We start from the raw sequence: 111,785 nt of genomic DNA, 5'->3' as shown, positions 1-111,785 counted from the left end.
GCACCACCTGCAGCTCGGACTTGTTGTCGAAGGGCAGCAGCTTCACGGTCACCGTCTTGGTGGCGAACATGGCGCAGGCCACCAGGGTGGCGACCCCGACGGCGATCAGGAAGGTCCAGGCGCTGCGGCGGGTGGCGATCACCCGTCCGGCGACCTTGCGATAGACCGCGCCGAGCTTGCCCTCGCCGTGATGGCCGTGACCGGCGGCAAGCGTCTTGCGGGCGAAGCGGACCATCAGCCAGGGGGCGATGACCACGGCCACAAAGAAGGAGAAGACCATGGCCGCCGAGGCGTTGACCGGGATCGGCGCCATGTAGGGGCCCATCAGCCCCGAGACGAACAGCATGGGCAGCAGGGCGGAGACCACGGTGAGGGTCGCCACCACGGTGGGATTGCCCACCTCGGCCACGGCCTCGACGGCGGCGTCGATGCGGCTGCGTCCGTCGGCCATCGCCCAGTGGCGGGCGATGTTCTCGATCATGACGATGGCGTCGTCCACAAGGATGCCGATGGAGAAGATCAGGGCGAACAGGCTGACCCGGTTGATGGTGTAGCCCATCAGGTTCGAGGCGAAGAGGGTCAGCAGGATGGTGGTGGGGATGACCACGGCGGTCACCGCGGCCTCCCGCCAGCCGATGGCGAAGCCGATCAGGATGACGATGGAGATCGTCGCCAAGCCGAGGTGGAACAGGAGCTCGTTGGCCTTCTCGTTGGCGGTCTCGCCATAGTCGCGGGTGACCGCCACGCTCAGGCTGTCGGGCAGCAGGGTCCCCTTGAGGGCCTCGACCCGGGCGAGGACGGCGTGGGAGACGACGACGGCGTTGGCGCCCTTGCGCTTGGCGATGGCCAGGCTGACGGCCGGCGCCTCGCTCCAGCCCTGGACGGTCCGGGCGTAGCGCCAGGCGCGGGCCTGGTCCTCCCGCGGCGCCACCACCACCTGGGCCACGTCGCGGACATAGACGGTCTCGCCCTTGGCCGAGGGCAGGGCCAGCAGGCCGATCTCGGTGGCGTCGGTGAGGGTGCGGCCGGCGGTGACGTCGACGGCCTGGCCGCCATTGCGCACCTGGCCGGCGGGGAAGGCTCGGTTGGCCTGGCGAATGGTGTCCATCAACCCGCCCAGGGAGACGCCGTGCAGGGCGAGCTTGGCCGGATCGGGCTCGACCCGGATCTCCTGGGGCCGGCCGCCGACGATGAAGGTCAGGCCCACGTCGTCGACCTTGGCGACCTCGGTGCGCAGCTTGCCGGCCAGCTCGTAGAGCGCCTGGTCGGTCCACTGGCCCGCGGCGCCGGGCTTGGGGGACAGGGTCAGGACCAGGCTGGGCACGTCGTTGATGCCGCGGGTCTGGATGAGGGGTTCGGGAATGCCGGCCGGGATGCGGTCGTAGTTGGCGCGCACCTTCTCGTGGATGCGGACCGCCGCGGCGTCGGGGTCGACGCCGACCTTGAAGCGGGCGGTGACCATGACCTGGTTGTCGTCGGCGAAGGTGTAGACATGCTCCACCTCGGCCACGCTCTTGACGATGGTCTCCAGGGGCTTGCCCACCAGCTCCACGGCGTCCGGCGCGCGCAGGCCCGGCGCGGAGACCATGATGTCCACCATGGGCACGCTGATCTGCGGCTCCTCCTCGCGGGGGATGGAGGCGAGCGCCAGCAGGCCGACGGCGATGGCGGCCAGCAGGAACAGCGGCGTCAGGGGCGAGCGGATGGTGGCCCGGGTCAGCCGTCCGGAGAGGCCGAGGTTCATCGGGCCGCCCCGGCCGGGGTCAGGACGTCACCGGGGCGGAGTCCGGAGAGGATCTCCACGGTGTCGGCCGTGGGGCCGGCAGTGGTCTGAACCGGGGTCTCGGAGACCGCACCGTCCGTCCGCACCAGGCGGACATAGTCGACCCCGAAGCGGGTGGAGACATAGGCGCGCGGCGCCACCAGGGCCTGGCGCTCGCCCACCTTGACCCGGGCGCGCACGCGCTGGCCGATCAGGTCCTGGGGCAGGCCAGGGGCGCTGATGTCGGCGGTGGCCTGGCCGGCGGTGACCGATGGATAGACCTGGGTGATGGTTCCGGCGGTGGCGACCCCGCGCAGGTCCTCGGCCGCCAGCTGGACCACGTCGCCGACCTTCAGGGCGCGGGCCTGGCCCTCGGGCAGCTCGATCCGGACAACCATGGGCCCAGCTGTGACGCGGGCCACCGACTGGCCGGCCATGACCACCGAGCCGACGGGCACATTGGCGATCAGGACCCGCCCGGCGGCGGGCGCCAGGATCGCGCCCTGGGCGCCGAGCTCGGCGCTGGCGTCGCGCTGGGCGCGGGCCGCGGCGAGGTTGGCCTCGGCGGCCTTGGCCTGCGCCTCCACCTGATCGAGGCGGGCCTGGGCGTAGACGCCCTGGTTAAAGAGGGTGCGGGTGCGGGTCAGGTCGGCGCGGGCCCGGGCGGCCTCGGCGGCGGCGGCGGCGGTCTGGGCGTCGAAGGCGCCGGTCTGCAGGGTCAGGCGGTCATCCTTGACCCTGGCGATGAGCTGGCCCCGGCGGACGATGTCACCCTCCTTGACCTCCAGGCTCACCAGCAGACCCGAGATCCGCGCCCGGGCCTCGGCCATGTCGCGGGTGGTGAGGACCCCCGGCACGGGCTTCAGGTCGGCGATCAGCTGGCTGCGGATCGTCAGCCGCCCGGCCATGGGCGCGCTCTTGGCGACAGGGGGCGTCGGCTTGGTTTCGCCGCAGGCGCCCAGCAGCAAGGCCGCGCCCAAGGCTCCGATCAGATACGGCCGTGCCGCCATGGTTCGCCCTCCCGGTGTCTGTGATCAGGCGCGGTCGCGGACCGAGCCGGTGTCGCTGTCGAGGGTGACGGTCGGCAGACCCGCGGCCTTCCAGGCCATGATGCCGCCGGCCAGATGGGAATCGACGGCGTGGCCAGCCTTCTGGCAGCGATCGATCGCCGTGGCCGAGCGTTTGCCCGAGCCGCACTGCAGGACCATCAGCTTGTCGCCCGCCGCCGGCAGGACGCTGGGGTCGAAGGTCGAGAGGGGGAAGTTGAGCGCGCCGTGAATGCGTTCGGCGGCGAACTCCGCGGGTTCGCGCACGTCGATCAGAAGGATGGCGTGGGCGTCGAGATCGGCCTTCACCTGCTGCGGGGTGAGGTCCTTGGTCTTGGAGGCGGCGAACATGAGGAAGCTCCTAAGGGCGGCCAGTAAATTCATAGTTGCGCATATGCGGATTGTCTCATATAAAGTCAAGCCATCAGAGCGTGACCCTAGATGGACCGCTCGCGCGCCGATCTGACGGATGTCAAAGCCCGCCGCCCCGCGAGGGAGGAGGCTTCCGTCACCAGCGGAGCCGTTGGAGGAGACTGACCGTGGCCAAGCCGAGAATCGTGATCCTGGGCGCCGGACTGGGCGGCGCCATCGCCGCCTTCGAGATCAAGGACGCCGTCGGCGACCGGGCCGAGGTGAGCGTCGTCTCACAGGGCGACGTCTTCCACTTCGTGCCGTCCAATCCCTGGGTCGCCGTCCACTGGCGCAAGCGCGGCGCCATCGAGGTCAAGCTGCCGCCGGTGTTCAAGAAGCGCGGCGTCGCCTTCACCGGGGTGGGCGCCAAGAAGGTGTCGCCGGCCGACAACCGGATCGAACTCAACGACGGCGCGGTCATGGACTACGACTATCTGGTGATTGCCACCGGGCCGGAGCTGGCCTTCGACGAGATTCCGGGCCTGGGGCCACACGGCGGCTTCACCCAGTCGGTATGCCACGTCGATCACGCCGAGACGGCGGCCGCGGCCTTCGACCGCTTCGTCGAGGCTCCCGGGCCCATCGTGGTGGGCGCGGTGCAGGGGGCCTCCTGTTTCGGCCCGGCCTACGAATTCGCCATGCTCCTCGACACCGAGCTCAAGCGCCGGAAGATCCGCGACCGGGTGCCGATGACCTTCGTCACCTCCGAACCCTATATCGGCCACCTGGGACTGGACGGGGTCGGCGACACCAAGGGCCTGCTCGAGAGCGAGATGCGCAACCGCCACATCAAGTGGGTGACCAACGCCAAGGTCACCTCTGTGGAGGCCGGCCTGATGCATGTCGAGGAGATCGCCGACGACGGATCGGTCAAGGCGACCCACGACCTGCCCTTCGCCTTCTCGATGATGCTGCCGGCCTTCCGGGGCGTGGCCGCCGTGCGCGGGATCGAGGGCCTGACCAATCCGCGTGGCTTCATCGTGGTGGACAAGCACCAGCGCAATCCGACCTTCCCCAATGTCTTCGCGCTGGGGGTCTGCGTCGCCATCGCGCCCACGGGCAAGACGCCGGTGCCGGTGGGCGTGCCCAAGACCGGCTTCATGATCGAGAGCATGGTCACGGCCGTCGCCAAGAATCTCGGCCAGATCATCGACGGTCAGGCCACCACCAACGAAGCGACCTGGAACGCCTTCTGCCTGGCCGACTTCGGCGACGGCGGCGTGGCCTTCGTGGCCCAGCCGCAGATTCCCCCGCGCAACGTCAACTGGTCGGCCGAGGGCAAGTGGGTCCACCTGGCCAAGGTCGCCTTCGAGAAATACTTCCTCGGCAAGGTCAAGCGCGGTGAGAGCGAGCCCTTCTACGAGAAGCTCGCCCTGGACGTGATGGGGCTGCGGAAGATCAAGGGCTGAGGCCGCAACGGCCCGGACGCCCGGGCCCAATCTGGAGTTTGAGCATGAGTGTCGACCGCATGGTCTTCGTCTTCGCCGGCTGCGTGGTGCTCCTCAGCATCGCCCTGGCTCACTACGTCCATCCCTGGTGGATCGGGCTGGCGATCTTCGCCGGCCTCAACATGATCCAGGCCGCCTTCACGGGCTTCTGCCCCGCCGCGATGCTGTTCAAGAAGCTGGGCGCCAAGCCAGGCGTCGCCTTCCGCTAAGCTCGTCCTCCCCGTCGATTTCCGTTGCCACGCTCCGACATTCAGCAAGACTGGGGGCGGACACGATCCCGCCCCGGCCTCGACGCCGGACGGACTGGAGATCGGAGAACAGCAATATAAGGTCCTGGGGAGGATCCGATGGACGCGACTCGGAGAGAGGCGCTGGTCGGCGCTGCGGCGACGGCTGCGATGATGGGGGCTGCGGGACGGGCGGGCGCCGCGCCGAACCTGGGCAGTCCGGTCAAGACCCTGTTCTGGACCGCCACCATCACGCCCTGCGACAAGAGCCTGAAGTTCGATCCCGGCGCCTTCCGCGACATCCTGGCCTGGTACAAGCACTGCGGCGCCGACGGGGTGGTGGTGCTGGGCACCAGCGGCGAGTTCCCGTCCTTCTCGGTGGCCGAGCGCAGGCAGATCGCCGAGACCGCGCTGAAGGACAAGAACGGCCTCAACGTCATCATCGGGCCCGGCACGAGCAACATCGCCGAGACGATCGAGCTGGCGAAACACGCTGAGGATCACGGGGCCGACGGCCTGCTGGTGATCCCGCCCTTCTACTACAACGATCCGGCCACGGAGGGTCTGACCCGCTACTACTCGATGCTGTTCGACAAGGTGCGGGTTCCGATCAACCTCTACCATATCCCGGGCACGTCGGAGGCGCCCATCAGCCTGGAGCTGCTGAAGAGCCTGTCCCACTATCCGAACCTGGCGGGCATCAAGGATTCCAGCGGCAAGGTGGAGGGCTACAGGGCCTTCGTGGAGGCCTTCCCCGACCTCAACATGCGGACCGGCACCAACAACAATCTGGAGCAGGCCTTCGACCACGGCATGGGGGCGATCCTGGCCGACGGTAACGTCTTCACCAAGCTCTGCGCCGACGTCTTCACCGCCTGGCGGGCCAAGCAGGACTACAAGCCGGCGCTCGAGAAGCTGCGGAACGTGCAGCGGGACATGCGCGGCATGGGGATCAATTCCTACGGCCCGATGAAGTACGCGCTGAGCCTGCAGATGGGCGGGCCGCAGACCTATCAGCGGCCGCCGCACCTCGACGTCACGCCCGAGCAGAAGGCCGCGATCAAGTCGGCCCTGGACAAGATCAAGGACATGGCCTGACCGCGGGCCTGGGGGAAACCAAGATGACGCCGATCCGCATCGCCGGGGCCGCCCTGGCCGCCCTGCTGCTCGCCTCCACCGCCAGCGCCCAGACCAAGGACGTGGAGTGGCCCACCTATACCGCCGACCTGTCCGGCAGCCGCTACCGGCCCCTGGATCAGATCAACGCGTCCAACTTCAAGGACCTGGAGGTGGCCTGGCGGTTCAAGACCGACGCCATCGGCAACCGGCCGGAGTTCAAGCTGGAGGGCACCCCGCTGATGGTGGGCGGGGTGGTCTACGCCACCGCCGGCTCCCGGCGCGGGGTGGTGGCCCTGGACGCGGCCACCGGCGAGCTGCTGTGGATGCATTCGGAGCATGAGGGCGCGCGGGCCGGCGCCTCGCCCCGGCAGCTGTCGGGGCGCGGGCTCTCCTACTGGAGCCACGGCGACCAGCAGCGCATCCTCTATGTGACCACCGGCTACCGCCTGATCTCCCTGGACGCCAAGACGGGTCAGCCGACAGCCGACTTCGGGACCGCCGGGGCCGTGGACCTGAAGCAGGACTTCGACCAGGAAATCTGGACCGACCTGGTGAACGGCGAGGCGGGCTACCACGCCGCCCCGGTGATCGCGGGAAACACCATCCTCATCGGCACGGCCTTCCGCGAGGGCTTCACCCCGGCGCGCAAGGCCAACACCAAGGGCTATGTGCGGGCCTATGACGTGCGCACCGGCAAGCGGCTGTGGACCTTCCACACCATCCCGAAGAAGGGCGAGTTCGGCTACGACACCTGGCTGAACGGCTCGGCGGAGACGACCGGCAACACCGCCGTCTGGACCCAGATCACCGTCGATGAGGCGCTGAACACCGCCTATCTGGCGGTGGAGTCGCCCACCAGCGACTTCTACGGCGGACACCGGCCGGGCAATGGCCTCTACGGCAACAGCCTGGTGGCGGTCGACCTGACGACGGGCCAGCGCAAGTGGCACTTCCAGGTCATCCACCATGAGATCTGGGACTACGACAACTCCTCGGCCCCGCTGCTGATGGACATCAAGGTCAAGGGCAAGGCCATCAAGGCCGTGGCCCTGCCGAGCAAGCAGGGCTTCCTCTATGTCTTCGACCGGGTGACGGGTAAGCCCGTCTGGCCGATGCCGGAGACCAAGGTCCCGGCCGGCGACGTGCCCGGCGAGTGGTATGCGCCAACCCAGCCGATCCCCTCCAAGCCCGTCGCCTATGCCCGCAACGGCGTGGCCGAGAGCGATCTGATCGACTTCACGCCGGAGCTGCACGCCAAGGCGCTCGCCCTGGCCAAGAACTACAGGTTGGGGCCGGTCTACACCCCGCCGGTGGTGAGCCAGAAGCCGGGCCCGCTGGGCCTGCTGTCCTACTCCGCGCAGGGCGGCACCAACTGGCCGGGGGGCTCCTTCGATCCGGAGACCCACACCGCCTACATCTATGCCTGCAACGCCTGCCTGGGGGCCTATGGTCTGCAGCCGGCGCCGGAGGGGATGAGCGACCTCTCCTGGGTCGTCGGCGTCGCCGGCCAGCCGGTGGTGATGATCAAGGGGCCTGGTGACGGCGTGGGCGCCGACGCGCCGCCGCCGCCGAAGACCCCGCCGGCCGCCAACGCCGGGACGGGCCGCCTGACCGTCGATGGCCTGCCGCTGCTGAAGCCGCCCTATTCGACCATCAGCGCCATCAACCTCGATAGCGGCGACATCGTCTGGCAGATCCCGGCGGGGGAAACCCCGGACTTCATCCGCAACAACCCGGCGCTGAGGGGGCTCAAGATCCCGCGCACCGGCCAGAGCGGCTACCAGATCGGCACGCTCGTCACCAAGTCGCTGGTGATCGCCGGGGACGGCCTGGTGACCACCACGGCCGACCATCCGCGCGGCGCCATGCTGCGGGCCTATGACAAGGCCACCGGCAAGGAGGTGGGCGCTGTCTGGATGCCGGCGCCGCAGTCGGGCTCGCCCATGACCTACAGCCTGAACGGCAAACAGTATCTGATCGTGGCGGTGAGCGGCGGGGCCTATTCGGGCGAGTACATCGCCTACACCCTGCCGTCGGCGGACTAGGGCCATGGCAAAGCGCATCGCCCTGCTGGGCGCGGTGGCGGCAGGGGCGCTCGCCCTGGTGGCCGCCGGCCGGCCCCTGGCCCAGGACACCCCCCGCTCGGTCTGGGACGGGGTCTATAGCGAGGCGCAAGCCGAGCGGGGCCAGGCGGCCTACGCCCAGGCCTGCGGGATGTGCCACGGGGTGGGGCTGACGGGCCTCGGCGAGGCCAAGCCGCTGACCGGGCCGGAGTTCCTGTCCAACTGGAACGGCCTGACCCTGGGCGACCTGTTCGACCGCATCCGCACCACCATGCCGCTGAACAAGCCGCGGTCGCTCACCAAGGAGCAGTACGCCGACATCCTGGCCTACCTGCTGAAGTTCGACGGCTTCCCGGCGGGGCAGGGGGAACTGCCGGCCCGCAGCGAGATGCTGGCGGGCCTGACCATCGACGCCTTCAAGCCCAGCGCGGCCCTGACCGGCGCGGCGGTGGAGGCGGCGGCCACGGTCGCCGATCCCAATGGCGCGCCCAATCCCTACGTCGCCGAGGCGGGCTTCCTGAAGATGCCGCCAGGCCGGACCATGGGCTCCTCCAGCGCCGTGGCCGTCGACAGCCGCGGCCACATCTGGGTCGCCGAGCGGTGCGGGGCCAACAACTGCGCCGGCAGCACGCTCGATCCCATCCTGGAGTTCGACGCCAAGGGGCGCTTCATCAAGGCCTTCGGCGGCGGGATGCTGCTGTTCCCGCACGGGATGTTCATCGACCGCCATGACCACATCTGGCTCACCGACGGCCATTCGGACGGGACCAAGGGCGCCCAGGTCTTCGAGTTCGACACCGCCGGCAAGCTGCTCCGGACCCTGGGCAAGGCCGGGGTGTCGGCCGAGGGGCCCGACAGCTTCGCCGAGCCCAACGCCGTTCTGGTCACCAAGAACGGGACCATCTTCGTCGCCGACGGCCACACGCCGGGCAAGGGCGCGGCCCGCATCGTCAAGTTCGACGCGGCTGGCAAGTTCCTGAAACAGTGGGGCGGCCACGGCGCGGGGCCGGGCCAGCTCGACGTGCCCCATACCCTCGCCATGGACTCGCAAGGCCGGCTCTTCGTCGGCGACCGCTGGAACAACCGCATCCAGGTCTTCGACCAGGAGGGCAAGCTGCTGGCGGTCTGGGACCAGTTCAGCCGGCCGAGCGGGATGTTCATCGACAGACATGACGTCCTCTATGTCGCCGACTCGGAGTCCCGGACGCCGGAGGGCTACGGCCATCATCCGGGCTGGGCGCGAGGCGTCCGCATCGGCAGCGCCAGGACCGGCGCCGTCACCGCCTTCATCCCCGACACCGAACCCAATCCCGACAAAGGCGCCACCAGCGGCGCAGAGGGGATCTGGGTCGACGGTAAGGGGGCGATCTACGGCGCTCAGGTCCTGCAGAAGGCGGTGGTGCGCTATCGCCGGCCCTAGCGGGCCAGGGCTGCGAAGGCTGCGTAGAAGACCTCGTCGGGGACCAGGTCCGGGGTCATGAGGCGCTGGAAGACGAGGCCCTCGGTCAGGGCGTGGATCACCACCACCAGGACCTCCGGGGGCATGGGGCTGTCGCCCGGCTTCATGACGCTGCGCAGCCAGGCCGCGCCGCCCGCGTAGCTCTCTCCGGTGATCGCCCGCACCTGGGCCCGGGCGTCCTCGTGGGTCAGGGTATGGGCCATGCCGCCGAGGCGGGCGGCGGCGGCGTCCTGCCGGACGGGGATGGCGGCCAGGGTCGCCTCCGCGAAGGCCCGCATCATCTCGGCGAAGGTCGAGCCAGGCCGGATCTTGGGCTTGATCGGCGCCCAGTCGGTCTGGGCGATGGCCATGAACAGGTCCTGGCGGTTCTTGAAGTTGCCGTAGATCGCCCCGCTGGTCATGCCGGCCCGGCGGGCGATTTCCTCCATCGTGGTGGCCTCGTAGCCCTTCTCGCGGGCCAGTTGCCGGGCGGCCTCCATCAGGGCGGCGCGGGTGCGGGCGCGCTTGTCACCCTTGGGCTTGCGGCGAGTCTCCTCGGTCATGGGGAGAATCTAGACGATTGCCAATTAATAGGAAGTCCATTTTATAGGAATCCTATTTTATGGAGTCTGGGTCATGGACGCGATCGAGACGGCGCTGAAGGCCGTGGTGGATGCGGGCGAGCTGGCCGGCGTCGTGACCCTGGTCTGGCGGGACGGGGCGGCCAAGGTCGCCGCGGTGGGCTGGCGCGACCTTGAGGCGCGCCTGCCGATGCAGCGGGACTCCATCTTCCGCATCGCCTCGATGTCCAAGCCCATCGTCTCGGCCGCGGCCCTGACGCTGCTGGAGGAGCGGCGGTTCTTCCTGGAGGACCCGATCTCCCGGGTGGCGCCGGAGTTCCTGCGGATGCGGGTGCTGAAGGACCCCGACGGGCCGCTGGAGGACACCGTCTCCGCCGACCGCCAGATCACCTTCGATGACCTGCTCACCCACCGCGCGGGCCTGACCCAGGCGGGGTTCCAGTCCGGCCCCATCGACGCCGCGCACCGCCAGGCCCTGGGTCCCGACCTTGACAGTCCGTTGTCGCCCGACGCCTGGATCGCCGCCCTCGCCAGCCTGCCCCTGATCGGCCAGCCGGGGGCGGCCTTCACCTATGGCCGGTCCACCGACCTGCTGGGCCTGCTGCTCGCCCGCATGGAGGGCGCGCCCCTGGAGGAGGTCCTGCGCCACCGGGTGTTCGAGCCCCTGGGCATGACGGACACGGGCTTTTCCGTGCCGCCGGACAAGCGCCACCGCCGGGCGGGGTTCTACGGCTTCGACATGACCGGCAAGCTGAAGAAGCTGCCCACCGTGCCCGGCGGCGCGGCCCTGGCGGAGCGCCCCGACGACATGGAATTCGCCTCGGGCGGGGCGGGCCTCTGGTCGACGGTGGACGACTACCTGGCCTTCGCCCGCATGTTCGTGGACCCGTCGGTGAAGCTGCTGTCGCCGCAGACGATCGCCCTGATGACCACCAACCGGCTCACCGACGCCCAGCGGCTGGGCGCCAGCATGTTCGGCATGCCGACCTTCGGGACGGGCTCGGGCTTCGGCCTCGGCGTCGCCACGGCGCTGGATCCCGCCACCGCCCCGGTGATGCGCGGCAAGGGCGGGGTCGGCACGGTGGGCTGGCCCGGCGCCTATGGCGGCTGGTGGCAGGCCGATCCGACGGACGGCTCGGTGGCCATCCTGCTGATGCACAACATGCTGGAACTAGAACAACTCACCGCCGGCTACGGCCTGGGCGGCTACGGCGCGATCATGGAGTTCCATCGATTGGCGACCACCGCATAGCAAAACGGCCCGGAGCGTGAGCTCCGGGCCGTCCTGTTGTCGTCCGTGGTCAGGTCGCTTAGGCGAACTGGCCCATGGTGTTGTGGATGCCGCCGGCCTTCAGGGCCGCTTCGCCGGCGAAGTATTCCTTGTGGTCGTCGCCGATGTCGGAGCCCGACATGTTCTGGTGCTTCACGCAGGCGATCCCTTCGCGGATCTCCTTGCGCTGGACGTTCTTCACGTAGCCCAGCATGCCCTGCGAGCCGAAGTATTCCTTGGCCAGGTTGTCCGTGGACAGGGCCGCGGTGTGGTAGGTCGGCAGGGTGATCAGGTGGTGGAAGATGCCCGCGCGCTTGGCGCCGTCCGCCTGGAAGGTGCGGATGCGTTCGTCGGCTTCGATGGCCAGCTCGGTGGTGTCGTAGTCGACGCTCATCAGCTTGTCGCGGTCATAGGCCGAGACGTCCTTACCGGCCGCCTTGTAGGCGTCATAGACCTGCTGGCGGAAGTTCAGGGTCCAGTTGAAGGACGGGCTGTTGTTGTAGACCAGCTTGGCGTTGGGGATCACCGCGCGGACGCGGTCCATCATGCCGGCGATCTGCTCGACGTGGGGCTTCTCGGTTTCGATCCACAGCAGGTCGGCGCCGTTCTGCAGCGAGGTGATGCTGTCGAGGACGCAGCGGTCTTCACCGGTGCCTTCGCGGAACTGGAACAGGTTCGAAGGCAGACGCTTCGGACGCAGCAGCTTGCCATTGCGGTTCAAGACCACGTCGCCGTTCTTCATGTCGCCCGGCGCAACTTCTTCGCAGTCGAGGAAGCTGTTGTACTGGTCGCCCAGGTCGCCCGGGGTGGTGGAGACGGCGATCTGCTTGGTCAGGCCTGCGCCGAGGGAGTCGGTGCGGGTGACGATGACGCCGTCCTCGACGCCCAGCTCCAGGAAGGCGTAGCGGCAGGCGCGGACCTTCTGCAGGAAGTCCTCGTGCGGCACGGTGACCTTGCCGTCCTGGTGACCGCACTGCTTTTCGTCGGAGACCTGGTTTTCGATCTGCAGGGCGCAGGCGCCGGCCTCGATCATCTTCTTGGCCAGCAGGTAGGTGGCTTCGGCGTTGCCGAACCCGGCGTCGATGTCGGCGATCACCGGGACGACGTGGGTCTGGTAGTTGTCGACGGCGTCGATGATGGCCTTTTCCTTGGCCTTGTCGCCGGCCGCGCGGGCGGCGTCGAGGTCGCGGAACATGCCGCCCAGCTCACGGGCGTCGGCCTGGCGCAGGAAGGTGTAGAGCTCTTCGATCAGGGCCGGCACCGAGGTCTTCTCGTGCATCGACTGGTCGGGCAGGGGACCGAACTCGGAGCGCAGGGCCGCGACCATCCAGCCCGACAGGTAGAGGTAGCGACGGTCGGTGGTGCCGAAGTGCTTCTTGATGGAGATCAGCTTCTGCTGGCCGATGAAGCCGTGCCAGCAGCCCAGGGACTGGGTGTACTGCGAGGAGTCGGCGTCATAGGCCGCCATGTCCTTGCGCATGATGCCGGCGGTGTAGCGGGCGATTTCCAGGCCGGTCTTGAAGCGGTTTTGGACGCGCATGCGGGCCACCGACTCCGCGTCGATGGCGGCCCAGGGGCCCTTCTTGGAGTCGATGAGCTGGCTCATCTGAATGATGTGGTCTTGGTACGCCATGGGAGCCTCGGTGCGAGAGGTGAAGTTGATCGGCCCGTACCAAGGCGCCTTGGCCCTGTGGAGTCGCTCCGAGGTCTAGCTGTCAATCTTTACAGGAAATGATTGTCATGATGTAATAACATGACAACGGGAGTTGTAATTAACGTGGCCGCCGAACGTCGTCTCTATGTGGGTCCGAGCCTGCGCCGCCTGCGCCGCGACCTGGGCCTGACCCAGGCCGACATGGCCAGCGATCTCGAGGTCTCGGCCTCCTATGTCGCCCTGCTGGAACGCAACCACCGGCCCCTGAGCGCCGAGATGCTGCTGCGTCTGGCCCAGACCTACAAGCTGGACATGACCACCCTGGTGGGCAGCAGCGGCGCCGACGAGACCGCGCGGCTGCAGGCGGTGCTGAAGGACCCGATGTTCGCCGACATCGACCTGCCGGCCCTGGAGACCTCTGACCTGGCCGGCAACTTCCCCGGCATCACAGAGGCCCTCCTGCGGCTCTACACGACCTATCGCGAGGAGCAGCTGGCCCTGGCCGACCGGGGGGCGGAGACCCACGAGACCGGCGGGGAGGGGAGCGACGCCACCGACCCGGTCGCCGAGTCCCGCCGCTTCCTGGCCGCCCGGCGCAACAGCTTCCCCAGCCTGGACGACGCCGCCGAGCGCATCGCCCAGGCGGTCGCCGGCCACGACAACCTGGTGAGCTACCTCAAGGCCCGGCATGGCCTGCGCACTCGGCGCCTGCCCTCCAACGTCATGGTGGGTTCGATCCGCCGGCTGGACTGGCACCGCAAGGAGATCCTGCTGGACGATGGCTTGGACACCGCCAGCCAGATGTTCCAGCTGGCCCTGCAGCTGGCCTATCTGGAGATGCGCGAGGAGATCGACGCGGTGCTGGAGGGCGGGACCTTCGTGACCGACAGCGGCGAGCGCCTGACCCGCCGGGCCCTGGCCAGCTATGCGGCCGCGGCGGTGATCATGCCCTATTCGGCCTTCGCCCGCGCGGTGGAGGCGCGGCGTTACGACGTCGAGGCCCTGGCCCGCCAGTTCGGCGCCAGCTTCGAACAGACCGCCCACCGGCTCACCACCCTGCAGAAGCCGGGGCAGGAGCGGGTGCCGTTCTTCTTCATCCGGGTCGATCCGGCCGGCAACGTCTCCAAACGCCTGGACGGGGCGGGCTTCCCCTTCGCGCGCCACGGCGGCGGCTGTCCCCTGTGGTCGGTGCACCAGGTGTTCCGCACCCCGCGCCAGATCGTCACCCAGTGGCTGGAGCTGCCCGATGGCCAGAGGTTCTTCTCCATCGCCCGCACGGTGACCGCCGGCGGCGGGGCCTTCGGCAGCGCCCGGGTGGAGCGGGCCATCGCGCTCGGCTGCGCCGCCGAACACGCCGGGAAACTGGTCTACACCCAGGACCAGCCGGGGTTCGGAGCCGAGGCCGCCACCCCCATCGGGGTCACCTGCCGCTTGTGCCACCGCACCGAATGCACGGCCCGCTCGGCGCCCCCCATCGGCCGCCAGATACTGCCCGACGACATCCGGCGCACCAGCCTGCCCTTCGGCTTCTCCGACAGCTGAAACTTCGCTGCTTCCGAAAATTGGGGGCTTCAAAGCGGCGCGCTTCCGTGCAGTAAAGCGGCCGGTGAGTGGGGCGTGTCGCCGGTGCGGCGGGCCCTTGGACGCCCAATTTGAGAGCCCGGTACGGACATGGACATCAGCAACGCCCTTTCGGTCGACGACATCCTGCACGCCTTCGTGGAACAGGAACTGCTCACCGGGACCGGGGTAGAGGCCGCGAAATTCTGGGGCGCCCTGGAGTCGATCCTGGCCGACTTCACGCCGCGCAACGCCGAGCTGCTGGCGCGCCGCGACGCCTTGCAGGAAAAGATCGACGCCTGGTGGAAGGCGCGCAAGGGCAAGGATTTCAGCGTCGCAGAGGAGACCGCCTTCCTGCGCGAGATCGGCTATCTGCTGCCCGAGCCCGCCCCCTTCGAGATCGCCACGGTGAACGTCGATCCGGAGATCGCCAAGGTGGCCGGACCGCAGCTGGTCGTGCCGGTTTCGAACGGGCGGTTTGCGTTGAACGCCGCCAACGCCCGCTGGGGCAGCCTCTATGACGCGCTCTACGGCACCGACGCCCTGGAGCCCCCGACCGGCGGCAAGGGCTATGACCCGGTGCGCGGCGGCAAGGTTGTCGCCTTCGCCCGCGGCCTGCTGGACCGCGTCGCGCCCCTGGCGAGCGGCTCGCATTCTGACGCCACCAGCTATGTGGTGAAGGACGGCGCCCTGGCGGTCAGCCTGAAGGACGGCTCGACGACCGGGCTTAAGGACGCCGCCCAGTTCGCCGGCTGGCGTGGTTCGCCTGAGGCGCCCGAGGGCGTGCTGCTGGCTCACAACAGCCTGCACCTGGAGATCCAGATCGACCGCGCCCACAACATCGGCAAGGACGACGCCGCAGGCGTCTCCGACGTGCTGGTGGAGGCCGCGCTCACCGCCATCCAGGACTGCGAGGACTCCGTCGCCGCCGTGGACGCCGAGGACAAGGCGCAGGTCTATCGCAACTGGCTGGGTCTGATGCGAGGCGACCTGTCGGCCAGTTTCGTCAAGGGCGGCCAGACCGAGACCCGGCGCCTGGACGCCGACCGCACCTACGCCTCGGCCAAGGGTGGCGAGCTCACCCTGCGCGGCCGCAGCCTGATGCTGGTGCGCAATGTCGGCCACCACATGGTCACCGACATGGTTCGCCTGAATGGGCAGCCGGTGTTCGAGACGGTGGTGGACGCGCTGATCACCGTCACCGCCGCCCTGCACGACATCAAGGGCGCGCGCCGTAACAGCCCGGCCGGCTCGGTCTATGTGGTGAAGCCCAAGATGCATGGGCCCGACGAGGTGGCCCTGGCCGTGCGCCTGTTCGACCTGGTGGAGGACGCCCTGGGTCTGGCGCGCAACACCGTCAAGCTGGGCATCATGGACGAGGAGCGCCGCACCAGCGCCAACCTGGCCGCCTGCATCCACGCCGCCCGCGAGCGGATCGTGTTCATCAACACCGGCTTCCTCGACCGCACCGGCGACGAGATCCACACCGCCATGGAGGCCGGCCCGGTGGTCCGCAAGGACGCCATCAAGGCCGAGCCCTGGCTGCCGGCCTATGAGAAGCGCAATGTCGAGATCGGCCTGGCCACCGGCTTCCCGGGCAAGGCGCAGATCGGCAAGGGCATGTGGGCGGCGCCCGACCAGATGGCCAACATGCTGGCCACCAAGGTCGGCCACCCGAAGGCCGGCGCCAACACCGCCTGGGTGCCGTCACCCACCGCGGCCGTGCTGCACGCCCTGCACTACCACGAGGTGGACGTGCCGGCCCTGCAGGCCACCATGAGCGCGGCCAAGTCGGCCACCGGCCTCGACGACCTGCTCACCCCGCCGCTGGCGCGCTCCAACTGGAACGCCGAGGACATCGCCCAGGAACTGGACAACAACGCCCAGGGTATCCTCGGCTACGTGGTCCGCTGGATCGATCAGGGGGTCGGCTGCTCCAAGGTGCCCGACATCCACGATGTGGGCCTGATGGAGGACCGCGCCACCCTGCGGATCTCCAGCCAGCACATCGCCAACTGGCTGCACCACGGAGTCTGCGACGAAGCCCAGGTCCGCGAGACCTTCGCCCGCATGGCCAAGGTGGTGGACACCCAGAACGCCGGCGACGCCCTCTACCAGCCGATGGCGGGGAAATCCGACAGCGTGGCCTACCAGGCGGCCCTGGAGCTGGTCTTCGAGGGCCGCGCCCAGCCCAACGGCTATACCGAGCACATCCTCACCCGCCGCCGCCGCGAACGTAAGGCTCAGCTCGCCGGGGGCTAGACGCTGACCGTTTCAGATGGACTCATCTGAAACGACAAGAAGGGTCTAGATTCAAAAGATTAGAGCGCGTCGGGCGGCGGAACCGGTATCCACTTCCGCCTGACGCGCTCTAGACCAGGCCGAGGGCGCGCTTCATGGCCTTGATGTTGCCGCGACAGAACTTGGTGAGGGCCTCGGTGGCCTCGGCCAGCTTGTCGGGGTCCTTGGGCGTGAACTTCACCCGCAGTTCGAGGATGGAGCTGTCAGGCCCCGTCGACTTGACCGAGACGGTGGAGAAGTAGGCGTCCATGTCGGGGCGATCGAGGGTGTAGGTGTAGTGGTGCGGGCCCTCGTCGGTGAGCAGCTCCTTCACCGTGCGGCCGCCCGGCATGGTCAGAGTCCGGACCTGTCCCTGGGGCGTGACCTCGGTGCTCTCGGCCTCCACCACGGTGGCCCACTTGCGGATGCCGGAGAAGTCTCCCACCACCCGCCAGACGGCGTCGGCGCTCATCGGCAGGTCTTCGCTGGCGTTGACGTCGTGCATGGCGGGGTCCTCAAGGGTCGGGGCGGGGCCGCGCGGCCCCAGGCTGCCGCAGAGACTTTACCTCGGCCGCGGTTCCGTCAACGATCCACCCCCGCCGTCCCGCACCGGGGAGGGTGAGACAGGCTCGACATGTCCCCGCCCGCCCCGCTTCCGCAGACCATCGACACCGTCATCATCGGCGGCGGTCAGTCGGGGTTGGCGGTGAGCTGGCATCTGGGCCGGCTGGGCCGCGAGCATGTGATCCTCGAGCGCGCCCGGGTGGCCGAGCGCTGGCGCAGCGAGCGCTGGGACAGCCTGGCCTTTCAGTTTCCCAACTGGCTGCTGCAACTGCCGGGCTTCGCCTATGCGGGCCCGGACCCGGAGGGGTTCGCCTCCCGTGACGAGGTGGTGGCCTTCGTCGAGGCCTATGCGGCGAGCTTCGACGCGCCCCTGCGGTGTGGGGTGTCGGTGGACGCCCTGGGGCGGGACGAGGCGGGCGGCTTCCGGCTGGAGACGTCGGGCGGCGCGGTGTCGGCGGCCAATGTGGTGATCGCCACCGGCCCCTATCAGCGGCCGGCGATCCCGGCGGCCCTGGCCGAGGCGGTGGGCGAGGTCTTCCAGCTCCACGCGGCGGCCTATCGCAATCCCGGCGCCCTGCCGCGGGGCGCGGTGCTGGTGGTGGGGGCCGGCGCCTCGGGCGCCCAGATCGCCGAGGATCTGCTGCGGGCTGGCCGGCGGGTCTATCTGGCGGTGGGGACCCATCGGCGGGCGCCGCGCCGCTATCGGGGCCGGGACTTCGCCTTCTGGGAGTTCGCCATCGGCGCCTTCGACCAGGGGATCGACCAGCGCGCGCCGGGGACCGTGCCGCCTCTGCTGACCGGGATCGACGGCGGTCGCGACATGGACCTGCGCCAGCTCGGCCGCCAGGGCGTGACCCTGCTGGGGCGGTTGACCGGCGGGGCCGAGGGACGCCTGGCCTTCGCCGACGACCTGGCGGCCAGCCTGGCCAAGGGCGAGGCGGAATACGCCGCCTTCATCGCCGCGGCCGACGCCCATGCGCGGGCCGCGGGCCTGGACCTTCCCGAGGAAACGGTGACCCTGCAGGGCGGCGACCTGCCGGCGCCCGTGCGCGACCTCGACCTGGCGGCCGCCGGCGTGGGCGCGGTGATCTGGGCCACGGGCTACCGCTACGACTTCGGCTGGGTCGACCTGCCGATCTTCACCGATCCCCCCACCCGGTCCCTGCCGAGCCACCGGCGCGGCGTGACGGCGGTCCCCGGCGCCTATTTCATCGGCCTGCCCTGGCTGTCGAAGCGCAAGTCCTCCCTGATGGCCGGCATGGGCGAAGACGCCGCCTTCGTGGCCGAGCATCTGGTGGGGCGCGACTAGTGCAGGGGTCTCAGATGGCCCGCGAGCGGCCTTCCCAGTAGGGGGCGCGGACCTTGTTGCGCTGAATCTTGCCGGCCTCGCTGCGGGGCAGGGCCTCGACGAAATCGACGGCGCGCGGGACCTTGAACTTGGCGACCACCTGGGCGGCGTAGTCGAGGATTTCGCGCTTGAGCGCCTCGCTCGCTTCGAAGCCGGGCTTGAGCTGGATGACCGCCCGGACCTCCTCGCCCCACTCCTCGTGGGGCACGCCGACGGTGCAGCTGTCCTCCACCGCCGGGTGCTTGATCAGCTCGTTGTCGATCTCCTGGGGATAGATGTTCACCCCGCCGGCGATGATGGTCTCGGCGCTCCGCCCGGTGAGGAAGAGCCAGTCGTCCTCGTCGAGGTAGCCGACATCGCCCATGGTGAAATAGCCGTCCTTGCGGTTGGCCTCGGTCTTGGTGTCGTCCTTGTAGTAGCTGAAGCCGCCCTGGTCGCTGAGGCTCATATAGATGGCGCCGGGGACGCCGGGCGGGCATTCCTGGCCGGTCTCGTCGAGGATCTTGGCGGCGTCCTTGTGCGGTCGCCGGCCAACCGTTCCCGGACGCTTAAGCCAGTCCTCGGAGCTGACGGTGAATCCCACGCCGCCCTCGGAGCCGGCGTAGTATTCGAACAGCTTGGGCCCGATCCACTCGATCATGGCGCGCTTGACCTCGGGCGGGCAGGGCGCCGCGCCATGGGTGATGCGCCTGAGCGAGCTGAGGTCGTACCTGGCGCGCACCTCTTCGGGCAGGGCCAGCATCCGCTGGAACATGATCGGCACGAAGTGGCCGCGGGTCACCTTCTGGTCCTGGATGGTGCGCAGCACCTGTTCGGTGTCCCACCTGTCGATCAGGACGGTGGGCACGCCGTTGTTCAAGGCCCGGCGGATGTCTCCCGCCAAGGGGGATGCGTGATAGGCCGGGCCGGTGCAGATGTGCTTGTCCACGGCGCGGTCATAGATGGCGTCATAGCCGCCGACCGCCTGGGCGTTGGGCTTGTAGACCCCCTTCGGACGGCCCGTGGTGCCCGAGCTGTAGAGCATGGTGGAGCCCCGCACCGGATCGGTGAGATCCTCGCCCGGCAGATCGTCGATGGCCTCATAGGGCAGGAAGCCTGGCAGGTCGCCGCCGATGGAGACCTTGAGCCGGAGCTGCGGACATTGCAGGGCGGCCTCCAGGGCGCCGGGCACGCGGGTGTCGGCGAACAGCGCTCGGGCCTCGCAGTTGTCGATCACATAGGCGATCTCGTCGGGCTTCAGGTGCCAGTTCACCGGCGTCATGCGGAAGCCGCCGCGCAGGGCGGCGAACAGCACGTCGGCGAATTCCATCCGGTTGGTGCAGAGCAGGGCGATGGCGTCGCCCGCCTGCAGGCCGTGGGCCCGCATCAGCCGCACCAGCCGGTTGGCCTTGGCGTTGAGCTCGCCGAAGGTGCGGGTGCGCCCCGACAGCTCGTGGACCGCGATCTTGTCGGGGTGGACCTGGGCCCACACCGCCGTGGCCATGCCGAACTCGACGGCCTGGTCCACGCGGGTCTTGATGTCGTCGACGACGGCCGCGTCTGTCATGACAACGCCTCCTCCAAATCAGGGTGGGTTCAGCCCCACAGGGGCGAGGAGGCCTTCATCGCGCGGATCATGAAGGTGACGCTGGCGACGTGCTTGCCGCTGGCGGCGTCGGCGATGTCGACGTCGTACCAGGCGTTCTCCGTGCGCGGGCTCTCGGTGATCTTTCGCATGGTGGTGCGGCCCACATAGTCCCGGTCGGCCAGCACCGGACCCGCCAGGTGCCGAACCTCCAGGGCGCCGAACAGGCCGACATAGGGCGCCTTCGACTTGGCCAGCACGAAGGGCCGGCTCATATGCGCCAGGCGGACGACATGGGCCGGCGACAGCACCCCCTTCTCGTCATAGATCGCCAGCCGCTCAGTGATGCGCTCGAGGGAGGCGTCATAGCTCTCCCGGCTGACCTTCATCGGGATGTCGCCGGTGGTGTCGCCCACCTTGAGGTCGGCGTAGATGCGCAGGGCCGCCGGGTCGGCCGGCGTCTGCTCGGACATGCGGCGCAGGACCTCGGAGCCGGTGTCGGGGGCCTTGGCCGAGGCCGTGCCGACGCAGACCTGCTGGCCAGCGCGGTTGAACATCTGCAGGCGGGCCCGCTGCGGGCCCGGATGGACCATGGCCTGGACCTCCTCCTTGTCCACCGTCGCCTGGGCGAAGTGCAGGGAGATGTCGCCGGTCTCGAACCAGGCCTCGCCGTAGAGCTCCAGCAAGATGGGGACGAACTGGTCCATGTGGACCGAGCCCGGGACGGTGCCGCCCTTGAAGCCCAGCTTGGAGGCCACCTCGTCATTGTGGATCGAGCCCGGGGCGGCCTGGAAGCCGTTGTGCGGCGCCCGGAACGGGCCGGTGATCTGATCCTGGGTGGTCGCGTCGGTCATGGACGTGTTCCTTTGCGAAGGCGGCGTCAGAGCCCGCCCATCATCTGTTCGAAATTGGCGCGGTAGAAGGCGTCGCGGTCGGCCTCGCCGAGGTCGCCGAAGGTCCGCTCGAACCGGCCGATGGGGTCGTTGGTCCCCTCCGGGTGCGGGTAGTCGCTGGAGAACATGTAGAGGTCGGCGCCGCTGTCGCGGATCAGGTATCCGGCGTCCTCGCCCGGGAAGGGCGTGAACTTCACCTGCCGGCGGATGATCTCCGACGGCTTGGCCGACAGGGCCTGCAGATAGGGGTCGGTGCGGCCGAAGGACCGCGCGCCCATGTCCATCTGCCGCAGGAAGCCGGGCACCCAGTAGGCGCCGTATTCGATCACGCCGCCCTTGAGTCCCGGCATGCGGTCGAAGAGGCCATCATAGACCAGGGCGCCGAGGAACATCTCGGCCGAGTGGGGCAGGGCCACATAGTCCTTGAAGCGCAGGTTCTCGCCGCCGCCGTGCAGGTCGGGCGACCTGGCCTTGCCGTTGTTGACGTATTCCTGCGGCAGGGTCCGCGAGCCCGCGCCGATGTGCAGGACGAAGGGGATTTTCTTGGCCGCCAGCAGGGCCCAGAAGGGATCGAGGTCCGGGTGGCCCGGCGACCTGTCGCCCGCCGCCGTCGAGGGCACCCAGATCGCCCTGCAGCCCAGGCGGATGGCCTCCTGGGCCTCCTCCAGCGCGCGGGCCGGATTGTCCAGCGGGACATAGGCGACGCCGAGCAGGCGTGGGTCGCCGCAGAAGCTGGCCATGGCGCGGTTGGCCGCGCGCGCGCCGGCGTAGAGGACGTCCTCGTCCTTGGTGGTGCGGAAGGGGCGCAGGGCGGAGGTGGGGAAGACCAGCTGGCTCGCGAAGCCCAGCTCCTCGATGGCCCGGATGCGCTCGGCGGTGTCGCAGGAGCCGTAGGCGAGCCGGCCCTTGGGGCCGGCGATCAGGCCCTCGATCACCTTCTCCTTCGGCGCCTCCACGGGCGGCCGGGTGGAGGGCGGATCGCGGCGCAGAAGGCGGTCCTTCATCGCCCCCTCGGCGAAGGGCACGAGCCAGTCGGCCGGCTCCATGACGTGACTGTCGGCGTCGTGGAATATCCGTCCCGCAGCATAGGGCATGCCGGCTCCTCCCTGGCTTCTTATGCGCCAAGCATGGCGCCGGCGGTGCGGTCAGACAACCGCTTTAATGACATTCGCACTATCATCGCCGTGATGAGGCGCGTCCTGAACCGGGCGCCTCATCGGCCCCGGTGGCGCTAGACTGCGGCTCGACGGTCGAATCGGAACGGCGGACCCATGAGCGATCACTCGACAGTTCGGCGGATGCGCGCTTGGCCGTGACCTCGAAGCGACCGCGAAGGGGACTCCGCCTGCCGCCGCAGGAACGCCGGGAGCTCCTGCTGGATGTCGCCGCCGAGCGGGTCCTGGAGCAGGGCGTCCTGCCGATCGCCGTCGAGGAGCTGGCCCAGGCGGCGAGGGTCAGCAAGGCGCTGGTCTATCGCTATTTCCCTGAGCGCCATGACCTCTACAACGCCCTGCTGGAACGCGCCCTGAGCCAAGTGGCGGAGGCCCTCGACGCCGCTGGCGAAGCGCCCGACCTTGCGACGGCAGCCGGCGATGTGGCGGAAGCCTACTACCGCCACGTGGCGCGGACCGGGCCGCTCATCCAGGTCATCCTGCGCGACCGCTTCATGGTCGGCCATGTCTCGCGCCGCGCCGCCGCCGTCCGGGCGCGGGTGGCGCGGCGGCTGGCGCGCAAGGCCCGCGACGCCCTGGGCCTCGACCTGCGGGAGGCGGTCGCCTGCGTCAGCATCGGCATGACCATGCCCGAGGAGTGCGGGCGTCTCGCCTTCCAGGGGGAGCTCGATCTGGAGCGCGGCGCCCTGCTGTGCCGCGAACTGGTCCTAGGCGTCCTCGACGTCGCCGGCCGGCGGGGCCTGGAAGCGGGCCGCTAACCTGCGGTTGCCCGCCTCGACGATCTCGGACGCCAGGATCTCCGCCAGCGCCAGATCCAGCCGACCGCGCGCCAGGATGCGGCCGGTGCGGAGCACCGCGCTGGTGAGCACCGTCGTGGCCGCCCGCGCGACGTCGGCGGGGATGTGGTGGCTTTCGCTGAACCGACTGGCGACCACATGGGTGTTGTCGGCCCGGATCGCGCGCTGCTCGCCGCGCAGGGCGCGCCGCACGCCCGGCGCGTTCTGCAGGGTCTGCAGCAGGACCCCTCGCTCGGCCACCTGGCGCAGATAGGTCACGGTGGAGAGGCGCAGGCGTTCGGCCGGCCGCTCGGCGGTGTTGATGCGGTGGGTTCGGGCCGCCCGGATGGCCTCCAGCTCCCGGCGGGCCAGGGCCGCCATCAGGTCATCGACGGTGGGGAAGAAGTGGTAGGCCCGCGGCGCGGTGAGCCCCGCCTCCCGGGCGACCCGCTTGATGGTCAGGGCGTGCAGCCCATCCTGCACGATGATCCGGGCGGCGACCTCCAGCAGCTGCTGGCGGCGATCCTCCGGCGACAGGCGCACGGGGGTGCGGCGCGCCATGGGTTGGCCGGGCGTGATGAGGATCCGGTGGCTCACCCCGGCCGGCGCCGGGGGCAGGTCGGGGGCTGGGGCGGCGCGGCCGGCCCGCGCCTTCGCCCAGTGGCCGCGGGTCGGATAGGGGATCGCGGTCCGGTCGCAGAGTTTCGCCAGGCCGCTGGCGCTCAGGCCGAGGTCCGCCGCCACCGACGAGAGGGGCTCGCGCCACAGACGCTGAAAGAGCTGCGGGCGGGTAAGCTCAGTGGGGGTGGAAGGGCGCATGTTTCCGGACCGGGGCCAACGGCCGCACCATAACCGCCGCGCCTGATCTTTCATAACGCCGCGGGGAGGTCTCGACGGAGGCTGTTGATGACGTTCGCACTAATTGATAGTCCGGAGGTCCGCCCCGCCGTTCGAAAGGCCCGATACATGCCGGCTGACCTCTCGCCCGCCCTCGCCCTCGACACCTTCCGCGCCGAGGTTCTGGCCTGGCTGGACACCAACTTCCCCAAGGCCCTGGCCGGAAAGCAGGCCCAGACGGAGGCGGCCGACCAGGGCGGGCAAGACCTCGCCGACTGGAAGCGGGCCCTGTGCGGCAAGGGCTGGGGCACGCCCACCTGGCCCAGCGCCTATGGCGGCGGCGGCCTGACGCCGGCCCAGGCGCGAGTGCTGCGCGAGGAGATCCGGCGGGCGGGCGCCTGGAACCCGATCGGCTGGGGCATGGGGGTCCGCATGCTGGGCCCCACCCTGCTGGAATACGGGACCGAGGCGCAGAAGCAGCAGCACATTCCGCCGATCGTCCGCGGCGAGACCCGCTGGTGTCAGGGCTATTCCGAGCCCAATGCCGGCTCCGACCTCGCCTCCCTGCAGACCCGCGCCGAGGACCGGGGCGACCACTTCCTGGTCAACGGCCAGAAGCTGTGGACCAGTGGGGCGCAGTACGCCGACTGGTGCTTCTGCCTGGTCCGCACCGACCCGACCCGCAAGCACGACGGCATCTCGTTCCTGCTGATCGACATGCGTTCGTCCGGCGTGCGGGTGAACCCCATCCAGCTGATCTCTGGCCGTTCGCCCTTCTGCGAGACCTTCTTCACCGACGTGAAGGTCCCCAAGGCCAATCTGGTGGGCCCGTTGAACGGCGGCTGGACGGTGGGCAAACGCCTGCTGCAGTACGAGCGCCAGCGCAACGAGGACGCCCCGGCCCGCGCCACCGAGCAGCGCGCCATCGAGGCGGTGGCCGCCGAGCATCTGGGGCGCGACGCCCAGGGGCGGATCGCCGATTCCGACTACCGCAGCCGGCTCACCCGGCACCTGATGGACCGCAGGGCCTTCAACCTGACCCTGCAGAGGTCCGTCGTCGAGGCCGGGGGCGGCGGCCCGAACGCGGCCACCTCGATCCTCAAGAATGTATCGTCGCTCCTCGTCCAGGAGCGGTCCGAACTGCTGGTGGAGGCCATGGGCCAGGGTCTCGCCTGGGAGGGCGAGGCCTTCGAGCCGGCCGAACTCGCCTATGTCCGCGAGTGGCTCTCGGGCAAGGCGAACACCATCTTCGCCGGCTCCTACGAGATCCAGAACAACATCATCGCCAAACGCATCCTCGGCCTGCCGGACCCGAAGTGAGTGCGATGGCGGCCCGGAAGGGACTCGAACCCCTGACCTTCGCTTTAGGAAAGCGCTGCTCTATCCTGCTGAGCTACCGGGCCTGACCGGTGGGGTGATAGCGCACCGCCGCCTAGCGGCGAAAGGGGAGAAGCGCATGGGGGCTCTACGCTATTTTCGGGTGCTCTATGTGCAGGTGCTGATCGGCATCGCCCTGGGCGTCCTGGTGGGCTGGCTCTGGCCTGATGTCGGCGTGGCGCTCAAGCCCCTGGGCGACGGCTTCATCAAGCTGATCAAGATGGCCATCGCCCCGGTGATCTTCTGCACCATCGCCGCGGGCATGGCGCGGATGAGCGACCTCAAGGCCTTCGGCCGCCTGGGCGCCAAGACCCTGATTTATTTTGAGATCGTCTCCACCTTCGCCCTGGTGATCGGCCTGGTGGTGGGCAAGGTCATCCAGCCGGGCCGGGGCTTCAATGTGGACCCCGCCACCCTCGATCCCAAGATCGCCGCGGACTATCTGGAGAAGGCCCACCACACCCCCGGCCTGGCCGAGTACCTGCTCAACCTGATCCCCGACACCTTCTTCGGCGCCTTCGCCGAGGGCCAGCTTCTGCAGGTCCTGGTGATCGCGGTGATCACCGGCCTGGCCTGCACGCGGATGGGCACCTTCGGCGACAAGGTGGCCGGCGCTCTGGAGGAGATCTCCAAGGTCTTCTTCTCGATCATCCAGGTGGTGGTGCGCCTGGCGCCGATCGGCGCTTTCGGGGCCATGGGCTTCACCATCGGCAAGTACGGCGTGGCCGCCCTGGTGAAGCTGGCGGCCCTGGTGGGGACCTTCTACCTCACCAGCCTGCTCTTCGTGCTGGTGGTGCTGGGCCTGATCGCCTGGCTCTCCGGTTTCTCGATCCTGAAATTCCTGGCCTATATCCGCGAGGAGTTGCTGATCGTGCTGGGCACCTCCTCCTCGGAATCGGTCCTGCCGCAGATGATCGACAAGATGCAGCGGCTGGGGGCGGGCAAGACCACGGCGGGCCTGGTGATCCCGACGGGCTACAGCTTCAATCTCGACGGCACCAACATCTACATGACGCTGGCCACCCTGTTCCTGGCCCAGGCCACCAACACCCACATCACGCTCACCCAGGAGCTGACCCTGCTGGGGGTGGCCATGCTGACGTCGAAGGGGGCGAGCGGCGTCACCGGGGCGGGCTTCATCACCCTGGCGGCCACCCTGGCGGTGATCCCCGACATCCCGATCGCCGCCTTGGCCCTGCTGGTGGGGGTAGACCGGTTCATGAGCGAGTGCCGGGCGCTGACCAACCTGGTGGGCAATGGCGTGGCCACCCTGGTGGTCGCCCGCTGGGACGGCGACCTCGACCGGGAGGTCCTGGCCCGGGAACTGGCGCAGGGACCGCGACCGATGACCGTCGAACCCGCGCCGGCGGCGGCCGACTAGCGCGCGTCAGTACGCGCCCGCGAGGCCCAGGCCGCGTAGGGCGGTCTCCGGCGCGGGGACGGGCTCGACCCGCGTCGGCAGCATCACGCCTGCGCCGATCAAGGTGGCGTGCAGGTGCCGGACATTGGCCGCGGTGCGGCCCAGGCTGGCGGTGATCCGATCCGCATCGAGCCGCGCCTCGGTGAAGATGAAGCCCCCGGGCGCGGCCCGGCAGACGCCGAGCGCGATGAGGCGGTGCAGGTGCCGCCGGGTGGTCTCGCGGGGCAGGCCGAGCTCCCTGGCCAGGGACATGGCGCTGATCGGCTCGCGCACGCTGTCGGGAATGGAGCGGATCGGACCCACCAGCTCGGTGGCAGATTCGGCGAGGCCCCGGATATTGGCCGCCTCCAGGGCGCAGGCCGTCAGGCCGAGCATCAGGTCGCCCCCCGACAACGCCATCACGTTCTCAAGGAAGCGCAGGCAGAAGGTGTTGGTGGCCCGTCCGATGGCGCGGTGCAGCGGCTCTTCCAGATCGGCGCCGCCCGTCCGGTCGATGGGGACAATTCCCGCGCGCTGCAGCCTCAGACAGAAGTCGCGGGCCAGGTCGGTGTTGGCGATCACGGTGGCCACCACCGGGGGCCGCAGCATCGCCTCGGCCCGGATGATGACCCCATCGGGGGTCTCCTCGACGTAACCCTCCGCCTTCAAGCTGTTGAGCTTGCGCCGCAGGGTCTCGCGGGGAAGGCCGAGCGCCGTGGCGGCGGCATGGGCGGTGATCGGACGCCGCAGATTGTCCGGCGCGGGCCTGTCCAGCGTCCCCCAGTCCCGGCCCCCCTCGGGCCGCTGATCCAGATAGGCGGTGTTGGCCTGGGTGATGGTGGCGAAGATGATCGTCGTGGTGATGTCGCCGAACAGGTCGGTCGACAGGCGGAACCAGCGCAGCACGTAGTCGGAGGAAAACTGCCCCACCAGGCGTCGGTTCACGATGACCCTCCCGCCGGATCTCGCATCTTCCCCACCCCGCTCCGAGGCGGCTGGTCGGCGACCAGGTCGTTATCTTAGGCCGTCCTTCGTAAACAACCTGGCGCCATCGCACCCGGCCGCGGGGGACCGGGTGCGTTCGGGGCCCTAGGCGGCGGCGCTGGGGCGGGCCTTGACCCGCTCCATCCAGCCCTTGACCCACTTGGCCTCGTCGGGGACCGGCTGGCCCACCGTCGCCCCGAAGGTCAGGAATCCGTAGAGCAGGATGTCGGCCAGGGTGAAGCGGCCGCCGCAGACAAAGTCGCCCTTCATCTGGCCGTCCAGCCAGAGCAGGCGGTCCTTGGCGATGGCCTTGAGGTCGGCGGCGCCCTCGGCCCCCACCAGCTTCATGCGGCTCTCGAACAGCCGGCGGCCCTCGGCGGCGCGGAAGCCGTTGGCCATGGGCTCGCAGATGTTGAGGTCGATGCGCCGGGTCCACATGCGGGTCTCGGCCCGCTCCTCGGCATTGGTCCCGATCAGCGGCGGATTGGGCTGGATCTCCTCCAGATACTCGCAGATCGGCAGGATTTCGCAGACCTTGTGGCCATTATCGAGTTCCAGGGCCGGGATCTGGCCGGCGGCGTTGATCTGCTCGGTATAGGGCGGCTTGCGGTTCTCGCCGCCCATCAGGTCGACGGTCTGGGTCGGGATGTTCATGCCCTTCTCGGCGATGAAGATGCGCACCACGTGCGGGTTGGGTCCCATCGAGTCGTAGAGTTTCATGGCGCGTCGCTCCCTTAAGTCGTTGGCGAGACCTTTTCGGCGCGGGCGCGGCGCGTCAAGCGCGACCCAACGTCAAGCCAGCCGGGATTTGATCTCGGCCTTCACGACGGCCCAGGCGGGGGCGGTGGGATCGATCAGCTCGAAGTGGCCGGCCTGGGGCAGGTTCAGCACCCTGACCGCGTCGCCCTTGGCCTGGGCCGCCGCCCCGAAGGCCGCGCCGAACCGGGAGGGCACGATGGGGTCCAGGTCGCCGGAGATCACCGCATAGGGCAGGGCGAGGGGCAACAGGGCCAGCGGTGAGGTGTCGGCATAGACGTCCTGGCCATGCCGCGCCTCGGCGCCCACCAGGGCGTCGATGGTGCCGGGGCCGCCGCAGGCGTCCGGCCCGGTGGCGTGATAGGCGGCCAGGTCGATGATCCCGGCCAGGCTGACCGCGCCCCTGGGGATGAATGGGTCGGGCCCGCGCAGGGGGCCTCGCACGCTGCTCCACAGGGCCAGGTGGCCGCCGGCCGAATGGCCGGCGATCACCACGCGTGAGAGATCCAGCGGATAGGTCCTGGCCAGGCCGCGCACATGGTTCACCCCGATGGCCACATCCTGGAAGGTGCCGGGATAGCCGCCGCCGGCGTGGCCGATGCGGCGGTATTCCAGGTTCCAGACCGCCACGCCGCCAGCCTTCAGGTCGGCGCAGGCCTGGTCCATCAATTCCAGGCCCGGCAGCTCGGCCAGCCAGCAGCCGCCGTGGATCATCACCACCAGCGGATGGGGTCCCGGGCCCGCGGGCAGCCACAGCTCGCCGAACTGAAGGTCCAACGGGCCATAGGCGATCCTGGCGTCGGCCGTCTCGCGCGGGCGGGCCAGCAGGTCGCTGAAACTGATGGGCGTCCTGGTCTCCACGCTCGCTCCTTGCCCGCCGCGACGTCAGGGGGTGAGGATGCCCGAAATCACGATCCAGGGAGAGAGACCATGGCCGAAGACCCCATCCTGCTCACCGACGATCCCGTCCCCCATGTCCGGCGCATCACCCTCAACCGCCCCGCCAAGCGCAACGCGCTCTCCAACGCCCTGCGCGGCGAGATATTCCAGGCCCTGGAGGCGGGCGACCGCGATCCGGAGGTGCGGGTGATGATCCTGCGCGGCGCCGGGACCTGCTTCTCCTCGGGCTACGACCTCGCCGGCCTGGGGGAGCTGCCCTACTACACCGCCGGCGGCCAGGGGCAGTGGGCGCGCCACGTCGTGGAGGGTTGCTTCCGCATCTGGGACCTGGCCAAGCCGGTGATCGCCCAGGTCCACGGCTGGTGCCTGGCGGGCGGCTCGGAGCTCGCGGTGGCCTGCGACCTCGTCTACGTCGCCGAGGACGCCCAGATCGGCTACCCGGCGGTGCGCACCATGAGCCCGCCCGACAATCAGTACCACGCCTGGTTCATGGGCATGCGCGCGGCCATGGAGCTGATGCTCACCGGCGACTCGGTCAGCGGCCTGGAGGCTGTCCGCCTCGGCTTCGCCAACCGGGCCCATCCCGCCGACGCGTTGGAGGCCGCGACCCTGGCCATGGCGGAGCGCATCGCCAAGGTCGATCCGGAGCTGGCCCAGCTCAACAAGCGCCTGGTCCACCGGCAAATGGAGGCCATGGGCCTGCGGGCCGGCCTGCGCGCCGGCACAGACCTGCACGCGCTTGGCTGGCACACCCCGGCCAGCCGCGACTACATGGCCCATATGCGCCAGGGGGTGACCCAGGCCCTGACCGCGCGGGACAAGACCTTCGGCGACTACCGCACCGAGGCGAAGGGCGAATAGCCAAACGAAAACGCCCGGCCGTTGCGGGCCGGGCGTCTCGAAGATCAGCGGTGAGTCGAAGCCCTTAGGCGGCGACGGCCTTGATCAGGTTCTTGTTGAGGATGCCGATGGCGGCGTCGCGGTCGATGCGTTCGATGGCGGCGACCTCGCGGGCCATGCGGTCGAGCGCCGACTCATAGAGCTGGCGTTCGGAATAGGACTGCTCCGGCTGGTTCTCGGCGCGGTGCAGGTCGCGGACGACCTCGGCGATGGAGATCAGGTCGCCGGAATTGATCTTGGCTTCGTATTCCTGGGCGCGGCGCGACCACATGGTGCGCTTCACGCGGGCGCGGCCCTTCAGGGTGGTGAGCGCCTGGCTGACGACATTGCCCTCGGCCAGCGAACGCAGGCCCGCGGTGCGGGCCTTGGCGGTCGGGACGCGCAGGGTCATTTTCTCATGGTCGAAGGTGATGACGTAGACTTCGAGCGAATAGCCGGCCACTTCCTGAGTTTCGATCCCCTGAACCTGACCCACCCCGTGGGCCGGATAGACGACGTGATCGCCAACCCCGAAATCCAGACCAGTCTTGCTCATCAGCTAAGTCCTTTCGACCTCGTCCAATCCCACCGGCGCATCCAGGTTTTCCGAGAGCTCAAAGCGAAAGAAGTCCCTCCGCGAAATCGCGCGGCGAACAACATTCATGAGAACGGAATAGACCTCTAAGACACCCTTCGCCTCTTCGAGGCGCATACGGCCGGGGACGGCTCTTCTTCAGAAACGACGTGGCAGGCGCAAAAGCCGATCCCCACGTCGATTAAGACTGTAACATAAAAATCAGCCGAAAGAAAGGCTTGCGCCCCCGGCGCAGGGGGGCTTCAGGAGCCGCGGCCGGGCTTCTCGCTGAAGTACTTCTCGAACTTGCCGGTCTCGCGCTCGAAGGCCTCGGCGTCGGCCGGAGGCTCGCCCTTCACCGTGATGTTGGGCCAGATCTTGGCGTAGTCGGTGTTGATCTTCAGCCACTTGGAGTCGGGCTCGTCCTCGGTGTCCGGCTTGATGGCGTCCACCGGGCACTCGGGTTCGCAGACGCCGCAGTCGATGCACTCGTCCGGATTGATCGCCAGGAAGTTCTCGCCCTCGTAGAAGCAGTCCACCGGACACACCTCCACGCAGTCCATGAACTTACATTTTATACAGGCGTCGGTGACGATGTAGGTCACTGGGAACTCCGGCAGATCTAGAGCGCGGGTTTTCCCGGTCACGCTCCCGATTGTCAATGCCGCCGCGCCCCAGGATATCTGTCAGGGGCGATAGGTCACGGCGCCGGCGTCAGCGAGATCACGGTTTCGGTGGCCGCCTCCACGGCCGGCCGCGAATAGAGCAGGGGCACGTAGTCCCCCTTCACCCATTTCGGGAACAGGTCGCGGTAGTGCGGGCTCTCCGGATTCCCCGACTGGCCGGGCGTGTTGATGGTCACGCTGTTGTCCCAGACGCCGACGTCCAGGACCATGCGGAACGAGGCCCCCGCGATCACCCGGAAATCGCCGGGCCGCCAGGTGGCCGCCATGGGTGACAGGCTGGTTCCGGCCATGGGGGTCGGTCCCGCCGCCAGGCTCGGCGCCAGCGCGGCGTCGGCCAGGGGGGTCAGGGCGTGCTCGAACCTTGCCTGGTGCAGCCGGCCCCAGGCCCAGCCCTTGGGGTCGGGGCCGAGCCGGGCCGACAGTTCGTCGGCGGCTGCCAGCAGGCTGGCCTTCAGGACCGCGTCGCGGGCGGCGGCGGGCAGGGTGGCGTCGGGGTGCTCCAGCAACTCCATGACCGCCGCCAGGTCGCCATTGCCGATGATCGTCCGGGCCTCCTCGGGCGTGGTGGCCGCGACCACGGCGCGGCCCAGGTGTTTGCCGGTCCAGACCTCGAACAGGGCCGCGGCGGGGCTGTCGACCGCCGTGCGGTGGTTCCAGCGGCGCAGCATGTCCAAGGCGCTCGCGAGGCGCGGTTCGTCGGAGGTCAGGGGCGTCAGCAGGGCGATCAGCCGGCGCGAGGTGATGTCGTAGGGGTCAGTCTGCAGGGCCATGGCGTCGGCCACGGTCAGCTTCGGCTTGGCGGCCAGCACCTCGTTGATGCGGGAGAACCGCGCGGCGTTGGACCACTCGAACCCGACCTTGCGCTCGGCGTAGGGGTAGGTCTTGGGCAGGTTCATCTGGTTGGCCGAGGCGAACCAGCCCTGTTTGGGATCGGCCTGGCTGGGCAACTGGTCAGGGGCGAGAAACCCCTTCCATTCATAGCGCCCGTCGCCGGGCACCGGCAGCAGGCCGTCCCAGTTGGGCCGGGCCGGAACCATGCCGGCGGCCACCCAGCCGATGTGGCCCGAGGTGTCGGCATAGGCCTGGTTCTCCGACGGCGCGCCCCAACCGGCGAGGGCGGCCTTGAAGCCTTTCCAGTCCTGGGCCTGCATGTAGCCGGTGGAGCCGAAATAGGCCGAGGTCCCCGGCTGGCTCCACACCGTGCGGATGGCGAAGGCCTTGGCCTCGGTGGTCTTCAGCACCGGCCCGTGGCGCGTGAAACGCAGTTCGACGGGCCGCGGGGCCGCCTCGCCCTTCACCGGGATGGCGTCCTTGACCACCGTCATCGCCTCCCAGCCGTCGCCATAGCGGTACTGGTCCGGGTCGCCGGGCTTGGTCTCGTAGACGTAGAGATCCTCCTGATCGACCGGGAAGATGGTCAGGCCGAAGGCGATCTTGTCGTTATGGCCGATGGAGACCCCGGGCAGGGCCGGCTCCCCGGCGCCGATCACGGAAAAGCCCGGCGCGTTCAGGTGCACGATGTAGCGCAGGCTGGGCGCCCCGTGCTCGCGGTGCGGATCGTTGGCCAGGATCGGACGGCCCGTGGCGGTGCGCGAACCCGAGACCGTCCAGTTGTTCGACCCGATCGCCTCGGGCGGGACCTCCAGGGCGGCGCGCTGTTCCGGCGGTCCCGCGAACTTCACCCCGGCGCCGGCCAACTGGTAGTCGGCCAGGACGTCGGCGGGGATGGCGCACGGATCGAGGCCCTCGGGGATCTGGGTCGTCCACTTGGGCTCGATGAAGCGGTAGAGGCGGGCGGCGGGCAGGCCGGCCTTGCAGGCGATGTGGGCGCGGCCGACCTCGTTGGGAACATTGCGGGTCAGGCCATGGCTGCGGATGCGGACCACGTCCTCGGCGCTCCAGCGGTCCGGCGCGCTGCCGGCGATCCTGAATTCCAGCGGCAGGGGGCGTTTGCCGGCCGTGATCTCGTCCACGAAGGCGTTGACGCCGGCCACCCAGGCGGCGGTGTTGGCCTCCGCGCCCGGCCCATAGGCCGCCCATTCCTTGGCCATGTCGCCGCGATAGAGGAACAGGCGCGCGGCGCGATCCTGGGCCACATAGGTCGGGCCGAAGTCCTTGGACAGCAGGCCCAGCCCGCGCTTGCGCCACAGGTCGATCTGCCAGAGCCGGTCGCGGGCGACGTTGTACCCCTGCAGGAAAAAGGCGTCGCGGACGCTGCCGGCATAGATGTGGGGGATGCCCCAGGTGTCGACGCGAATCTCGGCCGGGGCGGCTAGGCCCGCGACCGCGCGGCTCTCCTGGGCTGGGGCGGCCAGGGCGGTCAGGCTGGAGAGGCTGAGCAGGGCCCCCAGCAGGGGGGCGAGAACCTTGGGCATCTGCGTTTCCTCCGGGGCCGGACGGAGGAGGCTAGGGCAAGACGACCGTGGCGACTACGGCGATAGGAGGCCTCAGGCGCCGGTCCACTGGCGAACCCGCGCCACGTCCACGTGGACGAAGTTGGACGACGGATAGAAGCCGACTCCGCCGGCCGCGACGCTGAGGGCGGCCTTCTGCAGGTTGCGCAGATCGACGCCCTCGATGCGCACATCGGCGGCCTTGCCCAGCATGTGCTGGCTGTGGGAGGCGACCCCGGAGCTGCGAGCATGCAGCATGGCGTTGGTCTTGGGCGAGCGGTAGCCGGAAATGATCTGGAAGGGTCGGTTGGTGTCGAGCTTGGCGTTGATGGCGTGCAGGGCGTCGAACAGGCGGGGATCCATGACGTGCTCTTCGCCGTTACGCCAGTCACGGAGCACCCGCATCGCCTGGGCCAGGGCCTGAGGGACATAGCGGCCGCCCTCGAAATAGACCTCGTTGAAGGTGTCGCCGGTGTGCAGGTTGTGCAGCACGGCGCGGCGCACCTGGGCGCCGGGCAAGGGCGTCACGGAGGCCCAGGCGGCGGCCGGCGCGGCGGCGGCCAGGGCGGCCCCGGTTCCAAGGCGCATCAGGTCGCGCCGTCCCAGTGTGATGGTCATGTGGCGGGTCGCCCCTCTGCGTCGTCGGTCGCCAGTGCCATCGCCTTTGGGCTGGAATGAGGCAAGTTCCGCCCCTGCGACAGCCTGCCGCAACCTGCGCCGCGGGTCCCGCGGGGCCAGGCGACAGCCCGCGCCGGCGCCGCTAAGCTCCCCCCGCGTCCAAGGGGGGAAGCCATGGAAGACCGATCACATCGCCTGTGGGCGGCGCTCACCGTCCTGACGGGCGTCGCGACCCTGGCGGTCACCTTCGCTTTCCAGATGCTACCGGAGGTGGCCGCGGCCGGGGGCTGCTGGGCGCCGGGCAAGGTGGTGGACTTCGAGCTCGCCCGGACGCTCGATCAGCTTCTGAAGGTGTTCGGCCCGCCCGCCGACGCCTGCCGGGCGCCCGTCGTGACGGCCATGGACGCGGTGAACCACCTCGATGTGAGGGCCTATATCCCCGCCTACACCGCCTTCGCGATCTGCGCGGCGATGTTCCTGGGCGGGCGCTTCAAGAAGCCATTGGTTCTGGGCGCCATCGGCGTGGCCCTGGTCGCCCTGGCGGGCGACTATCTGGAGACGATCACCCTGCTGCGGATCACCCAGGCGGTGGACGGCTCGACCGACCTGCTGTTCCGCTCCAGCCTGGGCGCCTGGATCAAGTTCGCCGGCCTGGCCCTGCACGCCTTCCTGCTGTCACGGATCTGCATGGCCGGCGCAGCGCCCAGGCCCGTCCTGGCCATGCTACTCCTGCTCCCCATGGCCGGCACGGCCTTCGCGGCCATCGACAACAGCCGGGCCTATCTGATGACCGGGGCGCTGGCCCTGAGCTGGACCCCGTTGATGCTGGTGGCCCTGCGGGACGCGGTGCGGCCGCGGAGGAAGACCTAGTCCAGCGTGGAATACAGCCCCCGCGCCTCAGCCGGCGGTCCCCGGCGTTCCCCCAGCCCCTCCACCGACACGGCGATGAGGCGGCCCCCGACCGCGAAGACCAGCTGATCTCCGATCTTCACGGGCCGCGCGCACTTGTCGATCCGGGTCTCGGCGCCGGCGCGGGTGAGGCGGACCTTGCCCTCGTCCAGGAACTTGGCGGCCAGCGAGCGGGTCTTGAAGAACCGCGCCCGCCACAGCCAGACATCGGCGCGGCAGCCCGTCTCACTCATGGATTGGCGGCCTTGCCCTTGCGGCGACGGCGCGGACGGCGGGCGGGGGCGGGTTTGTCCTTCAGGGCGGCCAGGGCCGAGAAGGGCGAATTGAGCGACGGCGCGCTCGGGCGCAGGTCCGGCTTCTCGCCCCGGCGGCGCCACACCATGGCCTCGCCGGCCTTGGGCTTGGTGGTGGGGGCGAAACCGAGGGCGCGCAGGATGTCCCGGGTCTCCTGCTCGCTCCAACCCAGGGCCTCGCGGTCGGCGTCGGTGAGCTGGCCGGGCTTGGCGGCCCGCATCAGGTCGTCCATCCGCTCCAGGGCCTCCACCGGCACGGCCAGCCGGCCCACGGCCCGCAGGCCGAAGGCGGCCAGCGCCGTCGGACCGGGGGCCGGCTCAGGCAGGCGGCTGATCACCTCGGTCGGCGGGCGCCAGGCCTTGTCGGCGAAGCCCTGGACGAAGCTCAGCGCCTCCGGCCGCAGCATGGCCGGCAGATAGAGGGTGAAGTGGCCCAGCCGCACGCCCAGGCCCTTGAGCATGCGGCGCTCCACCTGGCTGAGCGCCTTGGTCTCGGCGTGGACCGTGGTGCGGTCGAGGACGCCGCCGGCCTCGATCAGGCGGTAGGCGAGGCCGCGGGCCAGGCCCTTGATCCTGCCTTCCGAGACGGCGGTCTCCAGCCGGCGCAGAGCGCCCAGCCGGCGGACCGCCTCGGCGGCGAGGAAGGCCTCCAGCCGGCGCGCGGCGCGTTCGCGGGCGGCGGGATTGCCCAACTCCCCCAGCAGCCGCACGCGCGGCGCGAAGGGCGAACCGCCGGAGATGGCGCCGGCCGCCTGGCCGCGCCACAGGACCAGGCCGTCCGGGGTCAGGCGGAAGGCGTCGTCGGCCTCGCCGGCCAGCTGGCCCAGGCGCTTGGCGATCTCCGGCCCCACCGCCAGGGTGGCGGCGGCGCGCAGGGCCTTTTCCTCCAGGATGGAGGCGCCGTGCTCGGCCTCGAAGGTGACGCCCTTCAGCTTGCCGACATAGTGGCCCTCGACGGTGACCGTGCCGTCCTCGGCCACGCCGGCCAACATGTCGTCGCGGACGCGCAGGCCGCGCATCAGGGCGCTGGTGCGGCGGTCCACGAAGCGGGCCATCAGCTTCTCGTGCAGGGTGTCGGAGAGCTTGTCCTCCAGCACCCGGGTCCTGGCCTGCCAGCCCTGCGCGTCCGCCAGCCAGTCGGGGCGGTTGGCGACATAGGCCAGTGTCCGCACGCTGGCCAGGCGGGCCGACAGGGTGTCGATCTCCCCGTCGGTGCGGTCCAGGTGACGGTACTGGCCGGCGATCCAGTCCTCGGGAATCCTGCGGTCGCGGCGGGTGAGATGGTGGAAGAACTCGCGGGTCAGCCGCAGATGCTCCTCGTGGCTCTGCTTACGGAAGTCCGGGGTCTGGCAGACGTCCCACAGCCGCATCAGGGAGGGCCGGTCGCGGCAGCGGTCGGCGATGTCGGGGTCGCCCGCCAGCTGGCGCAGGGTGACCTCATCCAGGCTCTCGGCTGAAGCCTTCAGGGCCTCGAAGGTGGGAGGTGCGGCCAGCGAGGACATCAGGCTGGAGAGCGAGGTGAAGTCGAGCTTGGCGTTGCGCCATTCGGCGGCGGCCACCGGCTGGAAGCGGTGCTCCTGCACGGCCTCGACGAGGTCGGCGTCCATGTCCTCGCACTCGCCGGTGACGCCGAAGGTCCCGTCGGTGCGGAAACGCCCGGCGCGGCCGGCGATCTGGCCCACCTCCTGTGGATGCAGGTAGCGGGTGCGCTTGCCGTCGAACTTGCGCAGCCCGGCGAAGGCCACGTGGTCGACGTCCATGTTCAGCCCCATGCCGATGGCGTCGGTAGCCACCAGAAAGTCCACCTCGCCCGACTGGTAGAGGGCCACCTGGGCGTTGCGGGTGCGGGGGCTGAGGGAGCCCATCACCACGGCCGCGCCGCCCCGCTGACGGCGGATCAGTTCGGCGATGGCGTAGACCTGGTCTGCGGAGAAGGCGACGACGGCCGAGCGGCGCGGCAGGCGGGTCAGCTTCTTCGGTCCCGCATAGGTCAGGCTGGAGAACCGCTCCCGGGTGACGATCTCCGCGCTCGGCAGCAGGCGACGGATCAAGGGCGCCATGGTGCCGGCGCCCATCAGCATGGTCTCGTAGGTGCCCCGCGCGTGCAGCAGGCGGTGGGTGAAGACGTGGCCGCGCTCCGGGTCGGCGCACAGCTGGATCTCGTCCACCGCCAGGAACTCCACCTCCCGGCTGAGCGGCATGGCCTCGACGGTGCAGACGAAATAGACGGCCCGGGGCGGGACGATCTTCTCCTCGCCGGTGATCAGGGCCACACAGCGCGCCCCGCGCGCCTTGACGATGCGGTCGTAGATCTCCCGGGCCAGCAGCCGCAGCGGCAGGCCGATCATCCCCGAGGCGTGGCCCATCATCCGCTCGACGGCGAGGTGGGTCTTGCCGGTGTTTGTCGGCCCCAGCACCGCCACGAGGCGGGGCGGCGGCGCGCCGGTCGGGCGATGACTCATGGCCTCAAGTTGGGGTGGGAATCGGCGGTCGGCAAGCGGCGCCGCACCCCTTGCGTCAATTCAGTCCAGGGTGCGCCGATACCGCGCCATGGCGAGCGCCGTGACGACGCAGACGAAGGCCAGCAGGGCCAGCAGCTCGCGCCACATGTCGGCGAGGCTCTGGCCCTTGAGCAGGGCGCCGCGGACCACCCGAAGGAAATGGGTGACCGGGATCACCTGGCCGATGGCCTGGGCCCAGGCAGGCATGCCGCGGAAGGGGAACATGAAGCCCGAGAGCAGGATCGAGGGCATGATGTAGAAGAAGCTCATCTGCATGGCCTGGAGCTGCGACTGCGCCGCCGTGGAGATCAGGAAGCCCAGCGCCAGGGAGCCCACGATGAACAGGGTCACCCCCAGGGTCAGACCGATCCAGCCCCCCATCATCGGCACGTGGAACAGCAGCTTGGCGATGACCAGGATGATCACCGCCTGGGCCACCCCCACCAGGACATAGGGGGCCAGTTTTCCAATCATCACCTCGATCGGTTCGACGGGCGTCGCCAGCAGGCTCTCCATGGTGCCGCGTTCGGTCTCGCGGGTGACGCTCAGCGAGGTCATCATGACCAGGGTCATGGAGAGGATCACCCCCAGCAGGCCCGGCACGATGTTGTAGGCGGTGACCGCCTCGGGATTATAGCGGCGGTGGACCACGACCTCGAAGGCCGGCGGGGCGCGGCCCCTGGGGGCCAGGGCGCCCTTCAGGTCGGCGGCGAGCGCCTGGGCGGGCAGGGCGGCGAGGGCTGCCACCGCGCCGCCAGTGGCCGAGGGGTCGGTGGCGTCGGCCTCCACCAGGATCTGGGCCTTGTCGCCGCGGGCCACCCGGCGGGTGAAGTCGCCGGGGATGGTGATGGCGAACTGGACGTCGCCGCGGCGGATCATCTCGTCCAGCTCTGCCGGTGTGCGGGCCTGGGCCGTGAGGTCGAAATAGGCGCTGTTGCGCAAGGACGACAGGATCGAGCGGGCGAAGACGCTATCCTCCTGCACGAGGACCGCCGTGGGCAGGTGGCGGGGCTCGGAATTGATGGCGTAGCCGAACAGCAGCAGCTGGATCACCGGCAGGGCCAGGATCATGGCGTAGGTCAGGCGGTCGCGGGTGAGCTGCTTGAACTCCTTGATCAGCACCGCCCAGACCCGGGTCGCGGAGAATCCGTTCATCGGAAGTTGTCCTCCGCGCCTTCCATCAGCTGGATGAAGACGTCCTCCAGGGTGGGGTCGACCTCGGTCCAGCGGAACGGCGCGCGGCGATAGGGGGCGATGGCGGCCTCCAGGGCGGCGCGGTCGGAACCGCTGACGTGCAGGGCGGCGCCGAAGGGGGCGGCCATCTCGACACCGGGGCGGGCCGCCAGCTCCCCCGACAGCCGGTCGATCCCCGGCCCCTCGCCGTTGAAGGTCACCAGGTTGGAGCGGGCGACCACCTCGTCGGCCGTGCCGCGGGCGATCAGCTTGCCATAGGCGATGTAGGCGATCTCGTGACAGCGCTCGGCCTCGTCCATGTAGTGGGTGGAGACCAGCACGGTCAGGCCCTCGGCGGAGAGCGCGTGGATCTCGTCCCAGAAGGTGCGGCGGGCCTTGGGGTCGACCCCGGCGGTGGGCTCGTCCAGCAGCAGCAGCTTGGGCTCGTGCAGGGTGGCGGTGGCCAGGGCCAGCCGCTGCTTCCAGCCGCCCGACAGGGTCCCGGCCAGCTGGCTGCGCCGCTCCAGCAGGCCCAGGCGCTCCAGGGCGTGGATCACCCGCTCCTTGCGTTGGTCCAGCTCGTGGACTCGGGCGGAGAACATCAGGTTCTCCTCCAGGGTCAGGTCCTCGTAGAGCGAGAACTTCTGGGTCATGTAGCCGGTCTGGCGCTTGATGGCGTTCGCCTCCCCGATGATGTCGAGGCCCAGGCAGGTCCCGGTTCCGCTGTCGGGGGTGAGCAGGCCGCAGAGCATCCGCAGGGTGGTGGTCTTGCCCGAGCCGTTGGGGCCGAGGAAGCCGCAGATGCGGCCGTGCTCCACCTGGATGGAGACGTCCTGGACGACGTGCTTGTCGCCGAAGCTCTTGTTCAGCCCATGGACGTCGATGGCGAGCGTCACCGGGCCGCTCCCAGGGGCGTCACGTCCACCGGCTGGCCGGGGTTGAGCCGGGCGGAGGGGCGGGCCTCCACCATGTAGACCAGTCGGTCGCGGGCCTCGCGGCTGTAGATGACCGGCGGGGTGAACTCCGGGCGGGGGCTGACGAAGGTGATCCGGGCGCTCATTCCCTTGGCGCAGCCGTCGCAGGCGAAGCGCACCGTCGCGCCGATGCGATAGGCCGAGAGGCTACGCTCAGGGACGAAGAAGCGCAGCTTGATGCGGTCGTCGGGCAGCAGGGACAGGACCGGTTGGTTGGCGCTGGCCCATTCGCCCTTCTGGAAGAAGACCTCCTCCACCCGCGCGTCGGACGGGGCGACGGGGGCGAGGTCGGAGAGGCGGGCGTCGGCGGCCGAAAGGCCGGCCTGGGCCTGGGCCACGCGGCTGTCGGCGGCCTGGACCTGGCCCTCGCGGGCGCCCAGGGCCGCGGCGTCCCGCTGCCGGCGGGCGGCGACGAGCTGGGCGTTGGCGGTCTGCAGGGCGGCGCGGACATCGTCCAGGCGTGCGGGGGCATAGATGCCCTTGCGCACCAGGGGCTGGACCCGGCGCATGTCGGCCGCGGCGTCGCGGGCCCGGGCCTCGGCGGCGGCGATGTTGGCGTCATAGACGGCCAGTTCGAGGGGGCGCAGCCCCTTGCGGGCGTCCTGCGCCTGGGCCTCGGCGGCGCCCACCTCGGCCTGGGCCTGGGCGCGCTGGGCGGTGAGCTGTTTGGGATCGACCACGAAGAGGCGGTCGCCGGCCTTCACCCGGTCGCCGCGCTGGACCCTGATCTCGGCCACCGCGCCCGAGACCGGGGCGGCCAGATAGAGCGGCTCGCCCTCCACATAGCCCGAGAGGACGGCCGTGCGGTTCAGGCGCGGGACCAGGAACAGCGCGCCGACCATGGCCGCGGCGGCCAGCAGCAGGACGATGACGAGGAGGCGTTGTTTCATGGGACCATTCCCCGCAGCAGGGTCTCGACGTGTTGGGTGGCCAGGGCCGGCAGGTCGAAGGGCTCGGCCCCGATGGGCAGGAAGGTCTCGCGCCAGATCACCCCCACCAGCAGGGGTGAGATCAGGGAGACGGCGTAGTGGCGCGGGTCGCCGGGGCGGATCTCGCCGCGCGCCTGGGCCGCGGCGATGGCGGCGGTCAGGCCTCCCAGGGCCGGGACGATCAGCCGGTCGTGCCAGACCCGGGCCAGCTCCGGGAAGTTTCGGGCCTCGCCGATGACCATCTTCACGATCCCCCCGAGCGGCGTGGCGCCGGCCAGGTGGGCGATGAGGCCCACGGCGCCGCGCAGGGTGTCGGGAAAGTTGGGCGCGCCGGCCAGGGCCTGGATGTGGGCCAGGTTGGGGGCCACCCCCTGGTCCACCACGGCGCGGAAGATGTCCTCCTTGGTGGCGAAGTACAGATAGATCGCCCCCTTGGAGACCCCCGCCCGGGCGGCGATGTCGTCCAGCCGGGCGGCGGCGAACCCCTTCTGAGCGAACACCTCGAAGGCCGCGGCGATGATCTCGTCGGGGCGGTCGGCCTTGCGGCGGCGGAACTTGGGCTGGCCGGCGGGGAGGACGGGGAGCATCGACGCTCACTAATAACTGACTGGTCAGTTATCAATATGCCCAGTCCGCGGGCATGGCAAGCTTCACCCTGTAGCGCCCAGGCCTCACTGTCTGTGAAAAGACCGATCTGGCGTTGCAGGGGGCTGGCTCGGCCCGCGCGAAGGCCTAAGAAGCCCGTCCGGGGCGGGGAGCCCCATTCCAATGTTCATGCGCCACCTCATCCTGCTCGCCGCAGCATGCCTCTGCGGCTGCTCCGCTGTTCCCGGCTCGCCCCCGCATGACGCGCGGGCGCACGCGGTCGTGCGCGTGCTGGACGGCGACACCCTGGTGGTGGACGGCGAGGGGGTGCGGCTGGCCAATGTCGACGCCCCGGAACTGCCGCCGGAGGCCCGCTGCTGGGGGGAGGGCGCCCTGGGGGTCCAGGCCGCCGCCAAGGCGCAGGACCTAGTGAGCCACGCCGCCCGCGTCGAACTCGTGCGCGAAGGCCATGACCGCTTCGGCCGCACCCTGGCCCGCGTCACGCTCAATGAGAGCCGCGACCTGGGGGACGCCCTGGTCTTCGCCGGCGTGGCGGCGCGCAAGGGCGAGCGGGCCTGGGACTGGTGCGGTCCGGCCGATTTCCGGCTGGCCGGCGGCCCCGGCTTCGACACCGGGCCTGTGGCCAACCCGCGCTTCATGGCCTGGGTCAGCGCCGAGCAACTCCCCGCCCTGTCGCCGGACGTCGCCAGCCTGATGCTCTCCAACGAGGACGGCGAGCCCCTCAGCCCGTTCTTCTGAGGCCCGGCCCTCCCTGGGCGGCTTGGCCGTCGCGCCGGCCCATGCCACCGTGAGGTGAGCGGGGCGCCGAAGGCTGGCCCCCCACGGAGACCAGATGAGCGACCAGGTCCGCAACCTCGCCTTCCACACCCTCTCCGACGAGTGGGCGACCCTGAAACGGGTGACCTTCGACTATCGCCGCCGCGACGGGACCTGGGAGACCCAGGTGCGCCAGACCTACGACCGCGGCGACGGCGCGGTGATCCTGCCCTACGACCCGGAGCGCGGAACCGTGCTGCTGACCCGCCAGTTCCGCATCCCGGCCTATGTCACCGGCCATCCGGAGCCGCTGATCGAGGCCGCCGCCGGCCTGCTGGACGCCGACGATCCGGAGACCGCCATCAGGCGCGAGGCCGAGGAGGAGCTCGGCTACCGGTTCTCAGCCGTCACCCCGGTCTTCAAGGTCTATATGAGCCCGGGCAGCGTCACCGAGCAGCTCAGCTTCTTCACCGCCCACTATACGGCCGCCGACAAGGTGGGCGCCGGCGGCGGCCACGCCGAGGAGGGCGAGGACATCGAGGTCCTGGAGATGCCGCTCGACCGGGCCCTGGCCCTGGTGGCCGAGGGCGTCATCGTCGACGCCAAGACCATCATGCTGATCCAGCACCTCAAGCTGGCGGAGGTCGCCTAGAGCGCGTCAGGGTCAAGTGGAAGCCGGTTAACCCGTCCGACGCGCTCTATCGCTCTTGAATCAGAACCTCGCGTTGATCCCCACGAAGAACCGGCGGCCCAGGACGTCGAAGCTGGACGGGTCGGTGTTGGAGTTGGGGTAGCTGGTGAAGTAGGGCGGGTCCTTGTCGCCGATATTGTTGACCCCGGCCCTCAGGCTGACCCGGTCGTCGATCTTCCATGAGCCCGACAGGTCATAGACGTCGTAGTTCGGCGTACCCACCGCCGTGGGGCTGAAGGTGGGGACGCTGCGGGCGTCGGTCATGGCGCCGATGCGCCGCCAGCGCAGGGTGGTCTTCACCGGGCCGACGCTCCAGGTCGCGGCCAGCACCGACTTCCATTCCGGCAGGGCCCCGCCGGAGAGATCGGCGCCGATAGTCCCGGCATATTGCACGAAGGCCGCGCCCGGCCGCGCCTGGCGCTCGAAGCTGTCGAGCCTGGAGACCACCAGGTTGAAGGCCAGCGCGCCGGCCGCCTGCGGCAGGCCGAGATCGGCGAGGTCGAAGCCCCAGTCCACCTGGGCGTCGAGGCCGGCGGTCTTCACCGAGGCCAGGTTCACCTGGGTCTGGGTCACCCCGGTGATGTTGCCCGAGGCCAGGCGCGTGAACTGCTGGCAGTAGAAGTTGGCGTTGGAGAGCCCCGGGTTGGAGCCGTCGGCGTTGAAGCAGGAGGACAGGATGGTGGGGACCCCGATGGTCCCCACCACGTCGGCCACCTCGATCCTGTAATAGTCCAGGCTGACGCTGAACCGGCGCAGGAAGCGGGCGTCGACGGCGGGAGACCAGACGGCCCCGGCCGTGACGCTGTCGGCGGTCTCCTCGGTGAGGTTGGGATTGCCGCCGCCGGTGATCTCCACCTGGTTGGAGGCCTGGTTGAAGCTGTCGATGATCGAGGCCGGCACGCCCTGCGCCAGGCAGAGGGTCCGCACCGCCGCGGCGTTGGCGCCGGTGCGGAACGAGGAGCGCACGTCGCAGGGGTCGCCCGCCGTGGTTCCGGCGCCCGGCGTGCCGACGCCGACGAAGCCCAGGGACTGGGGCGAGAACAGCTCGGCGATGTTGGGGGCGCGGACCGCCCGCTGATAGCCGCCGCGCACCAGTAGGCTGGAGACCGGTTTCCAGGTCAGGTCGGCCTTGTAAGCGCTGACCTGGCCAGTGGTGGAATAGTCGGCCACCCGGCCCCCCAGGGTGACGTCCAGGCTCTCGATCAGGGGCAGGTCGGCCAGGACCGGGACCAGCAGCTCGGCGTAGACCTCCTTGGAGGTGATGTCCCCGCTGACCGGAACCGCCGGATTGAAGCCGACGATGTCGGGACCCTGCAGCAGGGCGTCCGGGGCGTAGTCGAAGTCGTCCTTGCGGTACTGGGCGCCGGCCGAGAACTTCAGCGGACCCGCGGGCAGGTCGACCAGGCTGCCGGTGGCGTAACCCTCGACGACCGTCTGCTTGATGGTGGTGGAATTGGTGACGTTGCGGGCGATATAGGCCGCGCAGCCCGGGCTGACCTTGCCGGCCCCGAAGATGTTGAAGCCGCCGCAGAGGGCCGCCCCGCCGTCGGCGGCGAAGGTCAGGGTGCGCATGGCCGCCCGGCTGACATTGCCGAACTGGTGCTCGGTGTGGTCCATCTGGCCGTAGCTGGCGTAGAGATCCCACTTCCAGTCCTTCACCGGCAGGGCGCCGCGCAGGCCGCCCACCAGTTGCAGGGTCTCATAGGTGTTGTTGGAGAGTCGGCCCCCCACCTCGGTGAAGGCGCGGCGCGGATAGAAGTCCGCGGTCGGATTGGCCCGCGAGGCCAGCAGGGTGCGCAGGTCGGTCGGGATGAACGGGTTGGTCACCGGGACCACGATGTCGGGGCCGGGGAAGGCGCCGTCGCTGGCGGAGGCGGGGCCGAGCTGCCGCGAGACGTCATAGGTGGTGTAGCTGGCCGTCCCATAGGCCTCCACGGCGTCGCTCAGGTCGTAGCGGCCGGTGGCGTAGAGGCTCCAGCGCTCCAGAGGCAGGTTCAAGTAGCGGTAGGCGGCGCTGTTGAAGGTGTAGCTGGTGGGCGAGAAGCCGGGGTCGCGGGCGCCCTTGTGGTTGTTCACCGGGGCGGTGGAGAACAGGGTCCCGTCGGCGTTGAAGCTGAGGCTGGCGCCGCGGGCCACGGTCCCGGGCGCGAATCCATAGGCGCCGAACACCGCGTTCATCGCCGCCTGGCTGGGCAGGTTGGCCGCGCCGCCGGCGTTGGAGGTGGGATCGAAGCGGCCGTCGGGGATGGTGGCGGCGCCCGAGGGCGTCAGGCCGGTGGTGAGGATCGAATAGCCGACGGCCGCCCAGTCGCGGTCGGCGGCCAGCAGGCCCTCGCGCTTGTCATAGGTGATGGCGGCGGCGAGGTTGCCCCGGCCGTCGGCGAGGTTGTGGCCCCAGCCGGCGGAGACCGTCGTCTGGCCGGCGTCGTTGCGGCTGGCGGCCCCGAACTGGGCGTCGACCTGGAAGCCCTCGAAATCGCGCTTCAGCTTGAAGTTCACCACCCCGGCGATGGCGTCCGAGCCATAGACCGCCGAGGCGCCCCCGGTGATGGTCTCCACGCTCTCCACCAGGAAGGTCGGGACGGTGTTGAGGTCCACCACGGCGTTGGGGTTGCCGGCCACCACCCGGCGGCCGTCGATCAGCACCAGGGTGCGGGTAGGCCCCAGGCCCCGCAGGTTGGCGTAGGCCTGGCCAGGCGTGGTGACGAAGTTGGTGGTGTTGGTGCCCGCCCCGTTCGAGGGCGTGAACTGGGGCAGCTGGTTGAGGGTGTTCTCGATCGTCACCATGCCCACGGCGGCGATCTGGTCTGCGCCCACCGTGACGATGGGGCTCTCGGAGACATAATCCTTCCGCGCGATGCGGCTGCCGGTGACAACGATCTCGGAAACCTCCGAGTCGGGTGTCTGCGCCGCCGCCGGGACCGCGCTGAACGCCAGGAGGCTCGCCAGGGCGCTGGCGCACAGCAGGCCCGATCGCATCGTCGTCATCTGAATATCCCCACCCGGAACAGCCCGATCCACCCTCGCGGGTGATTTGCAGCCCAGGCTAGGGGAAGCGCCGCGCCGCCGCTACAGGTCGCGCAAAGCCTTGGGATTAACGGGATCGGGGAACCGCAGGAACACGCCCGCAACGAATCAGGACCGAATCGGTGACTCGGCGCGATTCGGGATTTGTTCCCTACAAGGTATTGTAGCTTAGGCCGCGTGAGGCACAAGTCGCCGGGTTGCGCGACCGACGGCCTCGATAAGAAGAATGCGCCCGCGCGACCTCCGAAGGGCGGCTCCGCCTTGACGCCGCCGCTTCCCTTCGACTATATCGCCCGCTCTCGCGCGGGTCCGCTCGCCGTCACTCTTTTCTCGCTTAGGTCTTAAGCCATGTCGCGTCGTTGCGAACTCACCGGTATCGGCCCCATGGTCGGCCACAATGTGAGCCACTCGAATATCAAGACGAAGCGCCGCTTCCTGCCGGCCCTGGCGCCCGCCAGTCTGCAGTCGGATGCGCTGGGTCAGACCTTCAAGCTGCGCATCTCCAATGCGGCCCGCCGCACCCTGGACTTCCGCGGCGGCCTGGACGTCTTCCTGGTCAAGGCCAAGGACGAGCAGCTCTCGCCCCGCGCCCTGAAGATCAAGCGCCAACTGAAGGCCAAGCTCGCCGCGCAAGCGCCGGCGGCCGCCGCCTAGGCGTCGCACGCTTCGAGATTTGGAAAAGGCCGGCGGTGACGCCGGCCTTTTTCTTTGGGCGGTTACTTCAGCGCGCTGTCGAACAGCGCGATAAGTTCGCGCCAGTGGCGCTCGGCGCCCTCCGGATTGTGCACCGGCATGTCGCTGGGCACCCAGCCGTGCTTGCAGCCCTCCCAGGTCGAGACCTCGGCGTCGACGCCGGCCTCGCTCAGGGACCTGGTCAGACGCTCCTTCTGGGCGTCGTCGAAGCTGCGGTCCTCGATGGCCCCGGCCACCAGCACCTTGGCCTTGATCGCCGGCGCCAGCAGGTGCGGGCTGCGTTCGTCGTCGGTGGCCATATTGCCGCCGTGGAAGGAGGCCGCCGCGGCGATACGGTCGGGATAGGTGCCCGCCGCCCGCAGGGCGATGGAGCCCCCCATGCAATAGCCGGTCACCCCCACCTTGTCGGGCTTGGCGTCCGGATCGGCCGCGATGTAGTCGAGGCAGGCCTTCACGTCGGTCATCTGGCGTCCGACCCCGGTGCTGGCCCGCAGCTTGGCGAACAGGGCGCCGGCCTCCGGATCGCCCGCCCGGGCCGCGGCGATGTCCAGGGGCGGGTAGGGCCCGGCGCGCCAGAACAGGTCCGGCAGCAGGACGTAATAGCCGGCGGCCGCCAGGCGCTCCCCCATCTCGAACAGGGCCGGGCGGATGGCCGGGGCGTCCATGGCGATGATGGCGGCGGGCCAGGGGCCGGCGCCGGTGTCGGGCTTGAAGACGAAGGCGCGAGCGTCGCCCTCGGGGGTGGGGAGGGCGATTTCGGTACGGCTCATAATGGCGCCTCGCGGGAGCGGGATGAGGAAAGGTGGGAGCCGGCTTTCCGCCCGCATCCCACGCCAATTCAATGTGGCTGCGGCTTCCAGTCGAAGGCCAGCAGCAGGGTCTTCTGGGACTTTGAAAAGTTGTCGTCGGAAATCAGGTAGAATCGGGTCGTGCCGTCTCGGTTGGGGACCGCCGAGACGCCTTCGATATTGTCCACGGTCAGGGGCCGGGCCAGGTCCAGACGGGCCACCTCGCCGCCGGGGCCCAAGATCTTCAGGGTGATGCGGCTGCCCTGCAGCGGATCCCAGGCGCGGAACAGCCAGGCGGTGTTCCCGCCCGCCAGCCGGTTGACCGCCACCACCCCGAACTCGACCGGCTTCTGCAGGGTGGGGCCCTTCACGCAGGGGCTGCTGACCTTGCAGGTCCAGGTCTCGCCCGAGTCCTCGCCCGCCGTCACATAGGCGTCGGGGCCGGCGTCGGGATCGGCCGCCAGGGCCTCCATGCCGCCGTTGGAGGGGAAGGTCGCCACCGGGGCGGGAACCACGCGCGGGACGCCGCCCTTGGCCGGATAGAGCAGGATGCGGTCGATGGCCTCGAAGCTCACCAGGCGGTCGCCATTGGCCAGCACCGCCAGGCCCTCGGCGTCAGCCTCCTTCTTGCCCTGCAGCGGCTTGCCGTCGGGGCCGGTGAGCACGGTCAGCTTGCCAGGCCCGACGCCCGCCAGGCGCCCGGCCTTGTCCAGCACCAGCCGGGTCTCCAGCAGGTCGCCTTCGTCGCTGAGGGACAGAACCTTGCCGTCCGGGGTGACCCTCAGGTCCGACAGGCCGTGCAGTCGCGCGGTCTGCTCGGAGGACAGCACCAGGCCGCCGGCATAGACGAAGTCGCCGACCCGATCCTGGGCCGGGTTCTGGGCATTGAGCGCCACGGGCGTCGCGGTGAGGGTGATCCCGGCGCCGGCGGCCACCGGTCCCTTGGGCAGGGTCGCCGGTTGGGCGCAGGCGGTGAGCGCCGCGAGCGCCGCTCCCAGGATCAGCCGCCTCACGCCACGGCCCTCCGGACTTCCTTGAAGGTGGACCGGCGCGCCGCTCCGCCCTGCGGGCCCTGGGTGTTGGGCGGCGGCTGCAGCAGGCCCGCGGTCTTGCGGTTGGCCTTGCGCGGCTCCTCCTGGAAGAGCTCGGCCAGCTGCTCGACGATGGCGCCGGCCAGTTGCTCCACATCCACGATGGTCACCGCGCGGCGGTAGTAGCGGGTGACGTCGTGGCCGATGCCGATGGCGATCAGCTGCACCGGGCTCTTGTCCTGGATCTCGGCGATCACCTCGCGCAGGTGGCGCTCCAGATAGTGGCCGGAGTTCACCGACAGGGTGGAGTCGTCCACCGGCGCCCCGTCGGAGATCACCATCAGGATGCGGCGGGCTTCCGAGCGGCCGATCAGCCGCTGGTGGGCCCACATCAGGGCCTCGCCGTCGATGTTCTCCTTCAGCAGCCCCTCGCGCATCATCAGGCCGAGGTTGCGGCGGGCCCGGCGCCAAGGGGCGTCGGCGGACTTGTAGATGATGTGGCGCAGGTCGTTCAGGCGGCCGGGCTGGGCGGGCTTGCCGGCCTTCAGCCAGTCCTCGCGGCTCGTGCCGCCCTTCCAGGCCCGGGTGGTGAAGCCGAGGATCTCGGTCTTCACGCCGCAGCGTTCCAGGGTGCGGGCCAGGATGTCGGCGCAGACGGCCGCCACCATGATTGGCCGCCCGCGCATCGAGCCGGAATTGTCGATCAGGATGGTGACCACCGTGTCGCGGAACTCGGTGTCTTCCTCTTCCTTGAAGGCGAGCGAGGCGGTGGGATCGGTGATGACGCGGGTCAGGCGCGCCACGTCCAGCATCCCTTCCTCCAGGTCGAAGGTCCAGGAGCGGTTCTGCTGGGCCATCAGCTTGCGCTGCAGCTTGTTGGCCAGGCGGGAGACCACGCTCGACAGGCTGGCGAGCTGCTGGTCGAGATAGGCCCGCAGCCGGGTCAGCTCCTCGGTGTCGCAGAGCTCCTCGGCGGCCACCACCTCGTCATTGGCGGTGGTGAAGACCCTGTAGGTCGGGGTCTTGGCGTCACCCTTGAGGTCGGGGCGCGCGGGCTGCTCGCCCTCGCCCATCTCCGGCGGTTCGTCGGAGTCCTCGGCGTTGGGATCGTCCTCCGCCTGCATCATCTGGCTGTCGGCGTCCTCGCTTTCGCTGTGGGTCGCCTCGCTCTCGTCCATGGAGGCCTGTTGCGGGGACTGGCCCTCGCCGTCGCCCTCGCCGCCGTCCTCCGAGGACTCGGCCTCGCCTTCGTCGCCTTCCTCGTCGTCCTGATCGGCCTGGTCGGGGGCGTCGGAGAGATCGTCGCCCATGGAGAGGTCGCGCAGGATGGTGCGCGCCATCTTGGCGTAGGCCTTCTGGTCGTCGATCTTCTCGATCAGCTTGTCGAGATCCTCGCCCGCCCGGGCCTCGATCTCGTCGCGGAACATGTCCACCAGCAGCTTGGCGTTCGGCGGCGACTCGACCCCCGTCAGGCGTTCGCGCGCCATCAGGGCCACGATGTCAGCCATGGGCGGGTTGGCCTGGGCGTCGACGGGATTGAAGGGGCGCTTGGCCCAGGCCTGCTCGTGCACGACCTTGAGGTTCTCGCGGACGCCGCCGAGCGCGTTGGAGCCGATGGCCTCGATGCGGACCTGCTCCAGGGCGTCGTAGAGCGGCGCGCCGAGCGCCGAGCCCGGCCGGGTGCGGGCGTGGACCTGGGCGTCGTGGTGCGAGATGCGCAGGGCCATCTGATCGGCCAGGCCGCGGATGCGCGCGGCGTCCATCGGCGTCAGGTCGCGGGGCGGGTGCGGCAAGACCGCGCGATTGCCGCTGAGCAGGGGGCCTTCCCCGGAGTAGACGATCTCCAGATCGGGCGACTCCGCCAGGGAGCGCGCCGCGTTCGCAAGCGCGCGTTTAAAGGGCTCGAGCGGGCTTTCCGGGTTCTTGGCCATGATCAAACTTCATAGCCTGACGGGGGGAACCGAGGAAAGTCCTGCTTGGCCGATGGCCCGCGGCGAAAACTTGTCTGCAGCAATCTGTTTACCTCTTCCAGCGCCCCTGAGGGCGGGGCGTTGGCCAGGAGTTGAGCGGTGACGGCGGTAGCATGTCTGAGGGTGGCGGTGGATGTGGAGAAGACGGGGCTCAGCCCCGCCGTCCTGGGTCCCCTGGTCGCCAAGTTCTCGGGAATCTATCTCGAGGGAAAATGGCAATGGCCACGCCAGTTCGCGCCCCTGACCCATTATTCGTTCCTATTGACCGATCCGCGCGCCGACGAGCTGGATGTCCAAGAGCTGGCCCGGCTGGGCGACGACCTGCAGATAAAGCTGTTCGGTGAAGGCGACGATGACGCCGGCAAGGTCGGTCTGCTGCTATTCGAGGGCTCGGCGGAAGCGGTGAAGGCCTTCGCGGCCCTCGACGACGCGGCCGTCAGCGCTGCCCTGCTCGATCCCTCCTTGCTGCCCCCCGGCGGACGGTTGAGCCGCATCGAGGCGGCCGAGACTGAACATGACGAGGCCGAACCCGATCTTTCCCCAGGTGGCCCGGTGGGCCCAATTTGGCTGACCCAGCAAGGCGCCCGGGAGGATATCGCCCAGGAAACGGCCAACCAGCCGATGCCGCAGCTCGAAGGCGTCCAGGGCATCTACTTCACCCTGCGCGGCGTCTTCGTCGGCGACGTGATCAGCTCCACGCCCGGAACCCTGAGGACCCACCTCAGCCTGGTGGAAGGCGACGAGCACATGCCCGCCGATCCCCGGGCCTTTGACGCCGACTGCATCGCGGTGGCGGCGCGGATGCTGGCCGCGCCCGGCCCCCATTCGATGCTCTACCTGCCTGTCTGCTACTCCAACATCGTCCGCGCCTCCCAGCGCGCCGTCTACGAGGAGATGCTCGCCACCCTGCCGCGGGACGCCAAGGGGAAGTTGGCGGCCGCGGTCTATGATGTTCCGCGCGACCCGGCGTTCACCTCGCTCGCCACCATCCGGGCGATGCTGTCGAAGTACGTCACCAATATCGACCTGCGCACCCAGGATCCGGGCTTCGAGGTGGAGAAGGTGCCGCCCCAGGCGGTGACCAGCGTCACCATGGTCCTGCCCCATGGGGACCAGCGGACGCGGCTGGCGGCCTTGCGGCGGTTCGCCGACCGGATTCACCTCTATCGCAAGAAACAAATCTGGGCGGCGGTCACCAACGTGCGCAACCGCCTTGAACTCGACGCCTGCATCGCCGCCCGCGTGCCCTTCGTCACCGGGCCAGGAGTCTGCCGGCTTCAGACGACGCCGGTGGGCGGCCGCATGCAGCCCCCCGAAGCCCTCCCGCTACTGGCCGCCTGAGCCCAGCTTCTCCATCACCAGCGGCGAACCCCCGACGGGCTCGGCGACATAGGCGCCCTGCGCCTTGGGTTCGAACCGCAGGAGGGCATGGCGCAGCGGATCGGTGAGGCCGATGGCGCCGTTCGGATAGACCGTCCAGGCCGCCACGTCCCGACTTAGACCCACCGCCGTGAAACACCGCCTGGGGATGGCCAGGCGCCAGCCGCCGATCGCCGCGCCCTTCCTGAGCGTGAGGGTGCAGGCCGCGTCGCCCTCGTTGACGCCGGCCAGGGACCAGACGCCGGCGAAGGCCCCGGGCGCATTGGCCGGGGTCATCGCCTTGGGCGCGGCGCTCGCCGGCGCCGCCAGCGCCAGGAACGCGACGGCGAGGCCTGCGTTGAGCAAGCAAGACCTTGGATATCTCTGGCTGGAGTTCGACATGTTGAAATGGGCCCTGATTTTCGCGGTGGTCGCACTGATCGCCGGCGCCCTCGGTTTCACCGGCATGGCCGGCGCCGCCGCGGGCATCGCCAAGCTGCTCTTCTTCGTCGCCGTGATCGGCTTTGTGCTGTTCCTGGCCTTGGGCGCCTTCGTCGGCAAGAAGATCAGCGGCGGCTGAGCCGCCTTCCACTCTGATCGGATAAGGGCGCGGAGTCACCTCCGCGCCTTTCTGATTCAGGCCGTCGCGGCCGCGCCCATCGCGGGCTCCGCCTGGGCCGATAGCGCCTCGTCGATGGCCGCGAACAGCCTGGCCGCCTCGATGGGCTTGGGCACGAAGCCCGTCATACCTGCGGCGAGGTACTCGCTGACCTGGTGGCGCATGACATTGGCCGACAGCGCCAGGATCGGCAGGGGCGGCCGGCCCTGTTCGGCCTCCAGCCGGCGGATGGCCTGGGTGGCCTCCACGCCGTTCATCTCGGGCATCTGGACGTCCATCAGCAACAGGTCGAAGGCCTGCGCCCGGACCGCGTCCACCGCCTCGCGGCCGTTGGAGACCAGGGTGAGGTCCACGCCGAAGGGCTCCAGCAGGGACTTCAGGATCAGCTGGTTGGTGGCGTTGTCCTCGGCCGCCAGGATCTTGGCCACATAGGTCTCGGCCGAGGGCTCCTCGGCCTGGGCCGAGCGCGGCCGCGCCTCGGCCCGCTTCTCGAGGGGCAGGGTGAAGCTGAAGGTCGAGCCCTCGCCCGCAGCGCTGGTCACGCCGATCTGCCCCCCCATCAACTCCACCAGCTCGCGGCAGATGGCCAGGCCCAGGCCGGTGCCCCCGAAGCGACGGCTGGTGGAGGCGTCCACCTGGTTGAACTTCTGGAACAGCTCCCCCAGGCGTTCGGGTGGGATGCCGATGCCGCTGTCGCGGACGGAGAAGGCCAGGCCCTGGGCCGCGGGGGCCACTGTCACCCTCACCACGCCCTCGGCGGTGAACTTGATCGCGTTGGAGACCAGGTTGGCGATGACCTGGCGCAGTCGGGCGCCGTCGCCCCACCAGATTCCGTGGGCCTCGGGCGCGATCTCGACGATCAGCTCGATGTCCTTCTGGGCGGCGAGATTGGTGAAGGTGGCGCACGCTTGGTTCACCGCCTCGGCCAGGTCGAACTCATGGGCGTCGACGTCCAGCCGGCCGGCCTCGATCTTGGAGATGTCCAGGACGTCGTTCAGCACGCCGAGCAGGGTCTGGCCGGAGGTGCGGATCACGCTCAGCCGATCGGCCTGGGCCGGGGTCAGCTCGTCACGCTCCATCACCTGGGCCATGCCGAGGATGCCGTTCAGGGGCGTGCGGATCTCGTGGCTCATATTGGCCAGGAACTGCGACTTGGCGATGTTGGCGGTGTCGGCCTGATCCCGGGCGCGCACCAGTTGCGACATGGTCCGGTCCAGGGCGGCGTCGCCGGCGGCGAGGTCGCGCAAGATCGCCCGGATGCGGAGCGCCAGGGCGGCGCCGCTTACCAGCAGCACCAGGAAGGCCAGGACGAAGATGGGCGCGGCGTCCCTCAGGACCTTCAGCCCCGGCCGCTTCTGGGTCCAGGCCAGGTCGCCGACGACGAAGCCGTTGGCGTCGACGATGGAGGTGCTCGCGCGTGTCTTCACCGCGCCGGGCGGGGTGATCCTGGCGCCCGCGACCCGCAGGTTGCTTTCCATCTCCTTCAGGAAGCCGCCGTCCATGCGGCGGGCGGAGACAATGATCGGCGCCGGGCCGGGCCGCTGCGCCGGGCCGGCGGTCTCGGCCGTCACCGAGGTGGCGCCCACCAGGAAGTAGTGGCCGCTCGACACGACGACCCCGCTGGTGGTCCTTTCGGCCTCCAGACCGTAGGGCTTGCTCGCCCGGCTGACGCCCCGGGCCTGTTCCTCGGACCGCAGGCGCGCCAGCAGGGGCGCCACGTCGCGGGGGAAGGCGCCGAGCTGCTCGGCCACGATCCGGCCCTCGCCGCGCCACGCGTAGACGGGGTGGTCCTGGCTGTCGAAGATCAGGCTGAGGTCGTGATGCAGGTACTGGGCGTAGTAGCGGCCGATGTTCTCGTCGGCCCAGGTCTCGTCGATGTTGGGCCCAAGCCGCACATAGGCGTCGTCCCACACGCTGGCGGAGCTGATGTCGGTGACGATCTGTTCCAGGGTCCGCTCGACCCGACGCGCCACCAGCAGCCGCTCTTCCTGCACCTGGACCTGGTCCACCGAGGCCGCGGTGTAGGCCAGCATCGCCACGCCGCCAGCCACGACGATCGCCAGAATCACCATCGCAAGCAGGATGATCCGTCGTGCGGCTCTCTGGCTGTGGGGAAGTTTGGGGGACATCAAACTCACGGGGGGAACAGACCTCGTTCCTAGCAAGGTGAGGTCATCAAACTGTAAAGCCGAGGCCGAATCTACTTTACCCAAAATGAGTGTAGTCGATTTGACGGAATGTTCAGTGCTGGTCCCGCAGAACAGACCTTTGTTCCACCAGAGGTTCTTCATGCTGCGTCTCGCCCTGATCTCGATCGCCGCCCTCTCCGCCGCCGGGGCCGCGCAGGCGCAGGACCTCAAGCTGTCCGGAGACCTGACGGTGGTGTCCGACTACCGGTTCCGCGGTTATTCCCTGTCGGACGAGCAGCCGGCGGCGCAGGGCGGCCTGACCTTGACCGGATCGTCGGGCTTCTACGCCGGCGTCTGGGCCTCGACGATCGACGAGTACGGGGCCGACGCCGCCGGCAAGGGCGCGACCGTCGAGTTCGACCTCAGCCTGGGCCGCGCCTTCAGCCTGGGCGCCTATGACGTCGACGTCGGGCTGGCGGCCTACACCTATCCCGGCGGGCAGGACGTGAACTTCGTGGAGATCCCCGTCTCGGTGGCCCGCACGTCCGGCGCCTGGACCTGGACCCTGGGCGGCGCCTACGCCCCGGCCCAGTCCAACACCGGGGACCAGGACAACGCCTATGTCTATGGCTCGGCCGCCCTCGCGCCCGCGGCCTGGCCCGTGAGCCTGGACGCGACGCTCGGCTGGGAGGACGGCGCCTTCGCCGACCGCAAGACCGACTGGTCGCTGGGCGTGAGCAAGAACTTCGGCCCTGTCAGCCTCTCGGCCCGCTATGTCGGAACCGACGCCGCCGGCGTCGACTCGACCGTCGTCGCCTCGCTTGGGGTGACCTTCTAGGCCACCCGCACGCGGGCGGTGCTTTCCGGCAGGTCCTGACCGAACGCGCGCTGGAAGAATTCGGCCACGGTGCCGCGCTCCAACTCGTCGCACTTGTTCAGGAAGGTCATCCGGAAGCCCAGGGCGATGTCGCCGCCGAAGATCTCGGTGTTCTGCGCCCAGGTGATCACGGTCCGCGGGCTCATGACCGTGGAGATGTCCCCGTTCATGAAGGCGTTGCGGGTCATGTCGGCGACACGGACCATGGCGGCGATCGTGCGCTTGCCCTCGGGGGTGTTGTAGTGCGGGGCCTTGGACAGCACGATCTCGGCTTCCACGTCGTGGGCCAGATAGTTCAGGGTGGTGACGATCGACCAGCGGTCCATCTGACCTTGGTTGATCTGCTGAGTGCCGTGATAGAGGCCGGTGGTGTCGCCCAGACCGATGGTGTTGGTGGTCGAGAACAGCCGGAAGAACGGGTTGGGTCGGATCACGCGGTTCTGGTCCAGCAGGGTCAGCTTGCCCTGGGCCTCCAGGATGCGCTGGATCACGAACATCACGTCCGGGCGGCCGGCGTCGTATTCGTCGAACACCAGGGCCACCGGCCGCTGGATCGACCAGGGCAGAATGCCTTCACGGAATTCGGTGACCTGCTTGCCGTCCTTCAGGACGATGGCGTCCTTGCCCACCAGGTCGATACGGCTGACGTGGCTGTCCAGGTTCACCCGGATCAGCGGCCAGTTGAGGCGCGCGGCCACCTGCTCGATGTGGGTCGACTTGCCCGTGCCGTGATAGCCCTGGACCATCACCCGGCGGTCGAAGGCGAAGCCCGCGCAGATCGCCCGGGTGGTCTCCGGATCGAACTTGTAGGACGGGTCGAGGTCCGGGACATGGCTGTCGCGCTCGCTGAAGGCGGGCACGGTCATGTCCACATCCACGCCGAAGGTTTCGCGGACGGAAACCTTCCGGTCCGGGACCAGGGTGAGGAGCTTGTCGTCTTGGTTTTCGGCGAAGGAAGTCATGGTGCGGTTCGATTACAGGCTTACGCGTGCGAAGCAAACGTGTGTTTGATGAAGGTCTGTCCCTGCGACCCATACCGGAATGACGAAGGGAGCGTCCACCCATGTTGCAGCAAGCCGTGCGGCCGTATCGTGCGATTCAGGTCTTCGCCACCGAGTCGGGCTTCGGCGCCGAGATCGTCGGCGTGGACCTGTCGCGCCCGCTTTCCCCAGAGGCCCGCGAGGAAATCCGCACCGCCTGGGCCCGTCATTCGGTGGTCAGCTTCCCCGACCAGCCCCTGAGCCTGGACGAGCTGGAGGCCTTCACCCTGGAGATGGGAAAATTTGGGGTCGACCCGTTCATCGCCCCCATGCCCGGCCACCCCAACGTCCTGGAGCTGCGTCGGGAGCCTGATGAGAAGGCCACGAATTTCGGCGCCGGCTGGCATTCCGACTGGAGTTTCCAGGAAAAGCCCCCTGCCGCCACCCTGCTGCATTCCCAGGTGGTCCCGCCGGTGGGCGGCGACACCCTGTTCGCCGACTGCGCCAGCGCCTACGACGCCCTCTCCCCGGCCATGAAGGCCCTGCTGGCGCCGATGAAGGCCGTCCACTCGGCCGGCCGCGCCTATGGGACCAAGGGGGTCTTCGCTCGCGAGACCGAGAAGCGGACCATGGCCATCATCGTCTCGGAGGAAGCCGACCAGGCGCTGACCCATCCCCTGGTCCGCACCCATCCGGTCACCGGCCGCAAGGCCCTGTTCGTCAGCCCGGTCTACACGGTGGGCATCGAGGGCTTCGAGGCCAAGGAAGCTCAGGCCATCCTCGGCTTCCTGTTCGCCCACATCACCCAGGACCGCTTCGTCTACCGCCACAGGTGGCGGACCAACATGCTGCTGATGTGGGACAACCGCTGCACGGTCCATTTCGCCGAGGGCGGCTATGACGGCCACCTGCGCCTGATGCACCGCACGACGGTGGCGGGAGAGAAGCCGGTCTGAGCGCCGCTACCTAGGCCATCTTGGCCTTGCGGAGCTGCTGGTAGGCCTTGATCACACGCTGCAGCTTGTGCTCGGCCGAACGGTCGCCGCCGTTGGAGTCCGGGTGGGTGCGCTTCACCAGCTCGATATAGCGGGCGCGGATCGCCGGGCCGTCGGCGTTCTCGTCCAGGTCCAGGTCGGCCAGGGCGTTGCGCTCCAGCTTGCCCAGGCGCCGACGCTCAGGCGCGTTGGCGGCCCGCGGGTTGCCGTTGCCGCTGCCGAACAGGTTGAAGGGGTCGCGATAGCCCGTGCCCTGGCCAAAGCCCTGGGCCGCCGCGGCGGCCTCGCGGGAGAAGCGGCCGGCCTTGAAGTCCCAGGTCGGGCGGTCGCCCTGGGCGCTCTGGGCCTGGCGCTGCTTGATCTCGCCCTCGCTCATGCCGGCGAAGAAGTTCCAGTTGCGGTTATATTCCGCCGCGTGCGGCTGGCAGAACCAGTAGTGCTCGTTGAGCATGTCCCGGGACTTCGGCGCGCGCGCGCTCCCCGCCAGCCGGCACCCCGGATGGTCGCAAGCCCGTTCCCCGGGCTTGAGCGCATAGACGTCGTCGGTCTGCGCGGCCTCCCCGGGGGTCGGCGGGCGGACCCGGATATCGACGAACTTAGGCTTGTATTGAAACGCGCCGGCCATGACCCAAGTATGAAGCGGTCTGAGACCCTTTCAAGAATTGAAGATTATCCAAATGGGCGCCATATTTGAGGCCATCCACGACAAGCTCACCAAAGCGTTCTCCCCCACCCGCCTGGAAATCGAAGACGATTCCGCCCGACACGCGGGACATGCGGGGGCCAACGCCTCGGGCGAGAGCCATTTTAATGTAGTCATTCAAGCCCAGGCCTTCGAGGGCGCCGCCAAGGTGGCGCGGCAGCGGATGGTCTACCGGACATTGGCCGAGGAGCTGGCAGGTCCCCTGCATGCGCTCACGGTGAAGGCCCTCGCACCGGGCGAGGACTGATCTAACTTTCGAAATGGCGCCGCCGGCCAAGGCGGCCCCGCGCTGGGGAGGCGTGTTTGAAGACGACCATCACCGTAAACGGGCAGGCGAGGGCGCTCGACCTCGATCCCCGCACCAGCCTGCTCGACGCCCTGCGCGAGCACCTCAACCTCAAGGGCTCCAAGAAGGGCTGTGACCACGGCCAGTGCGGCGCCTGCACCGTCCTGGTGAACGGGGTGCGGATCAACGCCTGCCTCAGCCTGGCGGTCATGCACGACGGCCACGAGGTCACCACCATCGAGGGCATCGGCGGCGAGGCCAACCTGCACCCGATGCAGCAGGCCTTCCTGGAGCAGGACGCCTTCCAGTGCGGCTACTGCACGCCCGGCCAGATCTGCTCGGCCGTGGGCATGCTGCGGGAAGCCGCGGAGAACTGGCCCAGCCAGGCCACCGACGACCTCACCGGCGCCATCGCGCTCACCGACGCCGAGATCCGCGAACGCATGAGCGGCAACATCTGCCGCTGCTCGGCCTATCCCCAGATCATCGCGGCGATCCGCGACGTGGCCGGAGAGGTGGCATGAGGCCCTTCACCTACGAACGTCCCACCGACATCGCCGCCGCGGTCAAGGCGGTGGCTGACACGCCAGGCGCCAAGTTCCTGGCCGGCGGCACCAACCTGCTGGACCTGATGAAGCTCGATATCGAGCAGCCCGCCCACCTGGTGGACGTCAACCGCCTGCCGCTGTCGGCCATCGAGGACACCGCCGAGGGCGGCCTGCGCATCGGCGCCATGGTCACCAACAGCCACCTGGCCGCCGACGCCCGGGTCCGCGCCCGCTACTCGGTCCTGACCCAGGCCATCGTCTCCGGCGGCTCGGGCCAGCTGCGGAACAAGGCCACCACCGGCGGCAACCTGCTGCAACGGACCCGTTGCGCCTATTTCTATGATCCCTCCAAGCCCTGCAACAAGCGCCATCCCGGCTCGGGCTGCAGCGCGCTGGAGGGCCTGAATCGCAACAGCGCCATCTTCGGCGCCAGCGAGGCCTGCATCGCCACCCACCCCTCGGACATGGCCGTGGCGCTCACCGCCCTGGACGCCCAGGTGGAGACGGTGACGCCGCAGGGCGCCACGCGGACCCTGGCGGTGGCCGACCTGCATCGCCTGCCCGGCGACACCCCGCACATCGAGACCAACCTGGCGCCCGGCGAGCTGATCGCCGCGGTGATCCTGCCCCCGGCGGCGGCGGCGGGCGGGCAAATCTATCATAAGGCCCGCGACCGGGCGTCCTACGCCGGCGGCCTGGCCAGTGTCGCGGTTGTGGGGACCAAGGTCGCCTTCGGCGCCGTGGCCCACAAGCCCTGGCGGGCGGAGAAGGCCGAGGCGGCCCTCGCCGCCGGCGCCAGCGCGGTCGAGGCCGCCCACGCCGAACTGGCCGGCGCGCAGGACAATGGCAAGAACGGCTTCAAGATCGCCCTGGTGGCCCGCATGACGGCGGCTGCCCTGGACGAGGCCAGGCAAGGGAGAGGCGCATGAGCTCGGTCAAGGATTGGGCGGCCCCGAACCCCGTCACGGAAAACCGTAGCGGCATCATCGGCAAGGGCGTCGACCGTTATGAAGGCAAGCTGAAGGTCACCGGCACGGCGGCCTACGCCTATGAGGTCGAGCCGCCCTCGCCGCCAGTCTATGGCTACCTGCTGCCGGCCACCATCGCGCGGGGTCGGATCACCGCCATCGACACCGCCGCCGCCGAGGCCGCCCCGGGCGTCCAGATCGTCTGGACCCACCTCAACGTTCCCAAACAGGCCCGCCGGGGCGAGCGGGCCAATCCCCGCAGCCAGCGGGCGGCCAATCCGGCCCTGGCCTCCGACCGCGTGGAGTTCTTCGGTCAGCCGGTGGCCTTCGTCGCCGCCGACACCTGGGAGAACGCGCGGGCCGCCGCCCACCTGATCCGGATCGACTATGCCGCGGAGCCGGCGGTGCTGGACTTCCGCGCCAGCCTCGCCTCGGCCGAAATGCCCCACGGGGAAGAGGACGTCCGCATCGGAGATTTCGACGGCGCCTACGCCAAGGCCCCGGTGCAGATCGACGAGACCTATTTCAGCCCGATCCAGAACCATGTGCAGATGGAGCCCTGCGCCACCACCGCCTGGTGGGACGGCGACAAGGTCACGGTCCACACCTCGATCCAGATGGTGAAGGGCGGCCAGCACGCCCTGGCCGAGACCCTGGCCATCCCCTCGGACCGGGTCCACCTGCTGACCCGCTATATCGGCGGTGGCTTCGGCGGCAAGGGCCAATCCTATGACGACCTGACTCTGGCGGCCCTGGGCGCCCAGGCGCTGGGGCGGCCGGTGAAGGTCGCCTACACCCGCCAGCAGATGTTCCAGGCCACCATCCACCGCCCCGCGGTCAGCATGCGGGTGCGGTTGGGGGCCGAGCCCGACGGCCGGCTGAACGCCTTCGCGGTCGAGGCGGTCACCCACTGCGCCCGCAACGCCCCCTTCGTGGAGCATGCGGCCAACTTCTCCCGCAATCTCTACGCCGCCCCCAACCGCCTCACCGGCCACCGCCTGGTGAAGATGGACATCCCCGCCGCCGGCCCCATGCGGGCGCCGGGGGAGGCCTCGGGCATGCTCAGCCTGGAATGCGCCATGGACGAGCTGGCCGAGAAGCTGGGGATCGACCCCATAGAGCTGCGGCTGCGCAACGAGCCGGACGTCGACCCGGAGACCGGCAAGCCCTTCTCCATCCGCCAGCTGGTCCAGTGCCTGAACACCGGCGCCCAGCGCTTCGGTTGGGAGCGACGCAACCCCAAGCCGGGCCAGGTGCGTGACGGCCGCTGGCTGGTGGGCATGGGCATGGCCTGCGCGATCCGCGGCAACTTCCTGCTGCCGGCCAAGGCCGGGGTGCGGATCGACGCCGACGGCACGGTCACCCTGCGCCAGGGCATGACCGACATCGGCACCGGCACCTACACCATCCTGGCCCAGATCACCGCCGAGACCATGGGGGTGACGATGGAGCAGGTGAAGATCGAGCTGGGGGATTCCGACTTCCCGCCGGCCCCCGGCTCCGGCGGCCAATTCGGGGCGGCCACGGCCGGCTCGGCGGCCTTCGAGGCCAATATGAACCTGCGCAAGGCCCTGGCCGAGCTGGCCATCGGCGATCCCAACTCGCCGCTCTATGGCGGGGATCCCACCTACGTCACCTTCGGCAATGGCAATATCGCCATCGAGAACCGCTCGGAGAGCCTGGGCGCCCTGGTGGCCCGCGCCGCGCCGGAGGGGGTCTATGTGGAGGGTTCCATCACGCCCGCCGCCGACGCCCGCGACTATTCCCAGCACACCTACGGCGCCCACTTCGCCGAGGTCGGGGTGGACACGGTCACCGGCGAGGTGCGCATGCGCAAGATGTTCGGGGTCTTCGCCGCCGGCCGTATCCTCAACGCCAAGACCGCCAGGAGCCAGGTCACCGGCGGCATGATCTGGGGCGTCGGCACGGCGCTCACCGAGGGCAATGTGGTGGACGCCCGCTACGGCTCCTTCATCAACCAGGACATGGCCGGCTACCTGGTGCCCACCCACGCCGATATCGTCGACCTGGACGCCATCTTCCTGGACGAGGCTGACGACAAGGCCAATCCCATGGGGATCAAGGGGGTGGGAGAGCTGGGCATCTGCGGCGCCGGGGCGGCGGTGGCCAACGCCATCTACAACGCCTGCGGGGTCCGCCTGCGCGACTATCCGATGACCCCGGACAAGGTGCTGGAAGGCCTGATGGCGAAGGGTCTCTAGGGGATCAGGCCCGCGCGAAGGCTTTTCGCGCGGCGGCCTCCTCATAGCGGGCGGAGCGGATCATCAGGAACTTCCCGTCCCAGACGCCGGGGATGTACCAATAGCCCTCGATCTCGTCGCCGTCGGCGCTCAGGATGCCCTCGTAGTGAACCGAATGATCGCGGGTGCTGGCGCCGTCATAGGTCTTCACGAACCCGACGATACTGTCTCGGCTACGGCCTTCCAGGGTGGCCTGGAAGGTCTCGGCGTCGCCGTCGCCTTCCTGGTTCGGCTCATGGATCGTGCCGCTGATCAGGTCACCGACCTGAATGAAGGTGGCGGTGAACGGGCAAGGTTCGAACTGCTCGGGATAGGAGAATAGGCCTTGCCAAACCCCGGTCAGGCTGCGCGCTCGCGAAGCATCATTCATCCAGCACTCACCCGACCGCTGCGGACCTGACTTCAACCTTAGCAATGGCGGCGAAGGCGGACCAGTCTGGGTTGGGTAAGCCTACTTCGCGCGGTTCAGATAGGTGATCGCCAGGCCGGCGGCGCAGCCCAGGAACAGGAAGCTCGCGATCACTCGGATCGCGTCGATCAGGAAGCCCGCGATCGCCGCGGCCACCATCACGACGAGGAAGATGCCGGCCCATTTGGCCATGGCGGTCTAGCCGACCTTGGCGCGCAGCTCGCCGAGGATGCGGGCCAGGTCGCTCTCGCGGAAGGGCTTCTGCAGGACCGGCGAGCCCTTGTCGACGTCGCGCAGGCCGGCGTCGCCATAGCCCGTGGCGAAGGCGAAGGGCGCGCCCTTGGCCCGCAGGATGTCCGCCAGCGGAAAGATCGGCTGACCCCCCAGATTCACGTCCAGGACCGCGCAGTCGATGGGGGTGGATTCGGCCAGCGCGATGGCCTCGTCCAGGCGCGCGGCCGGGCCGACCACCACGCAGCCGAGGTCCGACAGCATGTCCTCGATCAGCATCGAGACCATCATCTCGTCCTCGACCACGAGAACCCGCAGACCCGCCAGATCGGTCAGAGCGCTCATTGGGAAATCTCCAGCAGGTTCACCGACGTCACCATATCGCAGGACGGCTCCGGGCCACGATAGTCAAGTCCGGTCTGGCCGTCTGTCCGGTTTCGCACATGGTCAAGCTGGCTCCCCGCCCGCATTTCGCCTTGCGAGAAAACCATGCGGCCTCCGGTTCGGTTCCACGCGGCGAGAATTCCCGCGCGGCCGGCGTCACGCCTCCAGCGGGGCGTTCTGATCCAGGGGCGGGGAGATGCGCAGGGTGGTGATCTGGTTTCGGACCCGTTTGACCACCTGGAAGCGGTGGCGGTGGAAGATGAAGGTCTGGCCGATCTTCGGAATGGTCTGGGCCTCGTGGATCACCAGGCCGGCCACGGTGACGGCGTCATCGTCGGGCAGGTCCCAGTCCATGGCGCGGTTGAGGTCGCGGATGGTCACCGAGCCGTCCACCACCACCGCCCCGTCGGCCTGGCGGCGGACGCCGTGGATGGCGCTGTCGTGCTCGTCGTCGATCTCGCCGACGATCTCCTCGAGGATGTCCTCCAGGGTCACCAGGCCCTGCAGGGCGCCGTACTCGTCCACCACCAGGGCGAAGTGGCTCTGGCGCTTGAGGAAGGCGTTGAGCTGGTCCTTAAGATTGGTGGTCTCCGGGATGAACCAGGGCTCGCGGATGATCTCGGAGACCTTGAGATCGTCCATCCGGCCGCCCGAATCGGCGATCGCCTGCAGCAGGTCCTTGGCGTGCAGCACGCCGACGATGTTCTCGGCGTCGTCCCGATAGAGCGGCACCCGGGTGTGGGCGCTGGCCAGCATGGCGGTCACCAGTTCGGCGGGCGGCAGGTCGGCGTCGATCATCGAGATCGACATGCGGTGGACCATCACCTCGCTGACGTCCATGTGGGAGAGGTCGAGAACGCCCCCCAGCATGCGGCGGTCGCGCTCCTCCACCAGGCCCTCGGAGTGGTGGTACTCCACCGCCCCGCGGATCTCCTCGTGGGCGGCCAGGACGTCGATGTCCATGGACAGCTTGATGCCGAAGGGCCTCAGGGTCTGACGCACCACCCACTGGGCGCCGTTGGCGAGCGGCCCGAAGATGCGCACCACCCAGTAGGTCGGGATCGACAGGGCGCGGGCCACGTCGTCGGCCCGGGCGATGGCCAGGGACTTGGGCAGGATCTCGCTGAAGATCACGATCAGCACCGTCATCACGCCGGTGGCGATCAGGGCGCCCAGGGGGCCGGGGAAGGCGGTCGACAGCGCCAGGGTCGTGAGGGCCGAGGCGCCGATATTGATGACGTTGTTGGAGAGCAGGATGGCCCCGATCATCTTTTCCTGATCGGACATCATCACGTTGATGCGGCGGGCGGCGCGGTCGCCCTCGCGCTCCAGCTGGTGCATCCGGCCGCGGCTGGCCGCCGTCATCGAGGTCTCCGCCGCCGAGATCAGGCCCGACAGGCTGAGCAGGGCGATCAGGATCGGGGCCAGACCTGCGATGATCGCCAGCACGGTCACGGCTTGGCTCCTTCCGAGATGAGGAATTCACGCACGGCCTGGGCGCTGACGTCCTTGGCCACGAAGGCGTCGCCGAGGGCGCGCGCCAGGATGAAGGTCAGCTTGCCGCCGTCGGCCTTCTTGTCCTGGCCCATGTGGCGGACCAGGGCCTCGGCGTGGAAGGGGACGGGCGCCACGGCCTCCATGCGGGTGGGCAGGCCGGCCGCGGCGATGGCGGCCTCGGCGCGGACCGCGTCCTGGGCCGAACACAGGCCCTGGGCGGCGGAGAAGCGGAAGGCGATCGCCGAGCCCGCCGCGACGGCTTCACCGTGCAGCAGGGCCTCGCCGTAGCCGGTCTCGGCCTCTAGGGCGTGGCCGAAGGTGTGGCCGAGATTGAGCAGGGCCCGGCGGCCCGCCTCCTTCTCGTCCTCGATGACGATCTCGGTCTTCATCTCCACGGAACGCGCGACGGCGTGGGCCAGGGCCTCAGGGTCGCGGGCCAGGACGGCGGCGGCGTTGGCCTCCAGCCATTCGAAGAAGGAAAAGTCCCCCAGCAGGCCGTACTTGATCACCTCGGCGTAGCCCGCCCGCATCTCGCGGTCGCTGAGGGTGGAGAGCACGTCGAGGTCGGCCAGGACCAGGCGCGGCTGGTGGAAGGCGCCCACCAGGTTCTTGCCGCGCGGGGTGTCGATGGCGGTCTTGCCCCCCACCGAGGAGTCCACCTGGGCCAACAGGGTGGTGGGAATCTGCACGAAATCGACGCCGCGCTTGTAGATGGCCGCGGCGAAGCCGGCCAGGTCGCCCACCACCCCGCCGCCGAAGGCCACGATCAGGTCGTTCCGGTCCAGCTCCAGGGCCAGCAGGCGGTCCGACAGGTCGGCCAGGCCTTCGAAGCTCTTGGTCTGCTCCCCCGGCGGCACCACGATGGCCGGGCAGGCGATGCCGGCGGCCTCCAGCGAAGCGGTCAGCCGCGCGCCGTGCAGGCGCCAGACGATCTCGTCGCTGACCACCGCCACGCGCCTGTTCTTCAGGAAGGGGGCGATGCGCGCGCCGGCCTCGTCCAGCAGGCCCCGGCCGATCACGACCTCGTAGGATCGCTCGGCGAGACCCACGGGGACGATGCGGGGGGTCATGACGAGGCTTCCTCGGACTTCGACTGCACATAGGCCGACAGGGCCTGGATCACCTGATCCACCGTCACGTGGTGGGCGGCGTCGCCGGTCTCCACCATGACGTCGGCCTGGGCGTAGATGGGGTAGCGTTCGGCGGCCTGGTCCTGCAGCACGCTCAAGGGGTCGCGGCCGGCGATCAGCGGCCGGTTGTCCTTGCGCGACACCCGGCGGGCCAGCACCTCCAGGTCGGCCTTCAGCCAGACGGAGATGGAGCGGGCCTTGATGAGGGCGCGGGTCTCGGGGTTCATGAAGGCGCCCCCGCCGGTGGCCAGCACGTGGGGCGGCTCGTCCAGCAGGCGGGCGATCACCCGGCGCTCGCCCTCGCGGAAGGCGGGCTCCCCCAGATCGGCGAAGATGTCGGGGATGGAGCGGCCGGCCGCGGCCTCCACCTCGGCGTCGGCGTCGCGGAACGGCAGTTCCAGAGCGTTGGCCAGGCGGCGGCCCACGCTGGATTTGCCGACCCCCATCAGGCCGACGAGGGTGATGGTGCGGGCGCGTAGCGGTTTGTAACGGTCCATGAACGGCGAAGGTCTACATCAGGGCGAGCCCGCGCGCCAATGCCCGCGCTGTGCGTTAGGATGAGACCATGATCGGTCGAAGCATTTCCTTGGCGGTCCTGACCGCCCTTGTCCTGGCCTCCCAGGCCTCCGCGCAGGCCGTGGAGGTCGCGCCCCTGGCGGCCCCCGACTTCTTCTCCACTGGGGCCCGCGACACCGGTCTTCCGCCGGAACTCTGGCGCGGCGCCTCGGGCCAGACGATGCGGACGGTCCTGCCCCTGCTGGCCGCGAAGCCCCTGTCGCCGGCCGCCCAGGCCCTGGCGCGGCGCGTCCTGGCCACCGGCGCGGCCGGTCCGGACGACGCCGGACGCGACGCCGGCGTGGCCGGCGCCCGGGTCGGCGCCCTGATCGCCCAGGGCGGGGTCAAGGACGCCGCGGCCATCCTGTCGCGCACCGCGGGCCTGGATCAGAACCCGGTCCTCGCCCAGGCCGGGGCGGAGGCGGCCCTGCTGTCTGGCGACGACGACGGCGCCTGCGCCATCTCCGACAAGCTCGTCGCCGGGCGCGAGGAGGCCTATTGGCTGCGCCTGCGCGCCTATTGCCAGCTCAAGGCGGGCAATTCCGGCGCCGCCCAGCTCACCTTCGACCTGGCCCAGAGCCAGGCCCGCGACCCGGTCTACGGCCGCCTGATGGGCGCCAAGCTGGCCGGCGGCGGCGATCCCGGCGCGCCCTCCCTGCGCAACGGCCTGGACTACGCCCTGACCCGCAACCTCGGCCTGCCGGTGAACGGCCCGGCCGCCCCCGCCGTCGCTGCGGCCCTGGCCGGCGGGGGCGCCGGTCCCGCGACCTGGCCCATCGAGGGCGGCCCCGGCCCGGTGAAGGCCGCCATGGCGGCGCTCGCCGCCGGTGACCTGGCCACCGCCCAGACGATGCGCGCCGGCCTCACCGGCGACACCCTCCCCGGCGCCACCATCACCGACCTGGCCCTGCTGGACGCCATGATCTCGGCGGCCTCGGGCAAGACCGATCCCCAGACTCTGGACCGCCTGATCGAACGCGGCGCGGTGGCCGATCCCAAGACACGCGCCCGGGCCCAGCAGGCCGCCCTGCTGCTGGCCGCCCTCGGCGCACCCATGAGCCCCCAGGCCAGGGGCCAGTTCGCCAGCTTCACCGCCGCCGAAGCCAAGGCGCCGGCCGCCCGCGCCTTCGCCCTCGACCAGGCCGGCGCCGAGAAGCTGCCGGGGGAGGCGGCCCTGCTGGCCCTGTGGATTTCCGCCGACGCCGGGGCGGCGGGGCCGGCCGCCGGCGACCGGGCCCGCATCGTCCGCGGGCTCAAGGCGGCGGGCCTGGAGACGGATGCGCGGGCCTTCGCCGTCGAAGGCCTGCTGGCCGTCCGATGAGCGCCGCGTCGGGCTGGGCCGAGGCCTTCCTGGAAATGATGGCCGTGGAGCGGGCGGCGGCCAAGAACACTATCACCGCCTATGGCAAGGACCTGACCGACGCGAGCGGCTTCCTGGCCGGGCGTGGCCGTGACCTGGGCGACGCCTCGGCCGAGGACATCGAGGCCTATTTCGCGGCGCTCGGCGCGCGCGGCCTGTCGCCCGCCACGGCCTCGCGCCGCCGCGCGGCGGTTCGCCAGTTCTACCGCTTCGTCCTGGGGGAGGGCTGGCGCGACGACGACCCGTCGCGCCGGGTGGACGCCCCCAAGCGCGGCCGCCCCCTGCCCAAGATCCTGAGCCGCGACGAGGTGGACCGCATCATCGCCGCCGCCAGCGCCAAGGACGGCGCCCAGGGCCTGCGGATCGGCTGCGTGGTGGAGCTGATCTACGCCTCGGGCCTGCGGATCTCCGAGCTCACCGCCCTGCCGCTGGCGGCCCTGGCGCGGGATCCGGCCTACCTCATGGTCACCGGCAAGGGCGGCAAGGATCGGCTCGCTCCCCTCAATGACGCCGCTCGCACGGCCGTGAAGGCCTATCTGGAGGTCCGCAAGGTCTTCCTGCCCAAGGGCGACCTGGCCAATCCCTGGCTGTTCCCCTCGCGGGGCAAGGCCGGGCGCATGACGCCGCGTCGCTTCGCGCAACTGCTGGACGAGGCGGCCGCCGACGCCGGGATCGACGCGGCCCGGGTCAGCCCCCACGTCCTGCGCCACGCCTTCGCCACCCATCTGCTGGAAGGCGGCGCGGACCTGCGGGTGGTGCAGAAGCTGCTGGGCCACGCCGACATCGCCACCACCCAGATCTACACCCACGTGGCCGGCGAGCGCCTGGCCCAGGTGGTGGCCAGCAAGCATCCGCTTTCGAGGAAGTCCTGAACGGGAAAAGCCGCCCGCGTGAGCGGACGGCTTCCCTCAGGGCTCTGGATCAGGCTGGGGGTCAGCCGGTGATCCGATAGCGGCCCTGGCTGTCGGGGCACACGCGGACGTAGCGCATGTCGCGGCCGTATTCGTCCACCGGCGCGGGGGCCAGGCGGCAGCGGCTGCGGTTGTAGTAGCTGTAGTCGTACTGGCCCGTGCGCTGGCCGCGGTCGTAGCGGCTTTCGCGATAGGGCACGGTCTCGGCGTAGTTGTAGTAGTAGCCGGCCTGGTCGCACTTGGCCTTGGCCGACTGCTTGCCGATCTGCGAGCCGGCGAGGCCGCCGACCACGGCGCCCAGCACCGCGCCCTCGGTCCGCGCGTTGCGGGCCGCGACGTTGGAGCCGATGGCCGCGCCGGCCAGGGCGCCGATCAGGCCGCCGGCCACCTGGCCGTTACGGTTGTTGGACGACCGGCAGGGGTCGGCATAGGCCGAGCCCGAATAGGAGGTGTCGCGGCCGTAGCCGTTGGCGTCCCAGCGCGCGGAATCCCAGGTCGGGGCCGGACCGTAATAGCGCGCATAGGCGCCATAGCCGTAGCGGGCGTCATAGCGGGCGCGGTCGCGCTCATAGCGATCCCGCCTGGCGTCGTATTCGGCCCGGGCGCGGTCGTACTCGGCGCGGGTGACCTGGTAGTCGGCCTGGTCCTGCTGGTAGGAGCGCATGTCGCGCTGGTACTGCTGGGTGGGCTGGTACTGGGCGAAGGCGGGGGCGGCCGTGGCCAGCATCGCCGTCGCCACCAAAGCGGTCTTAAGCGTCTTCATGGTGTGCGTTCTCCTCGAACAAACGACGGACCGCTCCCGTCCCGGCGGTCTCGTGAACAATGGGGTCCTTGCGACCTCGGCATACCAAACGTGGAGTCTTGGTCGCGGTTGCACGAACACTGTTCGATTACGCTAAGCCTTGCGGGCGGAGCCCTTGAGCAACTCTACCAGGGCGAGAGACAGGGCTCGGGTCGAGGTCAGTTTGTCGGCCAAGCTCAAGGCGATGACCGGCCCGACGTCGGTCTTGTTGACGTCGACGATGTAGATCTTGCCGCTGGGCTCATCGCGCAGGATGTCCAGCCCGCCCCAGTCGAGTCCCATGCGCGCGGCGAACCGCGCGATCAGATCAAGCTCCTGCCGACTGTAGATGTCCTCCGGGGCCGCGCGGGTGACCGCCAGGTTGTGGATCGAGAAGCGGTTCTCCGCCGGCTTTCGCTTGATCCAGACCACGGCGGGTTTGCCCCCCACGCAGGGGGTGCGCAGGTCGTGGATGTAGGGGCCGACCGCGGTGTCGACGAGCTTCTGGTAGGTCTTGCCCGGCGCCCGGGGGTGGGGGCAGGTGATCACCCGGCCGTCATGCACGCCGTTCAGTTCGCCCTTCTCCACCGCCGGGCCGACGAAGGTCTCCGGATCGATGGCCAGGGGATAGCCGAACACCTCCTCGAACACCGCCGCGACGTGGCTCTTGGAGACGTCCAGGCAGCCGAAGTTGAAGGCCCGCGTGTGGGTGGGCGTGGCCCTCAGGCCCCAGGTGGCGTCCTCGAAGCAGAAGCTGGCGTCGGCGGTCTCCGGTGACCTGGCCATGCGACAGCCGCTCCAGGCCATGGCCGCCCAGATAAGGTACCAGGGTCGCGGCTTGTCGGGGACGAACCAGATGGCCGGCCCCGGCGCCCGCGTCGCCATCAGCCACCAGGACCGGGCGCGGACGATCAGGTGGTATCCGAACCAGTTGAGGCATTCCCCGATCAGGGTGGCGTCCAGGGCGATCTTCGTCCCGGTCTTGTGGACCGTCAGGCCGCCGCGATGGAACTGGAAGTCGCTGAACCAGCCGCCCTTGGGCGAGAGCCCGGACGCCCCCGGCATCAGGGGCGAGGGCGTCTGCAGTTCGCTCATGGGAGCCTCGCAATGTCTCAGAGACCGGGCACGACCCCATAGTGAACCCGCCAGGCCAATACGCTCAAGCTGGCGAGGCGTTCCCCGCGTTCTCCATCACCGCCCCCACCGCGGCGATGCGGTCGACGCGGCGATAGGCCGGGTGCAGCAGCATGCCGCCGAACACGTCGGGATCGATCTCGCGATAGCGCAGGCTCGCTCCCAGGTCGGTCGCCACGGCTTCCAGCTCGGCCTTCAGCCGGTCACGCCCCTCCACGATGGCGCTGCCGGTGTAGAGCAGCAGCCGGCCGCCGGCCGGCAGGCGGGCGAGCGCCGCCCGCGCCCAGTCCAGGGACAGCCGCGCCCCCAGCAGGTCGCCGCCGTCGCGATAGGTCCGGCCGCCCGAGCCCAGCAGATAGGGCGGATTGGCGATCGCCGTATCGAAGGGCCCGATCACCTTGGTCAGGCCGTCGCTCTCGACGATCTCGGCGCTGACCACGGCGGCCGCGGCGTTGATCCGCGCCAGGCGCAGGGCCTGGGGATTGATGTCGGCCAGCACGATCGCGGCCTGGGGACAGACCCGCGCCGCGGCGATTCCACCGACCCCGGCGCCCGCGCCGATGTCGACGATGCGCTGGGCCGGGCCCAGCTCGGCGCGCAGGAAGTCGGCGAACCGGTAGCTGTCGGGGCCGAAGAACACCGCGTCCTTGGCCCGGGGCGGGAAGGCCGAGTGCAGGAACAGGTCCTCCCCGAGGCTGGCGACCCGCACCCTGCTGGAGAGCCGCGGGCCGCGCTCGGCCAGCACGCCGCCGGCCCGCATCAGGTCGAGGATTTCGCTGTCGATGTCGCCGGAACGGAACGGCCGATTCCAGCCGAAGATGTCGCGAAGGCTGTGGCGTCCGCCCTGGAACAGCCGCCAAAGCACCTTGCGATGGGTATCAGGGGTGGGGGTGACGAACCGGTAGTCGCGGACCTTCAGGGCGTGAAGCAGGGCCACCAGGGCCTCGTCCTCCGCCGTCACGAGGCGTGCGCCTGGGCGAGCGCTTCCTTGCGCAGGGCCAGCATGGAGGCGGGCATGCCCTTGGCCACGGCGCCGCGCACCATGCCGGCCGGGACGGGGGCGTCCACCGCCACGTGCAGCTCATAGGTCACGTGGGTTCCTCCGGGGATCGGGCGCAGCCGCCACTCCCCGTCCGAGCGCTTCCAGTCCCCGCCCGTGCGGTGGAAGGCCAGGCGGTGGGGCGGCTCAAGGGTCGTACGGAAGACATTGCGCATCACCGGCTTGAAGGCGTTCCCCTGCAGACGGTGCTCGCGCACGTCCCACCGGCCCGCGGGGTCGCGCTCCAGGGTCCTGCAGGAGAGCAGCTTGGGCATGTAGCGCGGCGCGTTGGCGCAGTCGCTCAGCACCTTCCAGACCACGGCGGGCGGGGCGGCCACGTCCATGGCCGCGCGGATCACCCCGGCCGAGCCGCCCTCGGCCTGGGCCGAGACGGTGGGCGGGGCGTTGAAGCCGGAGGCGGCCAGGGCGGGGGACGCCAGGCCGGCGGCCAGCAGCAGGGGAAGGGCGAATTTCATCCTGGCTGAGGTCTTCAGAGCCGATTTCGTTCCCGTTCGAGGCCACAGGGAACTGGCGCCGCGCCACCTACTTGTTAGGCTGAAGGTTCCCGCCTAGTTTCCAGCGCTTCCGCAAACGGAAGGAAGATTCCGCGCATGGTCGGCCACTATCTCGAATTCGAGCGCCCCATCGCCGACCTCGAAGCCAAGATCGAGGAGCTCTCCAAGCTGTCGGAGACCACCGGTTCCGGCGCCCTGGAGACCGAGATCGAGGCCCTGCGCAGCCGCGCGCAGAAGATGCGCCGCGAGGCCTATTCCAAGCTGGACGCCTGGCAGAAGACCCTGGTGGCCCGCCACCCCGACCGCCCCCACTTCGTCGACTACGCCGCCGGCCTGATCGAGGAGTTCGTGGAGCTGCGCGGCGACCGCAAGTTCGCCGACGACCAGGCGATCATGGGCGGCCTGGGCCGCTTCCGGGGCCAGCCGGTGGTGGTCATGGGCAATGAGAAGGGCCGCGACACCGTCACCCGGGTGAAGCACAATTTCGGCTACGGTCGCCCTGAGGGCTACCGCAAGGCCATCCGCCTGATGGAGCTGGCCGAGCGCTTCCACCTGCCGGTGATCAGCTTCGTCGACACCGCCGCGGCCTATCCCGGCGTCGGCTCGGAGGAACGTGGCGTGGCCGAGGCCATCGCGCGCGCCACCGAGAAGTCCCTGATGCTCGGCGTGCCCATGGTGGCCGTGGTCACCGGCGAGGGCGGTTCCGGCGGGGCGCTGGGCATCGCCTGCGGCAACCGGGTGCTGATGCTGGAGCACGCCATCTACACCGTGATCCCGCCGGAGGGGGCCAACTCCATCCTGTGGCGCGGCGCCCGCACGGCCGAGGAGGCCGCCAAGGCCCTGAAGATCACCGCCCAGGACCTGATCGGCATGAGGATCGTCGACCGCGTCATCCCCGAGCCCCCGGGCGGGGCCCATTCCGATCCGGAGGCCACCATCACCTCGGTGGGCGACGCGGTGGAGGAGGAGCTGGCGGGCCTGATCAAGATGACCGCGCCCGAGCTCAAGAAGCAGCGGGCCGACCGCTTCTACGCCATCGGCCGGACGGGCCTGCAATGAGGGCCCTGCTGATCGCCGTGGCCCTGGCGGCCATGGTCCCGGCAGCCGCGCAGGCGGCGCCGAAGACAGCCCTCGACCGCTGCCTGGCCTCGCCGGCCGGCGCCAGCACCCTGGGCCAGATCCAGTGCATCGGCGACGCCGTGACGGCGCAGGACGCGCGGCTGAACCAGAACTACGCCAAGGCGATGAAGACCCTGACACCGGCGCAGAAGGTCAAGCTCCGCGCCGCCCAGCGCGCCTGGATCGCCTTCAAGGAGGCCGACTGCCAATCGCTCTGGGATGATGATTGGGGCACCCTGTCCCGGGTGACCGCCAACATGTGCGTCCTCGACCGCACCTCCGAGCGCGCCGACGAGTTGGCGAGCTATCCCGACCGCTGACCGCGTGGGGTGATCATGACCCCGTTCCGCGACTATTCCGGCTTCCAGGATCTGCGCGCCATGCAGAGCCTGACCCAACGCATCTGGTCGCCGACCACTCCGTTTCACATCGGCAACCTGGCCTGGGAGCGGTTCGAACATGTCGGCCGTGAACCGGAGTGGAAAACCAGGCTGTGGTTTGAGGGCGAGACCGTCCTCGCCTGGGGCTGGATCCACGATGGAAGTCACCTCTATTTCCAGATCGACCCGGCGCGGCTCGATCTGTTCGAGGAGGTCTTCAGCTGGTTCGAGACGGCGGCGACCGAGCCTGACCTCACCACCATGGTCCTGGACGCTCAGGCCGAACTGCTGGCCCGTCTCGCGGGCCGCGGCTACCGTGTGGTCGGCGACGATCATCCGTTCGGTCTTCGCACCTCGCGGGACCTGGAGAACCTCAAGCCCGTGGTTCTGCCGCGCGGCTACCGCGCCCTGTCCATGGCCGACCTGCGCGACCCCGAGCGCCGGGCCCTGGCCCATCGCAACGCCTGGAGCCGCATCGCCGGACGGGAAGCCGACCCTCCCGGGCGCTCCAGGGTGACGGCGGAGAGCTACCGCCAGGTGATGGCCGCCTGGCCGTATCGTCCCGGCCTGGACTGGGTGGTCGAGGCGCCAGACGGTCGGCTTGCGGCCAACGCCTGCGTCTGGTTCGACGAGGTCAACGGCGTCGGCCTCTTCGAGCCGGTCGGGACCGACGCCGACTTCCGCCGCCTGGGCCTGGCTCAGGCCGTCTGCCTGGCGGCGCTTCACGCGTTGAAGGCCGCAGGGGCGCGCCTTGCTGTGGTTGGACCGCGCGGTGACGATGGATATCCCGCGCCCCGCGCCCTCTACGCCACCCTCGGCTTCACCGCCCACGGGCGCGAGATCGTCCACGCGCGCAAACGGCTTGCTTGACCCCACGTCGCGGGCTTCAACTGTCTCAAACAACCGTTTGGGAGGACGTCATGGCCCTGAAGACCCGTTTCACCGAGCTCGTCGGAATCGAACATCCGATCGTTCAGGGCGGCATGCAGTGGGTCGGCCGCGCCGAGCTGGTGGCCGCGGTGGCCAACGCCGGCGGCCTGGGCTTCATCACCGCCCTGACCCAGCCCACGCCGGACAAGCTGCGCGAGGAGATCGCCCGCTGCCGGACCCTGACCGACAAGCCCTTCGGCGTGAACCTGACCATCCTGCCGGCCATCAACCCGCCGCCCTACGCCGAGTATCGCCAGGCGATCATCGATTCAGGCGTCAAGATCGTCGAGACCGCCGGCAACAAGCCGCAGGAACACGTCGACGAACTCAAGAAGCACGGCATCATCGTGGTCCATAAGTGCACCTCGGTGCGCCATGGTCTTTCGGCCGAGCGGATGGGCGTGGACGCCATCTCCATCGACGGCTTCGAATGCGCCGGCCACCCGGGCGAGGACGACGTGCCCGGCCTGATCCTGATCCCGGCCGCCGCCGACAAGATCAAGATCCCGATGATCGCCTCGGGGGGCTTCGGCGACGCCCGCGGTCTGGTGGCGGCCCTGGCCCTGGGCGCCGAGGGCATCAACATGGGCACCCGCTTCATGGCGACCAAGGAAAGCCCCATCCACCAGGCCATCAAGGAGCAGATCGTCGCCAATGACGAGCGCTCCACCGACCTGATCTTCCGCACCATGCACAACACCAGCCGGGTGGCCCGCAACGCCGTCAGCCAGCAGGTGGTGGCGCTGGAGAAGCAGGGCGCCAAGTTCGAGGACGTCCGCGAGCTGGTGGCCGGCAGCCGTGGCCGCAACGTCTACGAGGTGGGCGACAACGACGCCGGCATCTGGTCGGCCGGCCAGATCCAGGGCCTGATCCACGACATCCCCTCCTGCCAGGAGCTGATCCACCGCATCGTGGCCGAGGCCGAGGCCCTGATCACCGGGCGCCTGGCCAACTTCGTCACCAAGAAGCAGATGGCCGGCGCCTGATATCGTCGGTCGTTATCGGCGCAGGTTGTGTAAGCTGAAGGTTCCCCGGAGCCCTCGAGACACAGCCCGCCCGTGCCGTCCCCCAGTCTGACCCCCAAGGCCAAGGCCAACGTCTCGACGGTGATCGAGACGATGTACGCCATCGCCGCCGAACCTGATCGGTGGGAGCAGATCGTCCAGGCCCTGGACGTCGACGCCAGCGAGGCGCCGCCCGAGGCCCAGGGCGCCGCCCGACTGGCGGTCCTCGCCGCCGACCGGGCCGAGCCCGCCTCGGTGGGAGTGGTGCTGATCAACGCCGCCGGCGGAGCCAGCGCCTGGAACGCCGCCGGCGAGGCGGTCTTCCACCAGCGCCTGGGAGTCATCGAGGCCCAGGGGCTCCGGTTCTTCAACCCCGCCAACCACGAGGCCCTCGACCAGGCTCGCCATCGCCTGCGCGGAACCCAGGGCCGCCAGGTCATCGTCAAGTTCGCCCAGGCCAATGACGAGGCGCCCCACTTCGCCTATGTGGTCCCCGCCGACGGCCTGCCCCCGGCCCTGGCCGCCGGCCTCGGCGGCGGCGCGACCGCGGGGGAGGGCGCCTGCGCGGTGGTCTTCCCGGCGGTGGAGGCCACCGACCGCCTGTGGGCCAACCTGCGCGAAAGCTTCGGCCTGACCCCGGCCGAGACGCGGCTGGCCGCCCGGCTGAAGGACGGCCTGACCCTGAAGGAGGCCGCGGGCGAGCTGAACGTCAGCTTCAACACCGTCCGCAACCAACTGCGCGCCATATTCGAGAAGGTGGGCCTGTCGCGGCAGAGCGAGCTGATCCGAACCCTGACCCAGCTCGGATCCCTGGCCACTTCGTTCCAGGAGAGTTCCGGCCGCGGCCTGCTTGGCCCGCCCATCGCCGCCACCGAGCGCGGGGCGGTGGAGACCGCGCCGCCCATCCGCCTCCTCACCCTGCGCGACGGCCGCCGCCTGGCCTGGCGGGCCTATGGCGATCCCAAGGGCCGGCCCGTGCTGATGGTCCACCAGGGCCTGGGTTGCAGCGTCTTGCCCCGCGGCACCGACATCCTGGCCCGCGACCTCGGCCTGCGCCTGATCTGTCCCGAACGTCCGGGCGCGGGCCGCTCCGACGCGCGACCCGACTTCAGCTATGAAGGAGTCGGCCGCGACTTGGCCGACCTCTGCCGCGACCAGGGCCTGTCCCAGGTCCAGGTGGCCGCCTTCATGTCCGGCGCCCCCTTCGCCCTGATGGCCGCGCGCGACCTCGGCCCCCTGGCGAGCCGCGTGTTGCTGGCCTCGGCCCGGCCCTCGGGCCAGACCCTGGAGACCGAGAAGGACAAGGGTCACGCGGTGGTGCTGTTCCGGCGTCGAATCCTGCGCAACGCCTGGCTGGCCGACATGATCTTCGCGGTCATGCGCCTGCAGCTCACCCGTCGGCAGCTGGAGAAGTTCGTCCGCGCCGCGGCCTCGGCCCCTGGCGACGCGGCCTATCTGCGCAGCCATCCGGGCGTGCTGGAGTTCATCATCGACTACATCTCGGAGTCTCTCGCCGTGACCAGCCGGGGCATCGCCGACGAGATCAAGTGCTCGGCCCGCAGCCCGACCCTCGACCTGTCGGGCCTGGCCGCCCCCATCACCGTCTGGCACGGCGAGGAGGACCCGATGTCCAGCGCCGCCGACGTCGCCGCCTGGCTCAACGACCGCCAGCAAACGGTGCGGACCTTCCCGGGCGTGGGCCATTTCCTGCCGCACAAGCACTGGCCCGAGGTGCTGGCCTGGCTGGCTAGCGAATAGAGGCGAGGACCTCACCCAGCTCGTCCACCACCTCGGGGGTGGTGGCCCAGGAGCACATGAAGCGCACCGAGCCGTCGATGAACCGGTAGACGAACCAGCCGGCCTTGTGCAGCCGCTTCAGGGTCGCCTCGTCCATGGTGACGAAGACCGCGTTGGCCTCCACCGGATGGGCGAGCGGGAAGGGCATTAGGCCCGCCAGGCGCCGGGCCATGGCGTTGGCGTGGGCGGCGTGGCGGACGAAGGCGCCGTCGGCCAGCATGCCGATGAAGGGGGCGGCGTAGAACCGACCCTTGGAGGGAAGCTGCCCCGACTGCTTCAGCCGCGCGTCGAGCCGGCGGGCCAGGGCGGGGTCGAAGATCACCACCGCCTCCGACGGCGTCATTCCGGCCTTGGTCCCGCCCACCACCAGGATGTCGACGCCGAGGTCCTTGATGGCTTTCAGGTCGAAGCCGGCGGCGGCGGCGTTGGCCAGGCGCGCGCCGTCGAAGTGGACCCGGTAGCCCTTGGCCTTCACCGGCTCGATCAGGGCCTTCAGCGCCTCGACCGAATAGACCGTGCCGTATTCGGTGGCGTTGGTGACCGAGAGCGCGGCGGGCGCCTGCCAGTGGGGCTGGTCGGGGGCGGCAAGCGGCGCGGTCAGGCTGGCGGGATCGATCCGCCCCGAGGCGCCGCGCAGGCCGATCATCCCCAGGCCGTGGCCGAAGAAGCCCGGCGCCCCGGTCTCGTCGGTGGCGATGTGGGAATGCTCGTGGCAGAGCACCCCTTCGAAGGGCTGGCACAGGGTGGCCAGCGAGATGGCGTTGGCCGCTGTGCCCGAGGCCACGAACCGCACGGTGGCGTCGGCGTCCAGCAGGGCGCGCACCGCGTCGGCCCCCCGCCGGGTGATGGGATCGGAGCCGTAGCCGGAGGTCGCGCCGGTATTGGCGGCCACCAGGGCGTCCATCGCCTCGGGGGTGGCGGGGGCGGTGTTGTCGGATGCGAAGTCGTATCTGGCCATCCGCCGAATAGAACCGATCCCGCCGTCTTGGAAACCGCTTTTGCGCCTAGACGCCGCGGCCCCATTCCCGCACGTCGGCGACGAAGAGGTCCGGCTCCTCCATGGCCGCGAAGTGCCCGCCCCGGGGCATCTCGGTCCAGCGGGCGATGTTGTAGGCCCGGTCGGCCCAGGAGCGCGGCGGGGCGGTGTAGAGCGGCTCGCCGGGGAAGTTGGCGAAGGCGGTGGGAGTCTCGCAGCGCTCGCCCTCCTGGAAGGCGATCCCGCCTTCCTCCAGCAGGCCGCGATAGTACCAGGCGCCGGTCGCGAAGCTGCCGGTCATCACATAGATCATGATGTTGGTGAGCATCCGGTCCTTGGGGTGGGCCGCGTCCAGGGACTTCTCGCGCAGGTCCGACCAATCGTGGAAACGCTCGGCGATCCAGGCGGCCTGACCCACCGGATTGCCCGCCCCCATCCAGGCCAGCGACTGGGGCTTGGAGGCCTGCAGGCGGAAATAGGCGCCCATCACGTCCATCATGGCGCCCTGGCGGGTGAGCCAGGCGATCTCGTCGGGGGTCTGGGGGCCGCCGAAGGGGCGGAAGGCCATCATGTTCAGGTGGATGGCGCGGACCTGGGTCCCATGGTCGTGGCCGAGCCAGGAGGTCACCATGGCGCCCCAGTCGCCGCCCTGGGCGATGTAGCTGGGATAGCCCAGGACCTCCGTCATCAGCGTGTTGAACAGCCGCGCCGTGGTCCGCTGGCCGATGGGGCGGGTGGGCTTGGAGGAGAAACCGAAGCCGGGCAGGGAGGGGATCACCAGATCGAAGGCGTCCTTGGCGTCGCCCCCGAAGCGGGAGGGGAAGGCCAGCTTCTCGATGGCGCCCCAGAACTCGTAGTGCGAGCCGGGCCAGCCGTGGGTCACCAGCAGGGGCCGCTTGCCGCCCGCCTCGCCCACCACGTGCAGGAAGTGCAGGTCGTAGTCCTCGACCTTGGCGGTGAACTGCGGGAACCGGTTGAGGTCGGCCACCGCCGAGCGCCAGTCGTAGCGTTCGGTCCAGTGTTCGCAGAGCCCCTTCAGGTAGCCCGCGTCGCAGCCATAGGCCCAGCCGTCCGGAACCTGCGGGATCGCCGGCCAGGGATAGGCGCGCACCTGGTCCAGCACGGCCTGGACGTCGGCCTCGGTCCAGCGGACTTCAAACGGTTGGATCTCGGGCACGCGCGCCTCCCTTTGGAATTTGGCGGCAAGCTCGGCCAATGACGCAGGGGCGGTCAAGCGCGGAGCTAGTTGCCTGGGCGCAGGCCCCGGGCCAGGGCGTGGTTCAGCTGGCGGTGCAACTCGCGGGCCGCGCCTGGCGGCAGCTTGCCGGCCAGCTCCAGGCCCACGGCCCCGTGGGCCGCGGCCCAGAACATCTTGCCGATCTCCTCGGGGTCGCCCTGCAGCACGCCGTCGGCCACCAGGGTCTTGACGTACTGGGTCTGGGTCTCGTGGGCCCGATGTCCCGCCGCCACCAGTTCGGGATATTTCTCGACGTGCGGCTGATCGAGGTCGAACATCAGCTTGTAGGTCTGGGGATGCTCGAAGGCGAAGTTCAGATAGGCCTCGCCCACCGCCGCCCCCTTGGCCCGCGCCCCCTCGGTCCTGGCGTAGGCGGTCTCCAGGGCCTCGGCGAAGCGGTTGAAGCCGTTGGTGCGCACCGCCGCCAGGATGTCCTCCTTGTCGGCGAAGTAGCGGTAGGGGGTCATGGGGCTGACCCCGAGCTCGGCGGCCAGTTGGCGCATGGTCACCGCGTCGGGCCCGCGCTCGGCGAACAGCTTCTCGGCCGCCTCGCACAGGCGCTCGCGGAAATCGGCGACATCGGTCTCGGACAGGACGCGGGGCATACCGGAAACTCTACCAAACAATTCGCTTGCAAGGCGTTACCTCTTACGCAATAAATTTACAACGTAAGAAAAGACAAGGGCGGATGATGGGCGACTGGGACCTGCTGGTGGACCGCAAGGACCTGCGCAAGGCGCAGATCGTCCCGGCTCAGGCGCCGCCCTTGGCCGACGGCGAGGTCCGCCTTCGGGTCGAGCGCTTCTCCTTCACCGCCAACAACGTCACCTACGGCCTGATGGGGGACTCCTTCGGCTACTGGAAGTTCTTCCCGGCCCCCGGGGGCCAGGGCCGCATCCCGGTCTGGGGCTTCGCCACCATCGTCGAGTCCAGGGTCCCCGAGGCCCCGGTCGGCCTGCGCCTGTTCGGCTACCTGCCCATGTCGAGCGCCTTCACCATGCAACTCGCCAAGGGGCGCACCGGCTTCGTCGACCGCGCGCCGCATCGCGCCGATCTGCCGCCGACCTATAACGCCTATGCCGAGGCCCCCGCCGATCCCCTGGACGACCACCGCGCCCTGCTGCGGCCCCTGCTGATGACCTCGTTCCTGCTGGACGACTTCCTGGGGGAGGACGCGAACCTCAAGTCCCTCGTGCTCTCCAGCGCCTCGAGCAAGACCGCCATGGGCCTGGCCTGGTTCGCCAAGGCCCGCGGCCTGGAGGTGATCGGTCTCTCCTCCCCCGCCAACGCCCCGGCCATCGCCGGCCTGGGCCTCTACGACAGGGTCCTGACCTACGACCAGGTGGGGTCCCTGAAGACCGCGGGCCCGGCCGCCTTCGTGGACTTCGCCGGCGACCGGACCACCACCGCGGCGGTCCACGCGGCCCTCGGCGAGGCCCTGACCCGCAGCCTCATCGTCGGCGCCACCCACTGGGAGGCCGGACGTGAGGAGGCCGCCATCGCCGGGCCAACGCCCACCCTGTTCTTCGCGCCCGACCAGATCCGCAAGCGCATGGCCGACTGGGGACCAGGCGAGGTGGAGGCGCGGTTCGACAAGGGCCTGCGCGGCTTCGTCGCCGCCAACCCCTGGCTCACCCTCGTGCAGCACCAGGGTCAGCAGGGTCTGACCGACGCCTATCACCAGGTCCTGGAAGGCCGCGTGCGGCCGCAGGACGGACACATCATAACGCCGGGCTGAACCGGTCATCAGAGGGAGACACGCCATGGACGGCGAGGTTCGCATCAACCCCTATCTGTCGGGCAACTTCGCCCCCGTGCGGTCGGAGGATGACTTCGATCTGGCCGTCACCGGCGAGATTCCGGCGGGCCTGCGCGGCACGCTCTACCGCACCGGCCCGAACCCGCAGTTCGAGCCGCGGGACCCCAACTATCACTGGTTCACCGGCGACGGCATGCTGCACGCCTTCCGGGTTGCGGACGGCAAGGTCAGCTACCGCAACCGCTATGTCCGCACGCCGAAGTGGGAGCTGGAGCACGAGCATGGCCGGTCGCTGTTCGGGGGCTTCAACCCGATGCTCAGCGACCCGCTGGCCGCCGGCAAGGACGGCGGCGTGGCCAACACCAACATCCTCTGGCATGCCGGCCATCTGCTGGCCCTGGAGGAGGGCCACATGCCCTTCGAGGTCGCGCCGGCGACCATGGCCCCCAAGGGGTATGCGCAGCAGTACAAGGGCCGGGTCACGGCCCACCCGAAGATCGACCCCAAGACCGGCGAGATGGTCTGGTTCGGCTACGGCGTCGGTGAGGCGCCGCTGTCGGCCGGCATGAGCTACGGCGTCACCGACGCCAAGGGCGTGGTGACCCGCCGCTCGGACTTCCAGGCGCCCTATTCGGCCATGATCCACGACTTCCTGGTCACCGAGAACTACGTGCTGTTCCCGGTCCTGCCCCTGACCGGCAGCCTGGAGCGGGCCATGAAAGGCCTGCCGCCCTATGCCTGGGAGCCGGAGAAGGGCGGCTATGTGGGGGTCATGCGCCGCGACGCCGACGTCTCCACGATCCGCTGGTTCAACGTGGCCGCCTGCTACGTCTTCCACCCGATGAACGCCTACGAAGTCGACGGCAAGATCGTCGCCGAGGTGGCCCGCTACGACGCCGCCCCCCTGTTCCCCATGGCCGACGGCTCGCCCGGCCTGCGCACCGCCGCGCGGCTCTATCGCTGGACCTTCGACCTGTCGGGCGCCAGCGACGCCATCAAGGAGGAGGCCATCGACGACCTCGACTGCGAGTTCCCGCGCTTCGACGAGCGCCTGGCGGGTAGCGCCTATCGCCACGGCTTCTATGCCGGCGACACCACCAATTCGAAGTCGGTCAAGCTCAACGCCATCGCCCACATCGACCTGGCCACCGGCAAGCGGCAGGTCCACGCCTTCACCGGCGGCGACCTGACCTCCGAGCCGGTCTTCACGCCGCGCTCGGCCGCCGCGCCCGAGGGCGACGGCTGGCTCACGGCGGTGGTCTACCGGGCCGCCGAGGACCGCAGCGACTTCGTGGTCTTCGACGCCCAGGACGTGGCCAAGGGCCCCATCGGCATGGCCCACATGCCCCGCCGCGTGCCCTTCGGCTTCCACGGCAATTGGGTGGCCGACTAGGTCCTCGCCAATATCCTGGCCAGGTAGGTCTCAAGCCGCTCCAGGTCCTTCAGGGTCCCTCGGGCGGCCACCACCTGGTCGGGGCGGATCAGCACCCAGCCCGGCCCCCGCACGCGATAGCGGCGGGCCGCGGTTCCCTGTCGGAGATCCAGGGCCATGACCTGCAGCCGCTCGCCCGCCGGCTTGGTGAGGCTCGCGACCCTGGCCGCGGGGACGCCGAACAGCAGCAGGCTGTGGCAGGGGCGGGAGATCCTGGGCCACAGGGTCGTCCCGTCCCCCAGCTCGGCGTCCAGGGCCCGGCCACCGGCCTCGCCACGCCCGTCGCGCCGCGGCGGCGCCCCCAGGGTGACGAGGCCGCCCCCGCGGTAGACGATCTCGGTTTCCGATAGTTCCGCCTGCAGGCGCCGCTGCACCACCGGCAGCCGGCCGATCACCGCGACGGCGGCGTCGCGCGCGAGGCCCAGCTTCGAGGGCGCCATGCCCAGCCGCAGCTTCTGGGCGGCGGCGGCCACCACCGCCTTGGCCACCGGCCGCCGCTCGGCCTCATAGCTTTGCAGCAGCAGGTCGCGGTCGCCGTGGCCGTGCACCGCGTGGGCCAGCTTCCAGCCCAGGTTCACCGCGTCCTGCAGGCCGGTGTTCATGCCCTGGCCACCGGCCGGGCCGTGGATGTGGGCCGCGTCGCCCGCCAGGAAGCAGCGCCCCTTGCGGTAGCGCGCCGCCAGCCGTTCGTTGATCCTGAAGGCCGAGAGCCAGGTGGCGTCGCTCAGCTTCAGGCCGCGCGGCCCGTGGCGGTCGGTCAGGGCCTGGAGTTCCTCGAGGCTGGGGGGCGTCTGGGCGAGATCGGTCGCCTGCCGGGCCGTCACGATGCGCCAGACGTCCTCGCCGAAGGGGAAGAGGGCGATGGAGTTGTCGTTGCGCCAGCGGATGTAGATACTGCGCCGGTCCAGGTCCCCGCCGGCGATCCTGACGTCCCCCAGCAGGTAGGTCTCCGGCTCGGTGAACCCCTCGAAGGGGATCTCCAGGGCGTGGCGCACGAAGCTGCCGGCCCCGTCGCAGCCGCCCAGATAGAGCGCCTGGGCGGCCTCTGTGGACCCGTCGGAGCGTCGCAGGGTGGCGACAACGCCGTTCATCTCCTGCTCCAGGCCGGTCAGTTCCAGGCCGCGCTCCACCTCCACCCCGAGGGATGAGAGCCGCTCGGTCAGCAGGGCCTCGGTCCGAGACTGGGGGACCAGCAGGGGGTAGCCGAAGGGGCTGTCGATCCCGACCCCCACCGCCAGGCGGGCCAGCTCATAGTCGCCGTGGCCCAGGGACAGGGCGCGCAGCCGCACGCCCTCGGAGGCGAAGGCCTCGGCCGCGCCCATCCCCTGCAGGGCCTCCAGGCTGGCGCTCCAGACCGCCAGGGCCTTGGAGACCGTCGTGGCCTGGGCGGCGCGGTCGATGATCCGCACCCGCGCCGCGAACTGCCGCAGGGTGACGGCGAGCGCCAGGCCGGTCGGTCCGGCCCCCACCACCAGGACGTCGGTCATGGCGGGCTCAGGCGGGAAGCGCGGCGAACCGCTCGGGCTGCATATAGGCGGCGTATTCCTGGGCCATCTCCTCGGTGACCACCTCCAGCAGGATGCGGTTCTCCACCCAGAACTCGATGACGTGGAAGGCGGGGGGCCTGCCCGGCGCGGCGCGGGCGAAGAAGCGGGTGCGCCAGCCCTCCCGCTCGCCGATGGCCTCCACCGCCGCGCGGCTGCGCGGGGTGGAGATCAGCAGGTGGAAGGGCGCCAGGCCGCAGGCCTCGTCGGCCGGGGTGTAGATCACCTGCTGCTCGCCCTCGCCGGGGGCCATCACCACTAGGTCGGGATAGACCTCGATCATGGTCCCGTGCGGGTCGCCGCTCACCGCCATCCGGGCGCCGGGCAGGGGGCCGGAGAAGGGAAAGGCGCGGCCGCCGATCAGTTCGGCCAGGACCTCGGCCACACGGGTCGGGTCGCGGGCGGGGATGGAGACGTGATGGATCATGGTCTGTCCTCCGGGGGGAGGCCCTGCTTCAGGGCCTGGATGAGGGTGCGTATCGTCCAGCTCGCCGAGGCGACCGCGTCGACCTGGGTCAGGCCGCCGGTGTCGGTCAGCCAGCGCCAGTGGGTCGGCGACCAGCAACTGGCCACGGCCAGTCCGCCGCGCCGCCGTTCGTCGGCCGCCAGGTGCGGCAGCTCCGCACCGATGGCCTCGATCCAGGCGCCGATGCGCCGGTCGCGCCCCGCCAGCCGCCGGCGGTCCCAGCTCGGGCTGTCCATCAGCTTGCGCAGCAGCGCGCCATTGGCCTCGTAGAGCGCGAACAGTCGCGCCGGCATTCCCGGCAGCTCGGCCAGGGGCGGCAGGGGCTCGTCCATGCCGATGCGCGGCGACAGCCACTGAAAGAAGGCCGCCATCAGGTCGTCGAGGGTGGGGAAGTGGGCGTAGACCGTGGGCGGCGACACCTGGGCCAGCTCGGCGGCGCGGCGCAGGGTCAGGCCGTCGATCGGGTTGGCCTCCAGGAAGGCGCGGGCGGCCTCCAGGATGCGGTCCCGGGTCTGGGCGGCCTGGGCCTCCCGCAAGGGGCTTCGATAGCGTCTGGCGCTGGTCATGGCGGGGTTCGCGCGTGGGTCTTAATTCACATTACATATGAAAGATGAATTGTCACGCGTCATCGCTCTTGCCCCCGGCTGCGGGGGCGCCCACCATCGCGGCATGATCTTCCAAACACCGGACGTCGCCCAACCCCAGTCGCGCCTGCGGACCGGACTGCGATGGCTGCTGGCCCTGATCTACGCCTTGGTCGGCCTGGCCCACCTGCGCGGCGCGCATGGCTTCCTGGCGATCATGCCGGCCTGGGTCCCCTGGCCCCTGGAGGTGATCCTGGTCACCGGGATCTGCGAAATCCTGGGGGCGATCGGCCTGCTGATCCCGCGACTGCGCTGGATTTCCGGGGTGATGCTGGCGCTCTACGCGATCAGCGTCTATCCGGCCAACCTGCACCACGCTTTCGGCGGCGTGACCGTGGGCGGCCTGCCATCGAGCTGGTGGTACCACGGGCCCCGCCTCGCCTTTCAGCCGGTCTTCGTCTGGTGGGCCCTGTTCGCCGGCGGGGTGATCGACTGGCCCTTCAAGCGGAGCGCGACATGAAGGCGATCTGGTACGACCGCACGGGCCCGGCCCGCGAAGTGCTGGAATATGGCGAGCGGCCGACCCCGGAGCCCGGCCATGGCCAGGCCCTGATCCGGGTTCGTGCCTCTGGGGTCAATCCGTCGGACGCCGGGATGCGGGCCGGACCCGCGGCCATGGCCTATCCGCGCATCACCCCCAACAGCGACGGCGCCGGCGTCGTCGAGGCGGTGGGCCCCGGGGTGGCTCAGACCTGGGTCGGCAAGCGGGTCTGGTTCTACAACGGCCAGCGCAACGGCCGGGCCTTCGGCTCGGCGGCCGAATATATCGAGCTCGACACCGACCTGCTGATGGAGCTGCCCGACAGCGTGTCCTTTGCCGAGGGCGCGACCCTGGGCATCCCCTGCATGACCGCCCACCGCAGCCTGTTCGTGGCCGGTCCGGTTCAGGGCCGCACGGTGCTGGTGACCGGCGGGGCGGGCGCCGTGGGCCACTACGCCGTCCAGCTCGCCAAATGGGCCGGCGCCACGGTGATCGCCACCGTCAGCTCCGATGAGAAGGCGGAGCGGGCGAGGGCCGGCGGCGCCGACCACGTCATCGACTACCGCCAGGAGAAGGTCGCCCGGCGCGTCCGCGAGCTGACGGACGGTGGGGGTGTCCACCACGTCGTCGACGTCGACTTCGGCGGCAATATCGCCACCACCCTGCAGGTGCTGCGGATGAACGGCTCGGTGGCCTTCTACGCCACCAAGGGCAACCGCGAGCCGGTGGTCCCGGCGGGCGCAGTCATGGGGCTGAACCTCGGCGTCCACGGCGTCTATCTGCCGGTCACGCCCCACGAGGCGCGCAAGCGCGCTCAGCAGGACATCACCCGCTGGATCGCCACCGGGGCGCGCATCCTCTCCGTCGCCGGCCGCTTCCCCCTGGCCGACTGCGCCGGGGCCCACGAGCTGGTGGAGTCCGGCGGCAAGGTCGGCACCGTGGTGGTGGAGCCGTGACCCCGGCCGAGACCGCCATCCGTGCGCGGCGCAAGCTAACCAACAAGCTGATCGCCGGCCACGAGGCCGCCCGCCTGCGCCCCTTCCTCGCGCCAGACATCAACCTCATCTCCGGGGACGGCGGCCTGCTGGTGGGGATCGAGGCGGTGCTGGCCGCCTTCGAGGCCCAGTTCCGCGATCCGAGCTTCGTGACCTACCTGCGCACCACCGAGACCGTCCGCCCCGACCAGGATCAGGCCCGCGCCGCCGAGGCCGGGACCTGGGTCGCCACCTGGCGCGGGGCCCCCACCCTGACCGGGACCTATCTGGCGGTCTGGCGGAAGGTCACCGGCCAATGGGTCCTCGAGTCCGAGCTCTATGTGACCCTGACCTCCGCCTGACCCCATGCAGTCCTGCAGAGCGGGTCTGCAAACTTGACCCCTCCCGCAAAGGCCAAGCTCGCACCATATCAGCACCGTCGCCGCTCCCCCGGCGACGATCTTGCTCCTGGAGATAGACGTGAAAATCCTTTGGCCGCTGCTGACGCTCGGCGTGACGATCAGCATGGCGATGTCGACCTGGTCCGGTCACGCCTTCAGCTGACCTATCGGCCCATCTCGGCGAAGGCCGGGATGGGCGGGTCGAGGCTAGGCCTTGACCCTGGCCGGGATCAGCGAGGGCCGGCTGTTCAGCGCCTCGCGATCGAAGCCGGCGAGCTTCTTGTATTCCCCCGCCGTCGCCTCCAGCTCTTCGCGGCTGATCACGTCGTGGACGTGGGAGAAGCCCTTGGGCGCCCGCTCCTCGGCCATCTGCATCACCTGCTCGGGGCCGTTGCCGCGGTTGGAGAGTACGATGCGGCTGGTGGCGGGCCGCCTGGCCCCCTCATAGGCCGCCAGGGCCCCGTCGACCTCGTCCCGGGTCGCCAGCTCATAGGCCAGGGTCCGGGCGTCCAGGATGGCCTGGGAGGCCCCGTTGGAGCCGATCGGGTACATCGGATGGGCCGCGTCCCCCAGCAGGGTCGTGCGGCCGAAGGTCCAGCGTTGCACGGGGTCGCGGTCCACCAGGGGGTATTCGTAGACCTGGCTCGCCCCGCGGATGATGTCGGGCACGTCCAGCCAGCCGAAGTCCCAGGTCTCGAACCGGGGCAGGAAGTCCGCCAACTCGCCCTTGCGGTTCCAGTCCTCCCGTCGCCATTCCACGGTCTCGGGGAAGCGCAGCTCGGCGATCCAGTTGATCGTGGAGCTCCCGCGCCCCTTGGCCTTGGGGTCGATGGGATAGCAGACGAACTTCATGTCCTGATGGCCGGCCATGACCATGGTCGCCCCGCCCAGGAAGGGGGCGCCCTCGGTGACGCCGCGCCAGAGCACCCGGCGGTTCCAGATCGGCGGTCCCTCGTCGGGATAGAACTGGGCGCGCAGGGCCGAGTGGATGCCGTCGGCGGCCACCACCACGTCGCCATGGGCGCTGGGCAGGTCGGCGCCCGTCGTCCGCGAGCGGAAGCGCACCGTGGCGCCGTCCTCGCCGGTCTCGACGCCGGTCGCCTCGTGGTCCAGGCGCACCGCCCCCTTGCCCAGGCGCTCGCGCACGGCGTTGAACAGCAGGAGCTGCAGCACGCCGCGATGGATGGAATACTGGGGCCAGTTGTAGCCCGCGAGGCGGCCGCGCGGCTCGCGCCAGATCTCCTGACCGAACCTGTTGGCGTACATCAGGGCCTCGGTGGCCACGCCGTTGTCGGCCAGGCGGTCGGCGAGACCCAGGTCGGTCAGCTCCCGGACCGCGTGGGGCAGGACATTGATCCCGACCCCCAGGGGCAGGATCTCCGGGGCGGCCTCGTAGACCTCCGTCTCGATCCCGGCGGCGTGCAGGCTGAGCGCCAGGGTGAGGCCGCCGATCCCGGCGCCGACAATGACGACACGCATATAGTTGAACCTTCCCCGTAATTGCGCTCGTTGCTAGGCGGGCGGGGGCGAAGGCGCAAGCCTGGATGCAGGCTCGGCGGTCAGCTCAGCAGGCGGCGGATCGTCTCACGGACGCCCTTCCAGGGCGCCGGCAGGCCGTCGGGGGTGACCTGGGACTGGGGCTCCTTGCGGGAGACCAGAACCTCGATGTACTCGGCCCGGATGCCCCGGCTTATGTCGTCCAGGGTCCAGATGGTGGTGGACAGCCCGCTGGCCTCGTCCAGGTAGTCGGCGATGTCGTAGCCCCAGTCGACGGTCACCAGGGAGCCCTGAACGTCGATGGGATTGGCGTGATAGACCGGCTCCATCAGGTGCTCGACCTTGCCCTGCCGGTCGCGCCGCGCCCGCCGCACCGAGGGCGCGGCCTTGTTGATGATCGGCACGGTGCAGATGTGGAAGCCGCCCGGCTTGAGGGTGCGCGCCACCTCGGCGATGGCGCGGTCGGGCGCGAACAAATGCTCGAACACGTCCTGGGTCACCACCAGGTCGAAGCTCTTGTCGGGGAAGGTCTGGTTCTCCAGGTCCTCGCAGCGCCAGCCCCATTGCGGATGGGCGGTTCCCAGCGGCACGTCGGGGCCGTAGTGGCTGGACACGTAGCCCGGCGCCTCGGCCGCGAGCCGGCGGCTGGCCGCCGTGCCCGGCGAACTCTCATGGATGGCCAGGCTCCGCCAGTCGGGGCGCAGGTCGGCCAGGACCTTCATCAGGGCCCGCTCGCGGGGCTGGCTGCCGCAGTTCCCGCACAGGAAGTGGTCGCGCAGCCAGCCGTCCTTGGCCGTGAAGGTGACCTGCTGTTCGCAGACCGGGCAGACGCCATCGACCTCCAGCAGGAAGCCTGACACCTAGATCAGCGCCCCGTGGCAGTGCTTGAACTTCTTGCCCGAGCCGCAGGGGCAGGGCGAGTTGCGTCCGGTCTGCTGCCAGCCGTCCGGCAGGGCCGACAGCGGCAGGGCCTGGCGCTGCTCCACCGACAGGCCGTCCGGCAGGGCGCCCATCTCGGCGGCGTTCTCGCCGGTGAGCGGGTCCATGTGGACCTCGGTGTAGTTGGAGAGCGGCGCGGGCTCCTCCGGCTCGGCGTAGCTGAACTCCACCGTCATCAGCCAGCGGGTCACGTTCTGGCGCAGGTCCACCAGCAGCTTCTCGAACAGGGAGAAGGCCTCGGTCTTGTACTCGTTCAGCGGATCTCGCTGGGCGTAGCCGCGCAGGCCGATGACGTTGCGCAGGTGGTCCAGGTGCATCAGGTGCTCGCGCCACTGAAGGTCCACCATCTGCAGCAGGAAGCTCTTCTCGATGGTGCGCATCTGCTCCGGCGAGACCGCGGCCTCACGCTCGGCCGCGCGCGCGTCGGCGGCCTTCTGGATGCGCTCCTGGATCTCCTCGTTGGCGATGCCCTCCTCGGCCGCCCACTGGGCGATCGGCAGGTCCATGCCCAGCATGGCCACCACGTGCTCGTGCAGCCCGACAACGTCCCACTGCTCGGCATAGGCCTTGGGCGGCAGGTGGCGGGTGACCAGGTCCTCGATGGTGTCCTGGCGCATCTCGTTGATGACGTCGGACAGGTCGACGGCGTCCATGAACTCGGCGCGCTGCTCGAACACCGCCTTGCGCTGGTCGTTCACGACGTCGTCGTACTTCAGCAGGTTCTTGCGGATCTCGTAGTTGCGCTGCTCGACGCGCTTCTGGGCCGTGGCGATGGCGCCGTTCAGCCACTTGTGGGTGATCGCCTCACCCTCCTGGACGCCGAAGGTGCGCATGATGCCGTCGAGACGCTCGCCGGCGAAGATCCGCAGCAGGTCGTCCTCGCAGGACAGGAAGAACTTCGAGTGGCCGGGGTCGCCCTGACGGCCGGTGCGGCCGCGCAGCTGGTTGTCGATCCGGCGGCTCTCGTGGCGCTCGGTGCCCAGCACGAACAGGCCGCCGGCGGCCAGCGCCTGAACCTTTAGATCGGCGATCTCGGTCTCGATCTCGGCCTTGCGCTTGATGGCCATCTCCGGCGTGACCTCGATGCCCAGGCCCAGCTGCTCCTCGCGCCACTTCAGCACCCGCATGTCGACGTTGCCGCCGAGCTGGATGTCGGTGCCGCGGCCGGCCATGTTGGTGGCGATGGTCACCGCGCCGGGAATGCCGGCGTCGGCCACGATCAGGGCTTCCTGCTCGTGGTAGCGGGCGTTCAGCACGTTGTGCGGGATGCCCTTGACGGTCTTGCCGTTGGCGTCCGTGAACTTGTGGGCCTTCAGCAGCTCCGACAGGGTCTCCGACTTCTCGATGGAGACTGTGCCCACCAGGATCGGCTGGCCGCGCAGGTGGCATTCCTCGATCTGCTTGAGGATGGCCAGGTTCTTCTCGGCCTCGGTCCGATAGACCTCGTCGTCGTCGTCGATCCGCGCCACCGGGCGGTTCGTCGGGATTTCCATGACGTCCATCTTGTAGATGTCGCCGAATTCCTGCGCCTCGGTGGTGGCGGTGCCGGTCATGCCCGACAGCTTCGAATAGAGGCGGAAGTAGTTCTGGATGGTGACCGAGGCCAGGGTCTGGTTCTCGGGCTGGACGTGGGCGCCTTCCTTGGCCTCGATGGCCTGGTGCAGACCTTCGGACAGGCGGCGGCCCTGCATCATGCGGCCGGTGAACTCGTCGATCAGGATCACCTCGCCGGAGCGGACGATGTAGTCCTTCTCGCGGGTGTAGAGGACGTTGGCCCGCAGTGCCTGGTTCACGTGGTGGACGATGGAGACGTTGGCGGCGTCGTAGAGGCCCGCGGAATCCTCGGCCAGGTGGCCGCCGGACATCAGGATGTCCTCGATCTTCTCGGCGCCCTCCTCGGTGAGGATGACCTGCTTCTGCTTCTCGTCGTGGTCGAAGGTGCTGGGATCCTTGATCAGCTCCTTCACCAGCAGGTCGATGGTCTTGTAGAGCTCGCTGCGGTCCTCGGTGGGGCCCGAGATGATCAGCGGCGTGCGCGCCTCATCGATCAGGATGGAGTCCACCTCGTCGACGATCACGAAGTGATGGCCGCGCTGCACCATCTCGCTGGCGTCATAGACCAGGTTGTCGCGCAGGTAGTCGAAGCCGAACTCGTTGTTGGTGCCGTAGGTGATGTCGGCGTTGTAGGCCGCCTGTCGCTGGCCCTGGGACAGGCCGTGCACGATGTTGCCGCTGGTCAGGCCGAGGAAGCTGTAGACCTGGCCCATCCAGTCGCCGTGAAGTTGGGCGAGGTAGTCGTTGACGGTGATGACGTGGACGCCCTTGCCGGCGAGCGCGTTCAGATAGACCGGCGCGGTGGCCACCAGGGTCTTGCCTTCCCCGGTGCGCATCTCGGCGATGCCGCCCTGGTGCAGGACCATGCCGCCCACCAGCTGGACGTCGAAGTGGCGCTGGCCCAGGACACGGCGGGCGGCTTCGCGCACGACGGCGAAGGCTTCCTCCAGCAGCTGGTCGAGGGTCTCGCCCTTGGCCAGGCGCGCCTTGAACTCGGCCGTCTTGCCCCGCAGCGCCTCGTCGGAGAGGCCCTGGATCTGGGGTTCGAGGGCGTTGATCTTCGCGACCCGCGCCATCATGGCCTTGACCTTGCGGTCGTTGGAAGAGCCGAAGAACCGTTGGAAGAGCATGCGAGGGGGACGTCCGGATGATGCGGGGCGGCGGCGGCGGCCGCACTGGACCCTTCGCCTGCCCGGAAATTCCGCTCTTTTCAGGGCGCGCGAGACTTAAGCAGCGCCCCACCAAGTGTCAACGCGGCGAGGGTGGACAAGCTTAACGCTCAAGCTCGGGATTCGCCCAAAGAAAAGGCCCTCCCGGTGAGGGGAGGGCCGATCTCGTCGTTCAATTCGGCTTTCCAGGTCTTAGTAGACCTCGAACAGACCCGCGGCGCCCATGCCGCCGCCGATGCACATCGACACAACGGCCCACTTGGCGTTGCGGCGCTTGCCTTCCTGCAGCACGTGGCCGGCCAGACGGGCGCCGGTCATTCCGTAGGGGTGGCCGATGGCGATGGAGCCGCCGTTGACGTTGTACTTCTCGGGATCGATGCCGAGCTTGTCGCGGGAATAGAGGCACTGGGAGGCGAAGGCCTCGTTCAGCTCCCACAGGTCGATGTCGTCGATCTTCAGGCCGTGGCGTTCCAGCAGGCGCGGGATCGCGAAGACCGGGCCGATGCCCATCTCGTCGGGCTCGCAGCCGGCGACGGCCCAGCCCTTGAAGGCGCCCATGGGCGACAGGCCGGCCTTTTCGGCGGCCTTGGAGTCCATGATCACCACGGCGGCGGCGCCGTCGGAGAGCTGGCTGGCGTTGCCGGCGGTGATGAACTTGTTGTCGCCTTCACGGACAGGCTTCAGCTTGGCCAGGCCTTCCAGGGTGGTGTCGGGACGGTTGCACTCGTCCTTGTCCACCAGGGCGTCGACGATGGACTCTTCCTTCGTCTCCTTGTTGACCACCTTCATCTTGGTCTTCAGGGGGACGATCTCGTCCTTGAACTTGTTGGCCTGCTGGGCGGCGGCCATGCGGCGCTGGGATTCCAGGCTGTACTCGTCCTGGGCTTCACGGCTGACCTTGTAGCGCTCGGCGACGATGTCGGCGGTGTCGATCATCGGCATGAAGACGCCGGGATACTGCTGGAACAGGGCCGGGTCGTTGTTCTCACGCGAGCCGCCGCCGCCGGGGAAGGACAGGCTCTCGACGCCGCCGGCGACGACCGCGTCGGCCCCGTCGTTGCGCACGTAGTTGGCCGCCGTGGCGATGGTGTTCAGGCCCGAGGAGCAGAAGCGGTTGATGGTCATGCCGGAGGTGGTGATGGGCATGCCGGCCAGCAGGGCGACCTGGCGGCCGAGGTTGCCGGCGCCGTGCGCCACGTTCCCGATGACGCAGTCTTCGATGGCCGAGGGATCAAGGCCCGACTTGGCCACGGCGTGCTTCACGGCGTGGGCGCCCATGGTCATGGTGGGGGTCATGTTGAAGCCCCCGCGACCGGACTTGGCCAGGCCCGTACGGGCATACGAAACGATTACGGCTTCACGCGTCATGAAAATAGATCCTCCCGGAAAATGGACCGCATCGACCTGAATGTTGGGGCCGTGCGGGGCTATATCGGCGGCAACCTTTGCATCCCGTGGCGTAAATGGCTAGGGACGGGCGGCGCCGAAAGGCGATTTTCGACTTAGAGGTATGGCCGATGGCGCTGGGAAGATTGACCCGCATTTCGCACCCGGTCCGCACGATGATTGTCGTGTTGGCGGCGACTCTGATGCTGGCCTCCTGCGGGAACCGCACAGGGGCGGAACATCCGCCCGAGCCGGGCGACGCGGCGGTGGCCAAGGTCGACGGCCACACCGTCTGGGCCTCCGACGTCAAGCGCGAGGCCGTCGCCCAGGGGCTGATCGGCGAGGGCGAGCCCCTGGATGTGTCCTCCGACCTGTTCCGGCGGGTGATGGATGAGGTGGTGGATCAGAAGCTGCTGGCCAGCGAGGCCCTGAAGCGCAAGCTCGACAAGGACCCCGCCGCCCAGCGCCGCCTGGCCGCCGCCCGCGAGCGGATCCTCGGCGACATGCTGGTGGAGAGCACCGTCTCCGACGCGGTCAACGAGAACGCGATCCGCGGCCTCTACCAGGAGCAGCTCAAGCTCGCCAAGCAGTCGGAGGAGATCAAGGCCCGCCAGATCGTGCTGGCCAGCCTGGCCGAGGCCGACGCGGTCAAGAAGCTGCTGGCCACCGGCGCCTCCTTCGAGGCCCTGGCCATGGAGCGCTCCACCGACGCGGCCACCCGCTTCAACGGCGGCGACCTGGGCTACTTCACCACCGACGTCATGCCTGAGGCCTATGACGCCAACCTCAAGGCCGCCAAGGCCGGCCAGATCGTCGGCCCCTTCGAGGTCGACGGCGGCTGGGCCCTGGTCAAGGTCGAGGACCGGCGCCTGGAGCAGCCCATCACCCTGGAGGCCGCCCGGCCGCAGATCGTGCGCTTCCTGACCTATGACCAGGTCCGAGACCTGCTGGAGAAGCTGCGCGCCCGCTCCAAGATCCAGACCCTGATCCGCGCGCCCCAGGACGTGCCCGGCGCGCCCAAGGAGCCCGCCAGCGCCCCGCCGGCCGCCCCCGGCGCCGCCCCGGTTCCGACCGCCCCGCCCGTGGCCGGCGCGCCGGCGGCCAAGGCGCCCGCGCCCGCCGCCAAGGCCCCCGTCCAACCCGCAGCCAAGGCGGCCAAGCCATGACCCGTCCGCCCGCCAAGACTCCCAAGGCCGCCCCGCCCACGGCCAAGAAGGCCCCGGCCAAGACGCCGCCCAAGGCCGCCGGCAAGACCCCGGCCGCCATCGCCATGGAGGTCGCCTCCAAGCCGGTGGAGGTGATGGGGCAGACGATCGAGCGCGCCTTGGACCCCCTGGCCACCGCCCTGAAGCGCGCGACCCAGAAGCGGCCCGACAAGCAGGTCGAGCCCGCCGCTCCGGCCGCCCCGGCGCTGGCCAAGGGCGCTCTGCCGGTTTCGCCCCTGGCCGTGCCGTTCCCGAAGATCCCGCCCATCGCCGGCGTCCAGATCGCCACCGCCCGGGCCGGCTACTACAAGCATGACCGCGAGGACCTGATGGTCATGCGGTTCGCCCGCGGCACCTCGGCCGCCGGCGTCTTCACCCGCCACGGCATCGGCTCGGCGCCGGTGGACTGGTGCAAGAAGCATCTGGAGATGTCCAAGGGCGCCGACGCGCGCGCCCTGGTGGTCAACGCCGGCTGCGCCAACTCCTTCACCGGCAAGCCCGGCGCCGACGCGGTGCGCCGGGTGGCCTCGGCCGTGGCCAAGCGCTTCGACTGCCGCCAGCGCGACGTGATGGTGGCCTCCACCGGGGTCATCGGCGTGCTGCTGGACGACGCCAAGATCACCCAGCGCCTGCCCGACATCGAGACCCGCCTCACCGACGACGGCTGGGCCGGCGCGGCGCGGGCCATCATGACCACCGACACCTTCCCCAAGGGGGCCTATGCGGAGGCGATGATCGACGGCGAAAAGGTCAAGATCGCCGGCATCTGCAAGGGCTCGGGGATGATCGCGCCGGACATGGCCACCATGCTGGCCTTCGTGGCCACCGACGCCGCCATCTCGCCCGCGGCCCTGCAGACCCTCGCCAGCCTCTATACGCGGACCACCTTCAACTGCGTGACCGTGGACGGCGACCGCTCCACCAACGACACCCTGCTGCTGTTCGCCACCGGCCAGTCCAACGCGCCCAATATCAGCCGCGCCGGCGACAAGCGTCTGGCCGACTTCCGCGAGAAGCTGGAGGGCGTGTTGCTGGACCTGGCCCTGCAACTGGTCCGCGACGGCGAGGGCGCCAGCAAGTTCGTCAAGATCAACGTCACCGGCGCTGAGAGCCCGGCCTCGGCCCGCAAGATCGCCCGCACCATCGCCGAGAGCCCGCTGGTGAAGACCGCCTTCGCCGGTGAGGACGCCAACTGGGGCCGCATCGCCATGGCCGTCGGCCGGGCCGACGAGCCCATCGACCGCGACCGGGTGAAGATCCAGTTCGGCCCGCTGGTGGCGGCCCAGGACGGCCTCATCTCGCCCACCTATGACGAGGCCAAGATGAGCGCCTACATGAAGAACCCGGAGCTGGAGGTCAGCGTCGATGTCGGGGTCGGCCGCGGCGCCGCCAGCGTGTGGACCTGCGACCTCACCAAGCAGTACGTCGCCATCAACGGCGACTACCGCAGCTAGGCGGCGCGTTCGCCCGCCGCTTCGTCGCCGCGCCAGGCCGTCAGGAACGGGCCCAGCTCCGCCAGGGGGATGGGGCGCGAGACCAGGTAGCCCTGGATGGCGTCGCAGCCGAGCAGGGTGAGCGTCGCCAGGACCTCGGGGGTCTCGACGCCCTCGGCCACCACCGCCATGCCCAGGCTGTGGGCCAGGTCGATGGTCGACTTGACGATCAGACGGTCGCGCTGGCTCTCGGTGACCGAGACCACCAGGGACTTGTCGATCTTCAGCTCGTCGGCATCGAGCAGCTTCAGATAGGACAGGGACGAGAGCCCGACGCCGTAGTCGTCGATGGAGACCTTAAGGCCCGCGGCGCGAAAATCGGCGATCGCCGCGGTGGCCGCCGCTGGGTTCTCGATCACCGCGGTCTCGGTGATCTCCAGGCAGAGGCCATGGTCCTTGCCGGAAACCAGGGTGGAGACGTGGTCGCAGAAATTCCGGTCGGCCAGCAGGCGCGCCGAGATGTTCACCGAGACCAGCAGGTCATGGCCGGCGGCCTTCAGCACGGCGCGGTCGGCCAGGGCGCGGTCCAGGGTCCATTCGGTGAGCTCCCGGATGCTGCCGGTCTCCTCGGCGACGCCGATGAAGCTGTCGGGCGGGATATTGCCGCGGACCGGATGCTTCCAGCGTATCAGGGCCTCGACGCCGCGGATGACACCGTCAGCAGCGGTGAGCTTGGGCTGATAATGCAGCGCCAGTTCGCCGGCCCACAGGCCGCGGCGCATCTCGGTCATCAAGGCCAGGTTGAGCGACGGATCGGCATAGGCGCCGACGTCGAAGGTCACCAGGCGGCGGTTCGACCGGCGGGCCTCGTCGAGGGCCAGGGTCGCGTTCTCCAGCAGGCCCTCGGCGTCCTGGTCGGTGGAGGTCCGGTGGGAGACGCCGAGCTTCAGGAAGACGTCGACGGCGTGGCCGGCCACCTCGCGCCCTGGGTCCAGGTCTTCCAGGCGGCGAAGGTCGGCCGCCAGCGCCTCGGGGTCGGGGCGGCGCAGGATCACGCCCAGGACCGAGGTGGAAAGGTGAGCCACCTCGCCATCCTGGCAGAGCGTCTGCAGTTCGGCGGCCACGTCGCGGACGATGAGGTTGGAGAGGCTGTAGCCCACCGCGCCGCGCATGGTCGGATAGCGGTCGATGCCCACGGCCACAATGGCCAGGGCGTCGCTGTCGGACCCCCCCAGCCGGGTCTCCAGGTTCCGCAACAGGGCGCGGCGGTTGGGCAGGCCGGTCTCCGGCTCGTGCATGGCCAGGTGCAGCAGACTGGCCTCCCGCGCCCGGACGATCGACTTGGCGCGCCGGTCCAGCTCCGCCCGCGTCGCCCACAACAGGCAGAGCAGCTGGGCCACCAGCAGGGGCGCCACCGAGAGGCTGACCGGGGCCAGGTCCTGGATCAGGACGGGCAGGGCCAGCAGGCCGACGCCCACGGCGGCGTGCCGGCGGGACAGGGATCTCAGATAGGCCGCGCCGGCCTCGACCCGCAGCACCCAGGCCAGCAGGCAGGCGAGGGCGAAGGTGATCCAGGCGGGGGGTGTCATCAGGGCCCGGCCGGCCGCCAGGTTCTCGAAGGCCAGGGCGTGGATATAGACGCCATTGACGGTGCCGGCCTGCGGCGTGGCGAACTCGTCCCCGAGCTCCAGCGCCGTGGCGCCGATCAGGATGGTGCGTCCCCGCACCGCCTTGGGATCGAAGCGGTTGCGGTAGACGTCCTCGAAGCTGAGGTGCGGGATCTCGGCCACCTTCATCCCGTAGTCGATCAGGAAGGTGTCGTTCCGCTGATTGGCGATGTTCGCCAGCGACGCGGCCATGGACTGGCGGTAGCCGTCCGCCTCGCCGAAGCCGTAGGCGTAGCGCCGCACGCGGCCGTCGGTGTCGACCGGCACGTTCACGCTGGCCAGCAGGGCCTCCGACGAGAGACCCCGCAGCGGGGAGGTCTCGACGAGCCGGCCGTCGGCCCGGTCCCCCGGCTGGACGAAGGTGGGCAGGATAACCGTTCCCGGCTGCTGGGCGATGGCCTTGGCCAGGAGCCGGTCGGCCTCGGGCGCGGCGTGGGCGCTGAAGTCGACGTCGAAGGCGACCACCTTGGCGCCGGCGGCCTGCAGGTTGGCGATGGCGGTGGCGAACCGGTCCCGGCCCCAGGGCCAGCGGCCGGCGGCGCGCAGGCTGGGGACGTCGATCTCCACCACCGTGATCTGGTGGCTGGTGGGCCGCTGGACGCCCGTGAAGCGTAGGGTCGCCAAGCCGTCCTCGAGGGGAACGAGGACCCCGGTGGCCATGGCCAGGGCCACGGCCACGGCGACGATTCCCAGCCCTAGGATCGACTGGAATCGCCGCGCCAGGCCGAGCAGTCGGCTCACTTCGCCACTTTGCCCGAGCCGTTCCCGGCGCCGTTCCCGTTCCCGGCGCCGGTGATGACGACGCCGGTGTCGGTGGCGCCTCCGCCGTTCCCGTTCCCGTTCCCGTTCCCGTTGTTCCCATTGCCGTTGCCGGTGGTCACGGCGCCCGTGGCGGCGCCGCTGTTTCCGTTCCCGGTGGTCCCAGCGCCGGTGTCAGTAGCGCCTCCGCCGTTCCCGTTCCCGTTGTTCCCATTGCCGTTGCCGGTGGTCACGGCGCCTGTGGCGGCGCCGCTGTTTCCGTTTCCAGTGGTCCCAGCGCCGGTGTCAGTGGCGCCTCCGCCGTTCCCGTTCCCGTTCCCGTTGTTCCCATTGCCGTTTCCGGTGGTCACGGCGCCGGTGTCGGTGGAGGCCCCGCCGTTTCCATTGCCGTTGTTCCCGTTCCCGGCGTTTCCGCTGTTCCCAGGGGTGGTGTCGGTCGAGGTCGCGCCGTTCCCGTTTCCATTGTTCCCGGACCCGGCGTTGCCATTGCCGTTGTTTCCGTTCCCGGCGGCGCCGCTGTTGCCGGGGGCGGCGTCGGTCGAGGTCGCGCCGTTCCCGTTTCCATTGTTCCCGGACCCGGCGTTTCCATTGCCGCTATTTCCGCTCCCGGCGTTTCCGCTGTTCCCGGGGGCGGTGTCGGGCGAGGTCTGGCCGCCGCCGCCGTTCCCGGCGGAAAATTCCGGCTGGCGTTCGTTGCGCGCCACCTGGCTGGCCATGGCCGAGGCGGCGCCCGCCTCGCCGCCGCCGCCTGGCGCGCCGGTCGCGGCGGCGATGGACCGCGCCTCGCTGGCGATGGCCGCGGGTCCGCCGGAGTCCACCAGGCCCCCGGAGACGCTCTTGTAGTCCAGGGGTTCGATCTTCACGGCCGCCGAGTCGTTGGCCGTCGGCGTCACCGCCGCCCCGACCTGAACCGCCTGCGGCGCGTTGCGCCAGATCGTGCCGCTGGCGCCGGCCGGCACGTCGCTGCCGGTGTCGGTGGCGTTGGCGCGCACCTCCACCAGGCCCTCGGCCACGTTCACCGCATCGGCCTGCGGTCCCACCACGACGGTGAAGGTGGTGCCCTTGACGATGGCGGCGAGCAGGGGCGTGTCGACCCGGAAGTGGGGCGCCTTCTGCTTGTCCACCTTGAACATGATCGCGCCGAGATCCTGAGCGATGCGGGTGAAGCCGCCGGCGTCCGGGGCCACGGTCATGCGGCTGTTGGGCCCCACCACGATGTGCTGCGCCCCATTGTCGAGGCTCGCGCGCGCGCCGAGGGTGGTGGTGACGCTGGAGCCGGTCGGCAGGAGCTGGTTGAGCCGAGCCGGCGCGGCCTCGGCGCCGGGGACGGCGATCCTCACCGTGCCGGTGACCTCGGTCAGCCGCCATTCCGCCGCCTGGGCCGAACCGGCGGCGAGGGTCAGGGCGAGGGCCGAACAGGCCATCAGGCCGGTCCGCGCGCGGGAAGGTTGAAACATGGTCTGGCGCCTCCACGAGGCCGAAAAATTGGCGTTGCGGACAGAAATACCGCGCTCGTGGCTAAGCCTTTGCTAAGCTGAGAGAAATTTTTGATTCATTAGGGTGTCGTTCACCATATTCCGGCACCACGGTCCCTTGTGGTTCGCAGGTGGGCAAGGCGTGTCGGGGACTTCAGCAGCAGCGGGGCGGATCGCGGACTGGCCGATCCGCCTGGCCATGCTGATCGCCGCGGTCATGTTCGTCGCGGTTCCGGTCTTCGCCTGGCCCGGGTCTGACGCTCCCATCGGCGCAGCCTGCGGCCAGCCCGACAGCGGCTGCTTCCAGCTCAACGCCGTCGGCCTCGAGGGCGTCACGGTCTACAAGCCCGGCGAGCTCGCCCCCCTCTACCAAGCCTATCTGACCCGCGAGGTCAGCACCTCCGACCTGGTGGCCATCGCCACGGCGATCACCGACAAGTACCGGGCCGACGGCTATTTCCTCTCCCGCGCCGTGGTGCCGCCTCAGACCCCGGGGACCGGCGTCGCGCGCATTCGGATCTATGAGGGCTATATCAGCGCCGTGGAGCTCACCGGGATCGGCGCCCCGGCGGTCAGCCCCTATCTGAAGGGCCTGGCCGAGCAGCGCCCCCTGCGGCTGGCCGACCTGGAGCGCCGGCTCAGCCTGGCCGGGGACGAGCCGGGCGTGCGGGTCAGGACCGAGCTGGAGCCGGTCCTCGACGATCCGGCCCGTCATCGGCTGATCGCGGTGGCCGAGCTGAAGCCCCTGGTGGTCACCACCTATGTGGACAATCGCGGCCCCAAGACCAGCGGGCCCTGGCAGGGCTACGCCCGCGGCGCCCGCAACTCGGTCATCCGTCCCGGCGACCAGCTGACCCTGGCGGTGCTCACCGTGCCCAACGATCCGCGCGCCTTCACCTATGGCGAGGTCAGCTATTCGGCGCCCCTGCAGGGCGGCGCCCGACTGCGGGGGTCGATCGGCGTCGCCCGGGCCCGCGACGGCGCCAATCCCGCCTCGAAGGACGTGGGCAGCGAGAGCCTGGCCGCCAGCGTCAGCTATGTGAGGCCCCTGCAGCGCAGCCGCAAGCTCAACACCTGGGCCCAGGCCACCGCCCAGGCCCGCCACATCGAGCAGGACTGGACCGACACCGGCGGCTATGCGGACAACGTGGTTGTGCTGCGCGGGGCGCTGAACGCCGACGTCACGGAGCCGGGGCGGGCCAGCAACCTGTTCGCCCAGGTCTCGGCTGGCCAGCGCGGCAAGCCCGGCCTGCAGCCGGGACGCGGGCTCTCTCGGGCCGACGCCTCGAAGACCTTCGTGAAGGTGACCGCCCACGCCTCGCACTATCGCGACCTCGGCCCCTGGGCGGGGATCTATCTCTCGGCCGACGGCCAATGGTCCCCCCACCGCCTGCTCGCCTCCGAGGAGTTCGTGGTGGGCGGCGCCCCCTATGGCCGGGGCTACAACTACGCCGAGATCGGCGGCGACAGCGGCCTGGCGGGTTCGGCTGAGCTGCGGGCCGGCTTCAGCCCCAAGTCCGGGCCGTTCAGCTTCCTGCAGGGCTATGGCTTCCTCGACGCCGGCAAGGTCTGGAACCTCAAGCCCACCGGGGGCGCCGCCGACCTGGCCTCCACGGGACTCGGCGTCCGCGCCCGCTTCGGCGACCGCGCCACCCTTGGGGTCGAGGCCGCCCGGCCCCTGACCCGCACCCCCTACGACCGGCGCAAGAAGGGCTGGCGGCCCTTCTTCTCGCTCTCGACGCGGTTCTAGCCACAGCAAGACGCCCCGCGGCTAAGCCACGGGGCGCTCGGTATTTCAGATCAGATCAAGGCCACCCTCTAGTCGATGGGGCTCCAGCGCTTGGCCGGGGCCTCGTCGCGCTTGGGACCCTTGAAGGCCGCCTGGCTGATGGGGGTGGTGGAGGCCCGCTCGCCGCCCGTGCGGGCGCCGTGGGGGTGACGATCGCCGCCGCCGCCATTGCCGCCGGCCGCCTTGGCCGGACGGTTGCGCTGCTTGCGCAGGCCGCCGGGCAGGTCGCTGCGGCCCTGGGGCTTGCGCTGGCCGCGGTCGGTGTTGCGGTCGCCGGCGCGATCGCCGCCGTGGTTCTTGCGGCCGGCCTCGGCGCGCTCGGCGGCCACTTCGGGCATGGCTTGCGTCATGACCATCAGGGCGCGGTCGCCGCGGCGTTCCTCGGTGGGGATGGTCTGGCGGGTCACCTTCTGGATGTCGCGCAGCAGATTGCGTTCGTCGTCGGCGCAGAAGGCCACGGCCGAACCGCCGGCCCCGGCGCGGGCCGTACGGCCGATCCGGTGGACGTAGGATTCCGGCACATTGGGCAGTTCGTACTGCACCACGTGGCTGACGGCGTCGACGTCGATGCCGCGGGCGGCGATGTCGGTGGCCACCAGGGCGCGGACCTCACCGGCCTTGAAGGCGGCGAGCGCGCGTTCCCGCTGGCCCTGGCTCTTGTCGCCATGGATGGCCGCGGCTTCGACGCCGGCGGCTTCCAGGGACTTGGCCACCCGGTCGGCGCCGCGCTTGGTGCGGGTGAAGACGATGACGCGCTTGAAGTTCTTCTCGGCGAACAGTTCGCAGAGCAGGGCGCGCTTGCGGGCGGTCTCGACGAAGATCACCTTCTGGTCGACCCGTTCCACGGTGGTGGCCTGCGGAGTGACCGAGACCTTCAGGGGGTTGGGGTTGAGCAGCTCGCCGGCCAGCTTGCCGATCTCGGTGGGCATGGTGGCGGAGAAGAACAGGTTCTGCCGTTCCTTGGGCAGGTACTTCACGATCCGGCGGATGGGCAGGATGAAGCCCATGTCCAGCATCTGGTCGGCTTCGTCGAGGACGAAGATCTCGACGCCGCCCAGGGTGATGGTCTTCTCGCCCAGGTGGTCGATCAGGCGGCCGGGCGTGGCCACCAGCACGTCGACGCCGCCGGCCAGGGCGCGCATCTGGCCGCCGTACTTCACGCCGCCGAAGACGACGGCGACGGAGACGCCCAGGTGCTTGCCATAGGTCTTGAAGCTCTCGCCGATCTGGGTGGCGAGTTCGCGGGTGGGGGAGAGCACCAGGACGCGGCAACCGCGGCGGGGCGCGGGCTTACGGTCGGCGGCCAGGCGATGCAGGATCGGCAGGGCGAAGGCGGCGGTCTTGCCGGTGCCCGTCTGGGCGATGCCCAGCAGGTCCTTGCCGGTCATGACGCCCGGAATGGCCTGGGCCTGGATCGGGGTGGGGGTGGTGTAGCCTTCGTCGGCCAGGGCCTTCAGCAGGGGTTGGGCGAGGCCGAAGTCGGTGAACTTGGTCAAAACGAGTGTATCTTTCACATATGCGCCGAATGCGGCCGCTCGCCGGGGGCGAGGGTCGCGAAGACGCGGGTCATTTGTGGAAAGCCCCCGCGTGGCGGGGCGATCTATGCGATCTCTTTCGGCGCTCGACAGGCTGGGACCTTCGAAAATCCCATCACGCGGCTGGAGCGCCATAGCGCCGCGAATTGCTGCAGCGCGGGGCTCATATGGGCTCTGGAGCCCCGGAAGTCAAACGAATACGGCCCAGCTCCTTCGCAGGTGCGGCGCCGGAGTCCAGCTGGGGACTTCTCCACGAGTGTCATCCCGGAAAGCCCGGAGGGCTTGTCCGGGACCCAGACGCGCGGGGATTTCAGGATGGATCGGTGCGTCTGGGTCCCGGTCTTCCGCTTCGCGGAAGACCGGGATGACACCTAGAGGGAGCGCGCCACCACGCCGGGATCGTCCCCCGCTGCGTAGGGTCGGATCTCGTAGTTCAGGCGATGCGCCCCCGAACCGAGCTTGTAGCGATCCAGCGTGTCAGGGCCGCAGCTCGCCGTTCCGAGCCCCCGCTGGCCGACGTCGAGGTTGACCCAGGTCTCGGCCCTCGGCGTCAGGTCTGTCGTGTGGGTTGCGGCGAACAGGTCATGGGGCGTGAAGTGGCTGGCGGAGCCCTCGCAAGGTCCCACGAAGACCAGGCCCGCCTCCGGTCCCTCCACCGCCAGCCAGCGCAGGTCGGTCTTGTTGCCGTGTTCCTGGGGCAGGACGTAAGGCACGTACTGATCGCTCACCGTGCTCTCAAACCGCCCGATCCAGCCGGCGGCCTTGCGGTCGGCATAGGTGTCGCCCGGTCCGCGTCCGAACCAGGCCAGGCGCTCGAAGCCGTCGGGCAGGGCGAGCGTGATCCCCAGACGCGGCAGATCGGGCAGGGCCTCGTCGACCTCGAAGCGGTTGGTCACCGCCAGCCGGCCGTCGGGGGTGATCTTGTAGACGTGCAGATGGACCACGGCCTGGGGGCTGGCGGCGCAGGCCCAGGCCTGGCTCACCGTGACCACGACCCCGCTGGCCGCCTCCGCCACCGAGACCTGCGGCGCGGCCGGGGTCAGGGCGTCCAGCCCCGCCGCCAGCCAGCGGCCGAGCGGCTTGGCGTCCTGGTTGGACCAGCCCTTGATTCCGTCATTGTCGGTGGCCCCGCGCCAGACCTGCAGCCGCGGTCCCTCCAGCAGCAGCGGGTGGTTGCGCCAGAGGTAGCGCTCAAGGGTCCCGGAGCTTTTGGAGAAGGTGAGTTCGAAACCGTCGCCCGAGACCCGCACCGTCTCGTCGGTCTCGCCCAGGACAAGGGTTCCGGTGAGGCGTTCGGCGGGCGCAGCTTCGGCGACCGGCAGATCGGCCGGCGCCTGGACCCAGGCCACTTCGTGCCCCGCCGGCGCCCAGGCCGTGGCCTCGGCCAGGGTGAAGGCCACCCGCAGGAAGGCCTCCCGACCGGGCCGGATCTCGGGTCTCAGCAGGTCGAGGTTCAGGATCTCCGTCATCCCCGGCGCGGTGGTCAGCCGGGGCAAGCGCCCCTGCGCCACGGGCCGTCCGTCCACATCCAGGCTCCAAGCGCCGGCCAGGTCCGCGAGCGTCGTGAAGTCGCGCTTATTGGTGACCGCCAGCCGCTCGCCGTCCCAGGCGACGCGCACCGGCTGGGCCAGGGTCTTGAACTCCCAGAGACCCGGATGCGGGACCCGGTCGGCGCCGACGATGCCGTCGCAGCAGAAGTTGAGGTCGTTGGGCGTGTCGCCGAAGTCGCCGCCATAGGCCATGTAGGTCCGGTCGTCGGCGGTCTGGCGAGCGATGCCGTGGTCGGCCCATTCCCAGATGAAGCCGCCCTGCAGACCGCGATGGGTCTCGAAGGCCGCCCAATAGTCCGAGAGGCTGCCGTTGGAATTGCCCATGGCGTGGGAATATTCGCACAGGATCATCGGCCGCCGGTCGGCCGGATCATCGGCCTTGGCCCAGGCCACGATGTTCTCGATGGGCGGATACATCGGGCAGACGATGTCGCTGGCCAGCGCCCCAGGCGCGCCGCCCGCCCTCACCCCGCCCACGGCGGTGATGTGCTGCAGGGCCGCGCTGGGGTCCCAGCCCCAGATGGCGCCCTCATAGTGCAGGGGGCGGGAGGGATCGTACTGGCGGATCCAGCCGGCCATGGCGTCGTGGTTGGGGCCGTAGCCGCTCTCGTTGCCGAGCGACCAGAGGATGACGCTGGGGTGGTTCTTGTCCCGCTCCACCATGCGCAGGCCGCGCTCCAGGAACTGGCTGGCGTAGCGGGGATCGCGGCAGAGGCCGTGCAGGAAGTCGTGGCTCTCGATGTCGGCCTCGTCCACCAGGTAGAGGCCGTACTCGTCGCAGAGGTCGTACCAGGCCTCGTGGTTCGGATAATGGCTGGTGCGCACCGCGTTGACGTTGAAGGCCTTCATCAGCAGGACGTCGGCCAGCATGTCCTCCCGCGTGATGGCCTTGCCCCGGATGGGATGATGCTCGTGGCGGTTCATGCCGGCGATCATCACCGGCTTGCCGTTGATCAGCAGCTCGCGGTCGCCGATCTCGACCCGCCGGAAGCCGACGCGGACGCTGGTGGCCTCCACCGCCGGACCCTCGCCCCGGTGCAGGCTGACCACCAGGGTGTAGAGGTTGGGCGCCTCGCTGGACCACGCGCGCGGCGCGGGCACGGTGGTCTCCAGCACCGCCTGGCCCAGGGGCGGGCGATAGGGATTGTGCCCTTTCACCGCCGACCAGACCTTCTTGCGCAGGGGCGTTTCCAGCACGGCGGCGTCGCCGTCATAGAGCTGGGCCTGCACCACCCAGCCGTCGTCGGGCTCGCCTGTGAAGCCGAGCTTGGCGGTGATCCGCAGGGTCCCGGTGGCGTAGTCGTCCTCCAACCCCGCCAGGGCGAAGACGTCGGCCAGGTGGGTGGGGGCGGTGGAATAGAGGGTCACGTCGCGATGGATGCCCCCCATCCACCACTGGTCCTGGTCCTCGATGAAGGAGGCGTCCGACCACTTCACCACCACGCAGGCCAGCAGGTTCTCCCCGCCCGGCCGCACGAAGGCGGTGACGTCGAAGTCCTGGGGCAGGCGGCTGTCCTTGCCCATCCCCACCGCCTGACCGTTCACCCAGATATAGAGCACGCTCTCGGCCGCCCCGATCTGCAGCACGATGCGCCGGCCGTCCCAGTCAGGGGGGACCTCGAAGCGGGTGCGGTAGAGGCCCGTGGGGTTCTCGCCCGGCACATTTGGGGCGGCCAGGGGGAAGGGCATCTGGACATTGGTGTAGTGGGGCCTGTCGTAGCCGTGCATCGTCCAGTTGGACGGCACGGTCAGCAGGTCCCAGCCGGCGTCGTCGAAGTCGGCGCGCGCGAAGTCGGCCGGAACCGCCTCCGGCCGCTCGGCCAGGGCGAATTTCCAGTCGCCGTTCAGGGAGCGGACGAAGGGTGAGGGTGCCCGCACCCGGGCGCTGTCGGCGTCCCCATAGGGGGTGAAGGTCGCCCGCGCGGGCAGCCGGCCCAGGGACACGGTTTCCGGATGCGTCCAGGTCCGGACCGCGCCTTGGACAAGCATTTCCATCAGAGTCTCTGGCTAGAGGTCGAGGCGGTAGATCTGGGTCGCCGTGCCGGAGAACAGCGCGGTCTTCTCGCTCTCCGAGGCGCCCTTGGCCAGCACCTTGAAGGCGTTCCACAGCACGTCGTACTCGCAGCTGCCGATGTCGACGGGGAAGTTGCTCTCGAACATGCAGCGGCGGGGTCCGAAGGCCTCGATGCAGGTCTCGATATAGGGCCTCCACTCCGCCGCCAGGGTCTCCGACGAAGCCGGCGGGAAGGCCATGAAGGAGTCGAACCCCGGGAACACCATGGCCAGGCCCCCCAGCTTCACGGCCACATTGGGCAGGGCCGCCAGCTTCAGGATGTTTTCCTTCCAGATCGGGAACCGCTCCTCCCGCTTGCCGGCGTAGCTGGCGATGCCGAGCGGGGTGCCGACGTGGTCGAGGATGATCTGGGTCTCGGGGAAGGCCTTGGCGAGATCGATGAGGTCGGGGAGCTGCGGCTCCAGCATCCAGGCGTCGAAGGAGAGGCCGAGCGGCGCCAGCTGGGCGAAACCCTCGCGGAACTTCGGCGACATGTAGAGCCCGCCCTCGATGCGGTGCAGGGGGCCCAGCACGTCCTTGTCGGGATTGGCCGAGGCGCTCTGGCGGATGCCGCGGAAGCGCCCGCCGCCGGCGGCGATGTGGGCCTCCAGGGTCTCGCGCACCCCTGCGCCCAGGTTGCAGTCGGCGTGGCCGACGATGCCGGCGCAGGCCAGGACGTCGCCATAGAGACCGCTTGCCGACATGGCGGCGATCCCGTTGACGAACTCGGTCTCCCCCACGGGCTTGAGGGCCGCGGGGCCCCGGCCACGGTACATGGACCCGCACTCCATATAGACGGTGGCCTTGACGTTGTGGCCGCGCTTCATGTCGGCCAGCAGTTCGTCCAGCAGGTAGCGCGGGACCTTGCGGATGATGTGCTCGAAGCCGTGCTTGGGCGGTGGCAGGGCGGCGATCAGGGCGGCCGGGCGGTCCCAAAGGTGGTGGTGCGGATCGACGATGGGCAGGTCGGGCTCGAGGATGGCTTCGCTCACGAATGGACCTCCTGCAGGATGGCGTCGGCCATCAGGGTCTGGGTGGTGGCCTGGAGGGCCGGGGCGGTCTCGGACAGCAGCTGGACCATGCCGACGAAGATCAGGTCATGGGTGGGATCGACCCAGAACCAGGTCCCGGCCGCGCCGTCCCAGTGATAGGTCCCCAGGCCCGCCGGCACCCCGGCCGCCGCGGGATCGGTGAACACCACCCCGTTGTAGCCGAAGCCGAACCCCGGCCGGATCTGCTGCAGGCCTATGCCGAAGCCGCCGGCCATGATCTCGTCCGAAATCTGGTTGGTCATCATCTGCTTCACCCCGGCCGCGCTGACGATCCGCCGGCCGGCGAACTCGCCACCGTTCAGCAGCATCTGGGCGAAGCGGGCATAGTCGCCCACCGTGGAGACCAGGCCTCCACCCCCCGAGGCCAGGGCCGGTGGGCTCTCATGGTCGGGCAGCAGGGGGTTGCCCGCCAGGGGGACGAGCCCTCGGCTGGCGCTGTTGCGGTAGAGGGTCGCCAGCCTGTGCTTCTTCTCGGGCGGGGTGTGGAAGCCGGTGTCGACCATCCCGAGCGGCCCGAAGATCTCGGCCTGCATGAAGTCGGCCAGGCTCTGGCCCGAGAGCGCCTCGATGATCGCGCCCTGCAGGTCCATGGAGAGGCCGTAGAACCACTTGCTCCCCGGCTGGAAGGCGAGCGGCAGGCCGGCCAGCTTCTCGGCCATCTCCGCCAGGCTCGCGGAGCGCCAGATGTCGGCGGCCTTGTAGAGGTCCTCCAGCCCGCCCAGCGGTTCGTGCCCATAGATCAGCCCGGCCGTGTGGGTCAGCAGCTCCCGCAGGGTGGGCGGATGGTCGGGGTCGAGCCGGATGACCTCGCCCGCGGCGTTCACCCCGCCGAACACCTTCACGCCCTCGAAGGCCGGCAGATGCCGGGCGATGGGGTCGTCGGGGGACCAGAGGCCGCGGTCGTGCAGGATCATCATGGCCACGGCCGTCACCGGCTTGGTCATGGAGAAGATGCGGAACATCGTGTCGGCCGCCATCGGCTCGCCTGAGGCGATGTCCTTCTTGCCGATCGTGCTGAGGTGGGCGCTCCGGCCGTGCCGCGCGGTCAGGGTGACGAAGCCGGCGTTGATCCCCTGGTCCACCAGGCCCTGCAGATAGGCGTCGATGGCCGCCAGGCCGGCGCTGGAGAGGCCCGCCTCGGCGGGGGTGGAGGGCGTCAGATCACGGTTGGGCATCAGGTCGCGGCCCTCGCCGCCAGGACCGCGGCCCGCACCAGGGGCAGGCGGTCATTGCCGAAATACATGTCCGTCCCACCCACGAAGATCGTCGGCGATCCGAAGCCGCCCCGGGCCATCACCTCCTCGGTGTTGAGCCGCAGCTGGTCCTTGATGGCGGCCTCGGCGATGCCGGCCAGGAAGGCGGCGGGCTCGACCTCGACCTCGTGGCAGATCCCCGCCAGCACCTCGTCCTGGGAGATGTCGAGATTGTCGCCCCAATAGGCCTCGAAGACCCGGGTGGCGAAGGGAACCAGCTTGCCCTGGGGCGCCAGCCAGATGCAGCCGCGCATGGCCTTGACGCTGTTCACCGGGAAGACCTTGGGCGGGAAGGTGATCGTGATCCCGGAATACCGGGCCCAGTCCTCCAGGTCCTTCTTCATGTAGCGGGCCTTGGCCGGCACCGGGGTCGCCCGCTGCTCGTAGACCGAGGGGTTCACCGTGTTGAAAATCCCGCCGACCAGGATCGGCCGCCAGCTCACCTCGACCCCAAGCTCGGCGGCCAGGGGCTGCAGGTTGTGGAAGGCCAGATAGGTCCAGGGGCTGGAGCAGTCGAAGAAGCATTCGATCATGTTGCGGCGATCCCGAAGAGGTTCTGCTTGGTCTGCGCGTCCATCTCGTCCGGCCGCGCCATGCGTCCCACGGCCGTGCCGGCCACCACGCCGGGGCGGGCGCGGACCGTGGCGAACCAGCGCTTGATGTTCGGATAGTCGTCCAGGGTGAAGCCCTGGGCCTTGTGGGTGATCAGCCAGGGGAAGCAGGCCATGTCAGCGATGCTGTAGTCGTCTCCGGCCACATAGGCGCCGGTGCGTCCCAGCTGGCCGTCGAGCACGCCATAGAGGCGGGCGGCCTCGCGCTCATAGCGGTCGATGGCGTAGGGGATCTTCTCCGGGGCGTAGAGCTTGAAGTGGCCGTTCTGGCCCAGCATCGGCCCCAGGCCCCCCACCTGCCACATCAGCCACTGCATCACGACGCTGCGGCCGCGCACATCGGCGGGCAGGAAGCGCCCGGTCTTCTCCGCCAGATAGACCAGGATGGCCCCGGTCTCGAAGATCGGGATCGGCGCCCCGCCGTCCGCCGGGGCCTGGTCGACGATGGCCGGGATGCGGTTGTTCGGACTGAGTTTCAGGAAGTCCGGCGCGAACTGCTCGCCGCGTCCCAGGTTCACCGGATGGACTGCGTACGGCAGGCCGCACTCCTCCAGCATGATGCTGATCTTCCAGCCGTTGGGGGTGGCGGCGTAATGGAGGTCGATCACCGGCGTCTCCCGGGCCTCTGGGCGGGCCTTGGCCGACAGACTACCGGCCTGACGCCTCGGCGCCAGCCTCTCCGCGCGTCAGCCCTGTTGCATTCGGCCGCCAAGCCCGCGATGCAGGGCCATGGCTGATCCCAAACCCATGGTCCTGGTGGCCGCCGCCGCCCTCATCGACTCCGACGGCCGGGTGCTGATCGGCCAGCGGCCGGAGGGCAAGCAACTGGCCGGCCTCTGGGAGTTTCCCGGCGGCAAGGTGGAGCCCGGCGAGACGCCGGAGGCGTGCCTGATCCGCGAGCTGGAGGAGGAACTGGGCATCCGCGTCACCAACGCCTGCCTGGCCCCCTTCGTCTTCGCCAGTCATGGTTATGAGTCCTTTCACCTGCTGATGCCACTCTACCTGTGCCGTCGCTGGGACGGCGTGGTCACGGCCAGGGAGCATTCGGCGCTGGCATGGGTGAAGCCCTCCAAACTCAGCGACTATCCGATGCCGCCGGCCGATGCGCCGCTGGTGGCCTGGC

At 69.8% G+C, this 111,785-nt stretch carries 101 protein-coding genes and 1 tRNA gene (3 of these 102 running past the window's edge); 42 read left to right on the top strand and 60 right to left on the bottom strand.

Annotated elements, in window-relative coordinates; translation table 11 throughout:
- The 3 genes in view from ACO06I_RS12285 to ACO06I_RS12275 are tightly spaced (at most 24 nt apart) and all read right to left on the bottom strand, a layout consistent with a single transcriptional unit that may run on beyond the window.
- Positions 1-1,744, bottom strand: partial view of an efflux RND transporter permease subunit gene (locus ACO06I_RS12285; RefSeq protein WP_421932853.1) — the 5' portion only. Its footprint begins 1,460 nt before the window's first position; 1,744 of the gene's 3,204 nt are visible here — the first part of the coding sequence; its start codon is at positions 1,742-1,744; its stop codon lies beyond the left edge, outside the window.
- Positions 1,741-2,772: an efflux RND transporter periplasmic adaptor subunit gene (locus ACO06I_RS12280; protein WP_421932852.1), complete on the bottom strand. Its 1,032-nt coding sequence runs from the start codon at positions 2,770-2,772 to the stop codon at positions 1,741-1,743. Before ACO06I_RS12280 ends, ACO06I_RS12285 begins: the two co-directional genes overlap by 4 nt.
- Positions 2,773-2,796: 24 nt before the next feature.
- On the bottom strand, positions 2,797-3,159 hold the full coding sequence (locus tag ACO06I_RS12275) for a rhodanese-like domain-containing protein (protein WP_421932851.1): 363 nt from the start codon (positions 3,157-3,159) through the stop codon (positions 2,797-2,799).
- Positions 3,160-3,347: 188 nt separating this feature from the next.
- On the opposite strand from ACO06I_RS12275, the gene ACO06I_RS12270 reads away from it, so the two are divergent.
- From ACO06I_RS12270 to ACO06I_RS12250, 5 genes are all read left to right on the top strand, one after another.
- Positions 3,348-4,628 carry an NAD(P)/FAD-dependent oxidoreductase gene (locus ACO06I_RS12270; protein ID WP_421932850.1) on the top strand — a complete coding sequence of 427 codons (1,281 nt, stop codon included), beginning with the start codon at positions 3,348-3,350 and terminating at the stop codon, positions 4,626-4,628.
- Positions 4,629-4,672: 44 nt separating this feature from the next.
- Positions 4,673-4,876: a YgaP family membrane protein gene (locus ACO06I_RS12265; RefSeq protein ID WP_421932849.1), complete on the top strand. Its 204-nt coding sequence runs from the start codon at positions 4,673-4,675 to the stop codon at positions 4,874-4,876.
- 138 nt (positions 4,877-5,014) lie between these two features.
- Positions 5,015-5,992, top strand: a complete 978-nt coding sequence (locus ACO06I_RS12260; RefSeq protein ID WP_421932848.1) for a dihydrodipicolinate synthase family protein — start codon at positions 5,015-5,017, stop codon at positions 5,990-5,992.
- A 23-nt stretch (positions 5,993-6,015) separates the two neighbouring features.
- On the top strand, positions 6,016-8,058 hold the full coding sequence (locus ACO06I_RS12255; protein ID WP_421932847.1) for a PQQ-binding-like beta-propeller repeat protein: 2,043 nt from the start codon (positions 6,016-6,018) through the stop codon (positions 8,056-8,058).
- Positions 8,059-8,062: 4 nt separating this feature from the next.
- Positions 8,063-9,496, top strand: a complete 1,434-nt coding sequence (locus tag ACO06I_RS12250) for a c-type cytochrome (protein ID WP_421932846.1) — start codon at positions 8,063-8,065, stop codon at positions 9,494-9,496.
- On the opposite strand, the gene ACO06I_RS12245 is transcribed toward ACO06I_RS12250, so the two are convergent.
- A complete protein-coding gene (locus ACO06I_RS12245) occupies positions 9,493-10,077 on the bottom strand; it encodes a TetR/AcrR family transcriptional regulator (RefSeq protein ID WP_421932845.1) in 585 nt (194 codons plus the stop codon). The genes ACO06I_RS12250 and ACO06I_RS12245 overlap by 4 nt on opposite strands.
- Before the next feature lie 73 nt (positions 10,078-10,150).
- Between ACO06I_RS12245 and ACO06I_RS12240 the strand changes: the two genes are divergently transcribed.
- A complete protein-coding gene (locus ACO06I_RS12240) occupies positions 10,151-11,347 on the top strand; it encodes a serine hydrolase domain-containing protein (protein ID WP_421932844.1) in 1,197 nt (398 codons plus the stop codon).
- A 58-nt stretch (positions 11,348-11,405) separates the two neighbouring features.
- Here the strand turns inward: ACO06I_RS12240 and ACO06I_RS12235 are convergent, their stop codons facing one another.
- Positions 11,406-12,998 carry an isocitrate lyase gene (locus ACO06I_RS12235; protein ID WP_421932843.1) on the bottom strand — a complete coding sequence of 531 codons (1,593 nt, stop codon included), beginning with the start codon at positions 12,996-12,998 and terminating at the stop codon, positions 11,406-11,408.
- A 144-nt stretch (positions 12,999-13,142) separates the two neighbouring features.
- Between ACO06I_RS12235 and ACO06I_RS12230 the strand changes: the two genes are divergently transcribed.
- Together ACO06I_RS12230 and ACO06I_RS12225 are read left to right on the top strand one after the other, a co-directional pair.
- A complete protein-coding gene (locus ACO06I_RS12230) occupies positions 13,143-14,561 on the top strand; it encodes a helix-turn-helix domain-containing protein (RefSeq protein ID WP_421932842.1) in 1,419 nt (472 codons plus the stop codon).
- A 129-nt stretch (positions 14,562-14,690) separates the two neighbouring features.
- The gene (locus tag ACO06I_RS12225) at positions 14,691-16,841 is read left to right on the top strand and encodes a malate synthase G (protein WP_421932841.1); all 2,151 of its coding nucleotides are present in this window, start codon (positions 14,691-14,693) and stop codon (positions 16,839-16,841) included.
- Positions 16,842-16,950: 109 nt separating this feature from the next.
- Here ACO06I_RS12225 and ACO06I_RS12220 read toward each other — a convergent pair whose 3' ends face one another.
- Positions 16,951-17,364 carry an SRPBCC family protein gene (locus tag ACO06I_RS12220; RefSeq protein WP_421932840.1) on the bottom strand — a complete coding sequence of 138 codons (414 nt, stop codon included), beginning with the start codon at positions 17,362-17,364 and terminating at the stop codon, positions 16,951-16,953.
- 129 nt (positions 17,365-17,493) lie between these two features.
- Between ACO06I_RS12220 and ACO06I_RS12215 the strand changes: the two genes are divergently transcribed.
- Positions 17,494-18,732: an NAD(P)-binding domain-containing protein gene (locus ACO06I_RS12215; protein ID WP_421932839.1), complete on the top strand. Its 1,239-nt coding sequence runs from the start codon at positions 17,494-17,496 to the stop codon at positions 18,730-18,732.
- Between the two features lie 10 nt (positions 18,733-18,742).
- On the opposite strand, the gene ACO06I_RS12210 is transcribed toward ACO06I_RS12215, so the two are convergent.
- From ACO06I_RS12210 to ACO06I_RS12200, 3 genes are read right to left on the bottom strand one after another with little or no spacing between them, the layout of a single operon-like run.
- Positions 18,743-20,317, bottom strand: coding sequence for an AMP-binding protein (locus tag ACO06I_RS12210; RefSeq protein WP_421932838.1), 1,575 nt, complete (start codon positions 20,315-20,317; stop codon positions 18,743-18,745).
- A 29-nt stretch (positions 20,318-20,346) separates the two neighbouring features.
- Positions 20,347-21,189 (bottom strand): hypothetical protein, encoded by an 843-nt coding sequence (locus ACO06I_RS12205; RefSeq protein ID WP_421932837.1) that lies wholly within the window; start codon positions 21,187-21,189, stop codon positions 20,347-20,349.
- Positions 21,190-21,215: 26 nt separating this feature from the next.
- Positions 21,216-22,322 (bottom strand): amidohydrolase family protein, encoded by a 1,107-nt coding sequence (locus tag ACO06I_RS12200; protein WP_421932836.1) that lies wholly within the window; start codon positions 22,320-22,322, stop codon positions 21,216-21,218.
- A gap of 218 nt (positions 22,323-22,540) precedes the next feature.
- Here ACO06I_RS12200 and ACO06I_RS12195 point away from each other — a divergent pair, with 218 nt between their 5' ends.
- Positions 22,541-23,158 (top strand): TetR/AcrR family transcriptional regulator, encoded by a 618-nt coding sequence (locus ACO06I_RS12195; RefSeq protein WP_421933626.1) that lies wholly within the window; start codon positions 22,541-22,543, stop codon positions 23,156-23,158.
- Here ACO06I_RS12195 and ACO06I_RS12190 read toward each other — a convergent pair.
- The gene (locus ACO06I_RS12190; protein ID WP_421932835.1) at positions 23,108-23,995 is read right to left on the bottom strand and encodes a TetR/AcrR family transcriptional regulator; all 888 of its coding nucleotides are present in this window, start codon (positions 23,993-23,995) and stop codon (positions 23,108-23,110) included. The two genes, ACO06I_RS12195 and ACO06I_RS12190, sit on opposite strands and share 51 nt — an antisense overlap.
- Before the next feature lie 147 nt (positions 23,996-24,142).
- Here ACO06I_RS12190 and ACO06I_RS12185 point away from each other — a divergent pair, with 147 nt between their 5' ends.
- A complete protein-coding gene (locus ACO06I_RS12185) occupies positions 24,143-25,333 on the top strand; it encodes an acyl-CoA dehydrogenase family protein (RefSeq protein ID WP_421932834.1) in 1,191 nt (396 codons plus the stop codon).
- Between the two features lie 6 nt (positions 25,334-25,339).
- Here ACO06I_RS12185 and ACO06I_RS12180 read toward each other — a convergent pair.
- Positions 25,340-25,416, bottom strand: a tRNA-Arg gene (locus ACO06I_RS12180).
- 53 nt (positions 25,417-25,469) lie between these two features.
- On the opposite strand from ACO06I_RS12180, the gene ACO06I_RS12175 reads away from it, so the two are divergent.
- On the top strand, positions 25,470-26,771 hold the full coding sequence (locus ACO06I_RS12175) for a dicarboxylate/amino acid:cation symporter (RefSeq protein WP_421932833.1): 1,302 nt from the start codon (positions 25,470-25,472) through the stop codon (positions 26,769-26,771).
- Between the two features lie 6 nt (positions 26,772-26,777).
- Here ACO06I_RS12175 and ACO06I_RS12170 read toward each other — a convergent pair whose 3' ends face one another.
- The 3 genes from ACO06I_RS12170 to ACO06I_RS12160 all read right to left on the bottom strand — a co-directional run bounded on the left by ACO06I_RS12170 (position 26,778) and on the right by ACO06I_RS12160 (position 29,390).
- The gene (locus tag ACO06I_RS12170; RefSeq protein ID WP_421932832.1) at positions 26,778-27,734 is read right to left on the bottom strand and encodes a hypothetical protein; all 957 of its coding nucleotides are present in this window, start codon (positions 27,732-27,734) and stop codon (positions 26,778-26,780) included.
- Between the two features lie 144 nt (positions 27,735-27,878).
- The gene (locus ACO06I_RS12165; RefSeq protein WP_421932831.1) at positions 27,879-28,493 is read right to left on the bottom strand and encodes a glutathione S-transferase family protein; all 615 of its coding nucleotides are present in this window, start codon (positions 28,491-28,493) and stop codon (positions 27,879-27,881) included.
- Between the two features lie 72 nt (positions 28,494-28,565).
- Complete coding sequence (locus ACO06I_RS12160; protein ID WP_421932830.1) at positions 28,566-29,390, bottom strand: alpha/beta hydrolase; 825 nt, start codon at positions 29,388-29,390, stop codon at positions 28,566-28,568.
- Between the two features lie 69 nt (positions 29,391-29,459).
- Here ACO06I_RS12160 and ACO06I_RS12155 point away from each other — a divergent pair, with 69 nt between their 5' ends.
- Positions 29,460-30,290: an enoyl-CoA hydratase-related protein gene (locus ACO06I_RS12155; protein WP_421932829.1), complete on the top strand. Its 831-nt coding sequence runs from the start codon at positions 29,460-29,462 to the stop codon at positions 30,288-30,290.
- A 64-nt stretch (positions 30,291-30,354) separates the two neighbouring features.
- On the opposite strand, the gene ACO06I_RS12150 is transcribed toward ACO06I_RS12155, so the two are convergent.
- The 4 genes from ACO06I_RS12150 to ACO06I_RS12135 all read right to left on the bottom strand — a co-directional run bounded on the left by ACO06I_RS12150 (position 30,355) and on the right by ACO06I_RS12135 (position 34,579).
- A complete protein-coding gene (locus tag ACO06I_RS12150) occupies positions 30,355-30,864 on the bottom strand; it encodes a CarD family transcriptional regulator (protein ID WP_421932828.1) in 510 nt (169 codons plus the stop codon).
- Between the two features lie 281 nt (positions 30,865-31,145).
- Positions 31,146-31,487 carry a ferredoxin FdxA gene (gene fdxA / locus ACO06I_RS12145; RefSeq protein WP_421932827.1) on the bottom strand — a complete coding sequence of 114 codons (342 nt, stop codon included), beginning with the start codon at positions 31,485-31,487 and terminating at the stop codon, positions 31,146-31,148.
- Positions 31,488-31,582: 95 nt separating this feature from the next.
- Entirely contained in the window at positions 31,583-33,943 is a 2,361-nt protein-coding gene (locus ACO06I_RS12140; RefSeq protein WP_421932826.1) for a penicillin acylase family protein, read from the bottom strand.
- Between the two features lie 72 nt (positions 33,944-34,015).
- A complete protein-coding gene (locus ACO06I_RS12135) occupies positions 34,016-34,579 on the bottom strand; it encodes a DUF882 domain-containing protein (protein WP_421932825.1) in 564 nt (187 codons plus the stop codon).
- A 174-nt stretch (positions 34,580-34,753) separates the two neighbouring features.
- Between ACO06I_RS12135 and ACO06I_RS12130 the strand changes: the two genes are divergently transcribed.
- On the top strand, positions 34,754-35,449 hold the full coding sequence (locus tag ACO06I_RS12130) for a hypothetical protein (RefSeq protein WP_421932824.1): 696 nt from the start codon (positions 34,754-34,756) through the stop codon (positions 35,447-35,449).
- Here ACO06I_RS12130 and ACO06I_RS12125 read toward each other — a convergent pair.
- Genes ACO06I_RS12125 through ACO06I_RS12100 form a run of 6 tightly spaced genes read right to left on the bottom strand, consistent with a single transcriptional unit; the run spans position 35,446 to position 41,945 of the window.
- A complete protein-coding gene (locus ACO06I_RS12125) occupies positions 35,446-35,721 on the bottom strand; it encodes a S4 domain-containing protein (protein ID WP_421932823.1) in 276 nt (91 codons plus the stop codon). The genes ACO06I_RS12130 and ACO06I_RS12125 overlap by 4 nt on opposite strands.
- The gene (locus tag ACO06I_RS12120; protein ID WP_421932822.1) at positions 35,718-38,243 is read right to left on the bottom strand and encodes a helicase-related protein; all 2,526 of its coding nucleotides are present in this window, start codon (positions 38,241-38,243) and stop codon (positions 35,718-35,720) included. The genes ACO06I_RS12125 and ACO06I_RS12120 overlap by 4 nt, the downstream gene beginning before the upstream one ends.
- Before the next feature lie 60 nt (positions 38,244-38,303).
- The gene (locus ACO06I_RS12115; RefSeq protein ID WP_421932821.1) at positions 38,304-39,437 is read right to left on the bottom strand and encodes an ABC transporter permease; all 1,134 of its coding nucleotides are present in this window, start codon (positions 39,435-39,437) and stop codon (positions 38,304-38,306) included.
- Complete coding sequence (locus ACO06I_RS12110) at positions 39,434-40,351, bottom strand: ABC transporter ATP-binding protein (RefSeq protein WP_421932820.1); 918 nt, start codon at positions 40,349-40,351, stop codon at positions 39,434-39,436. Before ACO06I_RS12110 ends, ACO06I_RS12115 begins: the two co-directional genes overlap by 4 nt.
- Positions 40,348-41,319 carry an HlyD family secretion protein gene (locus ACO06I_RS12105; protein WP_421932819.1) on the bottom strand — a complete coding sequence of 324 codons (972 nt, stop codon included), beginning with the start codon at positions 41,317-41,319 and terminating at the stop codon, positions 40,348-40,350. Before ACO06I_RS12105 ends, ACO06I_RS12110 begins: the two co-directional genes overlap by 4 nt.
- On the bottom strand, positions 41,316-41,945 hold the full coding sequence (locus ACO06I_RS12100; RefSeq protein WP_421932818.1) for a TetR/AcrR family transcriptional regulator: 630 nt from the start codon (positions 41,943-41,945) through the stop codon (positions 41,316-41,318). Before ACO06I_RS12100 ends, ACO06I_RS12105 begins: the two co-directional genes overlap by 4 nt.
- Positions 41,946-42,126: 181 nt before the next feature.
- Here ACO06I_RS12100 and ACO06I_RS12095 point away from each other — a divergent pair, with 181 nt between their 5' ends.
- Positions 42,127-42,702: a thermonuclease family protein gene (locus ACO06I_RS12095; protein ID WP_421932817.1), complete on the top strand. Its 576-nt coding sequence runs from the start codon at positions 42,127-42,129 to the stop codon at positions 42,700-42,702.
- Positions 42,703-42,796: 94 nt separating this feature from the next.
- Positions 42,797-43,372 carry an NUDIX domain-containing protein gene (locus tag ACO06I_RS12090; RefSeq protein ID WP_421932816.1) on the top strand — a complete coding sequence of 192 codons (576 nt, stop codon included), beginning with the start codon at positions 42,797-42,799 and terminating at the stop codon, positions 43,370-43,372.
- 60 nt (positions 43,373-43,432) lie between these two features.
- Here ACO06I_RS12090 and ACO06I_RS12085 read toward each other — a convergent pair whose 3' ends face one another.
- Entirely contained in the window at positions 43,433-46,399 is a 2,967-nt protein-coding gene (locus ACO06I_RS12085) for a TonB-dependent receptor domain-containing protein (RefSeq protein WP_421932815.1), read from the bottom strand.
- A gap of 387 nt (positions 46,400-46,786) precedes the next feature.
- Here ACO06I_RS12085 and rpmB point away from each other — a divergent pair, with 387 nt between their 5' ends.
- The gene (rpmB, locus tag ACO06I_RS12080; protein WP_304699373.1) at positions 46,787-47,092 is read left to right on the top strand and encodes a 50S ribosomal protein L28; all 306 of its coding nucleotides are present in this window, start codon (positions 46,787-46,789) and stop codon (positions 47,090-47,092) included.
- A gap of 62 nt (positions 47,093-47,154) precedes the next feature.
- Here rpmB and ACO06I_RS12075 read toward each other — a convergent pair whose 3' ends face one another.
- The 3 genes from ACO06I_RS12075 to cobT form a co-directional block, all read right to left on the bottom strand.
- On the bottom strand, positions 47,155-47,901 hold the full coding sequence (locus ACO06I_RS12075) for a dienelactone hydrolase family protein (protein WP_421932814.1): 747 nt from the start codon (positions 47,899-47,901) through the stop codon (positions 47,155-47,157).
- Between the two features lie 68 nt (positions 47,902-47,969).
- Positions 47,970-48,932: an esterase-like activity of phytase family protein gene (locus tag ACO06I_RS12070; protein WP_421932813.1), complete on the bottom strand. Its 963-nt coding sequence runs from the start codon at positions 48,930-48,932 to the stop codon at positions 47,970-47,972.
- The gene (gene cobT / locus ACO06I_RS12065; protein ID WP_421932812.1) at positions 48,929-50,881 is read right to left on the bottom strand and encodes a cobaltochelatase subunit CobT; all 1,953 of its coding nucleotides are present in this window, start codon (positions 50,879-50,881) and stop codon (positions 48,929-48,931) included. The genes ACO06I_RS12070 and cobT overlap by 4 nt, the downstream gene beginning before the upstream one ends.
- A 138-nt stretch (positions 50,882-51,019) precedes the next feature.
- Between cobT and ACO06I_RS12060 the strand changes: the two genes are divergently transcribed.
- Positions 51,020-52,261, top strand: coding sequence for a hypothetical protein (locus tag ACO06I_RS12060; RefSeq protein WP_421932811.1), 1,242 nt, complete (start codon positions 51,020-51,022; stop codon positions 52,259-52,261).
- On the opposite strand, the gene ACO06I_RS12055 is transcribed toward ACO06I_RS12060, so the two are convergent.
- Complete coding sequence (locus ACO06I_RS12055) at positions 52,247-52,645, bottom strand: AprI/Inh family metalloprotease inhibitor (RefSeq protein WP_421932810.1); 399 nt, start codon at positions 52,643-52,645, stop codon at positions 52,247-52,249. The genes ACO06I_RS12060 and ACO06I_RS12055 overlap by 15 nt on opposite strands.
- Before the next feature lie 34 nt (positions 52,646-52,679).
- Here ACO06I_RS12055 and ACO06I_RS12050 point away from each other — a divergent pair, with 34 nt between their 5' ends.
- On the top strand, positions 52,680-52,859 hold the full coding sequence (locus ACO06I_RS12050; RefSeq protein WP_215338773.1) for a DUF1328 domain-containing protein: 180 nt from the start codon (positions 52,680-52,682) through the stop codon (positions 52,857-52,859).
- 56 nt (positions 52,860-52,915) lie between these two features.
- On the opposite strand, the gene ACO06I_RS12045 is transcribed toward ACO06I_RS12050, so the two are convergent.
- Positions 52,916-54,970: an ATP-binding protein gene (locus tag ACO06I_RS12045; RefSeq protein ID WP_421932809.1), complete on the bottom strand. Its 2,055-nt coding sequence runs from the start codon at positions 54,968-54,970 to the stop codon at positions 52,916-52,918.
- Between the two features lie 217 nt (positions 54,971-55,187).
- Here ACO06I_RS12045 and ACO06I_RS12040 point away from each other — a divergent pair, with 217 nt between their 5' ends.
- Positions 55,188-55,865 (top strand): TorF family putative porin, encoded by a 678-nt coding sequence (locus tag ACO06I_RS12040; RefSeq protein ID WP_421932808.1) that lies wholly within the window; start codon positions 55,188-55,190, stop codon positions 55,863-55,865.
- Here ACO06I_RS12040 and cobS read toward each other — a convergent pair.
- Complete coding sequence (gene cobS, locus ACO06I_RS12035; RefSeq protein WP_421932807.1) at positions 55,862-56,866, bottom strand: cobaltochelatase subunit CobS; 1,005 nt, start codon at positions 56,864-56,866, stop codon at positions 55,862-55,864. The genes ACO06I_RS12040 and cobS overlap by 4 nt on opposite strands.
- 101 nt (positions 56,867-56,967) lie before the next feature.
- On the opposite strand from cobS, the gene ACO06I_RS12030 reads away from it, so the two are divergent.
- On the top strand, positions 56,968-57,840 hold the full coding sequence (locus ACO06I_RS12030; protein ID WP_421932806.1) for a TauD/TfdA dioxygenase family protein: 873 nt from the start codon (positions 56,968-56,970) through the stop codon (positions 57,838-57,840).
- Positions 57,841-57,850: 10 nt separating this feature from the next.
- On the opposite strand, the gene ACO06I_RS12025 is transcribed toward ACO06I_RS12030, so the two are convergent.
- Complete coding sequence (locus ACO06I_RS12025) at positions 57,851-58,504, bottom strand: J domain-containing protein (RefSeq protein WP_421932805.1); 654 nt, start codon at positions 58,502-58,504, stop codon at positions 57,851-57,853.
- Between the two features lie 52 nt (positions 58,505-58,556).
- Here ACO06I_RS12025 and ACO06I_RS12020 point away from each other — a divergent pair, with 52 nt between their 5' ends.
- Genes ACO06I_RS12020 through ACO06I_RS12005 form a run of 4 tightly spaced genes read left to right on the top strand, consistent with a single transcriptional unit; the run spans position 58,557 to position 62,606 of the window.
- Complete coding sequence (locus ACO06I_RS12020) at positions 58,557-58,829, top strand: BolA family protein (protein WP_421932804.1); 273 nt, start codon at positions 58,557-58,559, stop codon at positions 58,827-58,829.
- Between the two features lie 56 nt (positions 58,830-58,885).
- A complete protein-coding gene (locus ACO06I_RS12015; RefSeq protein ID WP_421932803.1) occupies positions 58,886-59,392 on the top strand; it encodes a 2Fe-2S iron-sulfur cluster-binding protein in 507 nt (168 codons plus the stop codon).
- On the top strand, positions 59,389-60,345 hold the full coding sequence (locus tag ACO06I_RS12010; RefSeq protein WP_421932802.1) for an FAD binding domain-containing protein: 957 nt from the start codon (positions 59,389-59,391) through the stop codon (positions 60,343-60,345). Before ACO06I_RS12015 ends, ACO06I_RS12010 begins: the two co-directional genes overlap by 4 nt.
- Complete coding sequence (locus ACO06I_RS12005) at positions 60,342-62,606, top strand: molybdopterin cofactor-binding domain-containing protein (protein WP_421932801.1); 2,265 nt, start codon at positions 60,342-60,344, stop codon at positions 62,604-62,606. The genes ACO06I_RS12010 and ACO06I_RS12005 overlap by 4 nt, the downstream gene beginning before the upstream one ends.
- A gap of 4 nt (positions 62,607-62,610) precedes the next feature.
- Here the strand turns inward: ACO06I_RS12005 and ACO06I_RS12000 are convergent, their stop codons facing one another.
- The 6 genes from ACO06I_RS12000 to ACO06I_RS11975 form a co-directional block, all read right to left on the bottom strand.
- On the bottom strand, positions 62,611-63,015 hold the full coding sequence (locus ACO06I_RS12000; RefSeq protein ID WP_421932800.1) for a hypothetical protein: 405 nt from the start codon (positions 63,013-63,015) through the stop codon (positions 62,611-62,613).
- Between the two features lie 81 nt (positions 63,016-63,096).
- Entirely contained in the window at positions 63,097-63,246 is a 150-nt protein-coding gene (locus ACO06I_RS11995) for a hypothetical protein (protein ID WP_421932799.1), read from the bottom strand.
- 6 nt (positions 63,247-63,252) lie between these two features.
- A complete protein-coding gene (locus tag ACO06I_RS11990) occupies positions 63,253-63,630 on the bottom strand; it encodes a response regulator (RefSeq protein ID WP_421932798.1) in 378 nt (125 codons plus the stop codon).
- A gap of 195 nt (positions 63,631-63,825) precedes the next feature.
- Positions 63,826-65,118, bottom strand: a complete 1,293-nt coding sequence (locus tag ACO06I_RS11985; RefSeq protein WP_421933625.1) for an HlyC/CorC family transporter — start codon at positions 65,116-65,118, stop codon at positions 63,826-63,828.
- 2 nt (positions 65,119-65,120) lie between these two features.
- A complete protein-coding gene (gene aroB / locus ACO06I_RS11980; protein WP_421932797.1) occupies positions 65,121-66,236 on the bottom strand; it encodes a 3-dehydroquinate synthase in 1,116 nt (371 codons plus the stop codon).
- Entirely contained in the window at positions 66,233-66,793 is a 561-nt protein-coding gene (locus ACO06I_RS11975; RefSeq protein WP_421932796.1) for a shikimate kinase, read from the bottom strand. The genes aroB and ACO06I_RS11975 overlap by 4 nt, the downstream gene beginning before the upstream one ends.
- A 68-nt stretch (positions 66,794-66,861) precedes the next feature.
- On the opposite strand from ACO06I_RS11975, the gene ACO06I_RS11970 reads away from it, so the two are divergent.
- Both ACO06I_RS11970 and ACO06I_RS11965 read left to right on the top strand, forming a co-directional pair.
- On the top strand, positions 66,862-68,172 hold the full coding sequence (locus ACO06I_RS11970) for a hypothetical protein (protein WP_421932795.1): 1,311 nt from the start codon (positions 66,862-66,864) through the stop codon (positions 68,170-68,172).
- A complete protein-coding gene (locus ACO06I_RS11965; protein WP_421932794.1) occupies positions 68,169-69,083 on the top strand; it encodes a site-specific tyrosine recombinase XerD in 915 nt (304 codons plus the stop codon). The genes ACO06I_RS11970 and ACO06I_RS11965 overlap by 4 nt, the downstream gene beginning before the upstream one ends.
- 61 nt (positions 69,084-69,144) lie before the next feature.
- On the opposite strand, the gene ACO06I_RS11960 is transcribed toward ACO06I_RS11965, so the two are convergent.
- The 4 genes from ACO06I_RS11960 to ACO06I_RS11945 form a co-directional block, all read right to left on the bottom strand.
- On the bottom strand, positions 69,145-69,885 hold the full coding sequence (locus ACO06I_RS11960; RefSeq protein WP_421932793.1) for a glycine zipper 2TM domain-containing protein: 741 nt from the start codon (positions 69,883-69,885) through the stop codon (positions 69,145-69,147).
- Between the two features lie 132 nt (positions 69,886-70,017).
- Positions 70,018-70,998: a hypothetical protein gene (locus ACO06I_RS11955; RefSeq protein WP_421932792.1), complete on the bottom strand. Its 981-nt coding sequence runs from the start codon at positions 70,996-70,998 to the stop codon at positions 70,018-70,020.
- Positions 70,999-71,062: 64 nt separating this feature from the next.
- Positions 71,063-71,998, bottom strand: a complete 936-nt coding sequence (locus ACO06I_RS11950) for a methyltransferase (RefSeq protein ID WP_421932791.1) — start codon at positions 71,996-71,998, stop codon at positions 71,063-71,065.
- On the bottom strand, positions 71,995-72,552 hold the full coding sequence (locus ACO06I_RS11945; protein ID WP_421932790.1) for an SRPBCC family protein: 558 nt from the start codon (positions 72,550-72,552) through the stop codon (positions 71,995-71,997). The genes ACO06I_RS11950 and ACO06I_RS11945 overlap by 4 nt, the downstream gene beginning before the upstream one ends.
- 135 nt (positions 72,553-72,687) lie before the next feature.
- Between ACO06I_RS11945 and ACO06I_RS11940 the strand changes: the two genes are divergently transcribed.
- The 5 genes from ACO06I_RS11940 (at position 72,688) to ACO06I_RS11920 (ending at position 77,782) form a co-directional block, all read left to right on the top strand.
- A complete protein-coding gene (locus ACO06I_RS11940) occupies positions 72,688-73,650 on the top strand; it encodes an acetyl-CoA carboxylase carboxyltransferase subunit alpha (RefSeq protein WP_421932789.1) in 963 nt (320 codons plus the stop codon).
- A complete protein-coding gene (locus ACO06I_RS11935; protein ID WP_421932788.1) occupies positions 73,647-74,030 on the top strand; it encodes a lysozyme inhibitor LprI family protein in 384 nt (127 codons plus the stop codon). Before ACO06I_RS11940 ends, ACO06I_RS11935 begins: the two co-directional genes overlap by 4 nt.
- 15 nt (positions 74,031-74,045) lie before the next feature.
- Entirely contained in the window at positions 74,046-74,960 is a 915-nt protein-coding gene (locus tag ACO06I_RS11930; RefSeq protein WP_421932787.1) for a hypothetical protein, read from the top strand.
- A gap of 50 nt (positions 74,961-75,010) precedes the next feature.
- Positions 75,011-76,006, top strand: coding sequence for an NAD(P)H-dependent flavin oxidoreductase (locus ACO06I_RS11925; protein ID WP_421932786.1), 996 nt, complete (start codon positions 75,011-75,013; stop codon positions 76,004-76,006).
- Positions 76,007-76,078: 72 nt separating this feature from the next.
- Positions 76,079-77,782 carry an alpha/beta fold hydrolase gene (locus ACO06I_RS11920; RefSeq protein WP_421932785.1) on the top strand — a complete coding sequence of 568 codons (1,704 nt, stop codon included), beginning with the start codon at positions 76,079-76,081 and terminating at the stop codon, positions 77,780-77,782.
- Here ACO06I_RS11920 and ACO06I_RS11915 read toward each other — a convergent pair.
- From ACO06I_RS11915 to ACO06I_RS11905, 3 genes are all read right to left on the bottom strand, one after another.
- Positions 77,772-78,779, bottom strand: coding sequence for a threonine aldolase family protein (locus tag ACO06I_RS11915; RefSeq protein ID WP_421932784.1), 1,008 nt, complete (start codon positions 78,777-78,779; stop codon positions 77,772-77,774). The two genes, ACO06I_RS11920 and ACO06I_RS11915, sit on opposite strands and share 11 nt — an antisense overlap.
- A 46-nt stretch (positions 78,780-78,825) precedes the next feature.
- Positions 78,826-79,974 (bottom strand): epoxide hydrolase family protein, encoded by a 1,149-nt coding sequence (locus ACO06I_RS11910; protein ID WP_421932783.1) that lies wholly within the window; start codon positions 79,972-79,974, stop codon positions 78,826-78,828.
- Between the two features lie 65 nt (positions 79,975-80,039).
- Positions 80,040-80,639 carry a TetR/AcrR family transcriptional regulator gene (locus tag ACO06I_RS11905; protein ID WP_421932782.1) on the bottom strand — a complete coding sequence of 200 codons (600 nt, stop codon included), beginning with the start codon at positions 80,637-80,639 and terminating at the stop codon, positions 80,040-80,042.
- Between the two features lie 83 nt (positions 80,640-80,722).
- Here ACO06I_RS11905 and ACO06I_RS11900 point away from each other — a divergent pair, with 83 nt between their 5' ends.
- Positions 80,723-81,772 carry a DUF2855 family protein gene (locus ACO06I_RS11900; RefSeq protein WP_421932781.1) on the top strand — a complete coding sequence of 350 codons (1,050 nt, stop codon included), beginning with the start codon at positions 80,723-80,725 and terminating at the stop codon, positions 81,770-81,772.
- A 25-nt stretch (positions 81,773-81,797) separates the two neighbouring features.
- Complete coding sequence (locus ACO06I_RS11895; protein ID WP_421932780.1) at positions 81,798-83,186, top strand: carotenoid oxygenase family protein; 1,389 nt, start codon at positions 81,798-81,800, stop codon at positions 83,184-83,186.
- On the opposite strand, the gene ACO06I_RS11890 is transcribed toward ACO06I_RS11895, so the two are convergent.
- The 3 genes from ACO06I_RS11890 to ACO06I_RS11880 are packed head-to-tail and all read right to left on the bottom strand — an operon-like array spanning position 83,183 to position 85,801.
- Positions 83,183-84,712 (bottom strand): FAD-dependent monooxygenase, encoded by a 1,530-nt coding sequence (locus tag ACO06I_RS11890; protein ID WP_421932779.1) that lies wholly within the window; start codon positions 84,710-84,712, stop codon positions 83,183-83,185. The genes ACO06I_RS11895 and ACO06I_RS11890 overlap by 4 nt on opposite strands.
- 7 nt (positions 84,713-84,719) lie before the next feature.
- Entirely contained in the window at positions 84,720-85,196 is a 477-nt protein-coding gene (locus tag ACO06I_RS11885) for a hypothetical protein (protein ID WP_421932778.1), read from the bottom strand.
- A complete protein-coding gene (locus tag ACO06I_RS11880; RefSeq protein WP_421932777.1) occupies positions 85,193-85,801 on the bottom strand; it encodes a TetR/AcrR family transcriptional regulator in 609 nt (202 codons plus the stop codon). Before ACO06I_RS11880 ends, ACO06I_RS11885 begins: the two co-directional genes overlap by 4 nt.
- 49 nt (positions 85,802-85,850) lie before the next feature.
- Here ACO06I_RS11880 and ACO06I_RS11875 point away from each other — a divergent pair, with 49 nt between their 5' ends.
- The 3 genes from ACO06I_RS11875 to ACO06I_RS11865 are packed head-to-tail and all read left to right on the top strand — an operon-like array spanning position 85,851 to position 87,696.
- Positions 85,851-86,339, top strand: a complete 489-nt coding sequence (locus ACO06I_RS11875) for a DoxX family protein (RefSeq protein WP_421932776.1) — start codon at positions 85,851-85,853, stop codon at positions 86,337-86,339.
- Entirely contained in the window at positions 86,336-87,316 is a 981-nt protein-coding gene (locus tag ACO06I_RS11870; RefSeq protein WP_421932775.1) for an NADPH:quinone reductase, read from the top strand. The genes ACO06I_RS11875 and ACO06I_RS11870 overlap by 4 nt, the downstream gene beginning before the upstream one ends.
- Positions 87,313-87,696, top strand: a complete 384-nt coding sequence (locus ACO06I_RS11865) for a nuclear transport factor 2 family protein (RefSeq protein WP_421932774.1) — start codon at positions 87,313-87,315, stop codon at positions 87,694-87,696. The genes ACO06I_RS11870 and ACO06I_RS11865 overlap by 4 nt, the downstream gene beginning before the upstream one ends.
- 246 nt (positions 87,697-87,942) lie before the next feature.
- On the opposite strand, the gene ACO06I_RS11860 is transcribed toward ACO06I_RS11865, so the two are convergent.
- The 4 genes from ACO06I_RS11860 to ACO06I_RS11845 form a co-directional block, all read right to left on the bottom strand.
- Positions 87,943-89,214: a flavin-dependent oxidoreductase gene (locus ACO06I_RS11860; RefSeq protein ID WP_421932773.1), complete on the bottom strand. Its 1,272-nt coding sequence runs from the start codon at positions 89,212-89,214 to the stop codon at positions 87,943-87,945.
- Positions 89,215-89,294: 80 nt separating this feature from the next.
- Positions 89,295-90,092: a methyltransferase domain-containing protein gene (locus ACO06I_RS11855; RefSeq protein WP_421932772.1), complete on the bottom strand. Its 798-nt coding sequence runs from the start codon at positions 90,090-90,092 to the stop codon at positions 89,295-89,297.
- Entirely contained in the window at positions 90,093-92,855 is a 2,763-nt protein-coding gene (secA, locus tag ACO06I_RS11850; protein ID WP_421932771.1) for a preprotein translocase subunit SecA, read from the bottom strand. It abuts the gene before it with no gap.
- A 231-nt stretch (positions 92,856-93,086) separates the two neighbouring features.
- Positions 93,087-94,262, bottom strand: coding sequence for an acetyl-CoA C-acyltransferase (locus ACO06I_RS11845; RefSeq protein ID WP_421932770.1), 1,176 nt, complete (start codon positions 94,260-94,262; stop codon positions 93,087-93,089).
- 194 nt (positions 94,263-94,456) lie between these two features.
- Between ACO06I_RS11845 and ACO06I_RS11840 the strand changes: the two genes are divergently transcribed.
- A complete protein-coding gene (locus ACO06I_RS11840; protein WP_421933624.1) occupies positions 94,457-95,446 on the top strand; it encodes a peptidylprolyl isomerase in 990 nt (329 codons plus the stop codon).
- Positions 95,447-95,550: 104 nt separating this feature from the next.
- On the top strand, positions 95,551-96,939 hold the full coding sequence (argJ, locus tag ACO06I_RS11835; protein WP_421933623.1) for a bifunctional glutamate N-acetyltransferase/amino-acid acetyltransferase ArgJ: 1,389 nt from the start codon (positions 95,551-95,553) through the stop codon (positions 96,937-96,939).
- Here argJ and ACO06I_RS11830 read toward each other — a convergent pair.
- Both ACO06I_RS11830 and ACO06I_RS11825 read right to left on the bottom strand, forming a co-directional pair.
- Positions 96,936-99,326, bottom strand: coding sequence for an EAL domain-containing protein (locus ACO06I_RS11830; RefSeq protein WP_421932769.1), 2,391 nt, complete (start codon positions 99,324-99,326; stop codon positions 96,936-96,938). The genes argJ and ACO06I_RS11830 overlap by 4 nt on opposite strands.
- Positions 99,323-100,801, bottom strand: a complete 1,479-nt coding sequence (locus tag ACO06I_RS11825) for a FecR domain-containing protein (RefSeq protein WP_421932768.1) — start codon at positions 100,799-100,801, stop codon at positions 99,323-99,325. Before ACO06I_RS11825 ends, ACO06I_RS11830 begins: the two co-directional genes overlap by 4 nt.
- Positions 100,802-100,961: 160 nt before the next feature.
- On the opposite strand from ACO06I_RS11825, the gene ACO06I_RS11820 reads away from it, so the two are divergent.
- Complete coding sequence (locus ACO06I_RS11820; RefSeq protein ID WP_421932767.1) at positions 100,962-102,569, top strand: ShlB/FhaC/HecB family hemolysin secretion/activation protein; 1,608 nt, start codon at positions 100,962-100,964, stop codon at positions 102,567-102,569.
- Positions 102,570-102,637: 68 nt separating this feature from the next.
- Here the strand turns inward: ACO06I_RS11820 and ACO06I_RS11815 are convergent, their stop codons facing one another.
- From ACO06I_RS11815 to ACO06I_RS11790, 6 genes are all read right to left on the bottom strand, one after another.
- On the bottom strand, positions 102,638-104,104 hold the full coding sequence (locus ACO06I_RS11815; protein WP_421932766.1) for a DEAD/DEAH box helicase: 1,467 nt from the start codon (positions 104,102-104,104) through the stop codon (positions 102,638-102,640).
- 410 nt (positions 104,105-104,514) lie between these two features.
- Complete coding sequence (locus ACO06I_RS11810) at positions 104,515-107,688, bottom strand: glycoside hydrolase family 2 TIM barrel-domain containing protein (protein WP_421932765.1); 3,174 nt, start codon at positions 107,686-107,688, stop codon at positions 104,515-104,517.
- A gap of 12 nt (positions 107,689-107,700) precedes the next feature.
- Positions 107,701-108,738, bottom strand: coding sequence for an amidohydrolase family protein (locus ACO06I_RS11805; RefSeq protein WP_421932764.1), 1,038 nt, complete (start codon positions 108,736-108,738; stop codon positions 107,701-107,703).
- Positions 108,735-109,973 (bottom strand): serine hydrolase domain-containing protein, encoded by a 1,239-nt coding sequence (locus ACO06I_RS11800; protein WP_421932763.1) that lies wholly within the window; start codon positions 109,971-109,973, stop codon positions 108,735-108,737. Before ACO06I_RS11800 ends, ACO06I_RS11805 begins: the two co-directional genes overlap by 4 nt.
- A complete protein-coding gene (locus tag ACO06I_RS11795; RefSeq protein WP_421932762.1) occupies positions 109,973-110,584 on the bottom strand; it encodes a 2-hydroxychromene-2-carboxylate isomerase in 612 nt (203 codons plus the stop codon). The genes ACO06I_RS11800 and ACO06I_RS11795 overlap by 1 nt, the downstream gene beginning before the upstream one ends.
- Positions 110,581-111,270, bottom strand: coding sequence for a glutathione binding-like protein (locus tag ACO06I_RS11790; protein WP_421932761.1), 690 nt, complete (start codon positions 111,268-111,270; stop codon positions 110,581-110,583). The genes ACO06I_RS11795 and ACO06I_RS11790 overlap by 4 nt, the downstream gene beginning before the upstream one ends.
- A 121-nt stretch (positions 111,271-111,391) precedes the next feature.
- Between ACO06I_RS11790 and mutT the strand changes: the two genes are divergently transcribed.
- Positions 111,392-111,785 carry the 5' portion of an 8-oxo-dGTP diphosphatase MutT gene (gene mutT / locus ACO06I_RS11785; protein ID WP_421932760.1) on the top strand. It continues 17 nt past the right edge of the window, so only the first 394 of its 411 coding nucleotides appear in the window; it begins with the start codon at positions 111,392-111,394; its stop codon lies beyond the right edge, outside the window.
- Positions 111,718-111,785, top strand: the beginning of a protein-coding gene (locus ACO06I_RS11780) for a Flp family type IVb pilin (RefSeq protein ID WP_421932759.1). 175 nt of this gene lie beyond the right edge of the window; the window shows 68 of its 243 coding nt (coding positions 1-68); the start codon lies at positions 111,718-111,720; its stop codon lies off the right edge, out of view. The genes mutT and ACO06I_RS11780 overlap by 85 nt, the downstream gene beginning before the upstream one ends.

The sequence above is a fragment of the Phenylobacterium sp. genome (assembly GCF_965229015.1).
Lineage (GTDB): Bacteria > Pseudomonadota > Alphaproteobacteria > Caulobacterales > Caulobacteraceae > Phenylobacterium.
Note: the sequence above shows the minus strand (reverse complement) of the source record. Positions and strands in the feature narration are given on the sequence as shown.

Excerpts from the sequence above, each read along its gene's own strand:
- ACO06I_RS12105 (WP_421932819.1), bottom strand. The coding sequence starts at position 41,319 with ATGAAACAACGCCTCCTCGTCATCGTCCTGCTGCTGGCCGCCGCGGCC.
- ACO06I_RS11935 (WP_421932788.1), top strand. The coding sequence starts at position 73,647 with ATGAGGGCCCTGCTGATCGCCGTGGCCCTGGCGGCCATGGTCCCGGCA.
- ACO06I_RS12045 (WP_421932809.1), bottom strand. The coding sequence starts at position 54,970 with ATGGTGATTCTGGCGATCGTCGTGGCTGGCGGCGTGGCGATGCTGGCC.
- ACO06I_RS12050 (WP_215338773.1), top strand. The coding sequence starts at position 52,680 with ATGTTGAAATGGGCCCTGATTTTCGCGGTGGTCGCACTGATCGCCGGC.
- ACO06I_RS11930 (WP_421932787.1), top strand. The coding sequence starts at position 74,046 with ATGACCCCGTTCCGCGACTATTCCGGCTTCCAGGATCTGCGCGCCATG.
- ACO06I_RS12265 (WP_421932849.1), top strand. The coding sequence starts at position 4,673 with ATGAGTGTCGACCGCATGGTCTTCGTCTTCGCCGGCTGCGTGGTGCTC.
- ACO06I_RS12275 (WP_421932851.1), bottom strand. The coding sequence starts at position 3,159 with ATGTTCGCCGCCTCCAAGACCAAGGACCTCACCCCGCAGCAGGTGAAG.
- ACO06I_RS12020 (WP_421932804.1), top strand. The coding sequence starts at position 58,557 with ATGGGCGCCATATTTGAGGCCATCCACGACAAGCTCACCAAAGCGTTC.
- ACO06I_RS12010 (WP_421932802.1), top strand. The coding sequence starts at position 59,389 with ATGAGGCCCTTCACCTACGAACGTCCCACCGACATCGCCGCCGCGGTC.
- ACO06I_RS12025 (WP_421932805.1), bottom strand. The coding sequence starts at position 58,504 with ATGGCCGGCGCGTTTCAATACAAGCCTAAGTTCGTCGATATCCGGGTC.
- ACO06I_RS12165 (WP_421932831.1), bottom strand. The coding sequence starts at position 28,493 with ATGAAACTCTACGACTCGATGGGACCCAACCCGCACGTGGTGCGCATC.
- ACO06I_RS11885 (WP_421932778.1), bottom strand. The coding sequence starts at position 85,196 with ATGATCCATCACGTCTCCATCCCCGCCCGCGACCCGACCCGTGTGGCC.
- ACO06I_RS11970 (WP_421932795.1), top strand. The coding sequence starts at position 66,862 with ATGATCGGTCGAAGCATTTCCTTGGCGGTCCTGACCGCCCTTGTCCTG.
- ACO06I_RS12280 (WP_421932852.1), bottom strand. The coding sequence starts at position 2,772 with ATGGCGGCACGGCCGTATCTGATCGGAGCCTTGGGCGCGGCCTTGCTG.
- ACO06I_RS11975 (WP_421932796.1), bottom strand. The coding sequence starts at position 66,793 with ATGGACCGTTACAAACCGCTACGCGCCCGCACCATCACCCTCGTCGGC.
- ACO06I_RS12000 (WP_421932800.1), bottom strand. The coding sequence starts at position 63,015 with ATGAATGATGCTTCGCGAGCGCGCAGCCTGACCGGGGTTTGGCAAGGC.
- ACO06I_RS12185 (WP_421932834.1), top strand. The coding sequence starts at position 24,143 with ATGCCGGCTGACCTCTCGCCCGCCCTCGCCCTCGACACCTTCCGCGCC.
- ACO06I_RS11845 (WP_421932770.1), bottom strand. The coding sequence starts at position 94,262 with ATGACGCGTGAAGCCGTAATCGTTTCGTATGCCCGTACGGGCCTGGCC.
- ACO06I_RS12245 (WP_421932845.1), bottom strand. The coding sequence starts at position 10,077 with ATGACCGAGGAGACTCGCCGCAAGCCCAAGGGTGACAAGCGCGCCCGC.
- ACO06I_RS11955 (WP_421932792.1), bottom strand. The coding sequence starts at position 70,998 with ATGAGCGAACTGCAGACGCCCTCGCCCCTGATGCCGGGGGCGTCCGGG.
- ACO06I_RS12240 (WP_421932844.1), top strand. The coding sequence starts at position 10,151 with ATGGACGCGATCGAGACGGCGCTGAAGGCCGTGGTGGATGCGGGCGAG.
- ACO06I_RS12190 (WP_421932835.1), bottom strand. The coding sequence starts at position 23,995 with ATGCGCCCTTCCACCCCCACTGAGCTTACCCGCCCGCAGCTCTTTCAG.
- ACO06I_RS11800 (WP_421932763.1), bottom strand. The coding sequence starts at position 109,973 with ATGCCCAACCGTGATCTGACGCCCTCCACCCCCGCCGAGGCGGGCCTC.
- argJ (WP_421933623.1), top strand. The coding sequence starts at position 95,551 with ATGGAGGTCGCCTCCAAGCCGGTGGAGGTGATGGGGCAGACGATCGAG.
- aroB (WP_421932797.1), bottom strand. The coding sequence starts at position 66,236 with ATGACCCCCCGCATCGTCCCCGTGGGTCTCGCCGAGCGATCCTACGAG.
- ACO06I_RS12210 (WP_421932838.1), bottom strand. The coding sequence starts at position 20,317 with ATGACAGACGCGGCCGTCGTCGACGACATCAAGACCCGCGTGGACCAG.
- ACO06I_RS12225 (WP_421932841.1), top strand. The coding sequence starts at position 14,691 with ATGGACATCAGCAACGCCCTTTCGGTCGACGACATCCTGCACGCCTTC.
- ACO06I_RS12175 (WP_421932833.1), top strand. The coding sequence starts at position 25,470 with ATGGGGGCTCTACGCTATTTTCGGGTGCTCTATGTGCAGGTGCTGATC.
- cobS (WP_421932807.1), bottom strand. The coding sequence starts at position 56,866 with ATGACTTCCTTCGCCGAAAACCAAGACGACAAGCTCCTCACCCTGGTC.
- ACO06I_RS12100 (WP_421932818.1), bottom strand. The coding sequence starts at position 41,945 with ATGCTCCCCGTCCTCCCCGCCGGCCAGCCCAAGTTCCGCCGCCGCAAG.
- ACO06I_RS12040 (WP_421932808.1), top strand. The coding sequence starts at position 55,188 with ATGCTGCGTCTCGCCCTGATCTCGATCGCCGCCCTCTCCGCCGCCGGG.
- ACO06I_RS11825 (WP_421932768.1), bottom strand. The coding sequence starts at position 100,801 with ATGTTTCAACCTTCCCGCGCGCGGACCGGCCTGATGGCCTGTTCGGCC.
- ACO06I_RS12120 (WP_421932822.1), bottom strand. The coding sequence starts at position 38,243 with ATGAGTCATCGCCCGACCGGCGCGCCGCCGCCCCGCCTCGTGGCGGTG.
- ACO06I_RS12005 (WP_421932801.1), top strand. The coding sequence starts at position 60,342 with ATGAGCTCGGTCAAGGATTGGGCGGCCCCGAACCCCGTCACGGAAAAC.
- ACO06I_RS12200 (WP_421932836.1), bottom strand. The coding sequence starts at position 22,322 with ATGCCCTATGCTGCGGGACGGATATTCCACGACGCCGACAGTCACGTC.
- ACO06I_RS11995 (WP_421932799.1), bottom strand. The coding sequence starts at position 63,246 with ATGGCCAAATGGGCCGGCATCTTCCTCGTCGTGATGGTGGCCGCGGCG.
- ACO06I_RS12090 (WP_421932816.1), top strand. The coding sequence starts at position 42,797 with ATGAGCGACCAGGTCCGCAACCTCGCCTTCCACACCCTCTCCGACGAG.
- ACO06I_RS11925 (WP_421932786.1), top strand. The coding sequence starts at position 75,011 with ATGGCCCTGAAGACCCGTTTCACCGAGCTCGTCGGAATCGAACATCCG.
- ACO06I_RS12250 (WP_421932846.1), top strand. The coding sequence starts at position 8,063 with ATGGCAAAGCGCATCGCCCTGCTGGGCGCGGTGGCGGCAGGGGCGCTC.
- ACO06I_RS12150 (WP_421932828.1), bottom strand. The coding sequence starts at position 30,864 with ATGAGCAAGACTGGTCTGGATTTCGGGGTTGGCGATCACGTCGTCTAT.
- ACO06I_RS12075 (WP_421932814.1), bottom strand. The coding sequence starts at position 47,901 with ATGAGCCGTACCGAAATCGCCCTCCCCACCCCCGAGGGCGACGCTCGC.
- ACO06I_RS11840 (WP_421933624.1), top strand. The coding sequence starts at position 94,457 with ATGATTGTCGTGTTGGCGGCGACTCTGATGCTGGCCTCCTGCGGGAAC.
- ACO06I_RS11810 (WP_421932765.1), bottom strand. The coding sequence starts at position 107,688 with ATGGAAATGCTTGTCCAAGGCGCGGTCCGGACCTGGACGCATCCGGAA.
- ACO06I_RS11870 (WP_421932775.1), top strand. The coding sequence starts at position 86,336 with ATGAAGGCGATCTGGTACGACCGCACGGGCCCGGCCCGCGAAGTGCTG.
- ACO06I_RS11915 (WP_421932784.1), bottom strand. The coding sequence starts at position 78,779 with ATGGCCAGATACGACTTCGCATCCGACAACACCGCCCCCGCCACCCCC.
- ACO06I_RS11965 (WP_421932794.1), top strand. The coding sequence starts at position 68,169 with ATGAGCGCCGCGTCGGGCTGGGCCGAGGCCTTCCTGGAAATGATGGCC.
- ACO06I_RS11860 (WP_421932773.1), bottom strand. The coding sequence starts at position 89,214 with ATGCGTGTCGTCATTGTCGGCGCCGGGATCGGCGGCCTCACCCTGGCG.
- ACO06I_RS11905 (WP_421932782.1), bottom strand. The coding sequence starts at position 80,639 with ATGCCCCGCGTCCTGTCCGAGACCGATGTCGCCGATTTCCGCGAGCGC.
- ACO06I_RS12215 (WP_421932839.1), top strand. The coding sequence starts at position 17,494 with ATGTCCCCGCCCGCCCCGCTTCCGCAGACCATCGACACCGTCATCATC.
- ACO06I_RS12260 (WP_421932848.1), top strand. The coding sequence starts at position 5,015 with ATGGACGCGACTCGGAGAGAGGCGCTGGTCGGCGCTGCGGCGACGGCT.
- ACO06I_RS12030 (WP_421932806.1), top strand. The coding sequence starts at position 56,968 with ATGTTGCAGCAAGCCGTGCGGCCGTATCGTGCGATTCAGGTCTTCGCC.
- ACO06I_RS11940 (WP_421932789.1), top strand. The coding sequence starts at position 72,688 with ATGGTCGGCCACTATCTCGAATTCGAGCGCCCCATCGCCGACCTCGAA.
- ACO06I_RS11960 (WP_421932793.1), bottom strand. The coding sequence starts at position 69,885 with ATGAAGACGCTTAAGACCGCTTTGGTGGCGACGGCGATGCTGGCCACG.
- ACO06I_RS12095 (WP_421932817.1), top strand. The coding sequence starts at position 42,127 with ATGTTCATGCGCCACCTCATCCTGCTCGCCGCAGCATGCCTCTGCGGC.
- rpmB (WP_304699373.1), top strand. The coding sequence starts at position 46,787 with ATGTCGCGTCGTTGCGAACTCACCGGTATCGGCCCCATGGTCGGCCAC.
- ACO06I_RS11990 (WP_421932798.1), bottom strand. The coding sequence starts at position 63,630 with ATGAGCGCTCTGACCGATCTGGCGGGTCTGCGGGTTCTCGTGGTCGAG.
- ACO06I_RS11945 (WP_421932790.1), bottom strand. The coding sequence starts at position 72,552 with ATGAAATTCGCCCTTCCCCTGCTGCTGGCCGCCGGCCTGGCGTCCCCC.
- cobT (WP_421932812.1), bottom strand. The coding sequence starts at position 50,881 with ATGGCCAAGAACCCGGAAAGCCCGCTCGAGCCCTTTAAACGCGCGCTT.
- ACO06I_RS12115 (WP_421932821.1), bottom strand. The coding sequence starts at position 39,437 with ATGAACGGATTCTCCGCGACCCGGGTCTGGGCGGTGCTGATCAAGGAG.
- ACO06I_RS12220 (WP_421932840.1), bottom strand. The coding sequence starts at position 17,364 with ATGCACGACGTCAACGCCAGCGAAGACCTGCCGATGAGCGCCGACGCC.
- ACO06I_RS12205 (WP_421932837.1), bottom strand. The coding sequence starts at position 21,189 with ATGACCGACGCGACCACCCAGGATCAGATCACCGGCCCGTTCCGGGCG.
- ACO06I_RS11895 (WP_421932780.1), top strand. The coding sequence starts at position 81,798 with ATGGACGGCGAGGTTCGCATCAACCCCTATCTGTCGGGCAACTTCGCC.
- ACO06I_RS12130 (WP_421932824.1), top strand. The coding sequence starts at position 34,754 with ATGGAAGACCGATCACATCGCCTGTGGGCGGCGCTCACCGTCCTGACG.
- ACO06I_RS12255 (WP_421932847.1), top strand. The coding sequence starts at position 6,016 with ATGACGCCGATCCGCATCGCCGGGGCCGCCCTGGCCGCCCTGCTGCTC.
- secA (WP_421932771.1), bottom strand. The coding sequence starts at position 92,855 with ATGCTCTTCCAACGGTTCTTCGGCTCTTCCAACGACCGCAAGGTCAAG.
- ACO06I_RS12085 (WP_421932815.1), bottom strand. The coding sequence starts at position 46,399 with ATGACGACGATGCGATCGGGCCTGCTGTGCGCCAGCGCCCTGGCGAGC.
- ACO06I_RS11890 (WP_421932779.1), bottom strand. The coding sequence starts at position 84,712 with ATGACCGACGTCCTGGTGGTGGGGGCCGGACCGACCGGCCTGGCGCTC.
- ACO06I_RS12125 (WP_421932823.1), bottom strand. The coding sequence starts at position 35,721 with ATGAGTGAGACGGGCTGCCGCGCCGATGTCTGGCTGTGGCGGGCGCGG.
- ACO06I_RS11795 (WP_421932762.1), bottom strand. The coding sequence starts at position 110,584 with ATGATCGAATGCTTCTTCGACTGCTCCAGCCCCTGGACCTATCTGGCC.
- ACO06I_RS12155 (WP_421932829.1), top strand. The coding sequence starts at position 29,460 with ATGGCCGAAGACCCCATCCTGCTCACCGACGATCCCGTCCCCCATGTC.
- ACO06I_RS12135 (WP_421932825.1), bottom strand. The coding sequence starts at position 34,579 with ATGACCATCACACTGGGACGGCGCGACCTGATGCGCCTTGGAACCGGG.
- ACO06I_RS12140 (WP_421932826.1), bottom strand. The coding sequence starts at position 33,943 with ATGCCCAAGGTTCTCGCCCCCCTGCTGGGGGCCCTGCTCAGCCTCTCC.
- ACO06I_RS11880 (WP_421932777.1), bottom strand. The coding sequence starts at position 85,801 with ATGACCAGCGCCAGACGCTATCGAAGCCCCTTGCGGGAGGCCCAGGCC.
- ACO06I_RS12235 (WP_421932843.1), bottom strand. The coding sequence starts at position 12,998 with ATGGCGTACCAAGACCACATCATTCAGATGAGCCAGCTCATCGACTCC.
- ACO06I_RS11900 (WP_421932781.1), top strand. The coding sequence starts at position 80,723 with ATGATGGGCGACTGGGACCTGCTGGTGGACCGCAAGGACCTGCGCAAG.